Raw genomic sequence first — 115,343 nt, 5'->3', positions numbered from 1 at the left:
CAGCACAGCCACCGTGCCGGCCGGCGCCGGTGCGGCGAGACGCAATTTATCGGGAATACTCTTGGTGTCGCTCCAGCGCCAGACCGGCTGGCCACTGCGGCTGTCGCGTTTTTGCCAGGCGCCGTCCAGTGCGACGGCGGGCCCCTTGCCAAACGATACGCCGCCCAGCTTCTTTTGCACCCACATCAAGGTCATCGCGCGGTCCAGTGTCGGCATTTCGGCGCGCACACTGGCCAGCACCGCGTCGGCCTGGGTAGCCGGCACTTCGCCGGCCAGCATCAGCAAGGCCTGCGCCACCGGCGCTTTGGACTCGCGCAGCACCTGCCACGAGCTGGCCACCTGCAGCTGCAGCCCATGCGGCAGGGCGATGCCGTTCTGGGCGGCGACCAGCGCCACCAGGCCCAACGACATCGCTTGCGCCTCACGGTCAGAAGCTCCGCCCAGCAACAGGCTGCTCGTGTCGCCAGTCTGGCGCGGCTTGCCGCCCAGGACGGCAATCGCGCTGTCGTCCACCAGGCCGGCCGCCAGGGTCTGCGTGGGCAAGCCCATCTCGCGCGCCATCCACAACACCAGCGCACGGTCGCCCATCGCGTCCTTCAAGCCATGTTCGCTGTAGACGGCCAGCAGTTTGTTCCAGTGCTCGGGCGGCAGCTCGATGCGCAGCGCGCGCGCCGCGTACCAGTCGGCGTAATAGGCATAGGCCGTCATCAAGGCATTGCCGGCCGTGGCGTTGCCCCACCAGCCGAAGACGGCGTTCGGGCCGGCCATGGAGACCAGGCGCAAACGCTGCGCCGTGACCAGCGTTTGCAGGCGCTCGCTTGCCGCGCCGGCGTCCGGCCCCAGGCTTTGCGTGGCCAGCGCCAGCGGAATCAAACGGCTGGCCGTCTGCTCGACGCAGCCATACGGATAGTCGATCAGGTCGTCGGCAATGCGCGCGAACTGGCTGGCGGCTCCTTGCGCGAACGAAACGCGGATATTGCGCGCGTCCGCCGGCAGCTTGAGTGGAATATCAGCGGTGGCGCCATCGAGCGGCAGCACCAAGGAGCGCGGGCTGCTCCAGGCGGCGGGCAAGGTTTGCATGGCCGTGTCCAATGCGTCGAGCACTTTGCCATTCTGTTTCAGCTCCAGGCGCAGCGGCCCTGTAGCGCCAGCGGCGAGCGGGAATTCGACGTAATTGACACCTGGTTTGGCGGACAGCTTTTCCGTCTTCGGCTGCGCCCCGCCGGAGAGAACGACGTCGAGCGCCTGCTCCTTGCCCGTCTGGTTGAATACCGCCACCGAGGCACGCGGCGCATCGCCGGCGCGCATCCAGTCGGGCGCGGTCCACTTGGCATAGAAGTTTTTATCGGAACGCAGATAGGCCGTGCGCTGGCCCACGCGCCCCTGTTCATCCATCGCGCGCCCCGTGATCCTCCAGCGGGTCAGCGCGTCGGGCATGGTAAAACTCACGCGCGCGTTGCCATTCACGTCGGTCTTCAGCGAGGGCGCCCAGTACGCCGTATCGATATTGTCGCGGCGCGGACGTTCGAGCACCTTCACGCCACGCTCGTTGTAATTGTGTCGCGCGGGCGCGCCGGCCGTGCGGCCCTGCGCCATATCGTAGCTGATGAAGGACAGGCTGGCCGTCGTGCGCACGTTGTTGCGGCGCGGGTGATAGAAAAAGTCGCCGATGTCCGGCGCAATTTCCGGCTGCAGCACATAGATCATTTCATCGACCACGCCCAGCGCCACCATGGTGCTCAAAGGCTTGCCGTCCAGCGTCGCCGTCACATCGAGCGTGACCTTCTCGCCCGGCTGGTAAACCTCCTTGTCGCTCTTGAATTGCAGCGCGATGCGCGGCTCGATCACTTGCAGGCCCGCGTTCTCGAAGACGAAGTCGCCATTGCGCGTGTACGCCACCGAGAACGTCATGTTCGGGCCATGCTCTTCTTTTACCGGGATGCGCACTCTCCACTGGCGCGGCGCCACGCGCTTCGCCTGGTACCAGTTGGCGGCGCCGGCCATCAAGCCATATTGCTCCACCTTGTCGCGCTCGAGCGTCAACAGCGCCTGGTCGACCTTGTCGGAGAACGTGATCAAGGCTTCGGCCGTGTCGCCCGGACGATAGCGGGTGCGGTCCAGCACGATCTCGATGCTGCCCGGCGTCGTTTGCACGCCATCGCCGGCGACCCAGTGGCTGGCGGCGGCCAGCAGGTTGCCGCGCTCGTCGCGCAGCGCCAGCTGGTACGAGCCGGAGGCGGGGAGCGTCACGTCCCAGCCCTTGGCATTTGGATCGAACGCGCCGTCGGTCTTGCTCTGTTTTTCCAGCTGCACCATCTCCCAGCGCACGGGCTTGGCCGCGCCCTGTCCATCGGCCAGCAAGTCGAAATGCACGGCCTGGCCAGGATCGGAAAACTGGCGCGTGGCCTTCAGCTGGTAGCTGCTGCTCGAGCGTTCTATCATCAGCTCGCGCGTCGCCTTGACGCGGTAGGCCGCGCCATCAGTCGCCAGCACGGTCAAGATGTAGCGCGAGGGATCGGCGGCGGGCGGCAAGCTGAAGTCCACATTGCCGCTGCCGTCGCTCGTCACTTCCTCGGTCTTCAGGGCCACGGGGAACAGGCCGCTGTAACGCAGCTCGCCTTCGACCATGGTGTTTTGCTGGCCGCGCAAGGACAAAGTCATCTTCGCGTTTTTCACGGGTTTGCCATCGGGGTAGCGCAGTGCGATGCTGCCCTTGACGGCCTCGCCCGTCTTGAATTCCGGCTTCGATGGCTGGACGTTGATTTCAAAGTGCGGCTTGACGTATTCAGCCACGCGGAAAGCCGCGCCATACACGCCATCCTTGTAATTGAAACGCAGTTCATAGCCGCCGGCCGTGGCTTCCGTGGGCAGACGGAAGCGCGTGTCGGCACCCGTCTCGCCGGACAGCTGCAGCGTTTGCGTCAGCAGCGGCGTGCCGTTCGGATTGAGTATGGTCAGGCTGACCGGCGCCGCGCTTGCTGCCTGCGAGTTGCGCGCGGAGGTAAATTCACGGCCCAAAAACTTGACGTTGACCTCGTCGCCGGGCCGGTACAGGGGCCGGTCCGTTACGGCATAGATCTTGGTGTTATAGATTTCGCTGTCATAGTAAAAATTCTCGGACACGAACACGCCGCCGGCGCGGTCCTGGCCCAGCACATATGTGTGTTCCGGGCTGCCGCGCTCGAGCGAGGCGACACCATCGGCACCCGTGGTGGCCGACTGCAGCACGCCCGTGCCATCGGTCCACGCCACATTGGCGCCAGCCACGGCGGCGCTGTTGTCGCGCCGCGCCGTCCATACGAGCATCTGGCCGGACGACACCTTGGTCACAGCCACCGTGTCCGACACGAATACCAAGGTGGTGGCGCGGTGTTCGCCGATGATCGCTTCGACCAGGTACAGGCCCGGCTTGCGCTTGCCCAGCGGGATCATCACATTACCGGCGCCAGCGACGATGAAGTCGCTGCTGGAGCCATCGAGCTTGACGCCTTTCGGCGGCGCGATGGCCTTGGCTTGCCAGATCGGATAGCGGAAGCTGTCGACCAGTTCCATGCCCTTGATCGGCTTGTACTGCGGATGATTGGCGAACACGGTGCGCCGGCGGATCGCGTCGTTGGTCGCCAGTTGCGGCTGTTCTTTTGTCACCGCGAGGCGCGCCTCGCCGGAAAACAGCTTGCGCCAGGCCAGGCGCGACTGCTTCCACCAGCTATCCCACAGAAAGCTCAAGGTGTTGGCCAGGCCTTCGCCCTGGTAATTGCCCTCGACCTGAATGCGGTGCAGATTGCGCTGCTTTTTCAGGAACTCCATCGGTTCGGGCACGCGGTAGACGACGATGTCGGCGCCCGAATATGCTTCCAGGTTCATGCGCCCCATGTCGCGGCCCGGCACCTCGAGGCGCACGCGCGCTTCATCAAGACTGCCGTAGCTGGCGTCCGACAGCAGGAAAAACGGTTCACCCTTGAAGGTGCTGTAGTTGCTTGGATCGCGCGGCTGCGCGGAGGCGTTGCCCAGCATGAGCAGCGCCAGAAAGCCCATGAAGAGCAGCTTCATGACAAAAACCGGCTTCATGATAAAAACGCCAGCCGGAACACGCCGGCGAAATTGGGATTGTTGACCACAGGTTGCCACCGCGTGTCCTTCCAGCTCGTAAGTTCTTTGATATCGACGGTCCGCAGACCATTGTCGTCGGGGGTGACGGTGCCGGTGTGGTAGGCGATGCGCGCCCCCATCCAGACCATCAAATGCTGTTCGTCTCCCTGGTCGAAAAACAGCAGGTCGCCGGGCAGCGCCTGGCTGATTTCGCGGGCGATGAAACGGCTGTTGTGCTGCACCAGCGCCAGCGCCGTGACGAAGTGGCCGACATTGCCGCCTGTCTGCACCCAGCGGTTGCGCAAGGCGGCCTGGGCCGCGCTCAGTTCCAGCTCGGGCGGCAGGCGCCGGTCGCTGGCAATGCCGTTCGCATGCAGCCACTTCGCGTCATGCACGGTGAGCGCCTCATTGACGGCAAAGCGCACCAGGCCGGCGCAATCGCGGTGCGTCCAGCGCGGCGACGGGCCACGTTCGATCTGCGCGTTGACGATACGCAGCATCCACGCCTGGAAGGCGCGGCTCTGCGCCTGCGACAGCTGCACTTGCGGCTCGGCGGCCGCGCGCAGGGCCCAGGCGGGCATTGCCACGGTGGCGGCGCAAGCCGCCAGCCAGCGCAAGGCGGCACGACGTCCATGCCGCCCATGCCACGGCGTCATCGCGCGGCCTCTTGCCATTCCAGCGTTTCCCATGACGTGCCGCTGGCTGGCTGCCGCTTGAGCACCATGCGCAGCGGCGGGTATTTTTTCAAGGCGTTCAGGCGCGGCACCAGGTGTTCGTTGGCGGCCGCGCGCAAGACCGGTTCGTTATTCGCCGGCAGGGTATCGAAGGCTTCCAGCTGGATCAGCCGGGCCAGCGACGCCGGCGCGATCAGGCCGATCGTGCGCGAAGCATCGGGCAGCAGGTCGCTGGCAGCCGGCGCCTGCTTGCGACGCACGGCCAGCACTTGGTCCACCAGCTTGCCGTCGGTGGAAAAGACAACAGTATTGCCGGCCACGACCAGCGCCGGCTTGGACTGGCCCAGCGCCGTGGCGACACTGCGTTCCCAACGCGTGGCGCCATCTTTACCTGTCGTTTTGCGCACGGGGTCCTTGCCGCCGATGGCCGCCTCGAACAAGCTGCCATACAGAGCGTCATCACCGGCCTGCGCACTGCGCGTGGCGACAAAAACCGGTGTATGCAGCCGCGAACTGCCATACCAGCACGCGGCGGCCGGGCCTTGCAAGTGCCCGGCCAGCGGCGCCACCGGCGCGGAGGTCTTGCTGCCCAGGCGTTTGAGCACGGGCTGCAGCGCGGTCCAGTCGACCGGCACGCTGAAACAGGCGCTCGGGTTGTGCGGCAGCTGCGGCCACAGGGCGCTGCTGTCGTAGCCGCCGTTTTTCAGTTTATCGGCATTGAGCAGCACCTTCGATTGCCAGGCGCCCTGTTGAAAATCGAAGCGCAGCGCCTCTAACGCGCCAAAGAAAGGCTGGTAGCCGAAGGACAGGAAGTCCGCCTTGACGGCGATGCTGTGGCCCTCGGGCGCGGCGCCGTCGAGATGGAACTGCGCATGAAAGACGTTTTGCTTGGCCGCTTCCGGCGCCAGCAGGCTGGCCACGGTTTTCTCGGCCGTGCCATCGCCATGCTTGCCATCGCTGCCGCCATACAGCATGCCGGGATGAGACAGGATGACCAGGCGCTGGCCATGCGCGGCAAACAGCAAGGTGCGCTGGTAAGCGTAGTTCAGCGCATACACGGGCACCTGGCCGCCATCGACGCGCAAGCTGCCGGCCACGCGCATCTGCGTATCCTTCAGGGCGATCTTGCCCGCTTCTTCCAGCAGGCGCGTGAGCTGGCTGCGCGACACGGCGATGGCGAAATGCTTGAGCGAGCCGTCGGCGTCGCGCCACAAGGCTACTTCCGCCGGCTGGTCCAGCACCATGCGCAGCAGCTGGTCACCCCAGCCCAGCTCATGCTCGTAAGCGATGCGGCGCAAGCTGCCCTTGAGCCCCAGCCGGTCTTCGCTTTGCTCGTAATAGAACAGGAAATCCTCACGCAACACGTCGCGCGCCAGCGGCACCGTCAGCAAGTCGCGCGGCAAGGCCGACAGGCTTTTCGTGCGGACCAGCGCGTCGGGCCGGGATAAATCGAGCTTCAGGCCGTTGACCGGCCCCATCGCACCCCAGCCAAAAACCCGGTAGCCGACCAGTGCGGCGGCTACCACGGCCACGCCGGCAAGCGTCCCGAGCAGGACTTTTTTATTGAGTACTTTTTTCGCCAGCACCTTGTATCCTTTTAGCCTGCCGTAGCATTGACAAGTTAGTAATTATTGACAAATGGTAACATGGCATTTGTTGCCGCAGCGCACAGCTGACGCGACAGCGTAAAATAGCGGTTTCGCCGTTTTCATCGCCTCCCATGACCATCCTGCTCTCCACCCTGAACGCCCGCTACACCCACGCCTCGCTGGGATTGCGCTATCTGCTGGCCAATATGGGGCCGCTGCAAGCGCAGACGCGGCTGCAGGAATTCGTCATCGGCACGAAAACCACGGAACTGGTCGAACGCATCCTCATCAACAAACCGCGCATCATCGGTTTTGGCGTGTATATATGGAACGTCGAGGAAACGACGAAACTGGTGGCCATGCTCAAGCGCGTGGCGCCCGAGGTCATCATCGTGCTGGGCGGGCCGGAAGTGTCGCATGAGGCGGGCGAGCAAGAGATCGTCAAGCTGGCCGACTACCTGATCACGGGCTGGGGCGACGTCACCTTTCCCAAGCTGTGCGGCGAGATCCTCAACGGGCCGAAGCCGCTGATGAAGATCCACGCGGGCGTGCAAGCGCCGCTGGCAGAACTGCAGCTGCCCTACTCCTTGTATACAGACGACGATATCCGCCACCGCACGATTTACGTGGAAGCGTCGCGCGGCTGTCCGTTCAAGTGCGAATTCTGCCTGTCGGCGCTGGACAAGACGGCTTGGCCCTTCGCGCTGGAGAACTTCCTGGCCGAGATGGAGTCCCTGCATGCACGCGGCGCGCGCCTGTTCAAGTTCGTCGACCGCACCTTCAACCTGAATATCAAGACCAGTTTGAAGATCATGCAGTTCTTTCTCGACAAGATCGAAGCGAATCCGGACGACCCGATCTACGCCCACTTCGAACTGGTGCCAGACCACTTGCCTGACGCCTTGAAAGAAGGCATCAGCAAATTCCCGCCAGGCGCGCTGCAGTTCGAGATCGGCATCCAGAGCTTCAATCCGGACGTGCAATCGCTGGTCAGCCGCAAGCAGGACAATCAAAAGGCGGCCGACAACATCCGCTGGCTGTGCGAAGAGTCGAACGCCCACCTGCACGTGGACTTGATCGCCGGCTTGCCGGGCGAGGATGAAGCGAGCTTCGCGGCCGGCTTCAACAAGCTGGTGGCCTTGAAACCGCATGAAATCCAGTTCGGCATATTGAAGCGGCTGCGCGGCACACCCATCATCCGCCATACGGAAAATTATGGCATGGTGTTCGACCCGCACCCGCCGTACACCATCCTGGCGAACAAGCAGCTCGATTTCATGAGCATGCAGCGCCTCGTGCGCTTCGCCCGCTACTGGGACCTGGTCGCCAACTCGGGCCGCTTCGCCAATACGGTGCAATGGATGCTCGGTGACGCGCCATTTGAAAACTTCATGGATTTTTCGAACTGGCTGTATGCCCACACGGACGCCACCCACCGCATCGCCATGGAGCGCCTGGCCAAGCTGGTGGCGCAATGGCTGCAGACGCGCGGCATGAGCGCGCTGGAGGCCAACGCCCTCGTGGCCAGCGACTATGCGGGCGGTGCGCAAGCCAGCTCTCATGCCAAGCCAGCCGAAGTGAGTACTGGCGGCGCCAAGGTGCGCCCGGACGTCGCCCTGCCGCAGCGGCAGGCGCGCCACCTGGCGTCCTGAGGGGCCGGCGATTGAACAGCGGTGGCGGTCTGCGCCATTCTCCCTTAAACTGGCACGATGCCGACTGTACAATCGCCGAAACTGACCCTCTCCCAGACCAGCTCCCAACAGGGAGCCCTTGTCACTGCCAGCGGCACCTGGCAGGTGCACGCGCTGGCGCATGACAATGCCATCAAGTCCATCGACGCCCAGCTCAAGCCCTTGCAGGGCGATGCCAAGGCGCAATGGGACCTGTCGGCCATCGACAGCATGGACCATATCGGCGCCCAGCTGTTCTGGAATGCCTGGGGCAGGCAACGCCCCGCGCAGCTGACCCTGGCGCCGTCGCAGGAAGAGTTTTTCCGGCGCATCGAAGAAACGGGGCCGTTGACGACGCCGCCTTCGCGCGCCAACCGCCTCACGCCCGTGATGAAACTGGGCATGGCCATCCTGCTGTTTTTCGAACATTTGAAGGGCTTTATTGCCTTGGTCGGCCAGGTGACGCAGGATATCGGCAGCTTCGCGCGCCATCCGATGCGCGGGCCGTGGCGTGAAATTTCCGCCAATATCTTCCATGCGGGCTTCCAGGCGCTGGGCATCACGGCTCTCGTCGGCTTTCTGATCGGCGTCGTGCTGTCCTACCTGTCCGCGCAGCAGCTGCGCGCGTTTGGCGGCGACATCTACCTGGTCAACCTACTGGGCATGAGCGTCATCCGCGAACTGGGGCCGCTCTTGGCCGCCATCCTCGTGGCCGGGCGCTCCGGTTCGTCCATCACGGCCCAACTGGGCGTCATGCGCGTCACGGAAGAACTCGACGCCATGCTGGTGATGGGCATTTCGCACGGTTTCCGCCTGATCATGCCGAAAGTGCTGGCCCTGGCCATTTCCATGCCCCTGCTCGTCATCTGGACGGATACGGCCGCGCTGATCGGCGGCATGGTGGCGGCCAAGGTGGAACTGAACCTGTCGGCGCGCTATTTTATACAGAAGCTGCCGGACGCCGTGCCGCTGGCCAACTACATGATAGGCCTGGGCAAGGGCGTGATTTTCGGCATGCTGATCGCGCTTGTCTCGTGCCACTTCGGCCTGCGCATCAAGGCCAACACGGAAAGCCTGGGGCGCGGCACCACCACCGCCGTCGTCACGGCCATCACCGTCGTGATCCTGGCCGACGCCGTGTTCGCCATCGTCTTCAATGGAGTGGGCTACTGATGGCGGACGACACCAATATCGCCTGCGGCACCGGCAACGAAGGCCAATTCAACCTGCACGGCAACGCGCCCGTGGTGGACATCACCAATCTGTGGACCAAGTTCGGCCGCACCGTCGTGCACCAGGACTTGAACCTGGAAATCGAGCGGGGAGAGATCCTGTCCATCGTGGGCGGTTCCGGCACGGGCAAGACGGTGCTGCTGCGCCAGATGCTGGGCCTGGAACATCCGGCGCGCGGCTGCGTCAAAGTCTTTGGCGAAGATATCAATAAAGCAAGTTCAGACCAGCTGCAACAGTTGCGCAACCACTGGGGCATGCTGTTCCAGCAAGGCGCACTGTATTCGGCACTGACCGTGTTCGACAATGTGGCCCAGCCGATGCGCGAATTGCGCGTGCTGCCCGAAGCGCTGGTGCACGACGCGGTATTATTAAAGATGAATATGGTGGGCCTGGGCCCGGAACATGCGCTCAAGATGCCGTCGGACTTGTCGGGCGGCATGATCAAGCGCGTGGCCCTGGCCCGCGCCCTGGCGCTGGAACCGAAGCTGCTGTTCCTCGACGAACCGACGGCGGGCCTGGATCCGGACCTGTCGGAAAGTTTTGTCGCCCTGATCCAGTCGCTGCACCGCGAACTGGGCTTGACGGTGGTGATGGTCACGCATGATCTCGACACCTTGTTCGCCCTGTCCACGCGCATCGCCGTGCTGGCGGAAAAACACGTGATCGCCATCGGCCCCACGCGCGAGGTGATCGAAGTCGACCACCCGTTCATCAAGCAATTTTTCCTCGGCGACCGCGGCAAGCGCGCGCTGGCCGTCCTCGATGAGAAACAGGCGGCGGCGGGCAAGGCGGCGCAGCCAGGCGACGACGCCGGCACAGACACGAAAGCGGAGAAGTAATGGAAAACAGATCACATGCCCTGATGACGGGATTTTTTACACTGACCCTGCTGGTGGCCGCCATCCTGTTCGGCGTCTGGTTCAACCGCGACCGCGTGGAACGGGTGCCGTACCTGCTCGCCACCACCCTGTCCGTACCAGGCCTGAACCCGCAGGCGACCGTGCGCTACCGGGGCCTGGAAGTGGGCAAGGTCGACGCCATCGACTTCGACACGCAAAAGGCGGGGCAAATCCTCGTGCACATCAGCGTGGCGCCCGACACCCCTGTCACCAACACCACGTTTGCCACCCTCGGCTACCAGGGCGTGACGGGCATCGCCTACATCCAACTCGACGACGAGCATGTGGGTTCGAAACTGCTGGGCACCAGCAAGGACAAGCCGTCGCTGATCCCCCTGCGCGCCGGCTTGCTCGACCAGCTGGAAAAACGGGGCAAGCGCATCCTCGACCAGGCCGAACAGATCACCAACAAGGTCAACAACCTGCTCAGCCCCGACAACCAGGCGGCCATGCTGGGCGCCTTCACGGAAGTGGGCAAGGCCGCCAAGGCTTTTGGCGCCATTCCGCAGCAACTGGAACCGACCCTGACACAATTGCCGCAACTGACGGAACAGACGCGCCAAACCCTGACGGCCGTGAGCACGGCCAGCAAGAATGTGTCGGACTTGACGGCCACGTGGAAAAAACTGGGCAACGATATCCAGGCGCCAGGCGGCGTGCTCGACAAGGTCAATGGCACGGTCGACCGGGTCGGCAGCTCGGTGGAAACGGTGGCCAATGGCGTGTCGCTGGAAGTCTTGCCGCAAGTCATCGAGCTGAGCGGCGAAGCGCGCTCCTCGATGCGCGCCCTGAAAACCACCATGAGCACGCTCAATGAACAGCCGCAGAGCATCTTGTTCGGCGCCCCAGACATCCCGCCCGGCCCGGGCGAGCCCGGTTTTTCGGCACCGGGCAAATAAGGAGAACACCGCATGCCTACCCCACGCAATCTCAGCGCACTCATCCTGGCCGCCGCATTCCTGCTGGGCGGCTGCGCCAGCCGCGGCCCCGTCCCCACTTTCTATGATTTCGGCCCGGCCGCACCGCTGGCAGACGCGCAAGCAGCCGCGCCAGCCGTGCCCGTGCTGGTAATCGCCGACGCCAACGGTCCATCCTGGCTCGACAGCCAGCGCATGTATTACCGCTTGCTGTACGCCGATGCGCAGCAATCGCGTCCGTACGCCTACAACCGCTGGAACACGCCGCCGCTGCAACTGCTGAGCCAGCGCCTGAAAACGCGCGTGGCGCAAAGCGGCGTGAAAGTGTTGTCGACCACGGACGCGGCCGCCGGCATGCCCCTGCTGCGCATCGACGTCGATGATTTCTCGCAAAACTTCGATACGCAGACGCAGAGCAGCGGCCACGTGTCGCTGCGCGCCTCGCTGTTTCGCGGCCACCGCCTGATCGACCAGAAAACCTTCAGCCGCAGCGGACCCGCCGGCAGCGCCGATGCGCAAGGTGGCGCGCAAGCGCTGGCGGCGGCATCGGACGCCATCGCCGCCGACCTGCTCACCTGGCTGGGCACGCTGAATATCACGAAAGAATGACCGACCCCGCATCCCCCGCCAGCCCGGCGGCGCCGCTGCCGCCCGTCCGTTCCTCGCCCGTGTCGCGCGCGACCCTGCTCGCCTACGTCTTCCTGATCGTGTATGCGAGCTGGTTCCCGTTCACGGGCTGGCACAGCAATGGTTTGTCGCCGCTGACGTTCCTGGAAAACACGCGCATGCCCCGCTACTGGACGGGCTTTGACGTGGGCATCAACGTCGTCGGCTACATTCCGCTGGGCGCGCTGATCGTGTATTCGCTGTTTCCGAGGATCACGGGTTTCTTTGCCGTCATCGTCGCCAGCCTGTGCGGCATGTTGATTTCGGGCAGCATGGAAGCCGTGCAAACCTATTTGCCCAGCCGCGTCTCGTCGAACCTCGATTTTTATACGAATGCGGCCGGCTGCTGCATCGGTTCCATCATCGGCGCCCTGACGGCGCGCAAGCTGCTCGACCAAAGTCATTTGTTCCGCTTGCGCCAGCGCTGGTTTGCCCAGCACGCCAGCCAGGGCTTGGTGCTCGTGGCCCTGTGGCCGCTGGCGCAAATCTATCCGCAAGGCTATCTGTTCGGCCTGGGCCAGCTGCTGCCCATCCTGTCGGACTGGCTGTCGCAGCTGGCGGGCATCGACATCGACCTGGCCGCGTATCTGCGTCCCGACGTCATCTTGACGGTTGAGCAATATTGGCTTTCGGAAACCATCATCACGGCTTGCGGCATGACGGGCGCCGTACTGACCCTGCTGTGCCTGCTGCGCCGCGCCGCGCCGCGCACCATCTTGATGCTGGCCCTGATCGCCGCTGCCTTGATCGTGCGCTCGATGGCCAGCGCGCTGCTGTTTTCACCGGAAAACGCCTTCGTCTGGATCACGCCGGGCGCCCAAGGCGGCTTTTTGATCGGCCTGATCATGCTGGGCGGCCTGGCCTTCGCGCCGCACGTGGCGCAGCGCCGCATCGCGGCCGCCACCTTGCTGCTGAGTCTGGTGATGGTGAATACGACGCCGATCAACCCGTATTTCATGTCAACCTTGCAAGGCTGGTTTCAAGGCAAGTTCCTCAACTTCAATGGCGCGGCGCAATTTTTGGCCTTGCTGTGGCCCTTCATGGCCCTGTGGTTCCTGTGCCTGCCCTCGCACCGCCTGAACCGGCAGGAAGATGTGCAGCGCCAGCGTCGCGAAGACCACCCATAAGCGTTATCATGGCGCATTGATGATTCCGCAGGAGCATAGTATGAGCGACGCACCGTATTTTGAACGCCACGTTTTTTTCTGCATGAACAAACGTGAAGACGGCCGCAACAGCTGCGGCGACCATGGCGCGGAAGCGGCACAAAAGCATTGCAAGCGCCGCATCAAGGAACTCGACATGAACGGCGCGGGCAAGATCCGCATCAACCAGGCCGGCTGCATGGACCGCTGCGAAGAAGGCCCGCTGCTGGTGATCTACCCGGAAGCGACCTGGTACACCTACGTCGACACCAGCGATATCGATGAAATCATCGATACGCACCTGGTGGGCGGCAAGATCGTCGAACGCCTCAAGATTTAATGCCAATTTAAGAGATACCCACCAGTATGAGCCTCATGAACAGAAACTCGGAAAAATTTACCCTCGCCGGCCATGCAGGCAGCATGGAAGGCTTGCTCGATTTCCCGGCAGACACTCCCCGCGGCATCGCCCTCGTTGCCCATCCGCATCCGCTGTACGGCGGCACGATGGATAACAAGGTCACGCAAACCCTGGCGCGCGCGTTTGTCGCGCTCGGTTACGTGGTGGCGCGCATCAACTTCCGCGGCGTCGGTGCTTCCGAAGGCGTGCACGACCATGGCGTGGGCGAAACGGACGACATGCAGTTGTTGTATGAACACATGCGCGGCCTGTATCCGGGCTTGCCCGTGGCCTTGTCCGGTTTCTCGTTCGGCACCTTCGTGCAATCGAAACTGCAGGAACGTCTGGCCGCCGCCGGTACGCCCGTCGAGCGCCTGGCGCTGATCGGCAGCGCGGCCGGCAAATGGGCCATGGCCGACATTCCCGCCGACACCATCTTGATCCACGGCGAACTGGACGACACGATCCCCCTGTCCGCCGTCTTCGACTGGGCCCGTCCACAAGACATTCCCGTGATCGTGATCCCCGGCGCCGACCACTTTTTCCACCGCAAGCTCAATCACATCAAGAACCTCGTGATTGCCCTGTGGCACGGTGACAAACCCGCAATTGCAGCAGATGATCATTGAAGTGTGGGCTTACTAGCGCCTCCACGGCTATAATTGATCCGTTTTTTCCACGCGGCCATGCAAGCAGCAACAGCATGGCCCTCAGCCTTCATCTTTTTCTCGCAGACCAGCCTCCATGAAAAAACTTTTAGCGGCACTGGCCTCCAGTGTATTTTTCTTTTCCGCCGCCTACGCCCAGAGCGTTCCAGCCCCGACCATCGCCGCCAAGTCCTGGCTGTTGCTTGACGCCACCAGTGGCCAGATCATTGCTTCGCAAGATCCGGACGCACGCATCGAGCCGGCTTCGTTGACCAAGATCATGACGGCTTACCTGACGTTTGCCGCCATCCGCGAAAAGAAACTGGCGCTGGACCAGAAAGTCAACGTGTCCGTGCGCGCATGGAAAGTCGATTCGAGCAGCTCGAAGATGTTCATCGACCCCGCTACCCCTGTCTCGATCGACGACTTGCTGCACGGCCTGATGATTCAATCGGGTAACGACGCCGCCGTGGCGCTGGCGGAAGCCGTTGCCGGCGATGAAGGCACGTTCGTCGTGCTGATGAACCGCGAAGCCCAGCGCATGGGTCTGAAAAACACGCGTTTTGCCAATCCGCATGGCTTGCCTAGCCCCGATAACTATTCCACGGCGCAAGACCTGTCCGTGCTGGCCAAGCGCGTGATCGCCGATTACCCGGAATTCTACAAAATCGATTCCATCAAGAGCTTTACGTACAACAAGATCACCCAGCCTAACCGCAACCGCCTGCTGTGGCTGGACCCAACCGTCGATGGCATGAAAACGGGCCACACGGAAGCGGCCGGCTATTGCATGATCGCGTCGGCCCGCCGCCCAGGCGGCACGGGCGAGCGCCGTTTGATCTCCGTGGTGCTGGGCACCTCGTCGGACCAGGCCCGCACGCAGGAAAGCCAGAAGCTGCTGAACTGGGGCTTCCAGAACTTCGATACGGTCAAGCTGTACTCGAAGGGCCAGGCCGTGGCCACGCCAGAAGTGTGGAAGGGCTCGAAAGGCACCGTGAAAATCGGTTTCGCCCGCGATGTGCTCGTCACCGTACCAAAAGGCACGGCTGCCAAGATGAAACCTGTGCTGGAACGCAAGGACCCGCTGGTCGCGCCATTGGCTGAAAACGCCCCGGTCGGCAAGCTGAAAATGATGGTCGATGACAAGGTCCTGCTGGAACTGCCGGTCGTGGCGCTGGAAACCATCAACCAGGCAACGATCTTCGGCCGCGCCTGGGATTCGATGCGCCTGTGGATGAAATAAGTCTTTAGCGTTTCCCCATAAAAATGCCCGCAGATGCTGCGGGCATTTTTTTCGTCTGTCTCGCCGCCGATTTCTCCACAGCATGCTGTAGCGTAGCTGGCTATAATCGTGGCGTCACCTTCATCTCCACCATCAGAAAGCCAGCCCATGAGCCATGTGTTTCCCGCCAGCCTGCAAGCGCCGCGCAGCCGTTTGAGCAGCAACGGTCCCGAACTGTCGCGTATCGTTGCCGGCATGTGGCGCATCGGCGAGTGGAATATGTCGGCGCAGCAGCGCCTGGCTTTCATCGAACAATGCCTGGCGCTGGGTGTGTCAAGTTTCGACCATGCCGACATCTATGGCGATTACAGCGCCGAAGGGCTATTTGGCGAAGCGCTGGCCCTGCAGCCGGGCTTGCGTGACAAGATGGAGCTGGTCAGCAAGTGCGGCATCAAGCTGCTGTCGCCGCACCGTCCCGGCCATGCCATCCAGCATTACGACACGAGCGCGGCGCACATTACCAGTTCCGTGGAACACACCCTGCGCCAGCTGCACACGGACCGCCTGGACTTGCTGCTGATCCACCGTCCCGACCCGCTGATGGATTTCGACGAGATCGCCGGCGCCTTCACGCAATTGAAAGCGGCGGGCAAGGTGCTGCACTTTGGCGTGTCGAACTTCAGCCGCCACCAGTTCGAGTGCCTGCACCGGCGCTTCCCGCTGGTAACGAACCAGGTGGAATTTTCGCCGCTGCACGTGGCGCCCCTGTTCGATGAAACCTTCGACGGCTTGCAGGATCTGAAAGTGGCGCCGATGATCTGGTCGCCGCTGGCGGGCGGCCGGCTGTTCCAGGGCGGCGACGCGAATGTGGAGAACTTGCGCAATGTGATCAAGCAGATCGCCGACCAGCTGCAGCGTCCGTTTGCCAGCGTGGTGTTTGCGTGGATCATGCAACTGCCTTGCCGTCCCCTGCCGCTGACGGGCACGGGCCGCATCGAAGCCGTCGGCGTGGCCGTGGAAGGCACGCAGTTTACACTCAGCCGCAGCGACTGGTTCGCCATCCTGCGCGCCGCACGCGGGCACGAGGTGGCTTAGTCAATTTCATCCGGATCGTTGAAAACCTGGGGAAGCGCAATGCCGCGCCAGCCCAGGTACCACGCCAGGTTGAGCAGCAGGGTGGCGCCGATGTAGACGGCGAAGAACAGCGCGAAGAAGCTGGTCTTCAGCCACACGAGCAGGGCGATGGCCAAGATCAGCACCAGCAGCGCGGCCAGGCTTTTCTTTTGCTTGGAGCTGGGGAAACGCAAAGTCGACACCATCAGGCTGCCCACGCCGACGAGCAGCAGCATCAGCAGATAGCTGTGCAGCATGGAATCGATGGGCGCCGGCCAGGCCACCACGACGGCCGCCACGCAAGCGGCCCCGGCCGTGATCGGCATGCCGACGAAATACAGGGGGTCCGTGCGCCCCACGTTCACATTGAAGCGCGCCAGGCGCATCGCACCGCACGCGACAAAGAAGAAGCTGGCCATGCCGCCAAAGCGCAGCAGCAGCGGATCGTGCACGCCCATCTGCACGAAGCCGTAGCAGTACAACAGGACGGCCGGGGCGCAGCCGAAATTCATCACGTCGGCGATGGAATCGAGCTGCACGCCGAACTGCGAACTGGTGTTCGTCAGGCGCGCGACATAGCCGTCGAGCGCATCGAACACGCCGGCCAGCACCAGCAGCGCCGCCGCCAAGCGGTAGGCATCCGCGTCGCCCACGGCGGCGTTATCGACGGAAATGACGATGCTGGCAAAACCGCATGCTATCGAAAGCAAAGTCACCATGCTGGGCAAGGCGTATTTGGCGCGCTGCAGGCGCGACTTGGGCAATGTGTTCAAATGTATGGGCAATCAAAAAATCGGAAGTAAGGCGATGCAGCGGCAAACGCTGCGCTACGCTCATTCTACCCTGCGCAGCTGCGGCACCGTCCGCGCACGAGCACGACATATCTTTTCATGGATGCGCTACGCGGTATCAAAATACCTTAGAATCGTTTTACAGGACAGCACGCTGGCCCCACCGCTGTCCGCCTACCTATACAGGAGCCAACTTGATTGCCTCGTCACTGCGTTGGAAATACTGGATACCCGCCCTGCTGAGTGCAGCACTGCTGAGCGCCTGCGGCGGCGGCGATAGCGGCAGCAATACGTCGCTGAGCACCTCGACCCCGGCCGGACAGCTGACACAGGAGCCGGGCGCTCCCGTCCTCAGCAACAATATTGCCACCGATGGCTTTAACTGGTTCAACTACCGGCGCAGCCAGATCGGCCTGTCGCCTATGGTGCGCAACAGCCTGATCGACAGCGCGGCGCTGGGCCATTCCAGCTATCTCAATCTCAACAGTACGGTGGCGCACGAGCAGGTGCAGGGCAAGCCCGGCTTTACGGGCGTCAAGCTGGGCGACCGCCTGGCCAAGGCCGGCTACGTCGTCACGTCGCTGCAGGGCGAAGTCATCGCCGGCGCGGGCAACACGTCCGGCTTTTACCTGGCCGAAGAGTTGGTCACGGCCATCTATCACCGCTTCGTCATTTTCGAGCCGCTGTTCAAGGAAGGTGGCGCGGGCGCGGCCGTCAGCAGCTCCGGCTATGCCTATTTCACCACCGACATGGCCGGCAATCGCAACTATGGCCCCGGGCTGGCGGCGGGACAGATCGTCACCTATCCTGTCAGCGGACAGCAGAAGGTGGCCGTCAGTTTTTCCAGCGATAACGAATCGCCAGATCCCGTGCCGAACCAGGACGTGGTCGGCTACCCGATCAGCGTGCATGCCAACTACGGCACGCCCGTCAGCGTGACGGCATTCAGCGTGCGCCAGCGCGGTGCCGCCACGGACCTGGCGGTACGCCTGCTCACCAGCGGCAACGATGTGCATACGCCGGTCTCGGCCGCGTCCATCATCCCGCTGGCGACCTTGAACGCGAACACCAGCTATGACGTGAGTTTCATCGGCAAAGTCAATGGCGCGGACGTCACGCACAGCTGGTCATTCACGACGCGCTAGCGATGTCGCTGGCGGCCAAGCGGGCGCGGCGTCGAGGATGACTAGATGTAGAATAGCTGTTCCTGCTTTACGGCAATTGACAAGTTTTGGGGCGCTCTGTACAGCATGCTGAAACCACACGCCACTTGCGATGATGATGCCGCCGTTGCGGCATCCGACATGGTCCGTATTCTCGATGTCGAGAACGGACTGGGCCGCATCATGGGCGACCGCATCCTGTACCTGAAAATCCTGCGCCGCTTCCTGCACGACCACGGCACCACGCCGTGCCAGATCCGCGCCGAATTCGACACGGGCAACTACGCTTCCGCGCGCCTGAAGGCGCATACCCTGAAAGGCGCCGCCGGCATGATCGGCGCGCGCCACGTGCACAGCCTGTCGGAAACCCTGGAATCGGCACTGCGTGCGCAGGCGCCCGACCTGGCCCAGCAGATGCTGCAGCTGGAACTGGCGCAGGATCAATTGCTCGGCGCGGTCAGCAGCATGCTGGGCACGCCGGAGGCAACCCACACGGCGGCGCAGGACGTGGCGCCCGACCCGGCCGCACCCGCCATCCAGCTGCTGCTGGCGCGCCTGGCCAGCCACCTGCGCGAAGGCGACGGCGCGGCCATCGATATCCTGGAAAACTCGGCCAGCCTGCTCGCGGCCAGCCTGGGCGTCAACGTCTACCAGGAAGTGGCGGCCGCCGCGCACGAGTTCGATTTCGAAGGCGCCCTGGCGGCGCTGCTGCGGCGCCGCTAGCGCTCAGCTGTTGTACTGCGCCTCTTCCGCATACGCCACGCAACAACTTTTGCAGCAGAAACGGCGCACGGCATCGAGCGGCTTGTCGCAATACCAGCATGCGCCTTTCGGCGGCAGCGCTGCGATCAATTGCGGCAGGGAAGGCAATGGCGGCGCCACCATCCCCCTGCTTTCCACGACTTCCGGCTGTTCGCTGTCCATGGCGCTTCCTTTCCTAGCGGCACTTCAAGGCCGCTCAGCAAGATTACGTCAGCGTCGTTTGAAGCCCATGACATTTCTCAACCGGGGCCACGCTTACACCATCGGCCCTTGAAATTTCCAAACGACAACGTTGTCACTTCACACTACAATCAGTGTTCCGTTCACTTGCGCGCTTGCCATGAAACACATCCCCCTGCTGCTCTCCTGCCTGCTGCTCAGCGCCTGCGCCACGCGCGCACCCACCGCCTACACCCTCAATTCAGGCGCCGAACGCACGCCGGAACAATTGGCGGTGGTGTTCGAACACGCCGACTTGACCCTGCGCATCGACCCTGCCAGCCGCAGCATTGCCGGCGATGCGCGCCTGACTTTCCTGGCCACGCAGCCGATCTCGCGTTTCGCGCTGGACCTGGACCGCAACCTGCCTGTCGACACCATCGAAATCGACGGCAAGGCGCTGCGGCCGCAAGACTATGCCAACCCGGACGGCCGCCTGAGCATGACCTTGCCTGCCACCCTCGCGGCAGGCGCGCGCACCACCATCCGCGTCGTCTACCACGGCGTGCCGCACGTCGCCGTGAAAGCGCCGTGGGATGGCGGCATGGTGTGGTCGAGCACGGCCGATGGCGCGCCGTGGATCGCCAGCGCCGTGCAAGGCGAGGGCTGCGACCTGTTCTGGCCGTGCATCGACCACCCGATGGGCAAGGCCCGGCTGATCGACCAGCACATCATCGTGCCGGCACCGCTGGTAGCGGCCGGCAACGGCATCGCGCTTGGCATGGATGAGGCTGATGGCTGGCGCACCTGGCACTGGCGCGCCAAACACCCGAGCACCTATGGCATCGCCCTCAACGTGGCGCCCTACCGCAGCATGCAGAGCGAGTATGTGAGCCGCTACGGCAACCGCATCCCCCTGCAATTCTGGTATCTGCCGGAAAGCGAGGCCAAGGCGGGCGCCCTGTTCGCGGAATTGCCGCCCATGCTCAACTTTTTTGAAAGCGTCATCGGCCCCTACCCGTTTGCCGATGAAAAGGTCGGCATCGCCGAAACCCCGCACAAGGGCATGGAACACCAGACCATCAATGCCTATGGCAACAAATTCGCCAAGACCAGCTATGGCTACGATGAATTGCTGCAGCATGAGTTTGCCCATGAATGGTTCGGCAACCAGCTGACCAACAGTAACTGGGACGACATGTGGCTGCACGAAGGCTTCGGCACGTATATGCAACCGCTGTACATGCAATATCTGCGGGGCGAGCAAGAGTATTTTGCGTCATTGCAGCAAATGCGCGCCGGCATCATCAACAAGGCGCCCATGGTCTCGGGCAAGCCGAAAAGCGAGGAGGAAGTCTACGACCTGAAAAAGGGCGGGCCGGGCGGCGACCTGTATGTGAAAGGAGCGCTGGTGCTGCACACCTTGCGCGGCCTGATCGGCGACGACGCGTTCTTCCGCGCCGTGCGCCTGCTCGTCTACGGCACGGAACAGCCACAGCCGGGCCAGTTCCAGCCGCGCTATGGCAGCACGACGGAATTCATGGCCATCGTCAACAAAGTCACAGGCAGCAACTACGACTGGTTCTTCCAGACCTATCTGTACCAGGCCGCGCTGCCGGAACTGTCCGCCGTGCGTGACGGCGACACCTTGCGCCTGGAATGGAAGACGCCGGCCGACATCGCCTTCCCGATGCCGGTGGAAGTGCGTATCGGCAAAGAAATCCATACCGTTCCCATGTCGCTGGGCTTTGGCGAACTGCCCCTGCCGGCTGGCGCCACGTACACGCTCGACCCGCACTCGCGCGTGCTGCGCCGCGCCGAGCATATCGAGACGTTCCAGAAGTTCAGGGAAGAGCAGGCGAAGGGGAAAAAGGGCTAACAAACCCAGGGGTCAGACCCCCTCGCACGTTAGCGATGACCTTTGTGTTGGCGGTGTTGAGGGTCTGACCCCGGCCTTTTCACCGTTCGGACTTATTTCCGAAAGCTCCTGACCGCATCATTCGCATGCGCGTCGATGACTTTTTTGATCGCCGGCTGTCCCGCATACTTGGCGGACAGCCGTTTCCACTGCCGCTGCGCCTGGCCGCAAGCATCGTCCACGGCAGCGATGATCTCGCGCTGGCGCGCCTTGTCGTTGTCATCCCACTCGCCGGCAAAGTGCTCGCACATCTGGGCATGCTCGACAAACCGCGCCACGTCCTTGGGCAACTTTTCCTGCGCACCGGCCAGCAGCGGCAGGCAACTGAACAACAGAACAAGCAGCAGCTTCATCGAACCTCCTTACTTGCCGATGCAGAAACGGCTGAAGATCACCCCCAGCAGATCGTCAGGCGAAAACTCGCCCGTGATGCTCGACAGTTGGACCTGCGCCAGGCGCAGCTCTTCGGCAAACAGGTCCAGCGACTGGTCGTCCTGCGCCGCGTGCGCGGCCGCGATATCGAGATGCTTGCCGGCCGATTTCAAGGCGATCAAATGACGTTCGCGCGCCAGGTACAGCGATTCGCCCGTCTGCTGCCAGCCGGCGATGCGCAGAAGCTCGGCGCGCAGCAAATCGATGCCGATGTGCTCGTGCGCCGACAGGTACACGTGGGTGGCGTCCGGCATGCTGTCGACGCCGGGCTTGTGGCCAGAGAGATCGATCTTGTTCCACACGCGCACCACGGGCACGCCTTCCGGGAAGGCCGCGACGATGGTTTCATCGGCCAGGGTCGGGCCGTGGTCGGCATCGAGTAGGTGCAAGATCACGTCGGCCTTGCCGATTTCTCCCCAGGTGCGTTCGATGCCGATGCGCTCGACGGCGTCGATGGTGTCGCCCGCGCTGCGGATGCCGGCCGTGTCGATGATGTTGAGCGGAATGCCTTCGATCTGGATGGTTTCGCTGACCTTGTCGCGCGTGGTGCCGGCGATCGGCGTGACGATGGCCACGTCGGCGCCCGCCAGCGCGTTCAGCAGCGACGATTTGCCGACGTTGGGCTGGCCGGCCAGCACGACATTTAAACCTTCGCGCAGCAGCGCACCCTGCGCCGCCTGCGCAAACACTTTGTTCAAGGCTTCGATGACGGCTTTCAATTGGCCGCGCGCATTCGATTTTTCCAGGAAGTCGATTTCCTCTTCCGGAAAGTCCAGGGTCGCTTCGACCAGCATGCGCAAGCCCGTCACCTGCTCGACCAGCGCGTGGATGGTGTTCGAGAACGCGCCCGACAGCGATTGCGAAGCGGACTTGGCCGCCGCTTCCGTGGATGCGTCGATCAGGTCGGCCACGGCTTCCGCTTGCGCAAGGTCCAGCTTGTCATTGAGAAACGCGCGGCGCGTGAATTCGCCCGGCTCGGCCAGGCGCAAGCCGCTGTCACGGCCCGCTTCGAGCACGCGCGCCAGCAGCAACTGCAGCACGATGGGGCCGCCGTGGCCCTGCAATTCCAGCACGTCTTCGCCCGTGTACGAATGCGGACCCTTGAAGTGGATGGCGATGCCCTGGTCGATGATGCTGCCATCGGCTTCCGTGAATGGCAGATAGGTGGCGTGGCGCGGTTTCAATTGCTGTGCGCCGAACAGGGCCGTCATTAAGGGAGCGAGGTTTTTGCCGGAGGCGCGTACCACGCCGATGCCGCCGCGACCGGGAGCGGTGGCGATGGCGGCGATAGGGGAAGAGTCGAGTTTCATGGGGATATTGTAATAGGTACGGCAAGGGAAGTGCAGCAACGTAGGTCGGCTTAGCGCGCAGCGCGTAAGCCGACGCAGCACACCTGGCGATAGTGTCGGATTACGCGTGGCCTTGCCACGCTATTCCGACCTACAAGAATTAAAAAGCCCGCGCGAGGCGGGCTTTCTGTTCGCTGGCCGGAATTACTTGGCGGCAGGCGCGTATTTCTTGGTGATCACCCATTGCTGGCCGATCGACAGGACGTTGTTGACGACCCAGTAGAGTACCAAGCCCGACGGGAAGAAGAAGAACATCACCGAGAATGCCAGTGGCATGAACAGCATCATCTTCGCTTGCATCGGATCGGCAGGAGCCGGGTTCAGCTTGGTCGTGATGTACATCGAGATCGCGTACAGCACTGGCAGGATGCACCATGGGTCATGCTGGGCCAGGTCGGTGATCCAGCCGATCCATGGCGCGCCGCGGATTTCCACGGACGCGTTCAGCACCCAGTACAGGGCGATAAAGACGGGCATCTGGATCAGGATCGGCAGGCAGCCGCCCAGCGGATTGATCTTTTCCGTCTTGTACAGCTCCATCGTGGCCTGGTTCATCTTTTGCGGATCGCCTTTGTAGCGCTCGCGAATCGCCTGCATCTTCGGCGTGACCAGTTTCATCTTGGCCATGCTGCGGTAGCCGGCGGCCGACAGCGGGAAGAAGGCCAGCTTGATCAGGATCGTGAAGGCGATGATGGTCCAGCCCCAGTTGCCCAGCACGCTGTGGATCTGTTCCATGACCCAGAACATCGGCTTGGCGATGATGGTCAGCCAGCCGTAATCCTTGACCAGTTCCAGGCCCGGCGAGACCGGCTCGAGCAGGTGGGCGATTTGCGGACCCGAATACAGCTTGCTATCCATGCTGGCCGAGGCGCCTGGCGCCAGGGTAGGCAGTGGCAGCACGTTGCCGATGGCGTACAAGTTGGTGCCGACCTTCTTCGTGAAGATGTCGCGCTTGGCGTTTTCAGGCGGAACGAAAGCCGAGACGAAGAAGTGCTGCGAAATCGCAAACCAGCCGCCATTCGCCGTGGCTGGATGCAAGCCCTTCATGGCGTTGTCGTTGCCCTTCTTCTCGTCTTCCACTGCCGCTTTTTCGATTTTCTCGAACGTCAGCTTCTGGTACTTGTCTTGCGGCGTGTACAGGGTCGGACCCGTGAAGCTGCTGTTGAAGAACGAGTCGCCGACCGGCTTGTTGCCGTCATGCGTCAGTTGCAGATACAGCTGCGGCGTCACGGGCGCTGCGCCCACGTTGGCCACATCGTGGCGCACGTCGATGACGTAATCGCCGCGCTTGAAGGTAAACGTCTTGGTCAGCTTGACGCCGCCTTCGACCGCTTCCATCACCAGTTGCACTTGCTTGCCGTCGCCGAGGGTGCGCACGCCAGGCTGCACGGTGAAACCGCTCGCATGGGTGGGGAATGGACCGCCGACCAGGCCCGACTGCGCCAGATAGGTGCGGTTCGCGCCTTCGTCAAACAGCACTTCGTTTTGCTTGCCATCGTCAGGCTGGCACCATTTGAACAGGCCGAAGCAGCCGCCGAACCAGCCCGGATTGCCCGCGCCCTTGAACTTCAGCAATTCCAGACGCTTGACCTGGCCGCCCAGGGTGTCGATATCGACCTTGATGACGTCGGTGGTGATGGTAATCACTTCGCGCTTGAACGCGGCGGGATCGGTCGCTTCGCCAGGCACGGCGGCTGCGCCGGCAGCCGCGGCAGCCAGGGCGTCCGTCTTGGCCGGGGTGACAGGCGCCTTGGCGGTTTGTTCCGTGTTCGCGGAGAACATCGACGGCTTGCCGTTCGAGATCATCCATTCGTTCCAGAGAATTACCAGCGAGACGGAAAACACGATCCACAGGATGGTACGTTTATTGATATCCATTAGGGTATTTGTCAGGAGTGGTTGCAACCGCAAGCGGTCGTTGAAGATTGTTTACCGTCGGCCGGCGGCACCGGGTCGACGCCCCCTTCATTCCAGGGGTGGCAACGGCACAGGCGCTTGGCAGCCAGCAGGCTGCCCTTGGCCGTACCGTGCACGCGCAGCGCTTCCATCGCGTAATGCGAACAGCTCGGATAGAAACGGCAATTCTGTCCCAGCATGGGGCTGATCAGCAACTGATAAGCGCGCAGCAGGAACAGCAGCAGGGTTTTCATGGCGCGGATGGTGGTGGCGCAGCAACAGAACGGGCCTGGGCGGCGATTTGCGCCGCGAACAGGCGGCTCAATTCTTCACGCAGCTCGGCTTTGAGCTTGGTCGTGGTGGCCGGGCCATCCTTGCTGTTGACGGCGCGCGACAAACGCACCACGCAGTCGACCGGCGGCATCGCGCTGTTGCGAAACAGCTCGCGCGTGACGCGCTTGATCGTGTTGCGGGTCGCCGCGCGCGGCGCGAAACGCTTCGCCACAACGACGCCCAGCCGCGCATGCGGCAATTGATTGTGTCGGGTGTACAGCACAAAATGCGCTGTTTTTTGCGAAGGGCGCAAACGAAAAACGGATGAAAATTCATCCGTTTTAACGATACGCCGAACGCGCGCGAAGTCGTGTGAACCTTCGCGTTGATTGCCGACTGGAGTACAGCTAGCCACGCGATCAGCTGTCAACGACAAGCCTAGACGGCCAGACGTTTGCGGCCCTTTGCGCGACGTGCGTTGAGCACATCACGGCCACCACGGGTAGCCATACGAGCGCGGAAGCCGTGCGTACGCTTGCGGCGAACGACGGAAGGTTGGTAAGTACGTTTCATGTTGGTCTCGCTAAAAACAAAAAAAATGCAAAATCGGGTCTGACGTCCCGTCAGTTTTTGGTGCCAATGACAATCGCGCACTTATGCCAAGGCACAAGCTGGCCAATCTCATCGCCCGCTTAATCCACGCTTAGTCCATATTGTCGTTCCAAATGAATAAACACGGAATACGGGCGGGGAACCCTGAATTATTCAGCATATGCCCCCCTCTTGTCAAGGATTGCCGTGATCGCCTGGAAATTTGCGCGCCGGCCCCCATCTGCTTGCAAGGCCCCGCCACAGGCCGCGCCAGCACTGCTTGTGACGGGATAACCGGGGGATAAGTCGCCTCTTATGCACATGGCGCCCCACCCCGCCACAGAAAAATAAGCGTCGTGCCTGTGGATAACTTTCTCAGTCGGGAGTAGAATAGCGCGTTACGTGTGGCGAGCCCTCGCGCGACGCCGGCCTTGCAACACGGTGAACGCAGGGCAGAATCGATACGCCCTCCCACACCTTTTCACATAGACATACATGGATAATTTCTGGCAGGCCTGTTCCGCGCAGTTGGAACTGGAGCTGACACCGCAACAATTCAGTGCGTGGATCAAACCGCTTATCCCTCTCGATTACGAAGAGGGCAAGCTGCGCATTGCTGCGCCCAATCGCTTCAAGCTCGATTGGGTCAAGACCCAGTTCGCCAGCCGCATCACTGCCCTGGCCATTCAGTACTTCGAAGCGCCGACGGAAGTGCAGTTCGTGCTCGACCCGCGCCTGGCCTTGCCGAAGAAGCCCGTTGCCGCCAGCACCCCGGCCAGCGATCCGAATGGCGGCGCGCCCAGCGCGCGCGCCGCGGAGCCGCAGCCCAGCGTGCCGGAACTGAGCATCGGCGCCGCCCCGCGCCGCGAGCAGAGCCGCATCAACACCGACCTGACCTTCGACAGCTTCGTGACCGGTAAGGCCAACCAATTGGCGCGCGCCGCCGCCATCCAGGTGGCGAACAATCCGGGCGTGTCGTATAACCCGCTGTTCTTCTACGGCGGCGTCGGCCTCGGTAAAACCCACTTGATCCACGCCATCGGCAACCAGGTGATGGCCGACAATCCGGGCGCAAAAATTCGCTACATCCACGCGGAACAGTACGTTCGCGACGTAGTGACCGCTTACCAGCGCAAGGGTTTCGACGATTTCAAGCACTACTATCACTCGCTCGACATGCTGCTGATCGATGATATCCAGTTCTTTGGCGGCAAGAGCCGCACGCAGGAAGAGTTCTTCTATGCGTTCGAGGCATTAATTGCCGCAAAGAAACAGATCATCATCACCTCGGATACGTATCCGAAGGAAATCACGGGCATGGACGACCGGTTGATCTCGCGCTTCGACTCGGGCCTGACGGTGGCCATCGAACCGCCGGAGCTGGAAATGCGCGTGGCGATTCTGTTGAAAAAAGCCAAGCAGGAAGGCGTGACCTTCTCCGACGACGTGGCTTTCTTTGTCGCCAAGCACTTGCGCTCGAACGTGCGCGAGCTGGAAGGCGCGCTGCGCAAGATCCTCGCGTACTCGCGTTTCCATGGCAAAGACATCACGATCGATATCGTCAAGGAAGCCCTGAAGGACTTGCTGTCGGTGCAGAACCGCCAGATTTCCGTGGAAAACATCCAGAAAACCGTGGCCGACTTCTTCAATATCAAGGTTGCAGACATGTATTCGAAGCGCCGCCCCGCGAATATCGCCCGGCCGCGCCAGATCGCCATGTACCTGGCCAAGGAATTGACACAGAAGAGCCTGCCGGAGATCGGCGAACTGTTCGGCGGCCGCGACCACACCACGGTGCTGCATGCCGTGCGCAAGATCGCGCTGGACCGCACCAAGAATCCGGAATGCAACCATGAATTGCATGTGCTGGAGCAAACATTAAAAGGCTAAGCGCCGCTTGAGCAAGACTGGCTCAAAACGTGCTTTACCCTTATCATCTGGGAGGGCACCGCAGCCGGTCTGTCGGGGCTCCCTATGGTAAGAATTGTTAAATTAATACGTTAAACGTCGTACTGTTCAACCTATACATTGAGGATAAATATGCAATTGGTCAAAACCACCCGAGATACCCTTCTCCGGCCACTGCAGATCGTGAGCGGTATTGTCGAGCGTCGGCACACTATGCCGATTCTGGCCAATATCCTCATCCGCAAAGACGGTGAAAATGTCTCCTTCCTGTCGACCGACACCGAAGTGCAGATCACCACGCACGCGGAAATCGGTTCCGGCGCGGACGTCACCGGCACCACCGTGGCCGCGCGCAAGCTGCTGGACATCCTGCGCGCCCTGCCCGAATCGGGCGACGTCACGATGACCCTGCTGAACAAGCGCCTGACCGTGCAAACGGGCAAGTCGCGCTTCGCCCTGCAAACCCTGGCGGCGGAAGAGTTTCCAACCGTGCAACAGGCGGAAAGCTACAACGCGTCCGTCACCCTGCCCCAGAAAACGCTGAAACACCTGTTCAACATGGTGCATTTCTCGATGGCGCAGCAAGACATCCGCTACTACCTGAACGGCTTGCTGCTGGTTCTGGATGGCAATAATGTGATCGCCGTGGCTACCGACGGCCACCGTCTGGCGTTTTGCCAGGTTGCCACCGAGCAGACCTTCGCGCGCCAGGAAGTGATTATTCCTCGCAAGACCATCATCGAACTGCAGCGTCTGCTGGAAGAGAACGATGAGCCGGTCCAGCTGGACATCGCCGCCAATCAGGTGAAACTGACCTTTGCCGACATCGAGCTGATCTCGAAGCTGGTGGAAGGCAAGTTCCCCGACTACACGCGCGTGATTCCAAAAGGCTACAAAAACGACTTCACCATCGGCCGCGATGAACTGCTGCGCTCGCTGCAACGCGCCGCCATCATGACCAGCGACAAGTTCAAGGGCGTGCGCTGCATCATCACCCCGGGCAGCATGAAGATCAGCTCGACCAATGCGGACCAGGAAGAAGCCGTCGAAGAGCTGGAAATCGACTACGGCGGCGACTCCGTCGACATCGGTTTCAACGTGACGTATCTGCTGGACGTGCTGAACAACCTGAAATGCGAATACGTCAACATCGCGCTCGGTGATTCGAACTCGTCCGCCCTGATCTCCATCCCGGACAATGCCGACTTCAAGTATGTCGTCATGCCGATGCGCATCTAAAGACCACAGCAGTGACGTAGGTCGGATTAGCGCAGCGTAATCCGACATGCTGAATCGCCGTCTGTCGGGTTACGCCGTTCCGGCTAACCCGACCTACGGTCATCAGCCAGCAGCCCCGAATCAATCAGCAATCGTTATTTGAGAAAGCAGTCCATGTCCGAGAATCCACAAGACACCCCGATCCAGGCCAAAACGGAAGAATACGGCGCCGCCTCCATCCAGATCCTGGAAGGCCTGGAAGCCGTACGCAAACGCCCGGGCATGTACATTGGCGACACCTCGGACGGCACCGGCTTGCACCATCTGGTATTCGAAGTGCTGGACAACTCCATCGATGAATCGCTGGCCGGCCACTGCACGGAAATCCACGTCACCATCCACAGCGACAATTCGATCTCGATCACCGACAATGGCCGCGGCGTGCCGACCGGCCTGAAAATGGACGACAAGCACGATCCGAAGCGTTCGGCGGCGGAAATCGTCATGACCGAGCTGCACGCGGGCGGCAAGTTCGACCAGAACTCCTATAAAGTCTCGGGCGGTTTGCACGGCGTGGGCGTGTCCTGCGTGAATGGCCTGTCGAAACTGCTGAAACTGACCATCCGCCGCGATGGCAAAGTGCATCACATGGAATTCGTGCGCGGCGTGCCGCAAGACCGCCAGATCGTCATGGTCGGCGACATCGCCACCTCCCCGATCCGTGTCATCGGCGAAACGGACAAGCGCGGTACCGACGTGCATTTCTGGGCCGACGAAGAGATTTTCACGCACGTGGAATTCCACTACGAAATCCTGGCCAAGCGCATCCGCGAACTGTCCTTCCTGAACAATGGCGTCAACATCAAGTTGTCCGACCAGCGCACAGGCAAGGAAGAAGTGTTCGCCTTCGAAGGCGGCACGCGCGGCTTCGTCGAGTACATCAACAAGGCCAAATCGGTCTTGCACCCGACCATTTTCCAGGCCACGGGCGAGCGCATGTCGGACCAGAACACGAACATCTCGGTCGACGTGTCGATGCAGTGGAACGATGCCTACAATGAACAGGTGCTGTGCTTCACGAACAACATTCCGCAACGCGACGGCGGCACCCACTTGACGGGCCTGCGCGCGGCGATGACGCGCGTGATCAACAAATACATCGATGAACACGAGTTCGCCAAAAAGGCGAAAGTGGAAATCAACGGCGACGACATGCGTGAAGGCCTGACCTGCGTGCTGTCGGTCAAAGTGCCGGAACCGAAATTCTCGTCGCAGACGAAAGACAAGCTGGTATCGAGCGAAGTGCGCGGCCCGGTCGAAGAGATCGTCGCCAAGACTCTGGCAGATTACCTGCAAGAGAAACCAAACGACGCCAAGATCATTTGCGGCAAGATCGTCGAAGCGGCACGCGCGCGCGAAGCGGCACGCAAGGCCCGCGACCTGACCCGCCGCAAAGGCATCATGGACGGCCTGGGCCTGTCGGCCAAGCTGGCCGACTGCCAGGAAAAAGACCCCGCCCTGTGCGAACTGTACATCGTCGAGGGTGACTCGGCAGGTGGCTCGGCAAAACAGGGGCGCGACCGCAAGTTCCAGGCGATTCTGCCGCTGCGCGGTAAAGTGCTGAACGTGGAAAAAGCCCGTTTCGAGAAAATGCTGTCATCGGAACAGATCACCACGCTGATCGCCACGCTCGGCACCTCGATCGGACCGGACGAATTCAACGTCGAGAAACTGCGCTACCACCGCATCATCATCATGACCGATGCGGACGTCGATGGCGCTCACATCCGTACCCTGCTGCTGACCCTGTTCTACCGCCAGATGCCGCAACTGGTCGAGCGCGGCCACATCTACATCGCGCAACCGCCGCTTTACAAAGTGAAAGCCGGCCGCGACGAGCGCTATCTGAAAGATGACGCCGAGGAAGCGAGCTACATGATGACCGTGGCGCTGAACACGGCCGTGCTGGTGCCGCGTGAAGGCGCAGAAGGCATTTCCGGCGAGACGCTGACGGAACTGGTGCGCAAGTTCAACCTGTCAAACACCATCATGACCCGTCTGACGCGCGTCATCGACCGCGCCGCCCTGACAGCCATCATGACGGGCGTGCAGCTGGACCTGTCGACCCTGGACCTGGCGGAAACCTCCGCCCTGGCCCTGCAGACGGCCATCAACGACAGCGCCGTGCGCGTGCACGTGCGTTCCGACGACTTGTCGGAAAAGCACAAGCTGCACATCGAGCGCATGTACCACGGCAACGTCAAAGTCACCGCCATCGACGCCGACTTCGTGCAAGGTCCGGACTACGCCGTGCTGAGCAGCGGCGCCGCCACCTTCGAAGGCCTGATCGGCGAAGGCGCGTTTGTCCGCCGCGGCGAAGGCGAGCGCATGAAGGAAATCGCCGTGGTCGACTTCCACCAGGCCATGCAATGGCTGCGCGACGAAGCCGAACGCACGGTTTCGAAACAGCGCTACAAAGGTCTGGGCGAAATGAACCCGGATCAACTGTGGGAAACAACGATGGACCCAACCGTCCGCCGCCTGTTGAAAGTGCAGATCGAAGACGCGATTGCCGCGGATCAGATCTTCACCACGCTGATGGGAGACGACGTGGAACCGCGCCGCGCGTTCATCGAAAACAATGCGCTGCGCGCGGGCAATATTGACGTTTAAGACATAACAGCAACGAGATGTTGCCATGGCGGCCCTCTTGTAGGGCCGCTTCCTTTTTCAACGTCCAGACCGTGCCCTTCGGGGATGCAGCGATCACGCTCACAGTACCTGTATCCATACCGCCGCATTTCCACGCTCTCCGTGCCCACTCCCCCCAAGAAACCAGTACACTAGTTCCTGAGCGCAACTAATTTTGTACGCGCGCCATGCCGCCTGCCGTTGCGGGAGGCGTCCCTGCCGCAAGGCCTGTTGTCTGCCTGGACGAATGGAATGTTCACTTCGCGCAGCCTGTCTCCTGCCTTCTATTACCTGTTCTTTTCAGGAGAACGGGAGCAGCAGCAGCGCTTTTTCAAGGAACTGCATTTCATTTCGATAGCCATCCTGACGTTTGGCCTGGCTTGCTGGCTGGTCACGTTCAGCCTGACCTTGCCGCGCGCTTCGTTCGATCATGCGCAGGCGGCGCTGGGTGTGACGGGCATGCTGGGCGGGCTGCTGCTGACCGTGTATGCGAAGTCCTTGCAGGCCATCATCGCCAGCGGCACCATCAGCGTGCTGTTCATCGCGTTCAGTTTTCGCGTGCTGATGCTGGGCACGGAAGACCCCGCTTTCTGGGTGTTGCCGCTGGGCGTGATGATCACCCTGACGACGGCGCCCATTTTCAGCGGCATTGCGTATTACCTGGGCGTATCGCTATGCGTGTGGGCCATTCTGGGGCTGGGGCAATTTCCCGTGCATGCTGGCCAGGCCGACCAGCACTGGCCCGTGCTGGCCGTCACCATCAGCGTGATCATCGGTTTGGCGCTGAATATCTATTTTCTCGTCTTGCGCATCCATAACTACCGTGCCCAGCGCGAACTGGCGACGATGGCTTACAAGGATGGCTTGACCGGGCTCAACAATCGCCGCATGTTTACGCAAGGCGCCCGCGCCTTGCAGCGCACGGCGCGCACGCCCGCGTATTTCCTGATGATCGACATCGACGACTTCAAGCAGATCAACGACGTGTACGGCCATGACGTGGGCGACGAGGTGCTGAAAAAGATCGCCGACGTGATCGCCAAACTGTCTGGCGAGCACCTGTGCGGACGTCTTGGTGGCGAGGAGTTTGCCGTCATTTACCTGGGCGAAAAGAACGCGGCCTGCGCCTTTGCCGCGCAGCTGGTCGACAGCGTCGAGGCGGCCTTCGTGCCGGAACGCAAGGTGTCCGTCAGCATCGGCGTCGCGGAGCTGCTCAAGGAAGCGGACTTGTCGCACAGCTACCGGCGCGCCGATGAATCCTTGTACCAGGCCAAGAAAAGCGGCAAGAACCGCTACGTGCTCAACGCCGCCTGAGTATTGCCGCTGGGGCTGGCGCCGAGCAGCGCCAGCAGGGCCTGCGGGGAAATCTTCCAGGGATCGCGCTGCTCGGGGTCCACCTCATACCAGCTGTCCCGGGCGCCGATCTTGAGGATCGTCAAAGGGGTATCCTTGCTCTCAAAAAAAGCCAGCATGGCGGATCAAACGGCTCACCTTGGCATGATCATCGCTATACAAGGACAGGTATAGAAACAGCCCTTTTCTCCCATCCGCAATTTCTTGGCCGCGCCGACACTCGAGTGAAGCACGTACTTGAGCAAGAACTCGTCACGACCTCATTTATTCCTGAAATGCTAAGATCGCGGCCCGCGCATGCCGGCAACCGGTCCGGCATGGCGTCTCGACAAGGACGGCCATTGAACACCCCAGGAAAAATCACTCTACGCATGCTGACGCTGTGCGCCGCGCTGTGCCTGCCGATTTCCAGCATGGCAGAAACTATTTCTACCGAAGATGCCGCCTTCGTGGCCGCCACCGTGCCCGTGCCATCGCCGCCGCTGCGCCTGAGTGCGCATCCGGAGATCCGCGCCGACATCTTCAAGCTGCTCGGCTATGCGCGCGGCAGCTATACGCAAGGCAACACCCTGATCGCGCGCCAGGTGCTCGACAGCATGTATTCACTCGACGACATCACGCGCACCATGCTGCCCGATGGGCGCTCGGTGCTGGCCTCCATCGATGCCGGCACACACGGTGCACGGCGCGCCGCCATGCTGTTCGATCCGAAACGCAAACTATTGGCGCTGGGCCTGGTCAACGGCCATTGCCAGGCCGCCATCGGCGGCGCGGCCCCCGCCTGCCTGCCATCCACGCACGCCGTGCTGACGGTGTTCCTGCCACCGGGCGCGGAGGATGAGATGGCCGCACCGCTGCTGGTCTGGGCACGGCAGTTGCCGACCACGCTGGCACAGGCTGCACCGGCACAGCGGCAAAGCATTGCTGCCGTGGAATACATCACGACCCGCCCCGGCCAGCCCGGCTGGGAACAGCGCGACGTGCCGCCCGGCTTTCCCGCAAGCTTGCTGCACCTGCTGCTGCCGAATGCGGAGTTGAACAGCAGTTCCAGCGGCGGCAAGATCGTCACACCGGCGGGATTGGCCGGTTTGCCCATGCGCACGCCGACGGAAGCGGCCGAGGCCGGCGACGAGCCCATGCCCGATGCCGACATCACCTTGCGCAGCTATGCCGATTTCCACTGGGTACTCAACACCTACGCCAAGCTGGCCAAGGGCGCCCAAGTGAAGGGCCATGACGACAAGGTGGTGTTTACGGGCAACGATGCCAGCGGCCGCTACACGGTGACCTTGCGCGAACCAAACAAGGACGATGGCGTGCTCATCACCGTGGCCAGCTGGCGGGAAAAATAAGGTAGGCGCATAGGGAAAGCATTGCCATTACGCACAAGAACATGGCATTTTGGCATTTTGCGGTATGATTTCCGGCCGTGCGGCGCGGCCCTGTCCCTGCCTTGCCCACCCTGCCTTTCAAGCCAGTCACGCTTGCGTCGCATCCTGCCCCTAAGGAATTCATATGTTCGGTTTTAACTTGCGCGTTGCCAAGATGGTGTGGACGGCTTTCCTCATCGCCTTCCTGCTGTTTCTCACCTACAAGGTTTCGTCGACCCTGATCGTTGTGGTCTTTGCCATTTTCTTCAGCTACCTCGTGTATCCGCTGATCGGCCTGCTCGAACGCCATGGCCCGAAACGCTTGCCGCGCACGGCCGCCATCGGCATCGTCTTCCTCGTGGTGATCTTGCTGGTGGCGGTGCTGGGCTCCATCTTCGGCGCGCGCATCGAGGAAGAAGCGATCAAGCTCAGTAATCAGTTGCCGACCCTGCTCAAGGGCAACAACTTTGCCGAGCGCATCCCGTTGCCGGAATTCATGGAGCCGTTGCGCGCGCGCCTGCTGTCGTTCATGCAGACGCAGCTGAGCAGCGGTACGGGACAAGCGATGCCGCTGGCGAAAGAACTGGGTTTGACCGTCATGCATGCGGCCAGCAACCTGATCTATCTGGTGCTGGTGCCCGTGCTGAGCTTTTTGCTGATCAAGGAAGGGCCGGACATGCGCGACGGCTTGCTGTCCCTGCTGAACCGCCCGAACAAGAAACTCTGGGGCGCCATCATCGATGACCTCGACATCTTGCTGTCGCGCTATGTGCGCGCCCTGCTGCTATTGTCGATCGCCACGTTTGTGTCCTACAGCATCGCCTTTTCGCTGATGGGCGTGCCGTACAGCCTGCTGTTGGCCGGCGCTGCCGCCTTGCTGGAATTCATCCCGTTTGCCGGTCCGTTGGCGGCGGCCGTCATCGCCGTGGTCGTGGCCGGTTTCAGCGGCTTCGAGCACGTGTTCTGGCTGATCGGCTTTATCGCCGCCTACCGTTTGTTCCAGGATTACGTGGTCAACCCGTATTTGATGAGCGAAGGCGTGGAAGTGAGCCCGCTGATGGTGATCGTTGGCCTGCTGGCCGGCGACCAGCTCGGTGGCGTGGTCGGCATCTTCCTGTCCGTGCCCGTGATGGCGGCCATCAAGATCGTCTTCGTGCGCGCGCGAGCAGCCTTGCAGGCGCGCCACGATGCACTGGAGAAAGCGGAACAGGCCGCGGAAGAAGCGCGCGCCCAAGCCCTGGCCGAGGCGGCGCGCTTACAGGAACAGGGCAGCAAGGCCACCCTGTCGGCGCAGTAATTTAGAACTCTTCCCACTCTCCGCTATTGTCCGCTGCAGGCTTGGCCGGACGCGGTTTTGCGGCAGCGACAGGTGCTGCCGCGGCGCGGCTTGGCGCCAGGCGCAGCGCCGGGCGTTTCAAGGCCGTGCTGGCGGCTGCCACGACAGGCTTGCGCAAGGCAGACTTGGCGGCAGGACCGCTATGGTTGGCATCGAGTTTGAAGATGCTGACCATTTCGGCCAGCGCCGCCGCCTGCTCCTGCATGGCTTCCGAGGCAGCTGCCGCTTCTTCCACCAGCGCCGCATTCTGTTGCGTCACGGTATCCATTTCTGCCACGGCCTGGTTGATCTGGCCGATGCCCAGTTCCTGTTCGCGGCCGGCGGCGCTGATTTCGCCCATGATGTCCGTCACGCGGCGGATGCTGGCCACGATCTCGTCCATCGTCGTGCCCGTCTGGCTGACCAGTTCGCTGCCGGCACCCACGTTCTGTACCGACGCTTCGATCAGCATCTTGATGTCCTTGGCGGCGCTGGCCGAGCGGTGCGCCAGATTGCGCACTTCGGTGGCGACGACGGCAAAGCCGCGACCTTGCTCGCCGGCACGCGCCGCTTCCACGGCTGCATTCAAGGCCAGGATGTTCGTCTGGAAGGCGATGCCGTCGATCACGCCGATGATGTCGGCGATCTTTTTCGACGATTCGCTGATGGTACCCATGGTATCGACCACTTGCGCCACCAATGCGCCGCCTTTTACCGCCACATCCGATGCCGACACGGCCAGCTGGTTCGCCTGGCGTGCATTGTCGGAATTCTGCTTGACGGTCGAGGTCAGCTCTTCCAGCGACGAGGCCGTTTCTTCCAGGCTCGACGCTTGCTGCTCCGTGCGGCTGGACAGGTCCAGGTTGCCCGAAGCGATTTCATTGCTGGCCGTGGCGATGGCGCCGCTGCCGTCGCGCACGCCGCGCACGGTGGTCGACAGGCGTTCCTGCATCTTCTGCAAGCCCGTCAGCAAGGCGCCCATCTCGTCGTTGCGCGTGATGACGATATCGTTGGCCAGATTGCCGTCGGAAATGGCGCCGAAATGGCGCAGGGCCTGGTCCAGCGGGCCGAAGATGGCGCGCAGCAGCAAGATGCTGGAAATAATCGTCAGCAAGGCGCCCACCAGCACGCCGCCGATGGCCATGGCCAACTGGGTGCGATAGCTGGACTGGCTTTCCGCATACATCCGGGCAGCCGAAGTGGCCTGATACTGCGTCAATGTTTCAGCGGCCTGGTCCAGGGTGCGGTACAGCGGCGTCAGTCCCGTCATCATCAAACCGTCCGCTTGTGTGACATTGCCTTCACGCAAAGCCTTGCTCATGACCAGCAAGCCGTTGCTCATGTAATCGCTGCGCTTCTTGTCCATGTCGTCGGACAGGCGCTTTTCATCCGCGCTTTGCGGCAAGGCCAAATACACCTTCCAGGACTTGTTCGACGCCTCCATGAATTGTTCGGCACGGGCCAGGATATCCTTGGCGTCGGCTGCATCGGGATGCACCATCACGCGGTCCATTGTGAACCGGGCGCGGCCCAGCAGAATCTGCGATTCGCCGATCGCTTGCGTCGATGCCAGCTGATTGCTGTAGACCTCGTTGAGGCTGTTGTTGGCCGATTTCAGGCTGATGATACTCATGACGCCGAGCACGGCGATCAGCAAGCCCAGCACACTCATGGTGGCAATCAGGCGCATCTTTATTGTTATGTTCGACAGCATGCAATTTTCCTTGGTAGGGGCGCAACCATGCCTGCGCCCGCCAAACGGGATAGCAGCAAACGCCTGATGGGCGGGTCACGTGAATTGTTCAGGACAGATCGATACGGCGTGTGCGGCGGCAGGGGGGAAGGCGGCCCGCGCATATCGTCAGGAGTGCAAGACAGGGCAACGAGGTCGAGGTTTCCTGTACTTTTATTTCCTGACTGCAAGATACAGGGAAAGATTACTAGTAGCAACATCCAGCATGGATTTTCACGCTTTGTAACAAGTAGATGATGTTTTTTGCGCAGAACTGGCATTCCGCAATCGTGCGCGGTCGCGTGGGAATGCCAGTTATGTTAATAGACGGTTTCTGCAATCGAGCATGATCAGCATTTGCCAGCCACCGTCCGGCGTCGCCTTTTACGGCCCCTGTTTCACGTCATCGACATACAGGCCGCCACCGCCAGGTTCCACCCACTGGCCCTGCTTCTTGCCGTTGACATAGTTGCCCTGCCATTGCACCACGCCGTCGATGCGGCGTTCGCTGGGGCCGTTCAAGCGGTCTTTCACAAACGTGTCGTAGCCGGTGAAACTGTGCATGTCCACTTCGCGCCATTCGTCTACGCCCGGGCTCACTTCCCAGCGGCCTGTGCGCTGGCCACGCTGCATCATGCCCGTCGTCGTTTCATCGCCGCTTTCATACGTCCACGGCCCTTCGACCTTGTCATCGACAAAGGCGCCAAACGAGCGGATGGTGTTCGGCTCCTCGTAGTGCCACTGCCCCGTGCGCTTGCCCTGTGCATACTGGCCACGGGCATACACGCTGCCCACGCAGCAATTCACGTTGTACTCGATGAATAGCCCGTCCTGGCTGGCGGCAAAGCGCTGCGGCTGCGTTTCCCATGTGATCCACTTGATGTGATAGCTGGGTGCGCGGTTCCCTTTCCGGCCCTTGCCAAGCAGATACGTGACCGTGAGGAAATGGCCATCCTTTTCCACGAAGGTTTTTTTATAGGCAAACGCCGGCGCATCGGCCGGCTTGCCGGGCAATAAATCGCCATCGATATTGAAATAGCCGACCAGCTTGCCATGGCCATGCTCGATGGCGTCGAACTCGGCCACACCCGTGGGTGCGTAGGCTATGCTGTCGTCGATCTGCGGCACATGGGCCAGCGCCGTGCGCACCTGCGCCTCGTCCATGGTTTTCGCGCCGCGCTCGACGGTGCTGGCGGTGGCCATCGGTTTACCCTCGTAGAACCGCGCCGCCTGCGCTGACGCCAAGTTACTCAGCGCCAGTAGCGCCACCATCGTGCTCATCCAAAATGTTTGCCGCATGCCCACTCCACTGCCTGAAAACCGCCATTATGCATGGCCGTTCAGGCAAGACCGGACACGCGAGGACGCCGGCCGAACAGGGGCCGCTGCACCGTCTGCGCCAGCAGCACGCCCAGCAGCGAGATGCCGCCGCCGACCAAGTGGTACACATGCATGCTTTCGTGCAGCCAGACGATGGCCAGCAGGGCCGTCAGCAGGGGCAGAAGGTTGACGTAGATGCTGCAGCGGTTCGGCCCCAGCAGTTTGACGCCTTCGATCCACAGGTAGGACAGCACGATGGACGAGCCGATGCCCGCATAGCCGATCAGTGGCAAGGTGGTGGCGTCCAGCCTGGCGCTGCCGGGCGGCAAAAGCAGGAAGAACGGCAGCATGCACGCCAGGGCCGCCAGCGCCTGGCAATAAATGGCTTGCCAGGCGGGAACGGACAGACGCCAGCGGCGCAGCAGCACGCCGTACAGGGCGAAGCTCAGGGACGCCAGCAGCATCAGCGCATCGCCCGCATGCACGCCTTGATGCAGCAAGGCCAGCACGTCGCCGCGCCCCACCAGATACAGCAAGCCGCCAAACGACAGCACGCCGCCGGCCGCCATGCCGACCGTCAGGCGTTCGCCCAGCAGCAGCACGCTGAGCAGGGCCGTCATCAGGGGCGCCAGCGCCGTAACGATGGCCATATTCGTCGCCGTGGTGCTTTCCGCAGCGCGGTAGGACAGACTCTGGAACAGGGCCATCGACATCAGGCCGCACAGGGCCAGCTGCCACCAGTGGCGGCGGATGGCGGCGCGGTTGCGCCACAGGGGCCGGGCGATAAACGGTGTCATCACGAGCAAGACCAGCACCAGGCGGTAAAAGGTGATGGCCGTGGGGGCGATGCTGGACGCAGCCAGCTTGGACACGACGACGTTGCCGGCCCACAGCAACATGGCCAGAAACGGATACAGATAGGCGCGCACAGGCATGCGAAACTCCGGGAATAGTTACGGGAAACCATCATGCCGCAGGCGCGCCGCGCCTTCTCGCGCTAAGATGTCCGAACCTATCGCAAAACTGACCTTATTTGATGGATTGTTCCTCTCCCGCCTTTCAGGAATTGCTGCCCGTCACGGCGCGCGCCATGGCGCTGGCCGTCGACTATGCGCACGGCCACGTGATTTCCGCGCACCGCCACACGCATGCGCAACTGCTGTACGCCATCGAGGGCGTGATGACCATCGAGGCGCAGGGCGGGCGCTGGGTGGTGCCGCCCACGCGCGGCGTGTGGCTGCAGCCCGGCATCGCGCACAAGGTGCGCATGAGCGGCGCCGTCAAGATGCGCACGGTGTTCGTCAACTGCGCCAATTCGCCATTGCTGCCGGGCCACAGCTGCGTGCTTGAGATCGGTCCCCTGCTGCGGCAATTGATCGTGGCGGCCGTCGACATCACGCCCAATTTCACGGAGGGCAGCCGCGACTGGCATCTGCTGCAATTGCTGTTGCACGAGCTCAACAGCTTGCCCGTGCTGCCCCTGTATTTGCCATTACCCGTCGATGCACGCCTGCGCGGCATTTGCGCGCGGCTGATGGAACAGCCGGGCGAACAGCAGACGGTGGCGCACTGGGCACAGGAACTGGCGATCACCGAGCGCAGCCTGCACCGTCTGTTCCAGAAACAGACGGGCATGCGCTTTGGCCAGTGGCGCCAGCAGGCGCGATTGCTGCGGGCGCTCGAGCAATTGGCGCAAGGCGTCAAGGTCATCGACGTGGCCATGGACAACGGCTACACGAGTCAAAGCGCGTTCACGGCCATGTTTAAAAAACATTTCGGCACCACGCCCACCGCGTTTTACCAGGCTAAAGTCGTTGCGGCGTAAAAAAAATGCTGCTATGCATCAATAATCATGGGCGATTGGGAGCAGGCTTGTTATCATCGCAAGCCTTATCGCACCGCGCCCATCCTGGCAACGGTGTTGACCTCATCTCCACACCACCATGACACAGAATTTCTTCCAGACATTTATCCTGCTCTTGCTCGTCACCGACCCGTTCGGCAACGTTTCCCTGTTCGTCAATGCCCTGAAACGGGTGCCCATCGAGCGGCGCTGGAAAGTGGTGGTACGCGAGTGCATGATCGCCTTTGGCATCTTGCTGCTGTTTATGTTCTTCGGCCGCCATTTCCTGAACGCCTTGCAATTGTCGGAAGTGGCGCTGCGCATAGGCGGCGGCGTGATCCTGTTTCTGATCGCCATGCGCATGGTGTTTCCGCAGCCAAACGCGGGCAATAGCGACCACGAGATGGGCGGCGAACCGTTCATCGTGCCGCTGGCCATCCCCGCGCTGGCCGGCCCGTCGGCCCTGGCCACCGTGCTGCTGTTTTCCTCGCATGAAATGAACGAAGTCATCGCCCACGTGGCGGGGCTGACGGCCGTGGCCGTCGTCTGGCTGGCCGTCTTCCTGTGCGCCGAACGCTTGCAGCGGGCGCTCGGTCCAAGGGTCATGACGGCGTTTGAACGCCTGATGGGCTTGATCCTGACGGCGATGGCCATTGAGATGCTGCTCGCCGGCATACGCGCATTCCTGAAATCCGTTTAACATCAGCATTCATCCACTGAAGGAGTCCAGCATGAGCCGTTGCGCCCACATTTGCCTGATGGCCGATTACAACCAGTGGATGAATGCCAAGGTCTATGCTGCGGCGGCAGGCCTGCCGCCCGGCGAGCTGGAGCGCGAGCGGGGTGCCTTTTTTGGTTCCCTGCTGGCCACCCTGAATCACGTGATGGTGGGCGACACTCTGTGGCTGCAGCGCTATGCGAAGCACCCGGCCGGCTTCCCCTTGCTCGACCCCATCCGCGCCATCACGCCGCCCGCGTCGCTCACGCACCCGCTGTTCGCGGCCGAGGATTTTGCCGCCATGCACGCGCACCGGCAATGGCTGGACCAGCTCATCATCGACTGGGCCGCCTCCATCACGGAAGCGGACCTCGATCACCTGCTCGACTACCGCAACAGCAAGGGGCCGAACCGGCGCGAGTTTTTCAGCCTGCTCATGCATTTCTTTAATCACCAGACGCATCACCGGGGCCAGGCCAGCACCCTGCTGTCGCAAGCGGGCGTGGACATTGGCGACACGGATTTACTGTTTCGCATCCCCAACCATCTTGCCGACTGACGGCGCACGGTACAGCCACGCTTTCCCGGCAATCGCCGCCAGCGCCAGCATACCCAGCAGCGCGCCGCACGCCAGCGCCCCCGGCATGCCGTAGGACTCGATGGCGATGCCGCCCGCCATTGCGCCCACCGTCACGCCCAGGTTGATGGCGGCGATGTACACGCCGATGGCAAACGCCGGCGCCTCGCGCGCTTCGCTGCTGAGCCACACTTGCGTGACGATCAGCCCGCTCGTATGCGCCGCGCCCCAGAACAGCAGCAAGACGGACAGCGCCAGCCAGCGGATACCCGTGCCCGCATACTGGTACAGCAGCCAGTATGCCAGCCCCAGCAGCACGGGCTGCAGCAGCACCGTGCGCAACACGTGCATGCCCAGCTGGCGCCCCGCGAACAGATTGCCCGCCACGCCACCGATACCAAACACCACCAGCGCCAGCCCCGTCTGGCGCGCCGACAAGCCCGCTTCCTGCTGCAGATACGCGGCCGCATAGGCATACACGGCAAACATGGCGGCAAACACGAGCACGGCGGCGGCAATGGCGAACCACAGGGCCGGTTTGCGCAGCACGGCCAGCTGGCGGCCATACGCCATCGGCGCCTCGCGCGGCGTGTCCGGCAAGAACAGATATAGTCCCAGCGCCGCCAGCGCGTTGACGAGGGCGCAGGCAAGGAACGATGCCTCGTAGCCATATTGGGCGGCGATCCACGTGGTGAGCGGGATGCCCAGCACCATGCCCATGCTGGTACCCGTGAACGCATGCGCGCCGGCCCGCGCCGCCTGTTGCGGCGGGTACAGGGCGGCGGCCGCCACCATCGCCAGCGAGAAATACACAGGGTGGAACAGGGCCGGCACGATACGCAGCGCCAGCAGCAGCTCGAAGCGGGGCGCATACGCCGACACCACGCTGGCCAGCGCGAAGACGAGCAGGGAAACGATCAACACACGCTTGCGGCGCCAGCGCGTGGCCAGCAGCACGAGGAAGGGGCCGCCCACGGCGATCACGAGGGCGAACAGGCTCACCAAGGAACCCGCCTGCGCGGCCGTCACGCCGTAGCGCTGCATGATCATCGGCAAGATGCCGACCACGCCAAACTCGATGCAGTACACGCCGAACAGGCCCAGCGCGAGGAAGACGATCGGGTGCGGGCGGGTCATGGCGTTTCCTTGGCGCCATACACTGCCTGGCACAGTTCCGCCACGAACGGTCCCGCCATGCCTTCCAATGCGGTATTCGTAAACGCCACCACGGACAATTCCTGCGCCGGATCGACAAACCACGAATGGCCATATGTGCCGCCCATGCGCCACGTACCCACCGACTCCGGCGTGGCGGCGGCAAGCGGGTCCGTCAACATGGTAAAACCGAGGCCAAAGCCCCGCCCCGGCCAGAACGGCAAATCGAAGGCACCGGTCTGACTCGTGCCCATCTGCTGCGCCAGATCGGCTGGCAGCAGCGGCGCGCCCCCCAGGCGCAGGGTTTCCAGCAAACGCATGAAATCGGGCGCCGAGCCGACCATGCCCGCGCCGCCCGATGGATACGCCTGAGCGTCGCGGGCGCGCGCCGGTGACAGGGTAAAACCTGCCATGCCATCGAGAAACGGCAGATGGTCTTCACCCTCGTCGCGCAAGCGGCGCGGCCGGGATTCTCCCGCTGCGCGGTCCACATACGCGACGACCAGACGCGCCGGGTCGGCAGCCACAAAACCCGTGTCGCGCATGGCCAGCGGCACCGTCACCAGATATTCCACGGCGTGCGCCAGCGGCATGCCGGCCGCCTGTTCGATGACGGCGCCCAGCACATCGGTGGCAATCGAGTATGCCCACCGCTCGCCCGGCGCATACGCGAGTGGCACCGTGGCCAGGCGGCGCAGGTTGCCCTCCAGGGAAATACGGGAGGCATCCATGCCGTCGGACACCCCGGCTTGCGCATACACGCCTCCCGGCGGCTGGAAAAAGCCATAGTCGAGCCCGGCCGTGTGCGTAAGCAAGTGGCGCACGGTGATGGCCGCCACCATACCGTCCGGCTGGCGCGGCGCAAAATACGGCAGCCAGCGCGTCACCAGGTCGTCCAGGCCCAGCCGGCCCTGCCCCACCAGCGCCAGCGCGGCCGTCGACACGATAGGCTTGCTGACGGACGCCAGGCGGAAGACGGCATCTTCAACCATGGGCGTACCCGCCTCGCGGTCCAGGTGGCCGGCCGCGCGGCGGTAAATGTCCTGGCCACGCTGGCGCACCAGCACGACGGCGCCCACCAGGCGCTGCTGCTGCAAGACTGCGTCCAGCAAGGGATCGATACGGGCGGACAAGGCCGCGGGAGAGAAGTTGTACATCATGGCGTAGCCTTTCAAATGATCAGGCTGCCAAGGTAAGGCAGGTGCGATCAAAGAAAAACAGGCTATAGTTTCTGTGTGTGCGGACGTTGGCATCCGCAATCAATGAGGATCGACATGGATAACCTGGCGGGATTCACGGCCTTCGTGCAGGCGGCCGAAATGCGCAGTTTTGTCGCGGCGGGCCGCGTGCTCGGCATTTCCGCCTCGGCCGTGGGCAAGAGCATCGCGCGGCTGGAAGAGCGCCTCGGTGTGCGCCTGTTTCACCGCAGCACGCGCAGCATCGCGCTCACGAGCGAAGGCACCGTGTTCCTGGAACGCTGCCGGCGCATCCTGGGCGAGATCGAAGCGGCCGAGCTGGAGTTATCGAACAGCAAGAGCGCGCCGCAAGGCCGGCTGCGCGTCAGCTTGCCGCAGGTGGGCAGCCTGCTCAATCCCGTGCTGGCTGCGTTCGCGCGCGCCTATCCGCTGGTGGAACTCGACCTCGACTTCAGCGACCGCCGGGTCGACGTGATCGAGGAAGGCTATGACGCCGTCGTGCGCGCGGGAGAGAGCGCCGACAGCCGTTTGATGAGCCGCCAGCTGGGCCAGTTCCAGCTGCAACTGGTGGCCGCGCCCGCCTACCTGGCGCAGCACGCCATGCCGCTGCTCCCCGCCGACCTCGCGCAGCACACTTGTTTGCTGTACAAATTTCCCAGCAGCGGCAAGGTCGAGGCCTGGCCCCTGCCCGAGTGGCCTGCCCTGCATGCGGCCGGCTTGCCGTCTCTGCTCCACTGCAACAATGTCGACACCTTGCTGCACTTTGCCGAAAGCGGCCTGGGCATCGCCGCCCTGCCCGACTTTGCCGTGCGCGCGGCGCTGGCCGCGGGCCGCTTGCAGCCGGTGCTGGACGCGCACCGCCAGCACGACGGCGCCTTCCGCATCCTGTGGCCCAGCAGCCGCCATCTGACGCCGAAACTGCGCGCCTTCATCGATTTCCTCGCCACCCACGTGTTTCCGGAAAGCTGAACCCGCATCAGCACCGCGCTCGTTGTTTCCACACGACAACTTAATCAAGTTGCTACCAGTTTTTCAGCTTTTCACGGACTTGATACAAGTTTTTGTATTGCAGTGCGGAATTTTGAGGAACAATTACAGGCTAGCCGCCGCTACGTATAAACCCGTAGCCCCGGCCTGTCCGATGTTTTCCCTCACTTCCGCAATACGAAAGCAATCATGTCACTCACACAATTCAAAATCGGCACCCGGCTCGGGATCGGGTTTGCTGTCGTCCTCGGCCTGCTGGTGGCTGTCTTGCTCGTCGGCTTGTATTCCATGGGACAACTGAGCGCGCGCACGCACGACATCGTGGCCGACAAGAACGTCAAAATGGCGGCCGCCAATACCATGAGCGACAACGTGCGCAACATTACCCTGGCGATCACGAGCATTGTCGTGGCGCCGACGGAAGCGCTGGTGCAGGCGGAACTGGCAAAGATCGGCGAGTCGCGCAAGAAATACGGCGCCGCCAAGGAAACCTTGCAAAAGAAAATCTCGACGGACAAGGAAACGGCGCTGATGGCCGAGCTGGACGCGGCCCTGAAATCGGGCGCGCCGCTGAACAACAAGGTCATCGAACTGCGCAATGCGGGCCAGACAGACGAAGCGATCGCCTTCCTGACGCAGCAGGCGGCACCGAGCTTGAAGCGCGTGCTGGGCGCGCTCGACAGCCTGGTCGCGTATGAAGGCGAGCAGGCGGCGCAGGCGGCAACGGAAGCCGAAACGCTGAGCAACAGCGCGCGCGCCTCCATGATTACCTTGGGCAGCGTGGCCGTGCTGCTGGGCGCTTTTGTTGCGTGGATCATCACGCGCTCGATTACCCAGCCCATCAATGCGGCCGTCAGCGTGGCCGAAACCGTGGCCTCGGGCGACTTGTCGTCGCACATCGTCGTCAATTCCAGCGATGAAACGGGTCGCCTGCTGGGCGCCCTGAAAGCCATGAATACCAGCCTGCTGGGCGTGGTGGCGCAAGTGCGCAACGGCACGGATGCGATCTCCACGGCATCGAGCGAAATTGCCGCCGGTAACCTCGACCTGTCGTCTCGCACGGAAGAGCAAGCCAGCTCGCTGGAAGAAACGGCGTCGGCCATGGAAGAGCTGACCTCGACCGTGAAGCAGAACGCGGACAATGCGCGCCAGGCGAACCAGCTGGCGAAAAGCGCATCGGAAGTGGCCGTGCGCGGCGGCAGCATCGTTTCTCAAGTGGTCGACACCATGGGCACCATCAACGCCTCGTCGCGCAAGATCGTCGACATCATCGGCGTCATCGACGGCATAGCCTTCCAGACCAACATCCTGGCCTTGAACGCGGCCGTCGAAGCGGCGCGCGCGGGCGAACAGGGACGCGGTTTTGCCGTCGTGGCCTCGGAAGTGCGCAACCTGGCGCAGCGCTCGGCTGGCGCGGCGAAGGAAATCAAGGAGTTGATCGCCGCCTCCGTCGCCAACGTGGACACGGGTTCGCGCCTCGTCAATGAAGCGGGCCAGACCATGGGCGACATTGTCGACAGCATCGTGCGCGTGACCGACATCATGGGCGAGATCACGTCCGCCACGCACGAGCAGACCATCGGCATCGAACAGATCAACATGGCCATTGCCCAGATGGATGAAGTGACGCAGCAAAACGCGGCCCTGGTGGAAGAAGCGGCAGCCGCCTCGCAAAGCATGCAGGACCAGGCGGGCGAACTGGCGCATGTGGTCGGATTCTTTAAAACCGGCAACCATGTCGCCAGCGCAGCCAAGCTGGCGCCTGTACGCACGGCACCAGCAGCGCCCGCCATCGCACGCCCCGCGGCCAAGCCAGCGCCAGCGCGCAAGGCCGTCGCGGCCGCGCCGGCACGCCGCAGCAATGCGGCCGCCGAGAGCGAATGGGAAGAGTTTTAATGCACGAGTTTTAACCCTCAGCAACATCGCAACGGGGGAAGGCCAGGCAGGAAGTTGCTGCCTGGCTTTTTTTCGTCTGCCAATACCACTTTTTTTGCCGTAAAGCCCGCGCAATAGACAAAAGTGCAAAACGTGCACCGCGCATACGCTTTACAATCCTCGCTCGCTTTACAAAATATTGGTCATCATGAATCAGGCAGAACAGCAGCGCCTCCTGGCTATCCTGGAGTATTGGCACAAGATCGAATTTTTTATCCCGTTTGACCTGAATCAAATCACGGACGTTGAAGACCAGTCCAGCGTGCGTCTCCTGCACCGCGAACAGCTGGCGCAATTGCCGCCGCAGTTCGCCACGCAATGGCAAGTACCGTCCGACCGCGAGATCGACGGCTTTTCATTGTTCCTCGGCGTGTTCGACAAGGCCGAAATCAACAAGGCTTGTCCGCCAGCCACTGGCACGGAAAACATTGCCGAAACAGAAAAAACAGAGTTGCTTGGACGCTCGTGCTTTGCCCGCCTCAATCTCAATGCGCTGGGCGAGCCGCAGTTCGATCCGGTGTCCGTGTCGACCTTGCCGTGGGCGCTGGGCCGTGCCCGCACGCCGGACTGGTCTGGCCTGAGCCTGGACGCCTTCAGCGACAGCCAGCTGGCGCTGCAGGACAGCCTGCGCAACTTCGCGGCCAGCCGCACGCCACAGCAAGTGACGGACGAGGCCGGCAATGTCTCCTCTCCCCTGTCCGGCATGGAAATCGCGGCCCTGGCCGACCTGCTGCGCGACTGGGCCGGCTTCCACCCGTCCGCCGGCCAGCCGCTGGCCGTGCTGGAATTGCGTACGCGCAAGAAACGCGCAACGGCCACGGAAACCGATGCGCTTGAATCCAGCCAGAACCGCAGCCTGGACTTTGGCGACGCGGTGGAACCGTCGATCGATATCCTCAACAGTTTTTACCTCGATGACCTGGAACAGATCATCCGCGCCTTGCGTGGCGGCAAGTTGCCCGCGACGGTCGCCGCCTACCTGACGCCGCTGGCGCAGGATGAGCGCATCGACCTGTACAGCCCGGCCGGCCGCCAGGCGCTGGCCGCCATGCTCAATCCGGGCAATATGAACCGGGGACACTGGCTGGAAGACGCCAGCTACGCCATGAGCCTGATGCAGCAGTTCGCCATCCACGGCGCGCGCACGGGTTTGAGCGAACGCGGCATCTTTTCCGTCAATGGCCCACCGGGCACGGGCAAGACGACCTTGTTGCGCGAATTGTTCGCCGACAACATCGTGCGCCGGGCCAGCGTGCTGTCCTGCCTCGATCGCGCCGGCGACGCCTTCATCGGCAAGGTGGCCGTGGCCTTCGAAGGCGTGCGCGACCCGATCACCATCGCCCGCTTGCGCCCGGAACTGACGGGCTTTGAAATGGTCGTCGCTTCGTCGAACAATGCAGCCGTGGAAAACATTTCCGGCGACCTGCCAAAACCCAAGCAGCTGGGCAAGGAATGGGCGCGCACGCGCTACTTTGAAAGCGTGGCGCGCCGGGTCGTGGCCGATGGCAATGGCGCCAACCGCGCCCTGGGCGAAGCGGAAGCGCCATGGGGCTTGATGTCCTGCGCGCTGGGCAATAGCGCGAACCGCCGCCGCTTCGTCAGCAATTTCTATGACGACGACTGGGACAAGACCACGGCGCGCAAGACGCCGAATGCGCAAAATATCCGCCAGTGGCTGGCCAGCCACCAGGGCGTGAGCTTCGCCCAAGCCGCGCGCGAATTCCGCGAGACGGAACACGTGGTGGAAAAGGCGCTGGCCGAGCACGCCCAGTACGCGGCCCTGTGGCAAGCCGTGGGCACGTGCACGGAAGCCGACTTCATGCAGGCCAGCCAGCAAGCGCTGATTGCGGCCGAGCAAGAGATGGATGCGGCCAATGGCGCCTTGTCCGGCGCGCTGGCGCAGCAGGACACCCTGCTCGCCAGCAAGAAGGAATTGCTGGAAGAGGAACGCCTGGTGGCGCTGACGCAGCCCGGCTTCTTTGCCCGCCTGTTCCGCACGGCACCGGCGCGCGCCTACAAGGATGCCGTCGTCGCCAACGCCGAAGCGCAGCGCCAGGCCGCGCGCGACGTGTCCGCCATCAAGCTGCTGCTGAAAGGCGAGCTGGAGCCGCGCTGCGAACGCGCGCGCAACAGCCTGCACATCGCCCTGCGCACGGCGCAATCGCGCCAGCGCGAATGGGATGACAGCACGGAACTGCTGCGCCGCGCGCGCATGCGCTTCCCCACCATCGCCGCACCGGCAACCCTGGACGAGCTGGACGGCGACGCGCTGCAAATTGGCGGCCTGTGGCATGAACCGGCCCTGGCGCGCCTGCGCTCGCGCCTGTTCGCCAAGGCTCTGGCCCTGCACGAGGCATGGCTGGCGGAAGTGGCAAAGAAAGGCGGTCCCGGCTTTGGCGGCAACTTGCTGGCCGTGTCGAAATTGCTGAAAAATAAGCGCGCCTATGACCAGTCGCACATCGCCATGGTCTGGCACAGCCTGTTCATGGTCGTGCCCGTCGTGTCGACAACGTTTGCCTCGTTCGCGCGCCAGTTCCAGGGCATGGGTCCCGAATCGCTGGGCTGGCTGTTCATCGACGAGGCGGGCCAGGCCGTGCCGCAAGCGGCGCTGGGCAGCCTGTGGCGTGCCAAGCGCGCCGTCGTCGTGGGCGACCCGCTGCAGATCGAACCCGTGTTCACGGTGCCGGGCCGCCTCGTGCAAACCTTGTCCGCCCTGTCGCCGCACACGCAGGATGGCAGTTACGCGCCGACTTCCGTTTCCGTGCAGACTCTGGCGGACAAGGCCAACCGCTATGGTGCGACTGTCGGCGCCAATAGCGCGCAGCCCCTGTGGATCGGCAGCCCCCTGCGCGTGCACCGCCGCTGCGTGGAACCGATGTTTTCGCTGGCCAACGCCATCGCCTATGAAGACAAGATGGTCTACGGGCTAGCCGAGCGCACGCCGCCGGCCGGCGCGCGGGGACTCACGCGTGGCCCCAGCTGCTGGATCGACGCCGCCGGTCCTGTCAGCTACAAGCAGGTCGTGCCCGTGCAACTCGATTTCGTGCTGGAAGTGCTGCTGAAGCTGTATCGCCGCGACGGCAAGTTGCCCGACATGTACGTGATCACGCCGTTCAAGGCCGTGCGCAACGAATTGCGCTCGCGCATCGTCGACATGGACTGGGACCGCCGCCTCGGCTACGGCAAGGCGCCGACGGCGCGCGAATTGCGCCAGTGGAGCAGCCAGATGGTGGGCACCGTGCATACCTTCCAAGGCAAGGAGCAAAGCGTGGTGATGCTGGTCCTCGGCGCCGATGACAGCACGGCCGGTGCCGCCCAGTGGGCGGCAGCCACGCCGAACTTGCTCAACGTGGCCCTCACGCGCGCGCAGCACCATGTGTACATCGTCGGCAACCCGCTGCTGTGGGGCCAATTGCCGCATTTCGCGCCCGCGTGTGCGCAGTTGCCGCATACGGGCATGCATGAGTTTTTGGTGGAGATGGGTTGACGGCCCCATGACCATGCTTTACGGCGTAGGTCGGATTAGGTCCGCAGGACCGTAATCCGACAATATGGTTGGCGCGTGATGTCGGATTACGCGCTTGCGCGCTAATCCGACCTACAGTCCTCGAGCGGAAACACTAAAGTAAACGTCGTGGCGGCCGCGTCCGATGCCACGGTCGCGCTGCCGCCATGCAACTGCATGATGGCCGTGACGATGGCCAGCCCTAAGCCTGTGGAAGCGGCCGAGTCGCTGCGGGCCGGGTCGGCGCGGTAGAAACGCTCGAACAAATGGGGCAAGTGGCGCGCGGGGATGGCGGAGCCGAGGTTGCTTACGCTCAGTTCCACACCCTCGTTCGTCGCATGCGAACGCAGCAGTATCGTGCTGCCGGGCGCCGCGTGGCGGATGGCGTTCGACAGCAAATTGCCGAGCGCACGGCGCAGCAGTTGCGGCTCGGCCGTCACCGTGCCGCTGCCGTGGCAAGCCAGCGCCAGCTCGCGCTCTTCGGCCAGTCCCTCAAAGAAATCGGCCAGGCGCAAAAACTCGTCCTGCACGGGCAAGACTTGCTTGACGAGTACCATTTCATCCTGCTGCGCACGGGCCAAAAACAGCATGCTGTCGATCATGCGCGACAGCCGTTCCAGCTCCTCCACATTCGATGACACCAGCTGTTCATACTCGTGCGCGCTGCGCGGGCGGGCCAGCATCACCTGGCTTTGCCCCAGCAGATTGGTGACGGGCGTGCGGAATTCATGCGCCAGGTCGGCGGAAAATTGCGACAGCCGCGCATAGCCTTCCTGCAGCCGCGCCAGCATGGCGTTCAGGGCCTGGATCAGCGGCAAGAGTTCCGTCGGCGCGCCGCGCGCATCGAGTTGCTGCTCCAGCTTGCCCGGCCGCACGAGGGCCGCATGGGCGGCGATATTGCGCAGCGGCCGCAGCCCCCGCAGCAGCATCAGGCTCGCCAACAGTGCCGCCACCAGCGCGCTGACGGCCACCGAGACGACGATCTGCCAACGGTAGGCGGCGAACATGGCCGTGCGGTCGCCGTATACCCTGGCGACGGAGATGTCCGCCATCTGCGCCGGGTCGCCGATGCGCGCGCTGGCCGCCACCACGCGTGCTGGATAACCGTCGCGGCTGGTCCAGCTGACGATATCGTTGTTTGTCACGGGCGCATCGACGGCCACGGGCACAGGATGCGCCACCGTCTCGCCGTTCGGATTGACATCGATCAAACGCGTGCCATCGGCGCGCACGATGCGCACCAGCGAGTTCTCTTGCCCGCTCATGGTGTCGCGGAAATACTGGGGCCGCTCGCGGATGATGTCGAGGGTACCCGCATTGCCCAGCAGCTGCTGGATCTGCCGCAGTTTCCCCAGCAATAAAATATCGTCGCGGCGCTCGATTTCCGCGACAAATGAACGGTACAAATGCATGCCCAGCCCGGCCGACACGAGCGCCACGATCAGTACGAAGACGAGCGTGACGCGCAGGGTCAGCGAGCGGCGAAGTTGCGCCAATTTCATGCGGGCGCGCCACTGTCAGGGACCGTGGGAGAGCGCAATTCGCAGACATAGCCCATGCCCCGCAAAGTGTGGATCAGCTTGGGTTCGAACGGGTCGTCGAGCTTGCTGCGCAGGCGGCGGATGGCCGCGTCGATGACGTTGGTGTCGCTCTCGAAATTGATGTCCCACACTTGCGAGGCGATGATGGAGCGCGACAGCACCTCGCCCTGGCGCCGCGCCAATAAATGCAGCAAGCCGAATTCCTTGGCCGTCAGGGTGATGCGCTGGCCTTGCCGGCTCACCTTGCGTTTCATCACGTCGATTTCCATGTCGCCGATCCGGATGACGTCGTCTTCGCGCGGCGGCCCGCGCCGCAGCAGGGTGCGGATGCGCGCCACCAATTCGGCAAACGCGAACGGTTTCACCAGGTAATCGTCGGCGCCCAGTTCCAGCCCTTTGACCCGGTCCTGTACTTCGTCGCGCGCCGTGAGGAAAATCACGGGCACCTCGGCGCCCCCCTCCTGCAGCCGCAGCGCGCGCAAGACTTGCCAGCCATCCATGATGGGCAGCATCACGTCGAGCACGATGAGATCGGGCGCCTCGCTGCTGGCCATATGCAGGCCGTCGCGGCCATTGCGCGCCAGGCTCACCGTAAAGCCGGACTCGGCCAGGCCACGCAGCAGATAGTCGCCCGTCTTCGGTTCGTCTTCAATGACCAGGATGCGCATGGGTAGGGGCTTTCTTGTGGGAAGTTGAACCATTTTACGCCGCGTGCAAACCGCTGCGGATGATAAAAATGTCATGCGGCGATCATCTTCTCGTAGGGCAACACTGGCCATACTGGCGTCACTTTACTCAACGGACAGCCACATGAAAACCCTGTTACTCGGCAGTACCCTGCTGTGCCTGCTGGCCAGCCCAGCGCACGCTCAATTGCGCAAGGTCGATGACCTCTCGCTGGCGGCGGCCAACAAGCTGGCCGATGCTGCCATGGCCGCATGCCAGGCGCAAGGACGGCACATCGTCGTCACCGTGCTCGATCGTGGCGGCAATATTGTCGCTGTGCAGCGCGCCGATGGCGTCGGGCCGCACAACACGGATGCGAGCCGGCGCAAGGCCTACACGGCCCTGTCCACCAAGAATGATACCCAGGCGCTGGCCGTGGCCGCACGCGGCAATCCCGACATGGCCAATTTGACGACCGTGCCGGAACTGTTGCTGCTGGGCGGCGGCCTGCCCTTGCGAAGCAAGGGCGAAGTAGTCGGCGCCATCGGCGTGGCCGGTGGCGGTGGCGCCCTGCAAGACCGGGCCTGCGCCCATGCCGCCCTGGCCGCCATCCCTGAACTCGATTCCCCTACCCTTTAAACTGAAAGATACGACGATGAGCACACTGAAACAAATCACCGCCGCCCTGGCCTTCGCCAGCCTGTCCAGCATGGCCCTGGCCGCCGCCAATCCCTTGAGCGTGCACATCCTCGACTTGCAGAGCGGCCAGCCGACGGCGGGCGTGACGGTCACCCTGGAGCAAAAGAACGGTGAAGGCTGGCAACAACTGGGCAGTGCCGTGACGAATGCGCAGGGGCGCATCGCGGCCATGTATCCGGTGGATGCGCCCATGCAGGCGGGCGATTACCGCATCGTGTTCAAGACAGGCGAGCACTATGCGCGCCTGAAACAGGAAACTTTTTTCCCGGAAATCCCCGTGCAATTCCACGTAGAAAAGACTGACCAGCACTATCACATTCCGCTGCTGCTCAGCCCTTTCGGCTTTTCCACGTACCGGGGCAATTAACCGTTGCTCAAGCCACCGTCTTCGCCGTCTGGCCGAAGAGCACGCTTTTCGCATCGCCGCTGACGGTCGGCTGCACATTGATTTCTGCCGCCCGCGCATACGCGCGCACGGTGGCGGGACGGGCGGCAATGGCCGCGAACCAGCGCGCCAGATGCGGGAAATCTTCCAGCTTCTGGCGCTGGCGTTCGTGCGGCACGATCCACGGGTAGATCGCCATGTCGGCGATGGAATAGCTGTCACCGGCCACGAATGCACGGTCCGCCAAGCGCTTGTTCAGCACGCCGTATAGCCGGTTCGTTTCGTTGACGTAGCGCGTGATGGCGTAGTCGATCGGTTCGGGCGCATATTGCACGAAATGGTGGTTTTGCCCGGCCATGGGGCCAAGGCCGCCCATTTGCCAGAACAGCCATTGCATGACTTCGGCACGCCCCCGCACGTCGGCCGGCAGGAATTGCCCGCTTTTCTCGGCCAGGTATTGCAAAATCGCGCCAGACTCGAACAGCGACAGCGGCGCGCCGCCATCTTCCGGCGCCTGGTCGACGATGGCGGGAATGCGGTTATTCGGCGCGATGGCGAGAAACTCGGGCTTGAACTGCTCGCCCTTGCCGATATGCACGGGAATGAGGTTGTAGGGGATGCCCGCTTCTTCCAGGAACATCGTCACTTTGTGCCCGTTGGGCGTGGTCCAGTAATACAGGTCGATCATCGTGGTCTTTCCAGGTAGATAAGTAGGGGCAGGCGAACTTGGCATAACTATTGTCGCGCCGCAACTGATATGCATGGATATAATGCCACGTAAGCGAAAAACAAGGCGGCGCAAGCACCCACTAGCGCCGTCACGCAGGCATCCCGACATTCCCGAGCACAAACAAAGAAAGCCGACCATGCGCAAACTCCTGATCGTCACGCTGTCCGTCCTGCTGTCAGGCTGTGTCCAGGACTTCGCCATCTACATGTTCGATGGGCAAGACCATTCCCTGACCGTGCGCCGCCAGCAACGTTATTTTTGGCAAGATACCGTGGAGGTGCAGCTGATGGCGACCAATCTGCCGCAATGCCAGCGCTTGCATACCCTGTCCACGGATGCGCCGGCCGACATCACCGTCGAGCTGTTCGCGGCCGGCGATGGCCTGTGGAATATCCGCATGGGCAAGCAGTTGTGGCAGGCGGAAACGAATACCTGCAATGAGCTGACGGAAATGGAAAACGACCCGAAAGCCGACCTGGGCCAGCCGGTCGGGCAATTCGTGGTCGTCGATGACAAGCTGGAATTCGAACCGGCGCCGCCAGCGGCGGCACCAGCCCAGTAGAACCCTAGCGCGCCGCCAGGCTGCGCAGCGGCTTTTTCGCCGCGGCGCGCGGTGCGACAGCCGAAGTGGCCGCCAGGCGCGGCGACGTGCCCGGCTCCTGCGCCGACAGTTTGAAGCGCGCCACCAGTTGCGCCAGCACGGCCGCCTGGTCCTGCATGCTCGACGCCGCTGCCGCCGCCTCTTCCACCAGTGCCGCATTTTGCTGCGTCACGCTATCCATCTCCGTGATCGCCTGGTTGACGTGGCCGATGCCCGTGCTTTGCTCGTGCGAGGCGGCCGTGATGTCGGCCATGATGTCGGTCACGCGCGAGACGGAAGCGACTACCTGATCCATGGTCGTGCCCGCCTGTGCGACAAGCGTGCTGCCGGCCGCGATGCTGTCGACGGAAGCGCCGATCAGTTCCTTGATTTCCTTCGCTGCGCCAGCCGAGCGTTGGGCCAGATTGCGCACCTCGCTGGCCACGACGGCAAAGCCGCGGCCCTGTTCGCCGGCGCGCGCCGCTTCCACAGCCGCGTTCAAGGCCAGGATATTCGTCTGGAAGGCGATGCCGTCGATGACGCCGATGATGTCGACGATCTTGCGCGACGAAGCGTTGATGGTGTCCATGGTACCGATCACTTGCGCCACCACGGCGCCGCCCTGGCGGGCCACGGCGGAAGCGGACTGCGCCAACTCATTTGCCTGCACGGCGTTGCCCGCGTTTTGTGTCACGGTCGAGGTCAATTCCTCCATCGAGGCAGCCGTTTCTTCCAGCGAACTGGCTTGCATTTCCGTGCGCGCCGACAAGTCCATATTGCCGCTGGCGATCTCGCTCGACGCCGTGGCGATCGTCTCGGCGCTATGGCGGATTTCGCTGATCGCATCGACCAGGTTGGTTTGCATGGTTTTCATCGCGTACAGCACGCTGTGGCGATCGTTGGCATGCGTGCGCACGACGCCGCTCAAATCGTTATTCGCGATCTTTTCCGCCACGTCGGCCGCATACTCGGGATCGCCGCCCAGCGCATGGCGCAAGCTGCGATTGATCACCACGACGACGGCGGCCAGCAAGCCGCACACGAGCACCAGCACGCCCAGCGAGGTCAGCAGCGACTGGCGGAAGGCCGCGTCGATATCGTCCATGTACACGCCCACCACCAGGGTCCAGGCCCATGGCTTGTAGGCCGCCACGCGGCTCATCTTCGGTTCGGGGGTCTTCTGGCCGGGACGGGGGAAATAATAATGAACGAAGCCCTTGCCCGTATCGCTCTTGCCGACAGCCACGATGTCGCGGTACAGATAGGTGCCGTTGGCATCCTTAAAATCCGACATGTTCTTGCCATCGGTTTGCGGCGCGGCAGGATTCATCACGACGACGGCGTCGAGGTTGATGATGGACAAATAACCGGTCTCGCCGAAACGCATGCTCTTGATGACGGCCGTGGCCTGCTTTTGCGCTTCTTCCTTCGTCAAGGCGCCGCTGGCGGCCAGGTCGCCGAACATCTTGACGGCGCCCAGGCCCAGGTCGGCGGCATTGCTCAGGTCGGCGCTGCGCTCTTCGATGCGGATCTTGCGCACTTCCAGGGCGTTATAGACAAAAATAACGGTGATGCACAACAGGCTGCAAATCAGGGGAATCCATAACTTCTGCTGGAACGTCAATTTCTTCATGCTGTGTCTCCAACTATCTATTTGCGGCGGTGGGGCGTGGCCCGCTTCCTGCTCGACAGGCCAGGAATGCGGCGGCGACGATGCTCTGGCGGCACCGTTCAGACGACACCAGCATACGCTCGAAATACCGGTATTTACAATGCCGGGAGGCAATGATTTTTGCTTGGTGTTGTTAATGCGTTGCGACAATTGATGAGAATTGATGCTGCATTGCAGTAAAAAAGCATGCAGATAGGGGCGGCAAGGCAGGCGGGGGTGGCGTGCCTGTGTCAAAATGCACGCCGGATATAAGATGAATCACGAAAGCACAGCATGACCAAGAATGAAGCCATGAAACGCATCAACGACCGCCTGGGCAAACCCACCTTGACGGACAAGAACACGCATTTTGCCAGCGTCGCCAGCTATGGCACGGACGAAGGCTGGTGGCTGAAGATCCCCTTCCTGACCTTCAAGCAGGAATTGCATTTTATTCTCAACAATGAGAAAACGAAAAGTTTCCAACACCTGAAAATCGGCGCCAACCAGATCCTCAGCCCCGGCATGAAGTTTCGCAGCACGGGCGGCGCGGCCGACGCCTTCATGTCGGCCTCGGCGCCGAAGCGCCTGGTCGACTTGCTCGACGGCGGCAGCAAGTACAACTTCACCAAGCATTTTATTAACGATTATCGTTACTGATGCGCGGCCGTGCCGCCGTCAACTGGCGGCAGCCACGCCTTGATCAAATGCTGGGCGATGTCGAGCGCGTCGTCGCGGCTGGTGCCGAAATGCAGGGGATAACCCCAGAACTTGCCGAACATCACGGCAAAGGCCTTGCCCGCCAGACGCTTGGCGGCGCTCGGTTCGACCAGCACCATGCCCTGGATATACGCGCGGATGGCCGCCTTGTTCTGCTTCATCCAGAGTGACGCCCGCTTGCGCTCTTCCTGCGGGTGTTCGTGCCCATCCTCGTCAAAGCCTTCCTCGCTGAGAATGACAAACGCCTGGCGGCGCGCCAGCAGCGCGTCAAACTGGGCAAACAGCATATCGGGCTGGGCAGGCGCTGCCTCGCGGCGCATCCAGACGAGGGGAAAAGTGGATAGATCAAGCTGCATGGTGATGACTCCTTCAAGGGGTTGCCGTTCCTCCTTACCTTCATCAGAACACTGGCGGCGGCGGTTGCCGTTGAAGCGGGGCTGCGGATCTCCATACAATACCGTTGGCGGTACCGCGCGTCATTGCATAAAATAGCCACAATATTATTCAATCCAGCCAGAATCCACCCATGTCCCATCCATTGCAGCCCAACATGCTCACCACCGAGCTGGGCCTTGACGCCAGCGCCTCCCTCATGGATTTCGACGTCGATGGCGTGTTGCGCCCGCTGCTGGCCGTGGGCCTGGCCAGCGTGCCCGAGGAGGCCGAGCAGGCACCGCACCAGCACCGCAAGGGGCAGTTGCTGTATGCCACGCGCGGCGTGATTCATTGCGAGGTGGACAGCGGCGTGTGGATCGTGCCGCCCCAGTGCGCCGTGTGGATACCGGGCGGCCTGATGCATTCCGCGCAGGGCGTGGGCGAGGCCCAATGTTATTGCCTGTTTGTCGAACCGGCCATGGCGCCGGCCTTGCCCACCGTCTGCTGTACCGTGGCCGTCTCGCCCCTGCTGCGCGAACTGATCGCCAAGGCGGCCGGTTTTCCTACCCTGGCCGCGCTGCATGGCGCGCAGGAACGCCTGGTGTTCACCCTGCTCGACGAACTGGCGGCCGCGCCCGTGGAAGACTTGCATCTGCCGATGCCGCGCGATGCGCGTTTGCGCCGCCTGGCCGCCCTGCTGCTGGCGCAGCCCGCCGATAAAAGCACCCTGGCCGAGTGGGCCGGCCGCATCGGCATGAGCGAGCGCAGCATGACCCGGCAGTCACTGGAGGAATTGGGCATGAGCGTGGGCCGCTGGCGCCGGCAATTGCACGTCATCCTGGCCTTGCGACGGCTGGCGCAAGGCCACAGCGTAAAAGCGGTGGCGCTGGAACTCGGTTATGAAAATACCAGCGGTTTCGTCACCATGTTCCGCAAGGCGGCGGGCAAGCCGCCAGCGCGCTACCTGGCGGAACGGGAATCGGGAAGAGCATAAAAAAAGGCGGCATCTGCCGCCTTCGTCACGCATCATCGCCGAACAATCAGCTTTCGCGCGCCAGTGCCAGAAATTCCGTACGCAGCGCCAGGTTCGGCTGCATCTCGCCCAGCATGGCCGAGGTGATGGTTTCTTCGCCCGGCGTACGGATGCCGCGGCTTTCCATGCACAGGTGGCGGCAGCGTACGACCACGCCCACCGATTTCGGTTCCAGCACTTCCATCAGGGCATTGGCGATCTGCATCGTCATGCGTTCCTGCACTTGCAGGCGCTTGGAGAAACAATCGACGAGGCGCGTCAGTTTCGACAGGCCGACGATCTTGCCGTTTGGCACGTAACCGATGGTGGCCTTGCCGAAGAACGGCGCCAGATGGTGTTCGCAATGGCTGTAGACGGGAATCCCGCGCACGACGATGAGCTCGTTGTACTGTTCCGCGCCATCTTCAAACGCTTTCAGCAAGTCCACCGGATCCTGGCCATAGCCGGACGTCCAGTGCTTCCACGCCTTGGCCACGCGTGCCGGCGTTTCCAGCAAGCCAGGACGCTGCGGATCTTCACCAAAGCTGCTGATCAGCCGGCGCCAGTCGTTTTCGGAGAATTCTTCTTGAGACATGCTACACCACCCTAAAATTTTCAATTGCCGCCAGTATATAGAAAATGCGGCAGGCTGCCCGAGCAGCCCCGGCTTTCTATGCCGTTGGCGGACGGTGGGCGCCCACCAGCAACGCGGAAATCGACACGCTCGAACTCGCCTCCGGCCACGCATCGCCGGGGCCGAACCAGCGCGCCTCGGCGATCTCGTTCTCGTCGAGGCGGATCTCGCCGTCGAGGTAATCGGCCGTAAACGCGATCATCAGCGAATGGGGAAACGGCCAGGACTGGCTCATGAAGTACTGCAGATTGTGCACGCGCAAGCCCACCTCTTCCATCACTTCGCGGTGCACGGCTTCCTCGATCGATTCACCCGCTTCCAGGAAACCGGCCAGCGGGCTGAAACGCTGCGATGGCGAGTGCTTGTGCATGGCCAGCAACACCTGTTCGCCCTTGCGGATGAGCACCATCATGGCCGGCGAAATGCGCGGATACGCGAGCATGCCGCAGGCGGCGCAGGTGAAACAGCGTTCGCCGCGCGTGCGCTGCATGGGCGTGGCGCACACGCCGCAATGGCGGTGCGTGCGCGCCCACTCGGCCAGTTGCACGGCGCGGCTGGCCAAGCCCAGGAAAGCATCGTCGACGGCATTGAACAGCGAGCGCATGCCGTGCCAGGCCAGGCCGGCACCCGGCGGCAACTCTTCGTCGGCCCAGACCGTCTGGCAATAGCGGCCCTGCCACCAGCCCACGGGCTGTGCGCGGCTCAGATCGATATCGTACGCGGCTACCTCGGCGGCCGTGGGCAAGGTCAGCTCTGGCGTACGCAACAACAAACGCCCGCGGTGAAAGACAAACGTCAGCGTATCCGTGGCGGCCGGGGCCGGTTCGGGCGCATCGATCAGGGGGACAAAGGCATCGGGAGTCTGCAGCATTCTGAAAGGAAATTTGTAAAGGTTGCTCATCATACTCCCGCCGGCGGACGCTTGCGCGCATAGCAGCGGCCGGGCCGCAAAGCAAGCATTCATCAGCCATGACAGTGTTTTTTTTGCGGCACGCCCAATCCGTTGCGTAAATGATACTGATAACGATTCTCATTTACGAAATAGCGCCCAGTTATTACAATACGGCCTATTCCGTCTCCATCGCCAGCCACTTGCCCGCGTGCCCAAGCACTGCGGCGCAGAGCCAGCCAGGAACCACTACCCTGACCTTTTCGAAAGAGCAAGATGGCAATCAAGAGCCGCAAACACGCCCCCACCCGTTTCAACCAGCACATCGGCGCCGCCCTGGCCGTGATGCTGCTGCCCGTTGCCGCCCAGGCGGCCGACCCGGCCGGCCAAAGCGCGCCCGCATCGCAGCAAACCCTGAACGAAATCAAGGTCGTGGGCTCCAAGGAAAATGATTTCAAGGCAGAAAAAGCCTCGTCGCCGAAATACACGGAAGAACTGGTCAATACGCCGCAAACCATCGTCGTGATCAAAAAGGAATTGATCGAGCAGCAAGGTGCGCTGACCCTGACGGACGCGCTGCGCAACACGCCAGGCGTGGGTACTTTTTTCCTCGGTGAAAACGGCAACACGAACACGGGCGACGCCGTCTACATGCGCGGTTTCGATTCGTCGGGCAGCATCTATGTCGATGGCGTGCGCGACGTGGGCTCCATCTCGCGCGACGTCTTCAACATCGAACAGATCGACGTATTGAAGGGCCCGGCGGGCACGGACAGCGGCCGCGGTTCGCCGACCGGCTCGATCAACCTGGTCAGCAAGACGGCTACCATGGAAAACAAATTCAATTCGCTGCTGACAGTGGGCAGCGGCAAGCAGAAACGCGCCACGGCCGACTGGAACCGCGTTCTCGACAGCGATACCGGCACGGCATTGCGCCTGAACCTGATGACGCAGGACAGCGGCGATCCGGCGCGCGACGAAGTCAAGAACAAGCGCTGGGCCTTCGCGCCCACCGTCACCTTCGGCATCGGCAAACCGACGCGCATCACGGCCAGCTACCTGCATGTGGATCAGGACAACGTACCCGACGGCGGCGTGCCGACCATCGGCTTGCCTGGCTACTCGACGCCGGACACCATCACGAAGACAAACCCGGTCATCCGCACTTTCCTGAACGGCGCGGCCAAGGTCGATCCGAAGAATTTCTACGGCTCCACTGCGGACTACAACAAGGTCAAGGCCGATATGGGCACCTTGCGCATCGACCATGATTTCTCGCCAACCTTGCAAATCCAGAACACCACGCGCTATGGCAAGACCCAGCAGGACTACCTGCTGACGGCCTTCATGGGCAGCACCGTCAACCTGAAGACACCGGTCGCCACCGATCCGTCGACCTGGACCATGGCGCGCTCGTTGCGCACCGTGAAAGACCAGGAAAACACGATCCTGACCAACCAGACCGTGGTCAGCGCACAATTCGACACTGGCGTGCTGAAGCACTCCGTGGTGGCCGGCGCCGAGTTCACCAGCGAAAAACAGACCAACTACAGCTATGTGCCCGCCAGCCTGGGCACTTTGCAGGATGCCAATCTGTACAACCCGAACCCGCGTGACACCGTCACCGGCCATAACCCCGTACGCAGCGGCGCCTTCACCGAAGGCGAAGTCAATACGCAAAGCCTGTACGTGTTCGACACCATCAAGTTCGGCGACAAGTGGCTGTTCAACGGCGGCGTGCGTTTCGACCATTTCAACACCACGTATGATGCCGTCGCTCTGCAAGGGGCCGTGACTGCGCCCGCAGTACAGCCCTTGCCCGTCGGCACGCCGATTCCGACGCATCTGACCCTGAGCGACACCTTGGCCAACGGCAAGATCTCGGCCATGTACAAGCCAACGCCGGACAGCAGCGTGTACGCCTTGCTGGCCACGTCGAAAGCGCCGCCGGGCGTCAACTTCGCCTTGAGCGCGGGCGCCAACAGCGCGCAAAATCCAAAATATGACCCGCAGGAAACCATTACCAAGGAAATCGGTACCAAGTGGGACTTCCTGAAACAAAAACTGTCGTTCTCGGCCGCCGTCTACCAGACCACCGTCAAGAATGAAGTGGAACAAGATCCTGTGATCCCGACCATTTATTACCAGACCGGCAAGAAACGCGTGGAAGGCCTGGAACTGGGCGTGGTGGGCGAGATCATGCCGAACTGGCTGGTCAGCGCCGGCTACACGCGCATGAATACCAAGGTCGAGTCGGGCAAGGTCGTCACGGCCAGCGGCGTCAACAACCTCAGCTACACGCCTAAACAGGCGTTCACCAGCTGGACCTCGTACACCCTGCCATTCGGCCTGAAGATCGGCGGCGGCGCGCGTTACGTGGGTGAAATGCTGCGCGGCACCGATGGCGCCGTCGGCACGCCGGCACGCGTGGATGCCTACTGGGTCTTCGATGCCATGGCAAGCTACACCGTCAACAAGAACCTCGACCTGCAGTTGAATGCCTACAATCTGGCCGACAAGACCTATGTGGCGGCCATCAACAAGTCCGGCTTCCGCTACACGCCAGGCCAGCCCCGTTCGTTCAGTCTGATGGCCAATATCAAGTTCTAACATCAATAGAACACGCATTACGTAACATCGGCCCCTCTTCGGAGGGGCTTTTTTATTGTCCTGATAATCTTGCCTTTTTGACGCACTGCCGCCCTGCCGCGACTAGCGTATGAAAAGTCATACAGCGATGGCCCGCCGCGTCCAATATTTCGCGCAAGCACGCGAAGTTGCAACATCCTAACAACAAAAAAGCTTCCTTAAATCAACAACTTAAGAAGTTATGCGCCAAATCCCAATTTCAGGCATATCCTTTGCTATGTACAGGTTTTGCTGCAAATAATCGCTAGCACGCAAGGGCTTGTTTTTGAGAAATATTGACTCCAAGCTTGAGTTGCTCGCTATCAATAATCCGCTCACAGCGGCGTTTCACCGGAGGAGTCAAAATGAAAAAGAAACGGCCATTAACCCTGTACATCCTGATTGCCATGGTCCTCGGCATTATTGTCGGCTATGGATGCAACACCGCTTTCCCTGATGCCAAGCTCAGCGCTCAGATCGCTGGCAATATTTCCATCGTCACCGACGTCTTCCTGCGCCTGATCAAGATGATCATTGCGCTGCTGGTGTTCTCGACCCTGACGGTCGGTATCGCCCACATGGGCGACGGCAAGACGGCCGGCCGCATCGGCCTGAAAGCCATGTGCTGGTTCGTCGTTGCCTCGCTGGTTTCGCTGGCGCTGGGCATGGTGCTGTCGAACCTGATGCAGCTGGGTACCAACCTGGGCTTGCCATTGCCGGACGTACACGCTTCGACGAATTTGAAAACGGCCGCCTTCACCTTGAAAGACTTCTTCACGCACCTGGTGCCGAAGTCGCCGATCGAGGCCATGGCCAACAATGAAATCCTGCAAGTGCTGGTGTTCTCGATCTTCTTCGGCGGCGCACTGGCCGGCCTGGGCGAATCGGGCAAGACCCTGACGGCCGTCGTCGATCAGCTGGCGCAAGTCATGCTGCGCATCACCGGCACCATCATGAACCTGGCCCCACTGGCCGTGTTCGCCGCGATGGCTTCCGTCATCACCACGCACGGCCTGGGCGTGCTGGTCACGTTTGCCAAGTTCATGGGTGGCTTCTACCTGGGCCTGATGTGCCTGTGGGCACTGCTGATCGGCGCCGGCTTCGTCGTCATCGGCCCGCGCGTCTTCAAACTGGTCGGCCTGATCCGCGAACCGTTCCTGCTGGCGTTCTCGACAGCCAGCTCGGAAGCGGCCTATCCAAAACTGCTGACGGCGCTCGACCAGTTCGGCGTGGACCGCAAGATTTCCAGCTTCGTGCTGCCGATGGGCTACTCCTTCAACCTCGATGGTTCGATGATGTACTGCACCTTTGCCGTGCTGTTCATCGCGCAAGCCTACGGTATCGACCTGTCGATCGGCACGCAGATCACCATGCTGCTGCTGCTGATGCTGACCTCGAAAGGCATGGCCGGCGTACCGCGCGCCTCGCTGGTGGTGATTGCCGCTACCCTGAACCAGTTCAATATTCCGGAAGCGGGCTTGCTGCTGCTGATGGGCGTCGACCAATTCCTCGACATGGGCCGTTCGGCCACCAACGCGGTCGGCAATGCCGTCGCCACGGCTGTCGTCGCCAAGTGGGAAGGTGGCCTGGCCACCGAGGAAGAAGCCGCCGCGGCCAACGCGGCCAGCCAGAACACGGAAAGCCATTGGGGCGAAGCGGATCACGCTAGCAAAGCCTGATAGCGCCATGGCCCGCCACAAGCGGGCCATTTATTTGTTGTCGATGTTGAGTAACAAGCAGTCAGGTAGTGCGATCAGTAGTCATTCCAACTTATTAGAGAGATTTTCATGAAAAAAGTCCTGTTTACCCTGCTGACCCTCGGCGCAGCCTCCACCGGCGCCATGGCCCAATCGAGCGTGACCATGTATGGCGTGGCTGACGCCGGCCTGGTGTTCGACAAGGATGCGTCCGGAGACCGCCTGAACCGCGTCGCTTCCGGCGTCGCTTCGGGCTCGCGCATCGGCTTCAAGGGCAAGGAAGACCTCGGTGGTGGCCTGGCCGCCACCTTCGTGCTGGAAAGCGGTTTCAATATCGATACCGGTACCTCGGGCCAGGGCGGCCGGCTGTTCGGCCGCCAGGCGTATGTGGGCCTGACCGGCAGCGCCGGCGCCCTCACCCTGGGCCGCCAATATACGCCGTACTACCTGGCCCTGCGCGACGTGGCCGATCCGTTTGTCATCGGCCTGGCCGGCACGGCATCGAACATTATGGCGACGAATTATCGCATCGACAACATGGTGCAATACAGCACGCCGACCTGGAGCAAGCTGTCGGCCGACCTGGCGTATGGCTTTGGCGAAGTGGCAGGCGACAATGCGAAAAACCGCAGCATGGGCGGCGCCGTGCATTACATCGACGGTCCGCTGAACGTGACCCTGACGCACCACCGCCAGGAAAATGCGCTGGCGACCCAGCAAACGCGCAACACCCTGCTGGCCACGCGCTACGACTTTGGCGTGGTGCAAGGTAACTTCGGCTACGCCGACAACCGTGCCCTCGACGACAGCAAGAGCAACGACATCCTCGTCGGCTTCAGCGCCCCGTTCGGCGCCACCAAGCTGGTCGCGTCGTACATCCGCCACAACGACAAGAGCAATGCCAACCGTGACGCCCAGCAGTGGGCCATCGGCGCCTTCTATGCACTGTCCAAGCGCAGCGACCTGTACACAGGTTACGGCCACATCAGCAACAAGAACGGCGCTACCTACAAGGTTGGCAATGCCACGGACGATGGCACCGGCAACAGCGGTTTCAACCTCGGCATGCGCCACACGTTCTAAGGACGTCGGCCAAAATCTACTGCGCGGCGCGCTTTGCGGCCGGCGATGCTCACCGTACTAAAGTACGGTTGCGCTTCTCGGCCACAAATCACTGCCGCTCGCTACGATTTTGTCGGACGTTGAGATGTCCGTAAAATAGAAGTGTGGGCCGCCGGATGCATATCCGGCGGCTTTTTCTTTTTACGCAATATTTAAATGCGATACTGTGGGTTCTTGCAAGTTGGCAGCTGATTTTATGAATAGCAGTACTACCAAACCCTCCCTTTCCTGGCGCCAGCGCCTGTCGCAACGGTCGGGCCGCGAAACGCTGGCCTGGGGCGTGGTGCTGGCCGCCTGCCTGGCCACCGTCTGGCTCGTGTATTTCTGGACCGAACGCATCGCCATCGGCAAGCTGCAGGCCAGCGGCGCGCAGCGCCTCGAGGTGTATGTCAGCAGCCTGGAAAATGCGCTGGAAAAATACGACTTCCTGCCCAAGACGCTGGAGCTGAACCGCGACGTGATCCGCCTGCTGCAGCACCCGGAAGATCCGGTCCTCGTCGATACGGTCAATCATTACCTCGAGCAGATGAATGCCCAGGCGAAATCGTCGACGATTTTCATCAGCAACCTCGATGGCAACACGCGGGCCGCCAGCAACTGGCAGCAGCCCGACAGCTTTATTGGCGACAATATCTCGTTCCGCCCCTACGCCCAGGATGCGCTGCGCGGCACGCCGGGCCGCTTCTATGGCGTCGGCACGACACGGCTGGAACCCGGTTACTTCTTTGCCCACGGCATCTACCAGAATGGCCACATGCTGGGCCTGGCAACGGTAAAGGTGAACCTGGAAACCCTGGAAAAACGCTGGGTGCAGGGCGCCGACAAGGTCATGCTGGCCGACGAGCACGGCGTGATCTTTCTCAGTTCCATGGCGGACTGGAAGTACAAGACCCTGGCGCCGCTGTCGCCCGCCATCGTCGAAGAACTCAACCGCACGCGCCAGTATTATTCGAAGCAGTTGGCCGCCATCCCTTTCGTTTCCGACCGCCAACTGGGCAATGGCGCCCGCGTGATCAGCGTGCGCGAGCAGGAACACGCCGACACGCCGCCGAAGATCAGTTCGAGCGTCATGACGCAGATCAAGCTCAAATCACCGCAAGGCTGGACTTTCATTTATTTGTCCGACCTGGCGCAGGCCAAGGCCAGCGCGCGCGCGGCGGCCGCCTTCTCGTGCGTGCTGCTGGGCTTTTTCATGCTGCTGTTCTTTTACCTGCGCCAGCGCCGCGCGGCCGTGGCGCAAAAATTGCGCGCCCGCGAAGATCTGCAACATGCCTATGACAACCTGGAAGCCATGGTCGAGGAACGCACGTCGGAACTCAATGCCATGACGCAAAGCCTGAGCCAGGAAATCGAGGTGCGCAGCAAGGCCGAGCAAAAGCTGCACATCACGCAAAATGAACTGTTCCAGGCCGGCAAGATGGCCGTGCTGGGGCAAATGTCGGCCAGCATCACGCATGAGCTGAACCAGCCGCTGACGGCGCTGCGCACCATGTCCGACAATGCCGTCATCCTGCTCGAGCGGGGACGGCTCGACGACGCGCGGCGCAATCTGGCGAAGATATCGCAAATTGCGGCCAGGATGGGGACCATTACGGGACAATTGAAGATTTTTGCACGCAAGTCGACAACCAGCCTGACCTCCGTGTCGATCCCCACGGCCATCAGCAATGCCCTGTTCCTCGTCGAACGCCGCCTGCAGGTGGAAAATGTGCGTTTTACCTTGCAACTGCCGCCCGAAGACATCTTCGCCATGTGCGAAAGCAACCGCCTGGAACAGGTGCTGGTGAATCTGTACGCGAATGCGCTCGACGCCATGAATGGCAGCGACGTGCGCAGCCTGCGCGTGTCCGTCGAATGCACGCCCGAACACGTACTGATCCATGTGGCCGACACGGGCCCGGGCCTGTCGACGGAAGTGTATGAACACCTGTTCGAACCGTTCTTCACGACAAAACCGCAAGGCTTGGGACTGGGCCTGGGACTGGCCATTTCCGAACAGATCACGCGCCAGTTCGGCGGCGTGCTGCGCGCCGAAAACGCCCCCGGCGGCGGCGCCATCTTCACCATCGAACTACAGATAGCAACGCAGGAGGAAAAACATGTTTGACGGCTTGAAGGTCTTGCTGGTCGAAGACGACCCCACCGTACGCGAAGGCAGCGAGCAGGCTTTACAGCTGGCCGGCCTGGACGTGCTGGCCTTTCACTCGGCCGAGCTGGCCTATAAACTGCTGACGCCCGATTTCCCCGGCATCGTCGTGAGCGACGTGCGCCTGCCCGGCATGAGCGGCCTGGAATTGCTGCAGGCGGTCAAGACGCTCGATGCCAACCTGCCCGTGATCCTCGTCACGGGCCATGGCGACATCACGATGGCCGTGCACGCCATGCGCACGGGCGCCTACGATTTCATCGAAAAACCGTATTCGTCCGACCAGCTGGTCGACGTCATCCTGCGCGCGCTGGAAACCCGCCGCCTGACCCTGGAAGTGCACAGCCTGCGCCGCCAGCTCGAGGACGGCGGCGGCATTGAAGCGCGGCTATTGGGCAATTCCGTGGCGATGCGCGACATACGGCGCTTGATACTAGACGTTGCCGACGAACCGGCCGACGTGCTGATCTATGGCGACACAGGCACGGGCAAGGAAATGGTGGCCCGCTGCCTGCACGACTTCAGCCACCGCCGCAAGCACAACTTTGTCGCCGTCAACTGCGGTGCTATTCCCGAAAGCATTTTTGAGAGCGAAGTCTTCGGCCACGAACCGGGCGCGTTTACGGGTGCGGCGAAGCGGCAGGTGGGCAAGATCGAGCACGCGGACCAGGGCACTTTTTTCCTCGACGAAATCGAATCGCTGCCCTTGTCGCTGCAAGTGAAATTGCTGCGCGTGCTGCAGGAACGCTATATCGAGCGGCTCGGCTCGAACGTGCCCACGCCCGTCGACGTGCGCGTCATCGCGGCGGCCAAGCTGGACCTGGAAGACTTGTCGCAGCAGCAGAAATTCCGCAGCGACCTGTACTACCGCTTGAACCTAATCGTGCTGCACCTGCCGCCGCTGCGCGAACGGCGCGAGGATATTCCCATCCTGTTCGAACACTTCGTGCTGGCCGCCGCCGCCCGCTACAACCGCGCCGCGCCCGTCGTTTCCAGCGCGCAGATGCGCAACCTGATGGCCCATTCCTGGCCCGGCAATGTACGCGAACTGCGTAATATCGCCGACCGCTTCGTGCTGGGCATCGCCGGTGGCGCATCGAGTCTGCTGGCGAGCGGCCAGGCCAGCCCCTTGTCGCTGGCGGAACAGGTGAACGGCTTCGAACGCGCGCTGATCGAGCAGGAACTGCGCGCATATGCGGGTAATGTCAGCGAAGTGAGCGCGGTGCTCGGCTTGCCGAAACAAACCCTGTATCACAAGATGCAGAAATACAACCTCGTGGCGGAAGAGTTCCGCTAGGGAGCGACACAGTGGCAGGCTTGTCAAAAAGAGCAGAAATATATTGCCATAGGGTATATATTATTTCCTTTTGATAATTTAAAATTCACAATGAAAAACCCTGCCGTCCTGTTTTCCCTGTTACTCAGTGCCTCCAGTTTTGCTCAGGATGCCGCCATCACCGAGCCACCCGCAGCTGCCGCCGCCGAAGCGGCGAGCACGCCAGCCGTGCCGGCAACGTCCACCATCAGCCGCCTGCGCCTGTTCGGCCAGAATGGCGCCACGGCCTTCCTGTACCGCGACAGCAGCTGCATCCGTGGCATGTTCAGCGATGGCGTGGAAAAGGCCAGCGGCGGCATGAGTTCCGCCTTCGGCTCCCTGATCGGCACTGTCAGCAATACCAGCCTGGGCATCCCGGAAACGGAAACGTCGCAAAACCTGTCGCGCAAGGATGGCTTTTTCTCGAAAGCCTATTTCCGCGAATATGAAGTTCCCGCCGACAAGCCCAGCAGCTTGCGCCTGGGCTTCCAAGACGTGTCCTCGTTTTACGTGGCCAACGGCGTGCGCTATGAAAGCGTCTCGCCCAGCTGCAGTGGTGACGTCACCTTTACGCCGCGCGCCGGCGAAGATTACGAAGCGGCGTTCTCGTGGGAAGGCAAGCGCTGCAGCATCAGCATCAACCAGGTGATCGCCAAGGACGGCAAGACGGAACTGGTGCCCGTCACGCGCGCCCCAAGCTGCTAAAGAGCTCAGGCGGCGCCCACGCGGCCCGTGCGCAAGGGCGTGGCCCAGTCGGGCCGGCCGTTGGCCAGCGCCAGCCGGGCCGCCTTTTCCCAGTCATATTCCACGGCGTATAACTGCGCCGTCCAGCGGCCATCGGTCCCCTGTTCGGCAATCGCATAGCGCGCGTGCGGCGTGCCGTTTTCCATCACGTGCGGATAACCATGGTCGTCGTCATAGGCTTGCAAACCGACGCTGCCCGGGTTGACGATCAGCCGCCCGTCGGCCAGGCGTACCTGGCGCGGCATGTGCGTGTGGCCGCACAGGATCAGCGCGGCGTCTGTCTCGCCGGCCCGTTCGGCCACTTCCATCGGCGTGGCGGCGCGGCTGCCTTGCGGCGTGACGCTGTCGAGAAAATACACAAGGTCGCTGACGGGCGTGCCATGCACGAGCAACACATCGTGCCGCAGGCGCAAGGTGGCGGGCAGCGCCGCAATCCAATCCAGTTGCTCCGGCAACAGTTGCGCGCGCGCATAGGCGTCCGACACACCCATGCGGGCCGGATCGCCCAGCAGCTGGCGTTCGTGGTTGCCGCGGATGGTCGGCAGGCCGAGCCCCATCAGGCGCGCCGCCGTGGCGCGCGGCTGCAGATGGCCCGAGACGATATCGCCGAGGTTGACGGTCACGTCCACGCCACGCCGGGCGATGTCGGCCAGCACGGCGTCAAGCGCGTCGAGGTTGCCGTGGATATCGGATATGGCGGCGATTCTCATGTTCCCTCCTGTGCACACCATTCTGCGCGCGTCAGACGATACAGGCAATGCGTGCGCAATGCGTGTCCTGGCGCCAGGGCCGGATGCTCGAACGTGTCCGCATCGCGGCGCATGCCCAGGCGCGCCATCAGCGTACTCGAGCGCAAGTTGGGCAACGCCGTGAACGCGACGATTTCCGGCAATTGCAAGCGTTCAAAACCTGCCTGCAGGGCGGCCCGTGCCGCTTCCTTTGCATAACCTTGCCCCCAGTAATCGAACGCCAGGCGCCAGCCGATTTCCACGCACGGCGAACATGGCAGTTGCACAGCGGGAATATGCAAGCCCGTCATGCCGATGAAGGCATCGTTTTCTCGCAAGGCCACGGCCCACAAGCCCCAGCCCCGCTCGGCGATCAGGCCGCTGCAGCGCTTCGCCATGGTGTCGCTGGCGTCGCGCGACAGGGCCGCGGGGAAATAGGCCATCACGCGGGGATCGGCATTCAGCGCCGCGAACGGCGCGAAGTCGCTGTCGCGCCATTGCCGCAGTACCAGCCGCGGCGTCACCAGTTCCATGATTTCCTGCATCGTTGACATCCCTTCATTACCAGTTTTTACAGTTGCTTGACCGGCGGTAGGACAAGTCCGACGGACAGTTGCGCCGTGCGGCTACGTAATCTAAATGTAACAGTTGCTACCATTTCCTTATTGCACTGTTGCCTAAAACGTCGCGACAGTTTTCACTTTATCTTGAGGAGTTGCCCCATGTCTGCCATGTCCGTGTTCACCCGCCTGTCCCCACCACGCCCGCACCACCTTGCCTTGCGCGGTGCCATGATGCTGGGCGTGCTGGGTATTGCCACGGCGGCCGCCACGGCGCGCGCTGAACCGTCGCCCACCTTGGACCGCGTCAGCATTTCCGTGGGCGCGTTTTCCGCCGATCCGCGCATCAATATCGGCGCCGACACGCAATTTGGCCGCATCGACGCGCCCGAATCAAAGCCAAGCCATACCACCATCCCGCGCGTCAAGGCGGACTTGCTGATCGGCGACCGCCATGGCCTGGCATTCGACTACTACCGCTACGACAAATCCTACACGCCAAGCCTGACAGGCGAAACCATCATCAATGGCCAGCCCGTCACGGGCACGGCCACGGCGAATGCCGATCTGAAGCTGGACCTGGCCAAGCTGGCCTATAAATGGTGGCTGGGCAGCGGCAACGATACCTTCGGCATCGGCCTGGGCGCCGCCTACTACCACGCCAACCTGAAAGGCACGGCCACCGGCGTCGTCAATGGTGAAACGGCCACGGCACGCGATTCCATCAGCGAGCACGCGTTTGCGCCACTGCTGGAAGTGGGCTGGCGCCACGCCTTCACGCCGGACTTGCGCATGTATGCGGAAGCGTCGGGCATCAAGAAAAACGGCGGACGCATCAATGGCCACATCTACGGCGGCAATGTCGGCGTGGAATGGTTCCCGTTCAAAAATATCGGTTTCGTGGCCGATTACGGCATCTCGAAAATCAAGCTGCACCGCGACAGCGAACGCGATGCCGACCTGAACATCCGCCTGACGGGACCGTCGGCATATGTGAAAGTACGCTTCTAAACCAGCTCAGGCCGCAGGTTTCAGCAACGTCAGCTGGAACTGCGGCAAGTCCGGATCGTCCCACGCCTCGACCCTGGCAAACGGCAGGCGCGCAAACGCCTGCCGCCAGAACGCGCAGGCATCCGCATCGGCGCGGAACATCGCCACCATCCACGTCTGCGCGCTGTCCAGCAGCACTCTCCGCACCACTTCCAGAGCCAGCCCCCGGCGCCGGTACTTCTTCAAAATAAAAAAGTCGCTGAACTCCTGCACCGGCAACTCGCCCGCCATGCCGGGCTCCGTGATGAAAAAGCCCGCCAGCGCACCACCGACCTCGATCCAGAAGGCCGTATGCCCAGGCGCATGCACATAGTCGGCCAGCCCGGCATCGCACACATCGTAACGGCCGTCGGCCAGCACGTCTTCACCGCTCCAGGCGGTATTGTCGTAGCAATACAGCTGGAACAGCCGCGCCAGCGCCCCCTCTTCGCCGGGCGCAACGGCGCGCAATGTCATGTTCTGTATTACCGTCATGGTCCCGTCTTTCCGCCGCATGGCGTCATTGAGATGGCGAGTGTAGCACCACGTCGCTCATCGCTTCCTCCTGCATTCCAGCCCTGCATTTCCACCCTTGGTCGCAAAAATATTAATTTCCTTCCAATTGGTTATATATTATTGTTTTTAAGTAACATCCGCCATCGCGGCTGAAAAACAAGGGTGATCCCCTTCCACAGACCGGCAGGCATGTATCTGCCGGCTTTCATACCCAAGCTCTGGAGAATGCTGCACATGCTATCGATCAAACAGCTGAACAAAACGTATGCCAATGGCGTCAAGGCCATCAACAATGTCAGCCTGGACATTCCCAACGGAATGTTCGGCTTGCTGGGACCGAATGGCGCGGGCAAGTCCTCGCTGATGCGCACCATTGCGACATTGCAAGATCCCGATAGCGGCAGCATCCATTTCGATGGCGTCGATGTGCTGCAGGACAAGGCCGGCCTGCGCCGCCAGCTCGGCTATCTGCCGCAGGATTTCGGCGTGTATCCGAAGGTCAGTGCGGAAACCCTGCTCAACCACTTTGCAGTGCTCAAAGGTTTGACGGAAAAGGGCCCGCGCAAGGAGGCCGTGGAAGCCTTGCTGCAGCAAACCAATCTGTGGGAAGCGCGCAAGCGCAACCTGGGCACGTATTCGGGCGGCATGCGCCAGCGCTTCGGCATCGCCCAGGCGCTGCTGGGAGCGCCGCGCTTGGTGATCGTCGATGAACCGACGGCCGGCCTGGATCCGGACGAGCGCAACCGCTTCCTGAACCTGCTGGCGAAGATCGGTGAGCAAGTGGTCGTCATCCTGTCGACGCACATCGTCGACGACGTGACGGACCTGTGCCCGCGCATGGCGATGATCGTCAAGGGACAGGTGCTGGTGCAGGGCGAGCCGCAGGCGGCCATCGATACGCTGCTGGGCAAGGTCTGGCGCCGCAGCGTCAGCATGGACGAGCTGGCGCAGTATCAGCAAACCTTGAACGTGCTGTCGACGCGCCTGGTGGGCGGCAAGCCGCAAATCAATGTGTTTGCCGACAGCCAGCCCGACAGCGGCTTCACGCAGATCGCCCCGGACCTGGAAGACGTGTACTTCCTGCACGTGCGCAACGCCGCCCGCAACGGCGCCGCCGCGCCGGCCGCAGCCCCAGCCGCAGCGTAAGGGGCCGCCATGTGGAAGGAATTTTTCAAGTTTGACCTCGGCTATCAGCTGAAACAGCCGCTGCTGTGGATATTTGCCGTCATCCTCGCCTTGATGGCGTTTGGCGCCAGCAGCAGCGATTCGATCCAGGTCGGCGGCGCCATCGGCAACATCAACCGCAATGCGCCCACCGTGGTGGCGCAGCTGCTGACGATGTTCAGCCTGCTGTCTATGCTGCTCATCACCATCTTCATCGCCGGCGCCGTGCTGCGCGACAGCGAAGTGGGCATGGCCGACATGCTGTTCGCCACGCCCATGCGCAAGTGGGATTACCTGTTCGGCCGCTTCGCCGCCGGCTTCGTCGCCTGCCTGGTGATCTTTGCCGCCATCGCCCTGGCCATCATGCTCGGCCCTCTCATGCCTTGGGTCGACCCGCAGCGCGTGGGCGCGTTCTCGCTGCATGCGTACGCGTGGAGCTTCGGCGTGATGGTGATCCCGAACCTGCTCTTCATCGGCGCCCTGCTGATGCTGCTGGCGGCCACGACGCGCTCGATGTTGCTCGTCTACGTGGGCGTGCTGGGCTTTTTCGTGCTGTGGGGCATGGCCGGCGCCTTTACGCGCGACATCAACAACGAATGGATCGCCGTCCTGCTCGACCCGTTCGGCATGCGCGCGTTCGGCCGCATGACGCGCTACTTCACGTCCGCCGAAGCGAACGCGGGCCTGCCGCCATTTTCCGGCTTCCTGCTGGCCAACCGCTTGCTGTGGCTGGCCATCACGGTGATACTGTTCGCCGCCACCGTGATCCTGTTCAAGCCGCAGCGCACGGGCACGGGCAAGCGCCTGTTCGGCAAACACAAGGCAGAGGCCACCGCGCCGGCCGTGGCGGCGCCGCCGCACCTGCCGCGCAGCATCCCCACCTTTACGGGCGCGACAGCCTGGCGCCAGTGGTGGCAAATCCTGCGCTTCGACGCCGTCGGCGTGTTCAAGAGCGTGCCCTTCCTCGTCATGCTGCTGTTCGCCGTAATCAACCTGGTCGCCGGGGCGAGTATCGGCAAGAACATGTACGGCACGGCCGTGTATCCGATGACGCATTTGATGCTGCAAAATATCAACAACAGCTTCAGCTTCATGCTGATCATCATCGTCACCTTCTATGCGGGCGAACTGATCTTCAAGGAGCGGCAAGCCCGCATCGCCGACGTCAGCGATGCCATGCCCGTGCCCAACTGGGTACCCCTGCTGGCCAAATGCACGGCCCTGGTCGGCGTCATCGCCGGTTACCTGCTGGTGGGCGTCATCGCGGCCATCGGTTTCCAGCTCTACAAGGGCGGCGCGCCCGTGGAACTGGGGCTGTACCTGAAAGGCACCCTGCTGGGCGCCCTCTTCTTCGTGCTGATGGCCTTGTGCGCCCTCACCCTGCAAGTGCTGTCAAATAACAAGTTCATCGGCTACCTGCTGGTGATCCTGCTGATGGTGGCGCAAATGGTGCTGGGCATGCTGCACTTCGAACACAATCTGTACGCCTTCGGCGGCATGCCGGCCATCAAGTATTCGGACATGAACGGCTATGGCCACTTCCTGGCCGGCTGGTCCTGGTTCGCGCTGTACTGGAGCCTGTTCACGGTGGCCCTCGTCATGCTGGCGCAGGCATTCTGGGTGCGCGGCCTGTCCGCCGACTGGCGTGCGCGCGTGCGCCTGGCGCGCCAGCGCCTGCAGGGCCGTACGGGTGCCGCGCTGGTATTGGTACTGCTGTGCTGGGCCGGCACGGGCGGCTGGATCTTCTACAACACGAATGTGCTGAACCAGTACGAAACGGCGAATGTCAGCATGGACAAGCAGGCACGCTACGAGAAATTGTACAAACAGTACAAGGACTTGCCGCAACTGAAGATCACCGATATCCAGGCCGACGTGGATATCTATCCCGAGCAACGCAAAGTCTTGATCAAGGGCCACTATGTGCTGCAAAACAAGACGCAGCAGCCGCTCGACACCTTGCGCATCCAACTCAATCCGGACCTGGACACGCACTGGTTGAACTTGCCTGAACACAAGGTGGCGCTGGACGACAAGGAACTGGGCTTCAGCATCCTCAAGCTGGCCCGTCCCGTGGCGCCCGGCGCCACCCTGCCGCTCGACTTCACGGTGGCCGTCACGCATGCGGGCTTTACCAACAGCGGCGCGCCGGACCAGGTCAACCTGAACGGCAGTTTCTTTAACAACCAGGCGTATTTCCCGCACTTCGGCTATGCCAAGGAAATGGAGCTGACGGACCGCAACGAGCGCCGCAAGCGGGGCCTGGGCGAACCGCAGCGCATGGCCAAGCTGGAAGACTCCTCCGCCTATGGCAATACGGTCTTTGGCGGCGAGGCGGACTGGATCCATTTCGACACGACGGTGTCCACCAGCGGCGAGCAGACCGCCCTGGCGCCCGGCTACCTGCAGAAGAGCTGGGAAAAGGATGGCCGCCGCTATTACCGCTACAAGATGGACCAGCCGATGATGCCGTTCTTCGCCTATCTGTCGGCGCGCTGGGAAGTCAAGAAAGACGCGTGGAAAGGCTTGCCGATCGAAGTTTATTTCGATAAAAAGCATGGCTACAATACGCAGCGCATGATTACCTCTGTGCAAAAGTCGCTCGACTATTACACCACCGAGTTCACGCCCTACCAGCACAAGCAGGTGCGCATCCTGGAATTCCCCGGCTACCAGAGCTTCGCGCAGTCGTTTGCCAATACGATTCCGTATTCGGAAGGCATCGGCTTCATCGCCGACCTGCGCGACAAGGATGACATCGACTACGTGTTCTACGTCACGGCGCATGAAATGGCGCACCAGTGGTGGGGCCACCAGGTGATCGGCGCCAACGTGCAGGGCGCCACCATGCTGATGGAGTCCTTGGCGCAATACTCGGCCCTGATGGTGATGGAAAAGGAATACGGGCGCGACAAGATGCGCCGCTTCCTGCGCTATGAACTTGACCGCTACCTGAGCGGGCGCGGCGGCGAAGCCATCGAGGAACTGCCGCTGGCGCGCGTGGAGGGACAGCAATATATCCACTACAACAAGGGCAGCCTGGTGTTCTACCGCCTGCGCGATGAAATCGGCGAGGAAGCGCTGAACCGTGCGCTGAAACGCTATCTGCAGGACAAGGGCTACCAGCAGGCGCCGTTCACCACGTCGTCGGAACTGCTGGCCTACATCCGCGCCGAAGCGCCGCAGGACAAGCAGGCGCTGATCACGGACCTGTTCGAGAAAATCGTCTTCTACGACAACCGCGTCACGCAAGCGAGCGCCGTGCAGCGCAAGGACGGTCAGTGGGATGTCACCATGCAATTGCACTTGGCCAAACTGGAGTCCGACGGCAAGGGCAAGGAAAGCCCACGCGCCTACGACGAGCCGGTGGAAATCGCCATCTTCGCGCGCCCGGCGGGCGGCAAGGAAAAAGATGAAAAAGTCCTGTTCACCGACAAGCGCGTGTTGTCGGGCAGCGACCCCGTGGTGACGATGACGGTGAAGGACAAACCGTTTGAAGTGGGCGTCGATCCGTACAACAAGATGATCGACAGGGTTCCGCGCGACAACCGCAAGGAAGTCAGCGTGAATTAATCGATGGGGGTCTGACGGGGACGCCGATTCCCCGCCAGCCCCCCCAATCACGCCATCAGCGGTACACCAATCCCCCGTCGATCAGCGGCGCCTGGCCCGTCATGTAATCGGCATCGGGCCCCGCCAGGAAGGAGACGAGCCCTGCCACGTCGTCCGGCGTCTCGGCGCGCCCCAGTGCGATGCCGTCCACATATTTTTTATACGTCGCGCCCAGCTCGGCGCCCGTCACTTCAGCCATGCGCTTGTCGATCTCGGTCCACATGTCCGTGCCGACGACGCCAGGGCAATACGCGTTGACGGTGATGCCGTCGGCCGCCAGTTCCTTGGCCGCCGCCTGCGTCAGCGCGCGCACGGCAAACTTGGTGGCCGAGTACACGCCCAGCAAGGCAAAACCGTCATGACCGGCGATGGAGCAGGCATTGATGATCTTGCCTTTCTGCTTGCGCTTCTTGAAGGTCTTGGCGGCCGCCTGGATGCCCCAGAGCGTCCCTTGCACATTGATGCGCATGATGCGGTCGACCTCTTCCGGCGTCACGTCGAGCAGCGGCTGCACTTGTGCGATACCGGCGTTGTTGACGATGATGTCGAAGCCGCCCAGCTCCTGCTCGGCAAACGCCACCGCTTCGGTGACCTGAGCGAGCTGCGACACGTCGGCAATGAAGGTGACGGCGCGGCGTCCCAGCGCGCGCACTTCAGCGGCGGCCGTGTCCAGCTTTTCCTGGTTCAGATCCACCAGCGCGATATCGGCGCCATCCTTGGCCAGGCGCAAGGCGATCGCCTTGCCGATACCTTGCGCGGCCCCCGTGACGAGCGCGACTTTTCCGGAAATACCCATGCTGCGTTCCTTTCAGAGTAGTGAGAAGAGACGCTTCAGCCTACCTGAATTTCGTCTTTTTCCGCGTATTGAAACGTGCGCGCCCGGAAAAAGCGCACAGGTCAAGAAAGGAGGAAAAAACGCACCGGCACACGCTATACGAGCGCTGCCGTACTGGCCAATCGCGGCATCTGGCGTAACATGGACAGCATCGCCGGCGAGCGCGCTGGCACCACGTTCAAGAGGAAGTCCCCATGCCGCGTCGCCATCTGCCCATTCGCGCCAGCCTGCTGCTGGCAGCCCTCGTTTTCACCATGCCCGCCTGGAGCGCCGACCCGGTCCACAAGGAAACAGTGGAACTGACGGCAGGAAAAACCGTGCACAGCGTGAAAGGCAAGATCAAGGGCTACGCCACGGCCGAATACACGGTGACAGGCAAGGCCGGCCAGACCCTCAGCCTCAAGCTGAAGACCAACCAACCGTCGAATTACTTCAACATCCGCCAGCCAGGCCAGGATGAAGCCCTGTTCATCGGTTCATCCGGCGGCAACAGCTACCAGGCAAAACTTCCGGCCGATGGCGAGTACACGGTACAGGTTTACCTGATGCGCAACGCGGCGCGCAGGAATGCGGTGGCCAGCTACAGTCTGGAGATGGGCTTGCGCGATTAAGTCTGCGAAATATCCTCGAAGGCTACCGGCATTGCATTTTTTAGGTGTAAATTATTCTAAAAACCACAAGGATGTATCGTCGCCCCTTAGCTTACGAGTATACTCAAGGACAAAATAACAACGGCTGCCTAATGGAGGCCCCGTTCAGACGTAATACAGCACTAGGAACAAATTCTGTAAATCATCGATGTTTCTCTGCAAGAATGCGGTAGCCATCCCAAACACTTTCAAAGTTGGGATCAATTCGAGCGCATAGACGAGCCTTTCTCCCACCTTTCCCCAGTTCACACATGGTGTAATCGATTTTTGCACCTCGCTTTTCCAGTAAGGCGAGCTGGCCCTCAAGGTCGGCCTTTTCGTCTCTCAATGACCGAAGTTCGCTGATATTCGGCATGGCCAACCATGCTGCAAATACAATAGCCGCCATACCGATGCTCGTAATGGCCAAGGCTCCAGCAATCATGCGCCAAAAGCCGAACGTTGCTGCTTCTTGATATGCCGCCGAGGCACGTTTCGCATCTATATTTGCCGCATCAAAACGCCGCACCAGAACGTCAGCCGCTTTATAGATGGCTTCCTGTATAGCTGATGTCACTTCACGGGCCACCTTTGCTGGAAGCTGGGTCGCGGCAGTCTCGACGCTATGCTCTGTGTTAATCAACCTATCTACTGCTCTCTGAACAGCTTTCTGGTCGCGTATCGCCATCTCGAGTAGTGTTCCAACGACGATACTTATATCTTCATCTTGATTGTATTTATTCATCGAGAATACCCATCCCTTTCGATACCTGGGAGGCTGCGAGTCCACTGTTTTTCATATTGTTGTTGGCGCTCAAGTTGTCGTATACGATAGATTTCCTGTAGCTTATCCAATTTCAATCCTATCTCGCGTAAATCCTCTACAACGACGTAATTTACTAATCCGCCATCATCAACAGAAACAATTAATCCGCCAGATGATCCCTTAATAGATCCTTGGCTTTCAGCAACCACTCTTAAATATCGTGAGAATATAGCAGATCTTTCATCAGTGGCACTGGCAGCGTCCGTGATCATTTCGCCAATAAAATTCCCCAAAGTCATTTGAGATTCAAGCATTTCCTTAAAATCAAGGTAAGGAGAAATTTGCAGTTCCAACTTCCCATACTCACTTCTCGATCTTACAAACCAGTGCACCTCACGCGATACTGGGATCAGATCAGAATTTTTTGAATTTGACAATGAGCGCTGCAAATGAATAAGTTTACCTTCTTCTTTTTCATCATCATTATTCGAGCGTTTAAATTCAAGTAACCGCATTACACAAGCCCCCTGTACCAGTACATCACCAGCACCTCGGTCAAGCGGTGTTTGTTGCAGTAAGTTTACTGAGAGTGGTAATTTCTTGGAATGGCTAGTACTACCCATTGCAAGTCCAAGTCCATATAAAAAGTTCCCGATAACAATGTTCTCGTAAATATCCATTTTATAATTTACATGAAAATAAAAAAACCTGTTCTCTTTTCAGAGAACAGGTTTTAATCAATCAAAAAGACATGTTCAGATTTAGAACGGAATATCGTCATCCATATCCGAGAAGTTCGGTGCTGGCTTCGGTGCCGGACGTGGTGCCGGAGCTGGACGCGGGGCTGGCGCCTGGCGCGGGGCCGGGGCGTCGTAGCCGCCGCCACCGCCACCACCGTAGCTGTCATCGCCACCGCCGGCGTCGCCGCCCATGCCGGAACGGCCGCCCAGCATTTGCATCTGTTCCGCGATGATGTCGGTTGCGTACTTCTCGACGCCGTCCTTGTCCGTGTATTTACGGGTTTGCAGACGGCCTTCGACGTAGACGGACGAGCCTTTTTTCAGGTATTGGCCGACGATTTCCGCCAGACGGCCGAAGAACGAGATACGGTGCCACTCTGTCAATTCTTTTTGTTCGCCCGTGTTGCGGTCCTTCGATTTGTACGAAGTGGCCACGGCGATGTTGGCGATCGCGTCGCCGCTAGGCATGTAGCGGATTTCCGGGTCACGGCCCAGATTGCCGACGATGATGACTTTGTTGACTGATGCCATGAATAACTCCTGATGAACTGCAGCGGGAGCCGGTGTCCCGCGCGTTAGTTTAGTGTACTAAACGAGGATTATAAGCGACCACGCGGCGCAAAGCACCCGCTTTCTGGCGGACGCCCTCTCCCGTGCGGCGGCACGTTTTTTTCACGGCAGGTGAAAACAAGAAACTTGAATACTGGTATTATATACAGTATTCAAACGTCAGTACGCATCTGCATCAAACTTTGTCAGGGCACGTTCGCCCGGCGGCGCAATCCGCCCATGGACGCCTCAGGCATGCAGAGCAAAACCCGGCTATAGTTACAGGTTGACCCGTTGTGGCTCCTCATCCGCACCCAGGCACAATGCGCCGGCCGCACCACTCACTGAAAGCAAGGCAATCACATGGAACAGATCCGCATTCGCGGCGCTCGCACGCATAACCTCAAGAATATCAATCTCGATTTGCCGCGCAATAAGCTGATCGTGATTACCGGCTTGTCCGGCTCCGGCAAGTCGTCGCTGGCCTTCGACACCTTGTACGCGGAAGGCCAGCGCCGCTATGTCGAGTCACTGTCGGCCTATGCACGCCAGTTTTTGCAGTTGATGGAAAAGCCCGATGTCGACCTGATCGAAGGCCTATCGCCGGCCATCTCCATCGAACAGAAGGCAACGTCGCACAATCCGCGCTCGACCGTGGGCACCGTGACGGAAATCCATGATTATCTGCGCCTGCTGTATGCGCGCGTGGGCACGCCGTACTGCCCCGACCATCCGGAAAACGCGCTGGCCGCGCAATCCGTGTCGCAAATGGTCGATGCCGTGCTGGCCATGCCGGAAGACACCAAGCTGATGATACTTGCGCCCGTCGTCGCCAACCGAAAGGGCGAACATGTGGACCTGTTCGAGCAGATGCAGGCGCAGGGCTTCGTGCGCTTTCGCGTACAGAGCGGCACGCATGCGGCCAAGATCTATGAAGTCGATGATCTCCCGAAACTGAAGAAAACGGAAAAACACACGATCGACGTCGTCATCGACCGGGTCAAGGTGAACCAGGAGATCAAGCAACGCCTGGCGGAAAGTTTCGAAACAGCCCTGCGCCTGGCCGACGGCCGCGCCATTGCCTACGAAATGGATACCGCCCAGGAGCACGTGTATTCCAACAAGTTCGCCTGCAATGTGTGTGGCTATTCCCTGCAGGAACTGGAACCGCGTCTGTTCTCGTTCAACAACCCCATGGGCGCCTGCCCGGAATGCGACGGCCTGGGACACATTGAGTTCTTTGACCCGAAACGCATCGTCGCGTTCCCGAACCTGTCGCTTGCCTCGGGCGCCGTCAAGGGCTGGGACCGCCGCAACCAGTTTTACTTCCAGATGCTGTCGAACCTGGCCGCGTATTACGAGTTCGACTTGGACATGCCGTTCGAGCAGCTGGACTTGAATTCACAGCAAGCCGTGTTGTACGGTTCCGGCAAGCAAGTGATTCCATTTACCTATGTCAACGAACGGGGCCGCACCGTCATCAAGGAACACACGTTCGAAGGCGTGGTCAACAATCTGCAACGCCGCTACCGCGAGACGGATTCGATGGCCGTCAAGGAAGAATTGGCCAAGTTCATCAATGAGAAATGCTGCCCCTCATGCGATGGCGCACGCCTGCGCGTGGAAGCGCGCTTCGTCAAGGTCGGCACGGGCAAGCAGCAGCGCGCCATCTATGAAGTGGCGGGAAAACCGCTGCGCGAGACCCTGGAATTCTTTGAAAAGCTGAAACTGACGGGCGCCAAGAAAGAGATCGCCGACCGCGTGGTCAAGGAAATCATTTCACGCCTGAAATTCCTCAACAATGTGGGCCTCGACTACCTGTCGCTGGACCGCAGCGCCGACACGCTCTCCGGCGGCGAAGCACAACGCATCCGCCTGGCGTCGCAAATCGGCTCCGGTTTGACGGGCGTCATGTATGTGCTCGATGAACCGTCGATCGGCTTGCACCAGCGCGACAATGACCGCCTGATCGAAACCTTGAAACACTTGCGCGACATCGGCAACAGCGTGCTGGTGGTCGAGCATGACGAGGACGCCATCCGCACGGCCGACTACATCGTCGACATGGGCGTCGGCGCGGGCGTGCACGGCGGCGAAATCATCGCCGAAGGCACCTTGCAAGACATTCTCAAGAACAAGAAATCGCTGACGGCGCAATACCTGAACGGCAAGCTGAAAATCGCCGTGCCGGCCAAGCGCCACGCCAGCAATCCGGAAAAGCAGCTGGTCATTACTGGCGCGACGGGCAACAACCTGAAAAAGGTGTCGCTGAGCTTGCCTGTGGGCTTGATGACATGCGTGACGGGCGTGTCCGGTTCAGGCAAATCGTCGCTGGTCAACGATACTCTGTATCCGGCCCTGTCGCGCCATTTGTATGGTTCGCAGACAGAACCGGCGCCGCACGAGTCGATCAGCGGCCTGGAACACTTCGACAAGGTCATTTCCGTCGACCAGGCGCCGATCGGCCGCACGCCGCGCTCGAACCCCGCCACGTACACGGGCTTGTTTACGCCGATCCGCGATTTGTTCTCCACGGTGCCGACGGCCAAGGAACGCGGGTACAGCGCGGGCCGCTTCTCGTTCAACGTCAAGGGCGGACGCTGCGAAGCGTGCCAGGGCGATGGCGTGATCAAGGTCGAGATGCATTTCTTGCCTGACGTCTATGTCCCGTGCGACGTGTGCCACGGCAAGCGCTACAACCGAGAAACGCTGGAAGTGCAATACAAGGGCAAGAACATCACGGAAGTGCTGGGCATGACGGTGGAAGAGGCGCATGAATTCTTCAAGCCCGTCCCCTTGATCGCGCGCAAGCTGCAAACCCTGCTCGACGTGGGCCTCGGCTACATCAAGCTGGGCCAGAGCGCCACGACCCTGTCCGGCGGCGAAGCGCAGCGCGTGAAACTGTCGCTGGAATTGTCCAAGCGCGACACGGGCCGCACCCTGTACATCCTCGATGAACCGACGACGGGCTTGCACTTCCACGATATCGACTTGCTGCTGAAAGTCATCCACCGCCTGCGCGACCAGGGCAACACTTTGGTGATCATCGAGCACAACCTCGACGTCATCAAGACGGCCGACTGGATCGTCGACCTGGGCCCGGAAGGTGGGGCTGGCGGCGGCCAGATCATCGCCACGGGCACGCCGGAAGACGTGTCACTGAACCCGGCCAGCGTGACGGGTAAATACCTGGGGCCGCTGCTCAAGCAATAACGACGGCAGCGCAATAAAAAACGGCGCGGATTGCTCATGCAATCCGCGCCGTTTCTCTTTTTGATAGCACCCCAGTCATTGCCGGCGTGTCATTTATCTCACGCCAGTCTTTGCTGGCGTGTTTCTCCCCCACTACAACTCTCAACACCTGACAAGCTACTGCGCGGCGCGCTTTGCGGCCTGCGATGCTCACCGTGCTTCAGCACGGTTGCGCTTCTTAGCCACAAATCACTGCCGCTCGCTACGCTTGTCAGATGCCGCTTTACGCTAACTTAGTTATGCACTCAGCCGCTTTTCCAGCGCAGCCTTGTTATCTGCCAATTCCTGCGGCAGATGATACGCGAGTTTTTCAAACAACTGCGTATGCAATTTCAACTCTTCAACCCACGCGGCCTTGTCGATCGAGGTGATGGTGTCGAACTGTTGCTGCGTGAATGGCAGGCCATCCCAGTTCAGGTCGCCATACTGCGGCGTCGTGCCGAACAGGTTTTCCACACCGCCGGCCTTGCCTTCGATACGCTCCAACATCCATTTCAGCACGCGCATGTTGTCGCCAAAGCCAGGCCAGACGAACTTGCCAGCCTCGTCCGTACGGAACCAGTTGACGCAGTAGATCTTCGGCAGGGCAGCGGGGTTGACCTTGCCCACCTTGACGCCCATGTCCAGCCAGTGCTGGAAGTAATCGCTCATGTTATAGCCGATAAACGGCAACATGGCAAATGGATCGCGGCGCACGACGCCCATCTGGCCCACGGCCGCGGCCGTCGTTTCCGAGCCCATGGTGGCCGCCATGTAGACGCCTTCGACCCAGTTGCGCGCTTCGGTGACCAGCGGCACGGTGGTCGAGCGGCGGCCGCCGAAGATGAAGGCCGAGATCGGCACGCCGGCCGGATCGTCCCAGGCCGAGTCGATCACGGGGTTTTGCGTTGCCGCCACCGTGAAGCGCGCGTTCGGGTGCGCCGCCTTGGTACCGGACGCCGGCGTCCAGTCCTTGCCCTGCCAGTCGATCAAATGGCTAGGTGCTTCCTTGGTCAAGCCTTCCCACCAGACATCGCCGTCGTCTGTCAACGCCACGTTGGTGAAAATCGTGTTGTCGCGCATGGACGCCATGCAGTTGTAATTGGTTTTTTCGTTGGTGCCTGGCGCCACGCCGAAGTAGCCCGCTTCCGGGTTGATCGCATACAAACGACCATCGGCACCTGGCTTGATCCAGGCGATATCGTCGCCGATGGTGGTCACTTTCCAGCCGTTAAAACTTGCCGGCGGGATCAGCATGGCGAAGTTGGTCTTGCCGCAAGCCGATGGGAACGCTGCCGCGACATAATGCTTCTTGCCTTCCGGCGATTCCACGCCAAGGATCAGCATGTGTTCGGCCAGCCAGCCCGGATTATTGTCCGATGCTTGCGCTTCCTGGTAGCCCATGTTCGAGGCGATGCGCAGGGCGAAACATTTCTTGCCCAGCAAGGCGTTGCCGCCGTAGCCCGAACCGAAGGACCAGATTTCACGCGTTTCCGGGAAATGCACGATGTACTTGGTGCTGTTGCACGGCCATTTCACGTCGGCCTGGCCCGCAGCCAGCGGTGCGCCCACGCTGTGCACGCACGGCACGAATGCGCCATCGGTACCCAGCACGTCGTACACGGCACGGCCCATGCGGGTCATGATCTTCATGTTGACGGCGACATACGGCGAATCGGACAGTTCCACGCCGATGTGCGCGATTGGCGAGCCCAGCGGACCCATCGAGAATGGCACGACATACATGGTGCGGCCGCGCATGCAGCCATCGAACAGGCCGTTCAGGGTGTGGCGCATTTCGCCAGGCTCGGTCCAGTTATTCGTCGGGCCGGCCGCTTCTTTCGTTGCCGAGCAAATATACGTGCGGTCTTCGACGCGGGCCACGTCGCTCGGGTCGGAGCAGGCCAGGTAGGAATTCGGGCGCTTTTCGGCATTGAGTTTTTTCATGGTGCCGCTGGCAACCATTTCGGCGCACAGGCGCTCGTACTCTTCTTGCGAACCATCGCACCAGTAGATGCGGTCTGGCTTGGTCAGCGCGGCAATGTCTGCCACCCAGTTGATCAGTTTCTGTTGTTTAATATAAGCTGGGACGTTGAGTGCGGCGACGCCACCCATGACGGGCTGATTCATATTACCTCCAATACCAATAAAAGAAATTCTGGTCGTTCCGGCAAGACAGGCAGCATCGTTGAGAGGTGGCTGCGGCTCACTGCGGGCGGCGTATTCACGCGGGCAGGGCTCTGGTGTCGTGTCAGCCGCGGCACTCGCGCCGGCGGCATTTAGCTGGATCATGCTCCCGGGCTGCAGGAACAGTTTGCGCTATCACTATAATCAGGAAGCTTCAAAAGTGCCGGCGATTGTACACCCGCCTAACGTCTATTCTCGCAAAAATGTAGGAGAATAGCTTGACTAATGTAGTAGGCTATTCAGCATTTCCCGTATCCTGTTATTTCCCTACCAAATCCTCACTAAAATCGGCCATCCACCATGAAAATTGCCATACTCGATGATTACCAGGATGCCGTGCGCGGCCTCGATTGTTACCAGTTGCTCGACGGCCACGAGGTCAAAGTGTTCAGCAATACGGCGCGGGGACTGGGCCAGCTGGCGATCCGCCTGGCACCGTTCGACGCGCTGGTACTGATCCGAGAACGCAGCAGTTTCAACCGGGCTTTGCTGTCGAAACTGCCGAATCTGAAACTGATTTCACAAACGGGCAAGGTCAGCGGCCACATCGATGTGGCGGCCGCCACCGAGCTGGGCATCGCCATTGCGGAAGGCATCGGCTCGCCTACGGCGCCGGCCGAACTGACATGGGCGCTGATCATGGCGGCGCAGCGCAAGATCGTGCCGTACGCGCAACATTTACAAGAAGGGCTGTGGCAGACGTCGGCGCTGGAACCGGCACGCAACACGCTCGGTACGGTATTGAAAGGACGCACCCTGGCGATCTGGGGCTACGGCAAGATCGGGCAATTGATCGCCGGCTATGGCCGCGCTTTCGGCATGAGCATCCTCGTGTGGAGCAGCGAAGCGAGCCGCGCGGCGGCCGTGGCGGCCGGCGATACGGCGGCAGAGTCGCGCGAGGCCTTCTTCGAGCAGGCCGACGTGCTGAGCTTGCACTTGCGCCTGTCCGACAAGACGCGCGGCCTGGTAACGAGCGAGGACCTGGCGCGCATGAAGCCGGCTTCGCTGTTCGTCAACACCAGCCGTGCCGAGCTGGTGGCCGATGGCGCGCTGGAAGCGGCGCTTCAGATGGGGCGCCCGGGCGCCGCCGCGCTGGACGTGTTTACGGACGAGCCGCTGCCGCCAGGCTCGCCATTGCTGCTGCTACCGAACGTGCTGGCCACGCCGCACCTGGGCTACGTCGAGCGTGACAGCTATGAACTGTATTTTCGCTACGCCTTGCAAAACATCGTCGATTTTACGCAGGGCCAATGCACGCGCCTGCTCAATCCCGAGGTGTTGCAACATGCGCGGCAAAGCCCTCAGGAACGCTGAAAACCCTTCAGCAAGTCCGGCTCGCCCGTGATGCCGATGGCGCGCGCGGGCAGCACGTGCCGGCCCCGCCACAGGCCGGCCCAGCCGGGCGGCCAGGCGATGTCCGGCCCACTGTACGGCGCCACGCCAGCGCGCACGGCCACGACCGGCACGGGCGGCATGTCTTGCAAGGGCTCGCCTGCGGTGCGCTGCATATCCAGGCTGTACATGTAATTGGGCAATAAAGCGTCGCAGACGCGGCCAAACCAGTCGCTATGGTCGTCGTCGCGGCCCAGCGCCTGCGCCAGCCCCTGCGGGTCGAAGCGGGCCAGGGCATCGATCAGCTCGCCAGTGGTGGCGCCCGGGGAATCGCCCCAGCCCATCACGGGGTTGACGTTGTAATCGGCGCCCGAGCCATACCAGCCTTCGCGCCAGGGCCGCTGCATCCAGTCGCGCGGCCCCGTAAACAAATGCCAGCGCCAGTGCAAGCCGGACGGCTTGGGCCAGGCATACAGATACAGCTTTTGATAGCCGGCCTGGTGCAGCTCGCGCACCATGGCCATCAGGCGCGCGTGCGGCATCCGGTCCGGCGGCGCGCGGCGAAACAGGATCGCTTCGCCATCGGCAAACTGCACGTCATCGGTCGACAGGTTCAGGTCCAGGGTCCGCGCTTCGCTGCCGAAACGGGCGGCGATCCAGCCCGTCAGCAAATTGACGGACGTGATCACCCCGTAACCGCGGTGGCGGTGAAAAATGACGGTGCCGGGAGCGAGCGCTTTCATACGGAGTCGGGGGCAGGCAAACAAAGAAACCAGTGTACTCACAGATGGCCAAATTTTCCAGATGCGGCGCAAGCGCAGGCGGCAAGCACGCTGCCCCATCCGCAGCGCCATTCACGCAAGGGCATCAATCCACGATATCATGCGCGTCATTCTCCACTGACATCGTGACCACATCATGACATTGCGCATACTCGCCACCGGCGGCACTTTCGACAAGCACTACAACGAATTGAACGGTACCCTGGGCTTTTCCGACAGTCATTTGCCGGCAGCGATTGCCCGCGCGCGCATGACGGCGCCCGTGGCGCTGGAGCAATTGCCACTGCTCGACTCGCTCGACATGCAGGATGCGGACCGCCAGCGCGTGCTCGCTTCGTGCCGCGCGGCGCACGAGAAAGCCATCGTCATCATCCACGGCACCGACACCATGCGCGAAACGGCGCAAGTGCTGGGCGCGGCGAACCTGCAGCAAACGGTGATTTTGACGGGCGCCATGATTCCCTACGAAATCGACAACTCCGATGCCCTGTTCAACCTGGGCTTTGCCTGCGGCGTGGCGCAAACCTTGCCAGCCGGCGTGTATGTGGCCATGAACGGCCAGATCTTCGCCTGGGACAATGTGCAAAAGAACCGCGCCGCCGGCGTGTTCCAGCCCTTGTAAGCCGATGGCGGGACAGGGCGCACAAGCAGAACGACTAACGCTCTGACTGACACTCTGTCACAATTCCACCAGCCCGCTTTCAGCGGGCTTTTTTACATTTTTTTACTTTGCATAAATTCCGCAATACAACATTTTTCGTCTAATTATTGCTGGTAAAACATCGAATTGCCAATACAATAATTTTATGTTGCAAAAAAACGCCATTGATCATTTTTAAAAACGTAGATATTTATAAATATAAAATTTATATTTAACATTTAAATCAAATATTCTTCAGTATCTCGAATTTATTGCCAAATACGACACGGTTGAGGTGCATTTTTTCTTGCTGAGACGACATAATGTTTGCCTCGACAAGTCAAAAGTGCATTTATAACAATATTGCACCAAGTAGTCTTCCACCTCCCACCGACGTGGTTCCGCCTACCGTACACGAGCACCGCAGACCATCTACCCGATGGCTATATCGGTGCTCGTGTGCCGCTTGTCGTTATTAAAACTACTACGGAGTAATTGTTACAATGGCATTTAAAGAAAAAATTGGCGTACGCAGCGTACGCCTGGCCCTGACCGTCCTGGCAGGTAGCGTCTTGTTCTCCGGCCAATCCATGGCGGACGAAGCAATTCAAAAAGTTGAAATTACCGGTTCGAGTATCAAGCGTATCGCTGTCGAAGGCGCACTGCCTGTACAGCGCCTGTCGCAAGAAGCGATCGCCAAATCGGGCGCCACTTCGGTAGCCGACCTGATCCAGGCCCTGCCAGCCATGCAAGGCTTCACCATCGGCGCAGTTGCTGCCGGTTCCGACTCGGGCGGCAATACCAGTGCATCGCTGCACGGTATCGGCGAGTCCTACACCCTGGTACTGCTGAACGGCCGCCGCATCGCACCACAAGGCTCCGGCACCACGGTCAACCTGAACGCCATCCCGATGAGCGCCGTTGAGCGCGTCGAGATCCTGACCGACGGCGCTTCGGCCCTGTACGGCTCGGACGCCATCGCCGGCGTACTGAACTTCATCCTGAAGAAAAACCAGCAAGGCGCTACTCTGGAAGCCACTTATGGCGGTCCGGAAGACAAAGGCGGCAACGCCTGGAATACCAGCGTCACCTACGGTTTCGGCGACCTGGACGAAGACCGTTTCAACGTGCTGCTGTCGTACCGCCACGACGAGCAATCGAAACTGCGCGCCACCGACCGCGATTTCGCCGCTACCTCGTATGTGCCATTCAGCCGCAACGGCAACAACTACGTGTGGGACCGCACCAGCACCTCGGCTTCGCCAGCAGGCGCCACTGTTGCCTACAATAGCGGTGCTAAATCGACAGCCTTTACGCCTTACCTGGCGATGAATGGCAAGTGCCCTGAAGACTCCTACAAGACGACCAGCAATGCGCGCGCTTGCGGCTTCGACACGGGCTCCACCGTGGAAGTCGTACCGCAATCGAAACGTGACAGCCTGTTCTCCAAAGCTACGTACAAGCTGAACGACAACCTGAACGCGTTCGCCGAACTGGCCTACTCGCGCTACGACCTGACGGCGCGTATCGCCGCCAATCCGATCCCGATTTCGATCGCCAAGGGCAGCCCGCTGTACAACACCTATGTATCGCCGTACCTGACGCCAGCGCAACGTGCCGACGTCAAGTCGATCACCGCCAACTACCGCAGCACCGACTTTGGTCTGCGCGCCAGCAACACCATCACCGAAACCAAACACATGGTCGTTGGTGTGGAAGGCGAACTGGGCGCGTGGAACTTCGAAAGCGGCCTGACCTGGTCGCAAAACTCGATCGACGAGCGCTACACGGGCGGTTACCAGAAGAGCCAGGAATTCAAGAACATCCTCGCCAATCCGGACTTCAACCCGTTTGCAGTGACGCAAAAACCATCGGTGCAAGCGCAAATCGCTGGCGCGCAGTTCGTTGGCTCCGTGCGTACCGCATCGACCACGATGCGCGGCGTCGACACGCACGGCTCGCGTGAATTGTTCAGCCTGCCAGGCGGCAAAGCCAGCCTCGGTATCGGTGGCGACTACCGCACCTATACCTATGAGCAATCGCCAGGCAGCAATGCCACCGGTGACGATATCTACAACTTCAACACCAAGGCCGCCTACGACATGAGCCGCGACACCTACGGCGCGTTCGTCGAGTTGCTGGCACCGTTGACCAAGTCGTTCGAAATGACCGTTGGTGGCCGTCACGACGCTGTCAAGGCGATCGACGACAAGCTGAACAACAAAACTGTCGGCAAAAAAGACAGCGCCAATACCTACAAGGTATCGGCACGCTGGCAGCCAGTACAGACCGTGCTGATCCGCGGTTCCTACGGCACGGGCTTCAAGGCGCCAAGCATGCTGGAAATTGCTCAGCCACTGGTCAATGCCGGCTTTACCGCCAAGAAATTTGATTGCCCATACCCAGGCAACGCACTGTGCCGCGCGGAAGCAACGCAATACAACGCCGTGTCGCAAGGCAATCCGGATCTGCAATCGGAAAAGTCGAAACAGTTCACCCTGGGCTTCCGTGTCGAACCTAGCTCGGCCTTCTCGTTCGGCGCCGACCTGTGGGATGTGAAACTGCGCAATGCCGTGTCGGAAGTTTCCGAAGAGCAAGCATTTGCCGATCCGATCAAGTATGCGTCGAGCTTCGGAACTTATACCGAGCCATCGACCGGCATCACCTACTACTCGTTCAAGAAACTGTCGGTCAACATCGGCAAGAAGGAATACCGTGGTATCGACTGGGATCTGTCGGCCAACCACAAGTTCTCCTTCGGCAAGCTGACCGCCCAATTGAGCGGTACGCACATGTTGCACGCCAACTACACCAAAGCCGGTAGCGATAATATCTACACCAGCAACATGAACTTCTTCGGCGACACCAACGAAGTCACGTTCCGCAACCTGATGAAGCTGACGACGACCCTGGATACGGGCCGCCTGAGCAACACGGTAACGGTCAACTACCGTAACGGCTACACCGATGCAGCCGCTACCGTGTACAACCTGGCGACCCAGCAGGAAGAGAAAAACTTCCGCCTGCAAGTACCGTCGTACACCACGTTCGACTGGCAAGCACGTTTCGCCTTTGACAAGCAAACCACGATCCGCGCAGGCATCAAAAACCTGTTCGACCGTGCACCACCGCTGTCGCTGCGCGCTTCGTCGGGCCACCAGGTTGGTTTCGACCCACGCTACGCCGATCCAATGATGCGTTCGTTCTACATCACCGGCAACTACAAGTTCTAATGTGACGTTGTGAATTAGCTTGTCCGAAAGCGCCTTGCACTTCACCGTGCAAGGCGCTTTTTTTATGGCGCGACATATTGCGCAGACGAAAAAAAGGAGCCGCAGCTCCTTTTTTGTACCGGCATGACGGCTGTTACGCCGTCGCTTCGCCGCCCAATGCTTCGACCACGTCGGCCATCAGCTTGCTCAGCTCGCCCGTCATCAGCATCACGTCGCCGTCGAAACGCTCTTCGTCGTTCTTCGTGCTCGATTCCGTTTCCTTGATCACGTCGAGCGGCTTGACGCTCTTGATGGCCAGCGACTCCGTCAGCACGAACGAGATCTTGTCGTTCCACGTCATGGCCAGGCGCGTGCACTGCTTGCCGGCCGCGATGTGGCGGCGCACGTCGTCCGCTTCCAGGGTGTGGCGCACGTAGCGCACGGTGGCCTTGCTTTCGCCCGTGGCGCGCAATTCCGTATCCATGTCGACCGTGAAGCCGGCAGGCGCGTCGTCCGCCTGCAGCCATTCCGTCATCACCGCCACGGGCGAGCGCTGCACGCGCAGGCTTTCCAGCGGCAGTTTGTCGACGGCTTTCAACAGCAGCTTGATGACTTCATCGGCTTTCGCCGGGCTGGCGGCATCGACCACCAGCCAGCCATTGACGGGGTCGATCCACGTCCAGACGTTGCTGCGGATGCTGAAGGCGCGCGGCAGCAGCTCGTCGGCCACGCGTTCCTTCAATTCCTTCATGGCCTTTTTACCAGGCGCAAAGCCTTGCGCTTCTTCCATCTCGGCGGCGCGGGCCTTGGCCACCTGGTTGATGACGGTCGCTGGCAGCAGTTTCTTTTCCGTGCCCAGCAGGATCAGCATCTGTTTGTTGACCACGTGGACCAGGCCGCCGTTCGGGCGTGGCGTATCCCAGCCCTGGCGCATCAGATCCATGCTGGTCGCCGGCGTAAATTTGTTCGAGGACAGCGCCTCTTCCAGTTGTTCTGGCGTGTAAGCCCACGGTGCGGGCAGGCGGTAAATCTGAAGATTCTTGAACCACATAGTTTTTGTCTTCCGTTTGTTTCAGTAGTGCCAGGGGAACGCCATTCTACACTTTCGACACGGGAATGCCGTCAAAAGCGCGGACTGGCGCGGTGTTGTTGCTGCGTGGGGAATGCCGCTACAGGGCGGGAAACAGCTCCGCCTGGGCCGGCGCCTGCCGCGTCACGAGGGCCGGGTCGGACAAGGTCGAGATGCGCACGCCCAGCAGGCGGATTTTCTTGTCAAATGGCACGCGCCGCAAGCAATCGCGGCTGGCGCGCAGGATGGCGGCGGCATCCGCCGTGGCGCTGGGCAGGGTGATGTCGCGCGTGACGGTGCTGAAATCCTCGAAGCGCAGCTTGATGCCCACCGTGCGCCCCGCCAGCGATTGCTTGTCGAGGTCGCCCGCCACGCGCGTGCACAGGCTTTCCAGCTTTTCCGACAGGGTGGCGCGGTCGCGCACCACCTGCAAGTCGCGCTCGAACGTCGTTTCACGGCTGACGGACTTGGTTTCCCGGCTCGTCTGCACAGGCCTATCATCGATGCCCAGCGCCGCCTGGCGCAGCCAGCCCGTGTACAGGTCGCCGAACTGCGTGCGCAGCATGGCCATGTCGGCCCGGGCCAGTTCGCCAATGGTGACAATACCCAAGGCTTCCAGCTTGGCCGTTGCTTTCGGGCCGATGCCATTGATCTTTTTCGCCGGCAAGGGCCACACGCGCGTTTCAATATCCTCCGGGTTCAGGATGGTCAGGCCGTCCGGTTTTTCCAGGTCGGAACAGATTTTCGCCAGCAATTTGTTGGGTGCCAGGCCGATCGAGCACGACAGGCCCGTCGCTTCGAACACGGCCGCCTTCAGGCGCGCCGCCATGGCCGGCGCCTGCTCGCCGTATTCGGTGAGATCAACATAGATTTCATCGATGCCCACGTTCTGGATGATGGGGCACAACTGGGCCACGGCCTGCTTGAAGCGGGCTGAATAGTCGCGGTAGGCCTCGAAATCGGCCGGCAGCAGGATGCTGTCGGGCGCCAGCTTGGCCGCCTTCATGATGCCCATGGCGGAAAACACGCCGAACACGCGCGCCGCATACGTCGACGTGGTGACGACGCCGCGCCCCACGTAGTCGCGCATGCGCGCAAATTGCCGCGTGCCGTCTTCCTGCAGCACGGGCTGCTGCAGACGCCCACCGCCGATGACGACGGCTTCGCCGCGCAATTCCGGATATTTCAACAGTTCCACGGAGGCAAAGAAGGCGTCCATGTCCAGATGCGCTATCCAGCGGCGGGCTGCGGGTGGCTCGGGAAAGGGGGAGGCAGATGTGGTCAAGGACACCTCGCGGCGGGATACTGTAGTTATATACAGTATCGCTGGAAATGCCCATGGATGCAAGTTGAAACGCACGCGCAAGGCGGTTGCTTTTCTCAATAGCAAGATTACAATCCTGACACAACTATTCAAAGGAGTCGCCTTGTCTATCGCCCATCACGCTGCGCGCCGCCGGTCCGCCTGGTTATCCATCCTGCCGGCCCTGCTGCTGTCCTCGCTGGCGCCATCCGCGCTGGCCGCCGACGCCGCCACTGTCGCTACCGCCACCGCACCTGTCGCCACCAAGACGGCCTGGCAGGAAACGCGCCACGGCACCGTCGTCACGGACGACTACCGCTGGCTGCAAAAGAAGACCGATCCTGCCGTGATCGATTACCTGAATGCGGAAAACGCCTACACGGCCGCCGTCACGGCCCCGATCCAGCCGCTGGCCGACAAGGTGACTGCGGAAGTCAAGGGACGCATGCAGGAAGTGGACCTGTCCGCGCCTGCGCGCCAAGGCAATTTCTACTATTACACGCGCACGGAAGCGGGCAAGCAATACCCGATTCACTGCCGCCGTCCTGTCGGCAAGAACGGCGCCTACGATGCGCAGGCGCTTGAAGAAATCCTGCTCGACCAGAACCAATTGGCCGAAGGCCACAAATTCTTTGCCGTACGTGCGTTTGCCATCAGCCCGAATGAACAGTTGCTGGCCTACACCACCGACACGACGGGTTTCCGCCAGTACGAACTGCATGTCAAGGATTTGAAGACGGGCAAGCTGCTGGGCGACACCATGCCGCGCGTGACCTCGCTGGCGTGGGCGGCGGACAACGCCACCCTGATGCTGACGCAGGAAGACGCCACCACCAAGCGCGCGGACCGCTTGTTCCGCCTGCCCCTGGGCGGCACCTTGCAGCAGGTCTACCACGAGCCAGTGGAACAGTTCGCCATCGGCGTGAGCCGCACCCGCGACCATCGCTACTTCGTGCTCACTGCGCGCAGCACGGATACGAGCGAAGTGCTGCTGCTGCCAACGAGCAAGCCCGAAGGCAGTTTCCAGAGCGTGCTGAAACGTGAAAAAGGCCACCGCTACGGCATCGAGCACCGCGACGGCCAGCTGTTTATTCTGACCAACAAAGAGGCGAAGAATTTCCGCGTCGTCAGCGCGCCAGTGACCGCCCCGCAGCCGAAGAACTGGAAGAGCGTCGTGCCGCACAACAAGGATGCCGTGATCCAGTCCATCGACGTCTTCCAGGGCTATCTGGTGGTGATGGAAAAAGCCCGCGCCCTGAACCGCGCCCGCATCCATGATTTCGCGCGGAAGAACTGGAAAACGGTGCAGTTCGACGACCCCGTCTACCTGGCCACGGCGGCCGGTACGCCGGAGTTTTCCGCCACGCAATTCCGCATGTCCTACCAGTCGCCCGTCACGCCGCCCACCGTCATCGACATGAGCATGCAAGACGGCAAGCGCACGGTGCTCAAGCAGCAGGAAATCGTCGGCGGCTTTGATGGCAGCCGCTACACGACGCAGCGCCTGTGGGTGACAGCGCGCGATGGCGTGCAAGTGCCGCTGTGGGTCGTCTACAAGAAGGGCGTCAAGCTCGACGGTTCCGCGCCGCTGCTGCTGTATTCGTATGGTTCGTATGGCATCTCGACGGAAGCCACTTTTTCCATCAGCCGCATCAGCCTGCTGGACCGTGGCGTCATCTATGCGCAAGCGCATATCCGCGGCGGCACGGACATGGGCGAAGCGTGGCATGAAGACGGCATGCTGATGAAGAAGAAGAACACCTTCAATGACTTCATCGACAGCGCCGACTACCTGGTGCGTGAAAAATGGACGAGCCCGAACCGCCTGATCATCCAGGGCGGCAGCGCCGGCGGCTTGCTGATGGGCGCCGTCGTCAACATGCGTCCCGAGCTGTTCCACGCCGTGCACGCGGCCGTGCCCTTCGTCGACGTGATGAACACCATGATGGACGCCAGCCTGCCGCTGACGACGGGCGAGTACCTGGAATGGGGCGACCCGAACCAGAAGGCGGCCTACGACTACATGCTCAGCTACTCGCCCTACGACAACATTGCGCGCAAGAATTACCCGGCCATGCTGGTGACGACGGGCCTGAACGACAGCCAGGTCATGTACTGGGAACCGGCAAAGTATGTGGCCAAGCTGCGCGCGTACAAGACGGACGGCAATCCCCTGCTGCTGAAAACGAATATGGGCGCCGGCCATGGCGGCGCTTCGGGCCGCTATAACGCCATTGCCGAGAATGCATTCAATATGGCGTGGATGCTGTCGCAGTGGGGTATTACGGAGTAAAGTGAAAAAAGCGCTTGCAGAAGGATTTTGTCCGTCCTATAATAGCGCCTCTTCCAGACGTGGTGACAAACGTCGGGATGGTTTTCTGAGACAAGCAACGGGTGCTTAGCTCAGTTGGTAGAGCGGCGCCCTTACAAGGCGTAGGTCGGGAGTTCGAGCCTCTCAGCACCCACCAAATCAGAAAACTGTCCAGTGCTTCATGGATCAGCAATACAGATCATACGAGCTTGGAGTGGTAGTTCAGTTGGTTAGAATACCGGCCTGTCACGTCGGGGGTCGCGGGTTCGAGTCCCGTCCGCTCCGCCAATAAAAGAAAAGCCCTTTGGTTCTCTGAACCGAAGGGCTTTTCCCATTTCAGAAGCAGAAAACACGTCGGTTCCCCCTTCCCTGACTATTTTTGCGCTTTTCAGCAAAAAAACTGCTGTTCACCCTCAAGAATAGTTGCACAAGCACGAAAGCGCCCCCTATAATAGTGCCTCTTCCAGACGTGGTGACAAACGTCGGGATAGTTTTCTGGGTATGCGGGTGCTTAGCTCAGTTGGTAGAGCGGCGCCCTTACAAGGCGTAGGTCGGGAGTTCGAGCCTCTCAGCACCCACCACCAATACAGAAAATTATCCAGTGCTTCATGGATCAGCAACACAGATCATACGAGCTTGGAGTGGTAGTTCAGTTGGTTAGAATACCGGCCTGTCACGTCGGGGGTCGCGGGTTCGAGTCCCGTCCGCTCCGCCAATAAAAGAAAAGCCCTTTGGTTCTCTGAACCGAAGGGCTTTTCCCATTGTGGGACCGCAAATGCTCTAGAATCAGCGCTACCCCGGCTCCGCCCCTGCCCCGCAGCTTTTCCCCCCTACCTAATCCTGCGCTTGCGTCTGGCCCATCATGCTTTGCTGCAATTTGCCGCCAGCGCATCGTGCTGACCAACCATTTGGCGCCGGACGTGCCCCTAGCGGCGACCATGCAATTGTGAAATAGGACTTTGCAGATCCGACAAGAAACGCTTAGGATGCCGTGTTGCAAAAACCGGCGATCCCGGTGCAGCCACAACGACAATATGGCGCGGCTACTCACTGCGCCAGGCTTATTCTTGGAGAAATTATGTTGAACACCCACCGCAGTGCCCTGGCGATTTTGTGCGCCGTCCTTGCCACCTCGGCCATCGCGGCCGGCCCCACGGGCACGGCCGCCGACTATGGCAGCAGCGCCCCGCACGCGGCCGCCCAGCGCAGCATCGAGCTGCAACCCGATACCCGCCACATCAACGTCACGCGCGGCGAAACCGTCACCATCGCGCGCGCCGGCCAGCGTTTTACGTGGCACGTGCAAACCTTCAACAACAAGACCGTCTTCGCCCTGGCCGAGATCGCGCCGAAGGACATGCCCGTCGACGGCGTGCAAGTGTATGTGGCCGCCAATTCCCAGTACGCGGGCAGCTAAGTTTCTTCTACGCATAAAAAAACCGGAACCACCTCGCGGCCGTTCCGGTTTTTTTGCAGCGTAAAGATTTACGCCGTCAATGCTTCTTTCGATGCGGACTCTTCCACCACTTCCTCGTCGTCCGAGCGGATCAGGTGGTCAAAGGCGGACAAAGCTGCCTTGGCGCCTTCGCCGGTGGCAATGATGATCTGCTTGTACGGCACCGTGGTGACGTCGCCGGCCGCAAACACGCCGGGGATCGAGGTCTGGCCGCGGGCGTCGACTTCGATTTCGCCGTGGCGCGACAGTGCCACCGTGCCTTTGAGCCACTCCGTGTTCGGCACCAGGCCGATTTGCACGAAGACGCCTTCCAGCTCGACCTTTTTCGACTCGCCGCTGACCCGGTCCGTGTAGCTCAGGCCATTGACGATCTTGCCGTCGCCGTGGATCTCGGTCGTTTGCGCCGAGGTGATCACGGTCACGTTAGGCAGGCTGTGCAGCTTGCGTTGCAGCACCGCATCGGCACGCAATTCCGCGCCGAACTCGATCAGGGTCACGTGTTTCACGAGACCGGCCAGGTCGATCGCCGCTTCCACGCCCGAGTTGCCGCCGCCGATCACGGCCACGCGCTTGCCCTTGAACAGCGGGCCATCGCAGTGCGGGCAGTAGGCGACACCGTGGTTGCGGTATTCCTTCTCGCCCGGCACGTTGATTTCGCGCCAGCGGGCACCGGTGGCCAGGATGACGGTCTTGGCTTTCAACACGGCGCCATTGGCCGTCTCGATCTGCACCAATTTGCCCGGCGTCAGTTTCGCGGCGCGCTGGGTGTTCATGATGTCGACTTCGTATTCCTTGACGTGCTGTTCCAGCGCCATGGCGAACTTCGGACCATCGGTTTCCTTGACCGAAATAAAGTTTTCGATGGCGAGGGTGTCGAGCACCTGGCCGCCGAAACGCTCGGCCAGCACGCCCGTCTTGATGCCTTTGCGGGCCGCGTAGATGGCCGCTGCCGCGCCGGCAGGACCGCCGCCGACGATCAGCACATCGAACACGTCTTTTTTCGACAACGCTGCGGCCTGGCGGGCGCCGGCGTTAGTGTCGAGCTTGGCGAGGATTTCCTCGACATTCGTGCGGCCCTGGCCGAAATGCTGACCATTGAGGAACATCATCGGTACGGCCATGATCTGGCGCTCTTCCACTTCTTTCGGGAAGACGCCGCCATCGATGGTGGTGACCTTGATGCGCGGATTGATCACCGCCATGGCATTCAAGGCCTGCACCACTTCCGGGCAGTTATGGCAGGAGAGCGAAATAAACGTTTCAAACTCGTAATCGCCGTCGAGGTTGCGGATCTGCTCGATCACGGCCTCGTCGAACTTGATGGTGTGGCCGCCCACTTGCAGCAGCGCCAGCACCAAGGAGGTAAATTCGTGGCCCAGCGGCACACCGGCGAAACGCACGCCGATATCGGAGCCTGCACGGTTGATGCTGAACGACGGGGCGCGTACGCCAGCGTCAAGGCGCTCGACCAGCGTGATCTTGTCGCTCAACAGGACTATCTCCTGGAGCAATTCCTTCATCTCGCGGGCTTTTGCGCTGTCATCGAGAGAAGCGACCAGCTCAAGCGGATACACCACTTTTTCCAGGTAGGATTTCAGTTGGGTTTTGAGGGTTGCGTCTAACATGATTTTTTCTTCCTTTACAAATATTTAGGCGAATGCCGGGCCGGACGCCCGGTCCGGCATCGCGGTAACTACTTGTTTGCTACGTGTTGCATCGAGACTTAGATCTTGCCAACCAGGTCCAGCGATGGGGTCAGGGTTGCTGCGCCTTCCGTCCATTTGGCTGGGCAAACTTCGCCTGGGTGAGCGGCAACGTATTGAGCTGCCTTAACTTTGCGCAACAGTTCCGATGCGTCACGGCCGATGCCGTTGTCATGCACTTCCAGCACTTTGATGAAGCCGTCTGGATTGATGACGAAGGTACCGCGCAGCGCCATACCTTCTTCTTCGATCATGACTTCGAAATTGCGCGACAGGGTACCGGTTGGGTCGCCGATCAGTGCGTATTGCACTTTCTTGATCGCGTCCGAGGTGTCGTGCCATGCTTTGTGCGCGAAGTGCGAATCGGTCGAGATGCCGTAGACATCGACGCCCAGTTTCTGGAATTCAGCGTGGTGATCGGCCAGATCTTCCAGTTCGGTTGGGCAAACGAAGGTGAAGTCGGCTGGGTAGAAGACGAATACCGACCACTTGCCTTTCAGCGACGCTTCCGTCAGGTCGACGAATTTGCCATTGTGGTATGCGGTTGCCTTGAATGGTTTAACTTGGGTATTGATCAGCGACATAGTCATTTCCTCTCGTGTGGTGAATCAGTAAGACTCTAGTGTAAGGGGTTTTAACCCATATGCAAAATTGATTGTCACAATAGTTTCAATTGGTTTTAGCTATCATGACGCTATGGGAACTCCATGATAGGCAGTTCCCACAGGATTGGATAGCGGTGACAGTGGATACCCCTGCCGCCGCCAGGTGTTTAGTTCTTCAGTTCTTCCGGTACCTTGCCGCCGTTTTCGGCCAGCTTGATCATCACCTGGCGGTGCAGCCAGATATTCATGCTGGCCGAATCGTTGGTGTCGCCCGTAAAGTGCAGCTCTTGCGCCAGTTCCTTGCGCGCGGCCAGGCTGCTGTCGAGTTGAAGCAGTTTCATCAGGTCGACGATGGACGTGCGCCAATTGAGTTTTTCCGCGTTCTTGCTGGCCAGGTCGACCAGCACCACTTCCACGTCCACCACGGGCGCGGCAGCGGCCGGAGCGGCAGCAGGAGCGGCCGGTGCTGCTGCAGGTGCTGTCGTGGCGGCGGCCGGCGTGGCAGCCGGTGCGGCGTCGGACGAATGGTGGAAGATCTTGTTGTAGATATTGCTGAAAATGCCCATGAGGTCACCTCGAGTTGAGTGAATGGAAGAAGTTTGCCTGCGCACCCGGTGTAGGTACCGGTGACAGCAAAGCCGGGCGCAGGCGCCAGCCCATCGAGTATAAGCCCGTTCAAGCCGGGAGCCCCGTCCCGCAGGCCTCGATGAAATCTGGTGGCAGGCTGGGCCTGTTTCAAGGGCGCAAGGGCCGCCGGGCGTGCAGCAGCGCGTCGAACGCTTCGATGGCCAGCGGCGGCGCAAACAGCTCGCCTTGCGCGAAATCGCAGCCGATCTCCAGCAGCCGGGCGCGCTGCTCTTCGGTCTCCACCCCTTCGGCAATGACCTGCAAGCCCAGCTTGTGGGCCATGGTGACGATGGCTTCGCACAGCACCAGTTCGCTGGCGCCGGCCGCCAGCTTGCGCACCAGCACGCCGTCGAGCTTCAGGTAGTCGATACCGCATTGCTGCAGCTGCGTCAGCGAGGCATGGCCGCTGCCGAAGTCGTCGAGGGCGATCTGCAAGCCCGCTTCGCGCAAATGCTGCAGGCGTGGCGCCATGCTATTGCCGTTGGGTAAAAGTACATCTTCGCGCATGTCGAGCACAATGGCCGAGGCCGGCACATCAAGCGCCATCAGCTGGCGCAGCCAGGTGCCGGGTGCCTCCACTTCGCGCTGCAATTCCAGCGGCGACTGGTTCAGGCACAGTTGCAGTCCCGGCAAACCGATGGCCTGGCCCTGCGCGCGCCAGTGCAGCAGTTGCGTGGCCGCCGTGCGCAGCACCCAGTCGCCGATCTCCACGATCAGGCCGCTGCTTTCGGCCAGCGCGAGGAAATCGGGTGGATACACGATGCCCCGCTGCGGATGCTGCCAGCGCAGCAAGGCTTCCGCTTTGGAAATATTGCCGCTGTGCAGTTCGACGATGGGCTGGTAGTACAGCTGCATCTGCTGTTCGCGCAGGGCCGTGCGCAAGTCCGCCCCCATGCGCATGCGGTTGACGGCCGCCACCTGCATGGCCGGCGTAAAGTAGCTGTAGCGGTTGCGCCCCGCGCCTTTCGACACATACATGGCCTGGTCCGCCTGCTTGAGCAAGTCCTCGATCGTGCCCGCATCATCGGGATACAGGGTGATGCCGATCGAGGCCGAGACGAAGGCCTGCTCCTGTCCCAGCAGGAACGGCGCCAGCAAGCCGTCGAGTATCTGCCGCGCGATGCGGTCGACTTGCTGCAAATCATCGATGTCGGACAGGATCACCGTGAATTCATCGCCGCCCAGCCGCGCCACCGTGTCCGTCTCGCGCACGCCCACGCGGATGCGCCGCGCCGCTTCGATCAGCAAGATATCGCCCTGGTGGTGGCCCAGGGTGTCGTTGACTTCCTTGAAATGGTCGAGGTCGATGAACAGGATGGCCACGCGGTTCGCATCGCGCCGTCCCTGCGCCAGCGCCTGGCGCAAACGCTCGTGGAACATGCGGCGGTTCGGCAATTGCGTCAAGGTATCGAAATTGGCTTGCTGCCAGATCAGCGCTTCCGTTTGCCGCTTGTCCGTCACATCTTCCAGCATGCACAGGTGGTGCGGTCCGCCATGGCGCGCCGTGGCGATGGCCGTCACCGAGGCATCGACCCACACCACGCCGCCATCGGGACGCACGATGCGCTTGGCGTGGCGGAAGCCCTGCAAACGCCTCGCCAGCAACTGCGCCACGTGCGCCTGCTCACCGGCCACATCGTCGGGATGGCTGATCTCCATCCAACTCGTTTGCTTCATGTGCTCCAGGGTGCGTCCGGCGATGGCCAGATAGCGCGGATTGATATCGAGAAACTGTCCGCTCACGGTATCGATCAGGGCGATACCCATGGGCGCTTCCTCGAACATGGTGCGAAAGCGCAATTCCCCCTGGCGGATGGTTTCCTCCGTGCGGCGGCGCTCGCGCGCCAGGTTGTTGAAGTGGAAGCCGGCCGACACGGCCAGCAAACTGCCCGCCAGGCCCAGCGACAGGTATAGCCAGCCCAGGTCGGCGCCTGGCACGGGGCGGTACAGGAAACCCTTGTAGGCGCGGCTGTCCGTGGCCTTGGGTGGCAGCACGCCCATGGCCGCGTACGTGTCGGCAATATGCTGCCAGCGCTGGGGATTCATGTAGCCGAGCTCCACCAGCACGGGCTGCAGCAGCAATTCCATCTGCTGCGCCTCGTACAGCAGGTGCGCGCGGTCGTGGCGCTGGCTGTATTTGACGTGGATCAGTTGCGCCATTTCCTCGCGGTGCGCCATCGCGTATTGCCAGCCGCGCAGGCTGGCCGCGCGGAACGCTTTGACACGCTCGGGATGGCGGCGCAGTTCCTGCTCGCTGGTAAACAGGTTGTCGCCGTAGAAATCGATGCCGGCCGTACGCGGCGTAAACTGGTAATAGGAAAATCCCGCCCGGTCCAGGTAGTCCGGTTCATTGGTGGAGTACGCGGCAATCGCATCGACCTTGCCATCGATCAAATCCTCGATCCGGTAGCTTGGCGGCAAGTGGCGCATCTGCTGCGGCGCGACGCCCATTTTCCCCAGGAATAGCGACACTTCATCGGAGGCGGCCGCCACATTGACGGCCGCGCCGATCATCACGGGCGCCCCCACCAGCTTGCGCACGTCGGGCGCCCCGCCCTGCTGGCGCATCAGCAGCACGCTGGGCGAATGCTGGAACACCACGGCCAGCACCACCACGGGCTTGCCCGCCAGGCGGCTGAGCAACAAGGTGCTGTTGCCCACGCCATACTCGGCCTGGCCCGCCAGCACGGCCGCCTCGGCAGGCGGCACGCCGCTGCCTTCGACCAATGTCACCTCGAGCCCCGCCTCGCGGTAATAGCCTTGCTCGATGGCCGCGTAATAGCCGGCGAACTGGAACTGGTGCGTGAAATTGAGGTGCAGGGAGACGGCTTCCAGCGCCCGGACGGGCGTGGCCAGGCACAGCAGCAGAATGAAACAGCAGCGGAAAGCGTCGGAGGCTTTCATCGGCATGGCGGGACACCACAGGAAGCTGCCGCGTTGGCAGGGGTAAGGCTATTGTAGCCGCCCCTTTTGCCGATGGATAATTATTTCAATGCGGACAATAGCGTTGATGTTTTTAGCAAACAATCGCGCCATTGTTTGCGTTAGAACACGACGCCAGCCACCAAAATGATGTTGGCGTACGGACTGCACTCACCCGTGCGCACGATGGCGCGCGCGCCCTTCGACAATTGCTTGAACTCGTCGTGCGTCACCTGGCGCGCATCGGGCAAGGCCAGGGCCGCCACCTGCGCCGCCATGGCCGGATTATGCTGCGGCAACTCGCTGGCGAGCAAATGGTATTCCACCTGCATTTCGCTCAGCACGGTGTTGACTGTATCGATGAAGCCGGGGATGCCGCGCGTCAGGGCCAGGTCGATCAGGGGCACGCCCGGCTGCGACGGCAAGCCCGCGTCGCCGATGACGAGCATGTCGCCATGGCCCAGCGACGCGATCAGTTGCGACAGTGCGATATTAAGCAGCGGTGATTTTTTCATGGTCTCAGAACAGCTCGTGCAAGTGGGGGATCGACGTTTGTGCGCCGGGCTTGGTCACGCTCCAGGCGGCCGCGCGCTGGCCTTGCTGGATCGCTTCCGCCTCGTCCATGCCGGACGCCAGGCCCGCCACAAAACCGCCGATAAACGTGTCGCCGGCGGCCGTCGTATCGACGGCTTTTACCACTTCGGCCGGGAACGTGAAATCGCCGCCATACAGGGCCGCGTGCACGCCCTTGGAACCCAAGGTAATGATGACGTTGTCGCTGCCCAGCTTTTGCAGCGCGGCGGCCAGCGCCTTGACGTCCGCACCTTCCGGGCTGACGCCGGCCAGCATGGCCACTTCGATTTCATTCGGAATCAGGTAATCGACCAGTTCCAGCACGCCTTCCGGCAAGCTGGCCGCCGGGGCCGGGTTCAGCACCACGGTCTTGCCCAGCGAACGGGCCAATTTGATCGCATGCACGACGGTGGCCATCGGGGTTTCCAGCTGCAGCACGACGATGTCGGCCTGCTCAATTAACCCTTGCGCCGCGTCGATGTGCGCGGGGCTGAGCAGATCGTTGGCGCCGCCGGCGATCACGATGCTGTTCTGGCCGTTGTCGTCGACAAGGATCGAGGCGATGCCGGACGCGACACCGGGCAAGGTCGTGATGTGGCTGTCGATGATGCCGTCGCCGACAAGCGCCGCGCGCAGGGTCGCGCCAAACGCGTCGTCGCCCACGCAAGCGACCATGGCCACTTGCTGGGCACCGGCCACTTTGCCGCTCAGGCGCGCGCAGGCCACGGCCTGGTTCGCGCCCTTGCCGCCAGGGATGGTTCTAAACGCGCCGCCCGTCAGGGTTTCGCCGGGGAGGGGCATGCGCGGCACGCGCAAGACCAGGTCCATATTGATGCTGCCGATAACCACGATCATGATGTCATTCCCATCAGTTCAGTTGCAGGTAAAGAAGTAGGTGCGGTAGAAGTTACAGCGGCCGCCACGCTGGAGCCGCGCACGTGCAGTGCCGGCGCGATGCTGCGCTGCTGGCGCGGCAAGGCGGGGTCGGCGATGCGCGCCAGCAGGCAGGCGGCCGTGATGTGGCCCAGCTCGCGCGTATTTTGCGCCACGCTGGTCAAGGCCGGATGCACGAAGCTGGCCAGGTCGATATCATCGAAGCCGACGACGGCCAGTTCCCCCGGCACGGCAATGCCCCGCTCGGCGGCGGCGCGCAGGGCGCCAAAGGCCATCAAGTCATTGCAGCAGAACAAGGCGTCGGGGCGCTGGCCTGGCGGCAGCGCCAGCAGATCCAGCGCGGCCGCATAGCCGCCCGCGCTCGTAAAATCTCCATGGCGGCACAGCGCGTCGTCCAGGGCCACGCCCGCGTCCGCCATGGCGCTGCGCACACCGTCGATGCGCTCATTGGAAATGCTCACTTCACGGGGACCGGCGATGCAGGCAAAACGCCGGCGCCCCAGACCCAGCAGATGGCGCGCGGCCAAGGCACCGCCGGCGCGGTTATCGACGGCCACGGCATCGATGGACAGGTCGCTGGGCGCGCGGTCGAGCAGCACGGCCGGCACCTTCATCTTGCGCAGCAATTCGCCATCGCTGTCGGCCAGCGCGGACAAAATCAGGCCGTCGCAGCGCTTGGTCAGCAGCACATTTAAATAGTCGCGCTGCTTGACGGGGTCGTCGTCGGAATTACATAAAATCACGCTGTAGCCGGCCGCGTAGCAGCTGTCCTCGATACCGCGCGCCACTTCCGAAAAATACGGATTCGTATTGTTGGGGATGATCAGGCCGATGGTGCCCGTGCTGCGGCTGCGCAAGGACCGCGCCAGTGCGCTGGGGACGTAATGCAATTGTTCCACGGCCGCCAGCACGGCGCGGCGCGCCTCGTCGCTGACGGGGCGGGTATTGTTGAGGACGTGCGACACGGTGGTAAACGACACCCCCGCCGCCTGCGCCACTTGTTTGATGGTTGCCATGGGCCAGTATTATGAACGCTCGCCACGGCGGCGGTAGGTATCGAGCACCACGGCCGCAACGATCACCAGGCCCGTGACGATGCGTTTCACGGGTTCGGACACGCCCACTTGCGCCAGGCCCGCTTCCAGCACGGAAATGATCAACACGCCGATAAACGTGCTGATGACGGAACCGCGTCCACCCATCAGGCTCGTGCCGCCGATCACGACGGCTGCGATCACTTGCAATTCCATGCCCACGCCGCCGTTCGGGTCGGCCGCTTCCAGGCGCGACACCTGGAACAAGGCGCCCACGCCGGCGAGAAAGCCCATCAAGGCAAACACCAGTACTTTTGACGGTTTTGTGTTGATGCCGGACAAACGCACGGCTTCTTCATTCGTGCCGATGCCGATCCAGTGGCGGCCCAGCACCGTGCGCGTGAGCACGAGGTGACCGATGACAACGATGGCAATCGAGGCGATGAAAGCGGGCGACAGGCCGAACGCGATCGGCGAGCTGATGCCGTCAACGGCGCTGCCGATGTATTCCGTGCGCGAGTTCGTCACCTGATACGCCATGCCGCGCGCCATTTCCAGCACGCCCAGGGAAACAATGAACGAGGGAATGCGCCAGCCGACGGAAATCAGGCCCGTGGTGGCGCCGCACAGGGCGGCGACGAACATGCCCAGCATGGCAGCGCTCCACACGGGCCAGCCCCAGTGCACGACGGCCAGCGACAGCACGGACGCGGCCAGCGCCATCACGGAACCGACCGACAAATCGATGCCGCCGATGATCAGCACAAACGTCATGCCAACAGCCATCACGACGAGGGTCGGGATATTGTTCGACAGGGTGCTCAAGGTGGCCAGGGTGAAGAAGTTTTCGCTGGCGAACGAGAACAGCACGCACATGGCGACCAGGGCGCCGATCAGGCCCGCATAGTTTTTCAGGTCGGCCAGGCTGCGCTGCAGATACGAAGGAGAGGAATTGGTGGTCATGGGAATCTTTCCGGCGGATCAGGCCGCAACTGGAGTGGAAGTGGGGGTCAAATAGCCGGAGAAGGCGGCCGACAGCAGCGCGTCCTGGCTCCAGGCGCCGCGCTCGAAGGTCTCGACGATGCTGCCCGCGCTCATGACGGCGATGCGGTCGCAGATCAGCATCAGCTCGCGCAAGTCGCTCGAGACGATGACGAGGCCCTTGCCCTGGCGCGCCTGTTCGGCCAGCACCTGATAAATATCAAACTTGGCGCCGATATCGATGCCGCGCGTGGGCTCGTCGAACAGCATCACGGGGCAGTCGCGGTACAGCCAGCGTGCGATCACCACCTTTTGCTGGTTACCGCCAGACAGTTCCGCCACCGTTTGCGCGCTGTTGCGCGAGCGGATACCGAGGCGCTCGATGTAGTCGTCGGCCACCGACGCTTCGGACGCATCGTTGAGCCAACCGGCGCCGCTGACGGTGTCGAGCGAGGCCAGGGTCGTGTTGACGGCGATGGACTGGCGCAACAACAAGCCTTGTCCCTTGCGGTCTTCCGTGATCATGGCGATGCCCGCTTTCACCGCTGCCTGCGGCGAGGCCAGGGCGGCCGGCGTTTCGCTGTCGCCAAGGAACACGTCACCGGCATCGGCGCGGTCGGCGCCGAAGATCAGGCGCAGCAATTCCGTGCGGCCCGAGCCGATCAGGCCGGCGATGCCGAGGATTTCACCGGCGCGCAAGTCGAACGAGGTCGGGTTGACGACCTTGCCGCGCGCCAGTCCCCGCACGCGCAGCAATGGCGCGCCGATGGTGCGACCGCTCAGGTCCACCGCATCGTCGGCCGAACGTCCCACCATCAGGCTGACCAGATCGGCGGCGGAATGGCCCGCGATATCGTCGTCGCACACGAGCTGGCCGTCGCGTAGCACGGCGATGCGGTCGGCCACGCGCTTGAGTTCTTCCAGGCGGTGGGAAATATAGATGATGCACACGCCTTCGGCCTTCAGGCGTTCGATTTGCAGGAACAGCAATTCCACTTCGCGGTGCGTCAGCATGGCTGTCGGCTCGTCGAGCACCAGCAGGCGGCAGGCGCCGATCAGATTGCGCGCGATTTCGATCATTTGCTGGTGGCCGATGCCCAGTTCGCCCACGAGGGTCCACGGATCGAGGCCGCCCAAACCCACTTTTTCCATCTGTTCACGCGCGTCGCGTTCGAGACGGCCGCGGTCTATGAAGCCGAAACGCTGCGGCAGGTTTTTCAGGTACAGGTTTTCCGCGATCGACAGGGTGGGAATCAAATTGAGTTCCTGCATCACCATGCGGATGCCCAGCGCCTCGGCGGCGCCGCGCGAGGCGGGCTGGTAAGGCTTTCCGTCGAGCAGCATCGTGCCCGTGGTGGCTTGCTCCAGACCGCAGATGATCTTCGACAAGGTGCTTTTACCAGCACCGTTTTCGCCCGTCAGCGCCAGCACCTGGCCGGGGGCAAAGCGCAAGCCCACGCCGCCCAGCACGGGGCCGACATAGGACTTGCCGATGTTATCCAGGGTCAATAGAGGGATGGCGGCTGATGGCGCCGGGGGGATGTCGATGGGCATGATAAAACTCCGCGGTAGTGGCGGCGGGGCCGGCGCCGCCTGCTCGCATGAGTAGGCAGGCGCCGGCCCCGGCGGGATCAAACGATCAGGACTTGGCGGCCTTGGCGACCAGTTCGACCTTGGTTTCGATGACGCCACCAAGCTCGGCCTGTTTCTTCTTCTGTGCCAGGGCTTTCAGCACGGTCTCGATGCCGAACACGGCTTGCTGCGAACCGAACTGGTCGGCGGTAGCCAGCACGCGGCCATCGGCCAGCATCGGCTTGATGGCGTTGATGTTGTCGTAGCCGACGACGATGACTTTGCCCGTTTTACCAGCCGCCTTGATGGCGGACACGGCACCGATGGCCATGTTGTCGTTACCGCACAGCAAAGCCTTGATGTTCGGGTTGGCGTTCAGCATGGCGGCCGCCACCGTGTTGGCCGGAGCGATTTCCCACTGGCCCGACTGCACGCTGACAACTTTCGCGCCGGCCGCGTTCATGGCGTCCTGGAAACCCAGTGTGCGCTGCTGCGCGTTGTAGGTCGTCGACACGCCTTCGATGATGCCGACCGGGTCGCCCTTCTTGATCTGCTTGGCCAGGAAGTCGCCAACCACCTTGGCGCCCTTGCGGTTGTCCGGGCCGACGAACGGCACGGTGATGCCCTTCTCTTTCAGGGCACCTTCGTCGAGCTTGTTGTCGATATTGACGACGATGATGCCCGCGTCGATGGCTTTCTTCAGCACCGGCACCAGCGCTTTCGAGTCGGCCGGGGCGATCACCAGCGCGTTGACGCGCGAGACGATCATTTGCTCGACCAGCTTGATCTGGCTCGACGTATCCGTCTCATCCTTGATGCCGTTCGACAGCAGGTCGTACTTGGCGGCATTGGCCTTCTGGTGCGCCTTGGCGCCATTTTCCATGGTCAGGAAAAATTCATTGGCGAGCGACTTCATCACCAATGCGACCTTCGGTTTGGCAGGTGTCTGCGCCATCGCCGGCGCTGCGGGCAAGGCACACACGAGGACAGCGGCGGCAATCATTTTCAGGCGAATACGGGATGTCATGAGCGTCTCCAGAGTTGTTGGTCAAGCACGTCTACACCATGCTTTTATGAAATTTTACGGCGCGCAAACGTTTGCGCGAAGCGAATAGTGCCTCAATGCCCTATTACAGTGCAAGCAAAACTGTATGTGCGGTGCAGCAAAAAGGGAGCGCCCAGAGGGAAACAGGCAGGCCGACGCGATCGGCCTGCCGAGGAGAAATGCGTAGAAATCAGACGTTTGTTGCGGGACGGGCGCTGGCCCACTGCACGGCCAGCACGCTGGCCAGCACCAGCAGCAAGCCCAGCATCGACCAGCCCGTCATGGCCTGGCCCAGAAAGGCCCAGCCCAGCACGACGGCCATCAGGGGACTGAGCAGGCCCAAGGAGGAGACGGCCACGGGCGACAGCCTGGCGATGCCGCGAAACCACAGCGCGTACGCGAGCAGGGCGCCGGCCAGGCACAGGTAGGCGTAGGCCAATATTTGCGGCAAGGACAAGGCCGGCAGCGGTGCGTCGGCCAGCCAGGCGACGGGCGCCAGCATCAGGCCACCGAGCAGCAATTGCCAGCCCGTCAGCGCCAGCACGGGCAAGTCCGGCTTCCAGCGCCGCGTCAGATAGGTACCGGCCGCCATGCAGGCCGTGCCGCCCAGCGCGGCGGCAATACCGATCGGTTCCCACACGGTGCGCGGCGACAACAACAAAATGCCCATGCCCGCCACGCCCAGTACGCTGGCACCCAAGGCCAACCGGGCCGGACGGCGCCCTTCCACGCCCCAGGCCAGGCCCATGACCAGCAGCGGCTGGATGGCGCCCACCACGGCCGCCAAGCCGCCGGGCAAGCGGTAGGCTGCCACGAACAGCAGCGCCTGGAACACGCCGATATTCAGCGCCGACAGGATCAGCACGCGGGCCCAGTCGCGCCGCGCGGGCAGGCGCCGCATGACCAGCAGCAACAGCAAGCCGGCCGGCAACACGCGGATCAGGGCCGCAGTGAAGGGCCGGTCGGGCGGCAGCAGTTCGGACGTGACGATATACGTGGAACCCCAGATCAGGGGCGCCAGCGCCGTGAGCAGAATATCGCCCCAGGCGGGGCGGACGGAAGAAGAAACCATACAACTATCTCGACACTAAGATAAAAACTCAGTGTGGACGCGAACTATCTTGATGTCAAGACAAATGGGCGTGCGCACCGCTGCCTGCGGACGAAAAAAAGCCCGGCATGGCCGGGCTGCGGGGAACCATGTCAGGCGGAAAGCCGCGCTGTCTGACAGATACTTAATCGCGCACGCGCCGCAGGGTCGTTACCCGCATGCCGCCCATGCTGATCTGCGCCGTGCTGCCATCGTCGCTGACGATAATATCCATGGCCGCTTCGCCCGCGCCTTCCGGCGCGATCGTCACGGTATTGCCCTTGGTGGTGAAGGTGGCCTTGGTCGAGGTGCCGTTATTGATCACGCTGTCACTTGTAAATTCCAGGACGTTGCCCATCGCCGCCTGCCATTTCCCCACCGCCGGGTGGCCGCCAAAGCTGAACACGCTTTTCAGCTTGTCCAGCATGCCCGCACCCTGCGCGGCCGACGATTTGCCTATCGCACCGGTCATGGCCGCCTGGCTCATCTGCGCTTCGTCGATGACTTGCCATTGCTTGTCAACCAGCGCCATCGGCAGTCGCACTTGCAGATCGCCGTCCGGCAAGCGCTGCAGGATCAGCGCGCGGTCCGGCGATTTGGCGAACCACGCCGCCTCATCGGTCAGCGTCAGGGTGGCCTTGGCCATCGCCACTTGCTGTACGCCCAAGTCGCGCACCTGATCGTAGCCGCTGACCTTGGCCACTTTCACGCCCTTGGCCACGCACAGCTTGTCGCCACGCAAGGCCGCCTTGCCCGGCGCGGCCAGCGCGTAGACAAATTGCGATTGCGCAACCCAACCACCGCTGCTTTGCTCGACGGGAGCGTTGTACAGGCCGCTACGCACAAGGATATCGAGCCATTGCCGAGTGGAACTGTCGTACGACGCCACGCGGATTTCTTCCTTCTGGTACGGCAAGTTGGACAAGCACAGCAGCTTGTCGCGCGCCGCCTCGTCGGCCGCCAGGTGGGCGTCGATGGCGCGGCTGAAACTGCTGGCCGAGGCCGCCTCTGGCTTCAGCAGCCACGCCAGGGCGCCGCCAGCCACGACGACCACCGCCAGCACGCCGCCGGCGATCACGATGTGGCGCCGCTTCACGCCGGACAGCGCCGGCGTCGCGGCTGGTGCAGATGCCGGTACAGGAGCGGACGCGGGCGCCGGTGCGGCGTTGACAGCCTTGCCGCATTCATCGCAGAAGCGCGCCCCGGGGGCATGGGCGGTGCCGCATTTGGTGCAGAAGTGAGCCATGGTGTGCCTTACTTGAGTTTATGCGCGCATTCGCCGCAGAACACGTCATCGGACGCGACCGGTGCCTTGCAGCTCGGGCAATGCAGGCTGTCAACGGGCGCGGCAGCCGGAGCGGCTGGCGTGGCCGGTGCCGCAGCTTGCTCGGCCAGGGCACGCGCACGGTCACGCGCTTCCTCGGCTTTTTTCTTGACCGTGGCCAGGCCGTCGTTCAGGCTCGCTTCCGAGGCGCTGAAATCGACATTGCGCGTGGCGTTCAGGTAAATGATGCACACGCCCTTGGTGAAGATCAGGCCCGGTACCACGGCCGCGGCCGCCAGCAGCAAGCCGCCGCCCAGGCCCGCTGCGATGATGTAGCCGGAACCACCATTCAAACCCGAAGCCAGGGTGTACATATTCATCTGGCCGCCCAGGCCCAGGATGCCGGCCGACATGCCGCTGGTCAGCGATACGCCGGTACCGACCACGCCAAAGATCAGCAGCGCCACAAACGTCGTGATCAGGAACAACAGCACTTCCAGCAAGATCACGGACACCAGCTTGGTGCGCACGATCAGGTTCAGGCGGGCAATGATCTGGAACACGGTGGCGCCCGACCAGGCGGCAGGGCCGGCCAGCGGCAGCATCACATAGAACAGCGCAAATACCAGCACGCCCAGCACGATGGCCGACAGCGGGAAGACGACCGTGTACAGCACGGGGCCGAGCACGGGAATCTTGCAGACAAACAAGATGATGGCGATGGTGATCATGGCCGCCAGCACGATCAAAAATTCAAGGAAGACGACCGCGATCAGGCGGTGGCTCGTGTACAGCGAAACGAGCATGGCATCAACCAGGCTCATGCCAGGCTGGCCTTGCGCGTCGCGCATCAGCATGATGCCGACAGCGTTAGAACCGTAAAACATCACAAGGAAGGCCATCAGGCCACCGACAAAGACCAGCAGCGGACTGCTCATGCCGCCGGCAAGCATCGTCAGCACGCCACCGACGAGCACGGCGCTGATGAAGGTCAGGGCCAGCAGCGCAATCGCGCGAAAGTTCCTGATGGCGTCGGTCGCTTCGATCAGCGAACCCACGGCGGAGGAAAAGGGAAGAGGTTGATGTGTTTGTGTGGAAATGGTCATGTCTGGCCTGGAAGGGGTGAATCGGGAGGGGACGGCCTGCCTGGCCGTCCCATGGTCATACTGTGTCAGTAGGCGAGCGCCAGTTGCAGCTCGCTCGCAGGCGCCTGGCGCTGGACGATCTGCAGCTTGACGTCCTGACCACCGACGCGCTTGCTATTCAGGTACAGGGCCGTGCGTACCGGGTAAATGCCTTGCGGCACGCCTTCAGGCATGGGAATCGAGAAGCCGCCCTTGTAGGCGCCGCTGCCGTTATTGCTGCTGACCACCTTGCGCACGGTTTTGATCAGGTCGCCATTGGGCTTGTACAGGCTCAGTTCCTCTTCCACCAGCGGGTTCGGATCGCGCGTGCCGGCCGCCACTTCGATGTACGAATTGGTCTGCGCTTTCTGGCCCGGACGCACGGACGACGGCGTAAAGCCCGTCTCGTATTTCACCAGGGTCGACTGCTCGGGCAGCTTGCCCTTGTTGGCCACCTTGTAATCGGCCTGCACCTGCTGCGACGTCTTGACTTGCTGGCTTTGATAATTGAGGGCCACGCAGGCGAGCGCGCCCAGGCTGGCGCCCAGGGCCGCACCGCGCACGGTGTTGTTGCCACCGCCCAGCAAGCCGCCGACGACGGCGCCGATGCCGGCCAGCATGGCCGTATTGCATTCGCCACTGGCCGCTTCCGTGCCTGCGGTGGTGGTATTGCCCGTGGCGCCAGGGCCGCCCGGCGCGGCGCAGCCGGCCAGCATCGACGACACGACCAGCATCGCCACCAGGGGCTTGGCCATTTGTTTCAAGTTTTTCACGTTATTCTCCGAAATAATCAAAATAGGAATGGGAGGCAAGCTACGGCTTACTCGATCTGGATTTGCGACAGCGCCTTGTCTTGCGCTTCCTTCGCCTTGCGCTTGATGTCCTGCGCATGGCGGTTGCCCTTGTCCATGCGCAACACGGCATTCGCATTGGCAATGGCACAGTCGTATTTGCGCTGGCTCATGCAGTGGCTCGCTTCCGACAGGCTGTCCGTGATCACGCTTTCCAGGCCCGTCGTCTGTTTGACAGGCGCCGGTGGCGGGGTCACCTTGACGGGCTTGGCCGGTTTTTCCACGACAGGGGCCGGGGGCGCTGCTGGAGCCGGCTCGGGTGCCGGAGCAGGCGCTGCCGCTGGCTCAGGCTCAGGCTCAGGCTCGGCAGCAGGTGTCGCGGCAAGGTCGCCCGCCGTGCCGCCATCGAGCGCAGCGTCATCGATGGCCAGCGGCTGCTCGGCGGCCAGCGCAGGGTCTTCCTGCACCGGCAAGGTTGCCTCCGGTTCAGGCACGGCGACAGGCGGCTTGCT

The 115,343-nt window shown here is 61.8% G+C and carries 96 protein-coding genes and 4 tRNA genes (2 of these 100 cut by a window edge); 50 read left to right on the top strand and 50 right to left on the bottom strand.

Going from position 1 to position 115,343, the window contains the following annotated elements:
- The 3 genes in view from AC54AG_RS26415 to AC54AG_RS26405 are tightly spaced (each overlapping or abutting the next) and all read right to left on the bottom strand, a layout consistent with a single transcriptional unit that may run on beyond the window.
- Positions 1-4,068 carry the 5' portion of an alpha-2-macroglobulin family protein gene (locus tag AC54AG_RS26415; protein WP_496632280.1) on the bottom strand. Its footprint begins 486 nt before the window's first position, so 4,068 of the gene's 4,554 nt are visible here — the first part of the coding sequence; its start codon is at positions 4,066-4,068; its stop codon lies off the left edge, out of view.
- On the bottom strand, positions 4,065-4,763 hold the full coding sequence (locus AC54AG_RS26410; protein ID WP_496632278.1) for a DUF1175 family protein: 699 nt from the start codon (positions 4,761-4,763) through the stop codon (positions 4,065-4,067). Before AC54AG_RS26410 ends, AC54AG_RS26415 begins: the two co-directional genes overlap by 4 nt.
- Positions 4,742-6,349 (bottom strand): DUF2138 family protein, encoded by a 1,608-nt coding sequence (locus tag AC54AG_RS26405; protein ID WP_496632276.1) that lies wholly within the window; start codon positions 6,347-6,349, stop codon positions 4,742-4,744. The genes AC54AG_RS26410 and AC54AG_RS26405 overlap by 22 nt, the downstream gene beginning before the upstream one ends.
- Before the next feature lie 134 nt (positions 6,350-6,483).
- Between AC54AG_RS26405 and AC54AG_RS26400 the strand changes: the two genes are divergently transcribed.
- From AC54AG_RS26400 to AC54AG_RS26355, 10 genes are all read left to right on the top strand, one after another.
- A complete protein-coding gene (locus AC54AG_RS26400) occupies positions 6,484-8,004 on the top strand; it encodes a B12-binding domain-containing radical SAM protein (protein ID WP_219329289.1) in 1,521 nt (506 codons plus the stop codon).
- 57 nt (positions 8,005-8,061) lie between these two features.
- Positions 8,062-9,195, top strand: coding sequence for an MlaE family ABC transporter permease (locus AC54AG_RS26395; protein ID WP_496632274.1), 1,134 nt, complete (start codon positions 8,062-8,064; stop codon positions 9,193-9,195).
- Positions 9,195-10,094, top strand: a complete 900-nt coding sequence (locus AC54AG_RS26390; protein WP_496632272.1) for an ABC transporter ATP-binding protein — start codon at positions 9,195-9,197, stop codon at positions 10,092-10,094. The genes AC54AG_RS26395 and AC54AG_RS26390 overlap by 1 nt, the downstream gene beginning before the upstream one ends.
- On the top strand, positions 10,094-11,053 hold the full coding sequence (locus AC54AG_RS26385; RefSeq protein ID WP_034754305.1) for an MlaD family protein: 960 nt from the start codon (positions 10,094-10,096) through the stop codon (positions 11,051-11,053). The genes AC54AG_RS26390 and AC54AG_RS26385 overlap by 1 nt, the downstream gene beginning before the upstream one ends.
- A gap of 12 nt (positions 11,054-11,065) precedes the next feature.
- Positions 11,066-11,680: an ABC-type transport auxiliary lipoprotein family protein gene (locus AC54AG_RS26380; protein WP_219329291.1), complete on the top strand. Its 615-nt coding sequence runs from the start codon at positions 11,066-11,068 to the stop codon at positions 11,678-11,680.
- On the top strand, positions 11,677-12,864 hold the full coding sequence (locus AC54AG_RS26375; protein ID WP_319993468.1) for a VanZ family protein: 1,188 nt from the start codon (positions 11,677-11,679) through the stop codon (positions 12,862-12,864). Before AC54AG_RS26380 ends, AC54AG_RS26375 begins: the two co-directional genes overlap by 4 nt.
- 40 nt (positions 12,865-12,904) lie before the next feature.
- Positions 12,905-13,222, top strand: coding sequence for a (2Fe-2S) ferredoxin domain-containing protein (locus AC54AG_RS26370; protein WP_034781335.1), 318 nt, complete (start codon positions 12,905-12,907; stop codon positions 13,220-13,222).
- Between the two features lie 35 nt (positions 13,223-13,257).
- The gene (locus tag AC54AG_RS26365) at positions 13,258-13,911 is read left to right on the top strand and encodes an alpha/beta hydrolase (protein WP_058050378.1); all 654 of its coding nucleotides are present in this window, start codon (positions 13,258-13,260) and stop codon (positions 13,909-13,911) included.
- A 115-nt stretch (positions 13,912-14,026) separates the two neighbouring features.
- Positions 14,027-15,172 (top strand): D-alanyl-D-alanine carboxypeptidase family protein, encoded by a 1,146-nt coding sequence (locus AC54AG_RS26360; RefSeq protein WP_034754313.1) that lies wholly within the window; start codon positions 14,027-14,029, stop codon positions 15,170-15,172.
- A gap of 147 nt (positions 15,173-15,319) precedes the next feature.
- The gene (locus tag AC54AG_RS26355) at positions 15,320-16,246 is read left to right on the top strand and encodes an aldo/keto reductase (protein WP_072457582.1); all 927 of its coding nucleotides are present in this window, start codon (positions 15,320-15,322) and stop codon (positions 16,244-16,246) included.
- On the opposite strand, the gene pssA is transcribed toward AC54AG_RS26355, so the two are convergent.
- Positions 16,243-16,983 (bottom strand): CDP-diacylglycerol--serine O-phosphatidyltransferase, encoded by a 741-nt coding sequence (gene pssA, locus AC54AG_RS26350; RefSeq protein WP_257620456.1) that lies wholly within the window; start codon positions 16,981-16,983, stop codon positions 16,243-16,245. The genes AC54AG_RS26355 and pssA overlap by 4 nt on opposite strands.
- A gap of 266 nt (positions 16,984-17,249) precedes the next feature.
- Between pssA and AC54AG_RS26345 the strand changes: the two genes are divergently transcribed.
- Together AC54AG_RS26345 and AC54AG_RS26340 are read left to right on the top strand one after the other, a co-directional pair.
- A complete protein-coding gene (locus AC54AG_RS26345; RefSeq protein ID WP_257620445.1) occupies positions 17,250-18,200 on the top strand; it encodes a CAP domain-containing protein in 951 nt (316 codons plus the stop codon).
- Between the two features lie 105 nt (positions 18,201-18,305).
- Entirely contained in the window at positions 18,306-18,941 is a 636-nt protein-coding gene (locus tag AC54AG_RS26340; protein ID WP_496632265.1) for an Hpt domain-containing protein, read from the top strand.
- Positions 18,942-18,944: 3 nt separating this feature from the next.
- Here AC54AG_RS26340 and AC54AG_RS26335 read toward each other — a convergent pair whose 3' ends face one another.
- Positions 18,945-19,142, bottom strand: coding sequence for a hypothetical protein (locus tag AC54AG_RS26335; RefSeq protein WP_034754322.1), 198 nt, complete (start codon positions 19,140-19,142; stop codon positions 18,945-18,947).
- A gap of 178 nt (positions 19,143-19,320) precedes the next feature.
- On the opposite strand from AC54AG_RS26335, the gene AC54AG_RS26330 reads away from it, so the two are divergent.
- Positions 19,321-21,018, top strand: a complete 1,698-nt coding sequence (locus tag AC54AG_RS26330) for a M1 family metallopeptidase (RefSeq protein ID WP_496632263.1) — start codon at positions 19,321-19,323, stop codon at positions 21,016-21,018.
- A 92-nt stretch (positions 21,019-21,110) separates the two neighbouring features.
- On the opposite strand, the gene AC54AG_RS26325 is transcribed toward AC54AG_RS26330, so the two are convergent.
- From AC54AG_RS26325 to rpmH, 6 genes are all read right to left on the bottom strand, one after another.
- Positions 21,111-21,410 (bottom strand): hypothetical protein, encoded by a 300-nt coding sequence (locus tag AC54AG_RS26325; protein ID WP_070301978.1) that lies wholly within the window; start codon positions 21,408-21,410, stop codon positions 21,111-21,113.
- A gap of 9 nt (positions 21,411-21,419) precedes the next feature.
- Positions 21,420-22,799: a tRNA uridine-5-carboxymethylaminomethyl(34) synthesis GTPase MnmE gene (gene mnmE / locus AC54AG_RS26320; RefSeq protein ID WP_034754331.1), complete on the bottom strand. Its 1,380-nt coding sequence runs from the start codon at positions 22,797-22,799 to the stop codon at positions 21,420-21,422.
- Between the two features lie 183 nt (positions 22,800-22,982).
- Positions 22,983-24,716: a membrane protein insertase YidC gene (yidC, locus tag AC54AG_RS26315; RefSeq protein WP_070301977.1), complete on the bottom strand. Its 1,734-nt coding sequence runs from the start codon at positions 24,714-24,716 to the stop codon at positions 22,983-22,985.
- Positions 24,717-24,727: 11 nt separating this feature from the next.
- Positions 24,728-24,988, bottom strand: coding sequence for a membrane protein insertion efficiency factor YidD (yidD, locus tag AC54AG_RS26310; protein WP_034754335.1), 261 nt, complete (start codon positions 24,986-24,988; stop codon positions 24,728-24,730).
- Positions 24,985-25,422 carry a ribonuclease P protein component gene (gene rnpA / locus AC54AG_RS26305; protein WP_099403828.1) on the bottom strand — a complete coding sequence of 146 codons (438 nt, stop codon included), beginning with the start codon at positions 25,420-25,422 and terminating at the stop codon, positions 24,985-24,987. The genes yidD and rnpA overlap by 4 nt, the downstream gene beginning before the upstream one ends.
- Positions 25,423-25,445: 23 nt before the next feature.
- Positions 25,446-25,580, bottom strand: coding sequence for a 50S ribosomal protein L34 (gene rpmH, locus AC54AG_RS26300; RefSeq protein WP_010401996.1), 135 nt, complete (start codon positions 25,578-25,580; stop codon positions 25,446-25,448).
- Between the two features lie 513 nt (positions 25,581-26,093).
- On the opposite strand from rpmH, the gene dnaA reads away from it, so the two are divergent.
- The 4 genes from dnaA (at position 26,094) to AC54AG_RS26280 (ending at position 32,729) form a co-directional block, all read left to right on the top strand.
- Positions 26,094-27,488 (top strand): chromosomal replication initiator protein DnaA, encoded by a 1,395-nt coding sequence (gene dnaA / locus AC54AG_RS26295; protein WP_034754339.1) that lies wholly within the window; start codon positions 26,094-26,096, stop codon positions 27,486-27,488.
- Positions 27,489-27,638: 150 nt separating this feature from the next.
- The gene (gene dnaN, locus AC54AG_RS26290; protein WP_034754341.1) at positions 27,639-28,745 is read left to right on the top strand and encodes a DNA polymerase III subunit beta; all 1,107 of its coding nucleotides are present in this window, start codon (positions 27,639-27,641) and stop codon (positions 28,743-28,745) included.
- A 153-nt stretch (positions 28,746-28,898) separates the two neighbouring features.
- Positions 28,899-31,397 (top strand): DNA topoisomerase (ATP-hydrolyzing) subunit B, encoded by a 2,499-nt coding sequence (gene gyrB, locus AC54AG_RS26285; RefSeq protein WP_034754344.1) that lies wholly within the window; start codon positions 28,899-28,901, stop codon positions 31,395-31,397.
- A 270-nt stretch (positions 31,398-31,667) separates the two neighbouring features.
- Entirely contained in the window at positions 31,668-32,729 is a 1,062-nt protein-coding gene (locus AC54AG_RS26280) for a GGDEF domain-containing protein (RefSeq protein WP_496632257.1), read from the top strand.
- Here the strand turns inward: AC54AG_RS26280 and AC54AG_RS26275 are convergent.
- Complete coding sequence (locus AC54AG_RS26275; RefSeq protein WP_161781509.1) at positions 32,708-32,854, bottom strand: hypothetical protein; 147 nt, start codon at positions 32,852-32,854, stop codon at positions 32,708-32,710. The two genes, AC54AG_RS26280 and AC54AG_RS26275, sit on opposite strands and share 22 nt — an antisense overlap.
- A gap of 285 nt (positions 32,855-33,139) precedes the next feature.
- Between AC54AG_RS26275 and AC54AG_RS26270 the strand changes: the two genes are divergently transcribed.
- Together AC54AG_RS26270 and AC54AG_RS26265 are read left to right on the top strand one after the other, a co-directional pair.
- Positions 33,140-34,120 (top strand): hypothetical protein, encoded by a 981-nt coding sequence (locus AC54AG_RS26270; protein ID WP_496632255.1) that lies wholly within the window; start codon positions 33,140-33,142, stop codon positions 34,118-34,120.
- Positions 34,121-34,283: 163 nt separating this feature from the next.
- Positions 34,284-35,435, top strand: a complete 1,152-nt coding sequence (locus AC54AG_RS26265; RefSeq protein ID WP_496632253.1) for an AI-2E family transporter — start codon at positions 34,284-34,286, stop codon at positions 35,433-35,435.
- A gap of 1 nt (position 35,436) precedes the next feature.
- Here AC54AG_RS26265 and AC54AG_RS26260 read toward each other — a convergent pair whose 3' ends face one another.
- From AC54AG_RS26260 to AC54AG_RS26250, 3 genes are all read right to left on the bottom strand, one after another.
- A complete protein-coding gene (locus tag AC54AG_RS26260) occupies positions 35,437-37,167 on the bottom strand; it encodes a methyl-accepting chemotaxis protein (RefSeq protein ID WP_496632251.1) in 1,731 nt (576 codons plus the stop codon).
- 402 nt (positions 37,168-37,569) lie between these two features.
- The gene (locus AC54AG_RS26255) at positions 37,570-38,484 is read right to left on the bottom strand and encodes a toxin-antitoxin system YwqK family antitoxin (protein ID WP_496632249.1); all 915 of its coding nucleotides are present in this window, start codon (positions 38,482-38,484) and stop codon (positions 37,570-37,572) included.
- Positions 38,485-38,525: 41 nt separating this feature from the next.
- A complete protein-coding gene (locus AC54AG_RS26250; protein ID WP_046683257.1) occupies positions 38,526-39,440 on the bottom strand; it encodes a DMT family transporter in 915 nt (304 codons plus the stop codon).
- A 101-nt stretch (positions 39,441-39,541) separates the two neighbouring features.
- Here AC54AG_RS26250 and AC54AG_RS26245 point away from each other — a divergent pair, with 101 nt between their 5' ends.
- From AC54AG_RS26245 to AC54AG_RS26235, 3 genes are all read left to right on the top strand, one after another.
- On the top strand, positions 39,542-40,330 hold the full coding sequence (locus tag AC54AG_RS26245; protein ID WP_496632247.1) for an AraC family transcriptional regulator: 789 nt from the start codon (positions 39,542-39,544) through the stop codon (positions 40,328-40,330).
- A gap of 118 nt (positions 40,331-40,448) precedes the next feature.
- Positions 40,449-41,048 carry a MarC family protein gene (locus AC54AG_RS26240; RefSeq protein ID WP_034754361.1) on the top strand — a complete coding sequence of 200 codons (600 nt, stop codon included), beginning with the start codon at positions 40,449-40,451 and terminating at the stop codon, positions 41,046-41,048.
- A 31-nt stretch (positions 41,049-41,079) separates the two neighbouring features.
- Positions 41,080-41,625 (top strand): DinB family protein, encoded by a 546-nt coding sequence (locus AC54AG_RS26235; RefSeq protein ID WP_496632244.1) that lies wholly within the window; start codon positions 41,080-41,082, stop codon positions 41,623-41,625.
- Here the strand turns inward: AC54AG_RS26235 and AC54AG_RS26230 are convergent.
- Positions 41,590-42,780 (bottom strand): MFS transporter, encoded by a 1,191-nt coding sequence (locus AC54AG_RS26230; protein WP_496632242.1) that lies wholly within the window; start codon positions 42,778-42,780, stop codon positions 41,590-41,592. The two genes, AC54AG_RS26235 and AC54AG_RS26230, sit on opposite strands and share 36 nt — an antisense overlap.
- Positions 42,777-43,958 carry a serine hydrolase domain-containing protein gene (locus AC54AG_RS26225; protein WP_496632240.1) on the bottom strand — a complete coding sequence of 394 codons (1,182 nt, stop codon included), beginning with the start codon at positions 43,956-43,958 and terminating at the stop codon, positions 42,777-42,779. Before AC54AG_RS26225 ends, AC54AG_RS26230 begins: the two co-directional genes overlap by 4 nt.
- Positions 43,959-44,072: 114 nt before the next feature.
- Here AC54AG_RS26225 and AC54AG_RS26220 point away from each other — a divergent pair, with 114 nt between their 5' ends.
- The 3 genes from AC54AG_RS26220 (at position 44,073) to AC54AG_RS26210 (ending at position 50,403) form a co-directional block, all read left to right on the top strand.
- Positions 44,073-44,963, top strand: a complete 891-nt coding sequence (locus AC54AG_RS26220) for a LysR family transcriptional regulator (RefSeq protein ID WP_496632238.1) — start codon at positions 44,073-44,075, stop codon at positions 44,961-44,963.
- A 207-nt stretch (positions 44,964-45,170) separates the two neighbouring features.
- Complete coding sequence (locus tag AC54AG_RS26215; protein ID WP_331779011.1) at positions 45,171-46,877, top strand: methyl-accepting chemotaxis protein; 1,707 nt, start codon at positions 45,171-45,173, stop codon at positions 46,875-46,877.
- 187 nt (positions 46,878-47,064) lie between these two features.
- Positions 47,065-50,403, top strand: a complete 3,339-nt coding sequence (locus AC54AG_RS26210; RefSeq protein WP_496632235.1) for a DEAD/DEAH box helicase — start codon at positions 47,065-47,067, stop codon at positions 50,401-50,403.
- A 101-nt stretch (positions 50,404-50,504) separates the two neighbouring features.
- Here the strand turns inward: AC54AG_RS26210 and AC54AG_RS26205 are convergent, their stop codons facing one another.
- Positions 50,505-51,923: a heavy metal sensor histidine kinase gene (locus AC54AG_RS26205; RefSeq protein ID WP_496632233.1), complete on the bottom strand. Its 1,419-nt coding sequence runs from the start codon at positions 51,921-51,923 to the stop codon at positions 50,505-50,507.
- The gene (locus AC54AG_RS26200; RefSeq protein ID WP_496632231.1) at positions 51,920-52,630 is read right to left on the bottom strand and encodes a heavy metal response regulator transcription factor; all 711 of its coding nucleotides are present in this window, start codon (positions 52,628-52,630) and stop codon (positions 51,920-51,922) included. The genes AC54AG_RS26205 and AC54AG_RS26200 overlap by 4 nt, the downstream gene beginning before the upstream one ends.
- Before the next feature lie 142 nt (positions 52,631-52,772).
- Here AC54AG_RS26200 and AC54AG_RS26195 point away from each other — a divergent pair, with 142 nt between their 5' ends.
- Positions 52,773-53,267 (top strand): GlcG/HbpS family heme-binding protein, encoded by a 495-nt coding sequence (locus AC54AG_RS26195; protein ID WP_331779009.1) that lies wholly within the window; start codon positions 52,773-52,775, stop codon positions 53,265-53,267.
- A gap of 16 nt (positions 53,268-53,283) precedes the next feature.
- Complete coding sequence (gene uraH, locus AC54AG_RS26190; protein ID WP_034754375.1) at positions 53,284-53,694, top strand: hydroxyisourate hydrolase; 411 nt, start codon at positions 53,284-53,286, stop codon at positions 53,692-53,694.
- A 7-nt stretch (positions 53,695-53,701) separates the two neighbouring features.
- Here the strand turns inward: uraH and AC54AG_RS26185 are convergent, their stop codons facing one another.
- Positions 53,702-54,400 carry a glutathione binding-like protein gene (locus tag AC54AG_RS26185; RefSeq protein ID WP_128140559.1) on the bottom strand — a complete coding sequence of 233 codons (699 nt, stop codon included), beginning with the start codon at positions 54,398-54,400 and terminating at the stop codon, positions 53,702-53,704.
- Between the two features lie 178 nt (positions 54,401-54,578).
- Here AC54AG_RS26185 and AC54AG_RS26180 point away from each other — a divergent pair, with 178 nt between their 5' ends.
- Complete coding sequence (locus AC54AG_RS26180; RefSeq protein WP_034754379.1) at positions 54,579-55,004, top strand: hypothetical protein; 426 nt, start codon at positions 54,579-54,581, stop codon at positions 55,002-55,004.
- A 4-nt stretch (positions 55,005-55,008) separates the two neighbouring features.
- Here AC54AG_RS26180 and AC54AG_RS26175 read toward each other — a convergent pair whose 3' ends face one another.
- Positions 55,009-56,655 (bottom strand): methyl-accepting chemotaxis protein, encoded by a 1,647-nt coding sequence (locus AC54AG_RS26175; RefSeq protein WP_496632227.1) that lies wholly within the window; start codon positions 56,653-56,655, stop codon positions 55,009-55,011.
- 312 nt (positions 56,656-56,967) lie between these two features.
- On the opposite strand from AC54AG_RS26175, the gene AC54AG_RS26170 reads away from it, so the two are divergent.
- Complete coding sequence (locus AC54AG_RS26170) at positions 56,968-57,333, top strand: hypothetical protein (RefSeq protein WP_046683244.1); 366 nt, start codon at positions 56,968-56,970, stop codon at positions 57,331-57,333.
- On the opposite strand, the gene AC54AG_RS26165 is transcribed toward AC54AG_RS26170, so the two are convergent.
- Positions 57,327-57,749: a hypothetical protein gene (locus AC54AG_RS26165; protein ID WP_496632225.1), complete on the bottom strand. Its 423-nt coding sequence runs from the start codon at positions 57,747-57,749 to the stop codon at positions 57,327-57,329. The two genes, AC54AG_RS26170 and AC54AG_RS26165, sit on opposite strands and share 7 nt — an antisense overlap.
- Before the next feature lie 170 nt (positions 57,750-57,919).
- Between AC54AG_RS26165 and AC54AG_RS26160 the strand changes: the two genes are divergently transcribed.
- Positions 57,920-58,762: an AraC family transcriptional regulator gene (locus AC54AG_RS26160; RefSeq protein ID WP_254671597.1), complete on the top strand. Its 843-nt coding sequence runs from the start codon at positions 57,920-57,922 to the stop codon at positions 58,760-58,762.
- Between the two features lie 46 nt (positions 58,763-58,808).
- On the opposite strand, the gene folE is transcribed toward AC54AG_RS26160, so the two are convergent.
- Together folE and nudC are read right to left on the bottom strand one after the other, a co-directional pair.
- The gene (folE, locus tag AC54AG_RS26155) at positions 58,809-59,375 is read right to left on the bottom strand and encodes a GTP cyclohydrolase I FolE (protein ID WP_034754386.1); all 567 of its coding nucleotides are present in this window, start codon (positions 59,373-59,375) and stop codon (positions 58,809-58,811) included.
- Positions 59,376-59,451: 76 nt separating this feature from the next.
- On the bottom strand, positions 59,452-60,285 hold the full coding sequence (gene nudC, locus AC54AG_RS26150) for an NAD(+) diphosphatase (RefSeq protein WP_070302960.1): 834 nt from the start codon (positions 60,283-60,285) through the stop codon (positions 59,452-59,454).
- Between the two features lie 294 nt (positions 60,286-60,579).
- On the opposite strand from nudC, the gene AC54AG_RS26145 reads away from it, so the two are divergent.
- The 6 genes from AC54AG_RS26145 (at position 60,580) to AC54AG_RS26120 (ending at position 69,916) form a co-directional block, all read left to right on the top strand.
- Entirely contained in the window at positions 60,580-62,913 is a 2,334-nt protein-coding gene (locus AC54AG_RS26145; protein ID WP_070302962.1) for a catecholate siderophore receptor Fiu, read from the top strand.
- A 383-nt stretch (positions 62,914-63,296) separates the two neighbouring features.
- Positions 63,297-64,610 carry a dicarboxylate/amino acid:cation symporter gene (locus tag AC54AG_RS26140; protein WP_034754392.1) on the top strand — a complete coding sequence of 438 codons (1,314 nt, stop codon included), beginning with the start codon at positions 63,297-63,299 and terminating at the stop codon, positions 64,608-64,610.
- Between the two features lie 108 nt (positions 64,611-64,718).
- Positions 64,719-65,711 (top strand): porin, encoded by a 993-nt coding sequence (locus tag AC54AG_RS26135; RefSeq protein ID WP_051991521.1) that lies wholly within the window; start codon positions 64,719-64,721, stop codon positions 65,709-65,711.
- A 235-nt stretch (positions 65,712-65,946) separates the two neighbouring features.
- Positions 65,947-67,857 (top strand): sensor histidine kinase, encoded by a 1,911-nt coding sequence (locus AC54AG_RS26130; RefSeq protein ID WP_034754394.1) that lies wholly within the window; start codon positions 65,947-65,949, stop codon positions 67,855-67,857.
- The gene (locus AC54AG_RS26125; RefSeq protein WP_070302966.1) at positions 67,850-69,193 is read left to right on the top strand and encodes a sigma-54-dependent transcriptional regulator; all 1,344 of its coding nucleotides are present in this window, start codon (positions 67,850-67,852) and stop codon (positions 69,191-69,193) included. The genes AC54AG_RS26130 and AC54AG_RS26125 overlap by 8 nt, the downstream gene beginning before the upstream one ends.
- Before the next feature lie 90 nt (positions 69,194-69,283).
- Positions 69,284-69,916 (top strand): hypothetical protein, encoded by a 633-nt coding sequence (locus AC54AG_RS26120; RefSeq protein ID WP_496632220.1) that lies wholly within the window; start codon positions 69,284-69,286, stop codon positions 69,914-69,916.
- A 5-nt stretch (positions 69,917-69,921) separates the two neighbouring features.
- Here the strand turns inward: AC54AG_RS26120 and AC54AG_RS26115 are convergent, their stop codons facing one another.
- Together AC54AG_RS26115 and AC54AG_RS26110 are read right to left on the bottom strand one after the other, a co-directional pair.
- The gene (locus AC54AG_RS26115) at positions 69,922-70,665 is read right to left on the bottom strand and encodes a metallophosphoesterase family protein (protein ID WP_496632218.1); all 744 of its coding nucleotides are present in this window, start codon (positions 70,663-70,665) and stop codon (positions 69,922-69,924) included.
- Positions 70,662-71,237, bottom strand: a complete 576-nt coding sequence (locus tag AC54AG_RS26110; RefSeq protein WP_496632216.1) for a GNAT family N-acetyltransferase — start codon at positions 71,235-71,237, stop codon at positions 70,662-70,664. Before AC54AG_RS26110 ends, AC54AG_RS26115 begins: the two co-directional genes overlap by 4 nt.
- Before the next feature lie 168 nt (positions 71,238-71,405).
- Between AC54AG_RS26110 and AC54AG_RS26105 the strand changes: the two genes are divergently transcribed.
- The gene (locus tag AC54AG_RS26105) at positions 71,406-72,254 is read left to right on the top strand and encodes a hypothetical protein (RefSeq protein ID WP_083292681.1); all 849 of its coding nucleotides are present in this window, start codon (positions 71,406-71,408) and stop codon (positions 72,252-72,254) included.
- 6 nt (positions 72,255-72,260) lie between these two features.
- Here AC54AG_RS26105 and AC54AG_RS26100 read toward each other — a convergent pair whose 3' ends face one another.
- Positions 72,261-72,767 carry a GNAT family N-acetyltransferase gene (locus AC54AG_RS26100; protein WP_496632214.1) on the bottom strand — a complete coding sequence of 169 codons (507 nt, stop codon included), beginning with the start codon at positions 72,765-72,767 and terminating at the stop codon, positions 72,261-72,263.
- 255 nt (positions 72,768-73,022) lie between these two features.
- Here AC54AG_RS26100 and AC54AG_RS26095 point away from each other — a divergent pair, with 255 nt between their 5' ends.
- Positions 73,023-73,934: an ABC transporter ATP-binding protein gene (locus AC54AG_RS26095; protein ID WP_496632212.1), complete on the top strand. Its 912-nt coding sequence runs from the start codon at positions 73,023-73,025 to the stop codon at positions 73,932-73,934.
- A 9-nt stretch (positions 73,935-73,943) separates the two neighbouring features.
- Positions 73,944-77,525 (top strand): ABC transporter permease/M1 family aminopeptidase, encoded by a 3,582-nt coding sequence (locus tag AC54AG_RS26090; RefSeq protein WP_496632210.1) that lies wholly within the window; start codon positions 73,944-73,946, stop codon positions 77,523-77,525.
- A gap of 55 nt (positions 77,526-77,580) precedes the next feature.
- Here AC54AG_RS26090 and AC54AG_RS26085 read toward each other — a convergent pair whose 3' ends face one another.
- The gene (locus AC54AG_RS26085) at positions 77,581-78,360 is read right to left on the bottom strand and encodes an acetoin reductase (protein ID WP_034754412.1); all 780 of its coding nucleotides are present in this window, start codon (positions 78,358-78,360) and stop codon (positions 77,581-77,583) included.
- Positions 78,361-78,593: 233 nt separating this feature from the next.
- Here AC54AG_RS26085 and AC54AG_RS26080 point away from each other — a divergent pair, with 233 nt between their 5' ends.
- Positions 78,594-79,010 (top strand): hypothetical protein, encoded by a 417-nt coding sequence (locus tag AC54AG_RS26080; RefSeq protein ID WP_496632208.1) that lies wholly within the window; start codon positions 78,594-78,596, stop codon positions 79,008-79,010.
- A 181-nt stretch (positions 79,011-79,191) separates the two neighbouring features.
- Here AC54AG_RS26080 and AC54AG_RS26075 read toward each other — a convergent pair whose 3' ends face one another.
- From AC54AG_RS26075 to ssb, 3 genes are all read right to left on the bottom strand, one after another.
- The gene (locus tag AC54AG_RS26075) at positions 79,192-79,773 is read right to left on the bottom strand and encodes a hypothetical protein (protein WP_496632206.1); all 582 of its coding nucleotides are present in this window, start codon (positions 79,771-79,773) and stop codon (positions 79,192-79,194) included.
- Positions 79,770-80,474 (bottom strand): hypothetical protein, encoded by a 705-nt coding sequence (locus AC54AG_RS26070; protein ID WP_496632204.1) that lies wholly within the window; start codon positions 80,472-80,474, stop codon positions 79,770-79,772. Before AC54AG_RS26070 ends, AC54AG_RS26075 begins: the two co-directional genes overlap by 4 nt.
- Positions 80,475-80,555: 81 nt before the next feature.
- On the bottom strand, positions 80,556-81,065 hold the full coding sequence (ssb, locus tag AC54AG_RS26065; RefSeq protein WP_496632202.1) for a single-stranded DNA-binding protein: 510 nt from the start codon (positions 81,063-81,065) through the stop codon (positions 80,556-80,558).
- Positions 81,066-81,446: 381 nt separating this feature from the next.
- Between ssb and uvrA the strand changes: the two genes are divergently transcribed.
- Positions 81,447-84,296, top strand: coding sequence for an excinuclease ABC subunit UvrA (gene uvrA, locus AC54AG_RS26060; RefSeq protein ID WP_496632200.1), 2,850 nt, complete (start codon positions 81,447-81,449; stop codon positions 84,294-84,296).
- Between the two features lie 276 nt (positions 84,297-84,572).
- Here uvrA and AC54AG_RS26055 read toward each other — a convergent pair whose 3' ends face one another.
- Positions 84,573-86,444, bottom strand: coding sequence for a phosphoenolpyruvate carboxykinase (GTP) (locus AC54AG_RS26055; RefSeq protein WP_496632198.1), 1,872 nt, complete (start codon positions 86,442-86,444; stop codon positions 84,573-84,575).
- A 357-nt stretch (positions 86,445-86,801) separates the two neighbouring features.
- On the opposite strand from AC54AG_RS26055, the gene AC54AG_RS26050 reads away from it, so the two are divergent.
- A complete protein-coding gene (locus tag AC54AG_RS26050; protein WP_496632196.1) occupies positions 86,802-87,815 on the top strand; it encodes a D-2-hydroxyacid dehydrogenase family protein in 1,014 nt (337 codons plus the stop codon).
- Here AC54AG_RS26050 and AC54AG_RS26045 read toward each other — a convergent pair.
- Positions 87,803-88,576 (bottom strand): L-asparaginase, encoded by a 774-nt coding sequence (locus AC54AG_RS26045; protein WP_496632194.1) that lies wholly within the window; start codon positions 88,574-88,576, stop codon positions 87,803-87,805. The two genes, AC54AG_RS26050 and AC54AG_RS26045, sit on opposite strands and share 13 nt — an antisense overlap.
- 175 nt (positions 88,577-88,751) lie before the next feature.
- Between AC54AG_RS26045 and AC54AG_RS26040 the strand changes: the two genes are divergently transcribed.
- Complete coding sequence (locus AC54AG_RS26040) at positions 88,752-89,237, top strand: asparaginase domain-containing protein (protein WP_034754431.1); 486 nt, start codon at positions 88,752-88,754, stop codon at positions 89,235-89,237.
- Between the two features lie 521 nt (positions 89,238-89,758).
- Positions 89,759-92,488 (top strand): TonB-dependent receptor, encoded by a 2,730-nt coding sequence (locus tag AC54AG_RS26035; protein WP_034754433.1) that lies wholly within the window; start codon positions 89,759-89,761, stop codon positions 92,486-92,488.
- Positions 92,489-92,621: 133 nt separating this feature from the next.
- Here AC54AG_RS26035 and AC54AG_RS26030 read toward each other — a convergent pair whose 3' ends face one another.
- Positions 92,622-93,518, bottom strand: a complete 897-nt coding sequence (locus tag AC54AG_RS26030) for a recombination-associated protein RdgC (RefSeq protein WP_034754435.1) — start codon at positions 93,516-93,518, stop codon at positions 92,622-92,624.
- Between the two features lie 118 nt (positions 93,519-93,636).
- The gene (gene dinB, locus AC54AG_RS26025; protein WP_442907318.1) at positions 93,637-94,821 is read right to left on the bottom strand and encodes a DNA polymerase IV; all 1,185 of its coding nucleotides are present in this window, start codon (positions 94,819-94,821) and stop codon (positions 93,637-93,639) included.
- Positions 94,822-94,963: 142 nt separating this feature from the next.
- Here dinB and AC54AG_RS26020 point away from each other — a divergent pair, with 142 nt between their 5' ends.
- The 6 genes from AC54AG_RS26020 to AC54AG_RS25995 all read left to right on the top strand — a co-directional run bounded on the left by AC54AG_RS26020 (position 94,964) and on the right by AC54AG_RS25995 (position 98,567).
- The gene (locus AC54AG_RS26020) at positions 94,964-97,132 is read left to right on the top strand and encodes a S9 family peptidase (RefSeq protein WP_496632190.1); all 2,169 of its coding nucleotides are present in this window, start codon (positions 94,964-94,966) and stop codon (positions 97,130-97,132) included.
- 99 nt (positions 97,133-97,231) lie between these two features.
- Positions 97,232-97,307, top strand: a tRNA-Val gene (locus tag AC54AG_RS26015).
- A gap of 54 nt (positions 97,308-97,361) precedes the next feature.
- A tRNA-Asp gene (locus AC54AG_RS26010) sits at positions 97,362-97,438 on the top strand.
- Positions 97,439-97,655: 217 nt separating this feature from the next.
- Positions 97,656-97,731, top strand: a tRNA-Val gene (locus tag AC54AG_RS26005).
- 57 nt (positions 97,732-97,788) lie between these two features.
- A tRNA-Asp gene (locus tag AC54AG_RS26000) sits at positions 97,789-97,865 on the top strand.
- Positions 97,866-98,228: 363 nt separating this feature from the next.
- Positions 98,229-98,567 (top strand): CzcE family metal-binding protein, encoded by a 339-nt coding sequence (locus tag AC54AG_RS25995; protein ID WP_496632188.1) that lies wholly within the window; start codon positions 98,229-98,231, stop codon positions 98,565-98,567.
- A 68-nt stretch (positions 98,568-98,635) separates the two neighbouring features.
- Here the strand turns inward: AC54AG_RS25995 and ahpF are convergent, their stop codons facing one another.
- The 15 genes from ahpF to AC54AG_RS25920 all read right to left on the bottom strand — a co-directional run.
- Positions 98,636-100,231 (bottom strand): alkyl hydroperoxide reductase subunit F, encoded by a 1,596-nt coding sequence (ahpF, locus tag AC54AG_RS25990; protein ID WP_139092006.1) that lies wholly within the window; start codon positions 100,229-100,231, stop codon positions 98,636-98,638.
- A 98-nt stretch (positions 100,232-100,329) separates the two neighbouring features.
- Complete coding sequence (ahpC, locus tag AC54AG_RS25985) at positions 100,330-100,893, bottom strand: alkyl hydroperoxide reductase subunit C (RefSeq protein WP_034753905.1); 564 nt, start codon at positions 100,891-100,893, stop codon at positions 100,330-100,332.
- A gap of 188 nt (positions 100,894-101,081) precedes the next feature.
- Positions 101,082-101,480 carry a DUF3597 domain-containing protein gene (locus tag AC54AG_RS25980; protein WP_034753903.1) on the bottom strand — a complete coding sequence of 133 codons (399 nt, stop codon included), beginning with the start codon at positions 101,478-101,480 and terminating at the stop codon, positions 101,082-101,084.
- 169 nt (positions 101,481-101,649) lie between these two features.
- Positions 101,650-104,451 carry an EAL domain-containing protein gene (locus AC54AG_RS25975; RefSeq protein ID WP_496632185.1) on the bottom strand — a complete coding sequence of 934 codons (2,802 nt, stop codon included), beginning with the start codon at positions 104,449-104,451 and terminating at the stop codon, positions 101,650-101,652.
- Positions 104,452-104,585: 134 nt separating this feature from the next.
- A complete protein-coding gene (gene rbsD / locus AC54AG_RS25970; protein WP_034753900.1) occupies positions 104,586-104,978 on the bottom strand; it encodes a D-ribose pyranase in 393 nt (130 codons plus the stop codon).
- Positions 104,979-104,982: 4 nt separating this feature from the next.
- On the bottom strand, positions 104,983-105,891 hold the full coding sequence (gene rbsK, locus AC54AG_RS25965) for a ribokinase (RefSeq protein WP_496632183.1): 909 nt from the start codon (positions 105,889-105,891) through the stop codon (positions 104,983-104,985).
- The gene (locus AC54AG_RS25960; protein WP_496632181.1) at positions 105,888-106,946 is read right to left on the bottom strand and encodes a LacI family DNA-binding transcriptional regulator; all 1,059 of its coding nucleotides are present in this window, start codon (positions 106,944-106,946) and stop codon (positions 105,888-105,890) included. The genes rbsK and AC54AG_RS25960 overlap by 4 nt, the downstream gene beginning before the upstream one ends.
- Positions 106,947-106,955: 9 nt before the next feature.
- Complete coding sequence (locus tag AC54AG_RS25955; protein WP_496632179.1) at positions 106,956-107,927, bottom strand: ABC transporter permease; 972 nt, start codon at positions 107,925-107,927, stop codon at positions 106,956-106,958.
- Between the two features lie 18 nt (positions 107,928-107,945).
- Entirely contained in the window at positions 107,946-109,499 is a 1,554-nt protein-coding gene (locus tag AC54AG_RS25950; protein WP_496632177.1) for a sugar ABC transporter ATP-binding protein, read from the bottom strand.
- Positions 109,500-109,584: 85 nt separating this feature from the next.
- Positions 109,585-110,544 (bottom strand): sugar ABC transporter substrate-binding protein, encoded by a 960-nt coding sequence (locus AC54AG_RS25945; protein WP_496632175.1) that lies wholly within the window; start codon positions 110,542-110,544, stop codon positions 109,585-109,587.
- A 208-nt stretch (positions 110,545-110,752) separates the two neighbouring features.
- A complete protein-coding gene (locus AC54AG_RS25940; protein ID WP_496632173.1) occupies positions 110,753-111,634 on the bottom strand; it encodes an EamA family transporter in 882 nt (293 codons plus the stop codon).
- Positions 111,635-111,797: 163 nt separating this feature from the next.
- A complete protein-coding gene (locus AC54AG_RS25935) occupies positions 111,798-112,898 on the bottom strand; it encodes a zinc ribbon domain-containing protein (RefSeq protein WP_496632171.1) in 1,101 nt (366 codons plus the stop codon).
- Between the two features lie 8 nt (positions 112,899-112,906).
- Positions 112,907-114,022 carry a hypothetical protein gene (locus tag AC54AG_RS25930; protein ID WP_496632169.1) on the bottom strand — a complete coding sequence of 372 codons (1,116 nt, stop codon included), beginning with the start codon at positions 114,020-114,022 and terminating at the stop codon, positions 112,907-112,909.
- A gap of 65 nt (positions 114,023-114,087) precedes the next feature.
- Positions 114,088-114,813 (bottom strand): hypothetical protein, encoded by a 726-nt coding sequence (locus tag AC54AG_RS25925; RefSeq protein ID WP_139248483.1) that lies wholly within the window; start codon positions 114,811-114,813, stop codon positions 114,088-114,090.
- A gap of 47 nt (positions 114,814-114,860) precedes the next feature.
- Positions 114,861-115,343: the 3' portion of a hypothetical protein gene (locus AC54AG_RS25920; protein WP_496632294.1), read on the bottom strand. It continues 72 nt past the right edge of the window; the window shows 483 of its 555 coding nt (coding positions 73-555); its start codon lies off the right edge, out of view; its stop codon occupies positions 114,861-114,863.

Source organism: Janthinobacterium sp. BCJ23 (assembly GCF_059617945.1).
This window is presented reverse-complemented; position numbering and strand designations above follow the sequence as displayed.

Coding starts and splice junctions, on each gene's coding strand:
- AC54AG_RS26410 (WP_496632278.1), bottom strand. CDS start 4,763: ATGGCAAGAGGCCGCGCGATGACGCCGTGGCATGGGCGGCATGGACGT.
- AC54AG_RS26400 (WP_219329289.1), top strand. CDS start 6,484: ATGACCATCCTGCTCTCCACCCTGAACGCCCGCTACACCCACGCCTCG.
- AC54AG_RS26395 (WP_496632274.1), top strand. CDS start 8,062: ATGCCGACTGTACAATCGCCGAAACTGACCCTCTCCCAGACCAGCTCC.
- AC54AG_RS26390 (WP_496632272.1), top strand. CDS start 9,195: ATGGCGGACGACACCAATATCGCCTGCGGCACCGGCAACGAAGGCCAA.
- AC54AG_RS26385 (WP_034754305.1), top strand. CDS start 10,094: ATGGAAAACAGATCACATGCCCTGATGACGGGATTTTTTACACTGACC.
- AC54AG_RS26380 (WP_219329291.1), top strand. CDS start 11,066: ATGCCTACCCCACGCAATCTCAGCGCACTCATCCTGGCCGCCGCATTC.
- AC54AG_RS26375 (WP_319993468.1), top strand. CDS start 11,677: ATGACCGACCCCGCATCCCCCGCCAGCCCGGCGGCGCCGCTGCCGCCC.
- AC54AG_RS26370 (WP_034781335.1), top strand. CDS start 12,905: ATGAGCGACGCACCGTATTTTGAACGCCACGTTTTTTTCTGCATGAAC.
- AC54AG_RS26365 (WP_058050378.1), top strand. CDS start 13,258: ATGAACAGAAACTCGGAAAAATTTACCCTCGCCGGCCATGCAGGCAGC.
- AC54AG_RS26360 (WP_034754313.1), top strand. CDS start 14,027: ATGAAAAAACTTTTAGCGGCACTGGCCTCCAGTGTATTTTTCTTTTCC.
- AC54AG_RS26355 (WP_072457582.1), top strand. CDS start 15,320: ATGAGCCATGTGTTTCCCGCCAGCCTGCAAGCGCCGCGCAGCCGTTTG.
- pssA (WP_257620456.1), bottom strand. CDS start 16,983: ATGGTGACTTTGCTTTCGATAGCATGCGGTTTTGCCAGCATCGTCATT.
- AC54AG_RS26340 (WP_496632265.1), top strand. CDS start 18,306: ATGCTGAAACCACACGCCACTTGCGATGATGATGCCGCCGTTGCGGCA.
- AC54AG_RS26335 (WP_034754322.1), bottom strand. CDS start 19,142: ATGGACAGCGAACAGCCGGAAGTCGTGGAAAGCAGGGGGATGGTGGCG.
- AC54AG_RS26330 (WP_496632263.1), top strand. CDS start 19,321: ATGAAACACATCCCCCTGCTGCTCTCCTGCCTGCTGCTCAGCGCCTGC.
- AC54AG_RS26325 (WP_070301978.1), bottom strand. CDS start 21,410: ATGAAGCTGCTGCTTGTTCTGTTGTTCAGTTGCCTGCCGCTGCTGGCC.
- mnmE (WP_034754331.1), bottom strand. CDS start 22,799: ATGAAACTCGACTCTTCCCCTATCGCCGCCATCGCCACCGCTCCCGGT.
- yidC (WP_070301977.1), bottom strand. CDS start 24,716: ATGGATATCAATAAACGTACCATCCTGTGGATCGTGTTTTCCGTCTCG.
- yidD (WP_034754335.1), bottom strand. CDS start 24,988: ATGAAAACCCTGCTGCTGTTCCTGCTGCGCGCTTATCAGTTGCTGATC.
- rpmH (WP_010401996.1), bottom strand. CDS start 25,580: ATGAAACGTACTTACCAACCTTCCGTCGTTCGCCGCAAGCGTACGCAC.
- dnaA (WP_034754339.1), top strand. CDS start 26,094: ATGGATAATTTCTGGCAGGCCTGTTCCGCGCAGTTGGAACTGGAGCTG.
- dnaN (WP_034754341.1), top strand. CDS start 27,639: ATGCAATTGGTCAAAACCACCCGAGATACCCTTCTCCGGCCACTGCAG.
- gyrB (WP_034754344.1), top strand. CDS start 28,899: ATGTCCGAGAATCCACAAGACACCCCGATCCAGGCCAAAACGGAAGAA.
- AC54AG_RS26280 (WP_496632257.1), top strand. CDS start 31,668: ATGTTCACTTCGCGCAGCCTGTCTCCTGCCTTCTATTACCTGTTCTTT.
- AC54AG_RS26270 (WP_496632255.1), top strand. CDS start 33,140: ATGCTGACGCTGTGCGCCGCGCTGTGCCTGCCGATTTCCAGCATGGCA.
- AC54AG_RS26265 (WP_496632253.1), top strand. CDS start 34,284: ATGTTCGGTTTTAACTTGCGCGTTGCCAAGATGGTGTGGACGGCTTTC.
- AC54AG_RS26260 (WP_496632251.1), bottom strand. CDS start 37,167: ATGCTGTCGAACATAACAATAAAGATGCGCCTGATTGCCACCATGAGT.
- AC54AG_RS26255 (WP_496632249.1), bottom strand. CDS start 38,484: ATGCGGCAAACATTTTGGATGAGCACGATGGTGGCGCTACTGGCGCTG.
- AC54AG_RS26250 (WP_046683257.1), bottom strand. CDS start 39,440: ATGCCTGTGCGCGCCTATCTGTATCCGTTTCTGGCCATGTTGCTGTGG.
- AC54AG_RS26245 (WP_496632247.1), top strand. CDS start 39,542: ATGGATTGTTCCTCTCCCGCCTTTCAGGAATTGCTGCCCGTCACGGCG.
- AC54AG_RS26240 (WP_034754361.1), top strand. CDS start 40,449: ATGACACAGAATTTCTTCCAGACATTTATCCTGCTCTTGCTCGTCACC.
- AC54AG_RS26235 (WP_496632244.1), top strand. CDS start 41,080: ATGAGCCGTTGCGCCCACATTTGCCTGATGGCCGATTACAACCAGTGG.
- AC54AG_RS26230 (WP_496632242.1), bottom strand. CDS start 42,780: ATGACCCGCCCGCACCCGATCGTCTTCCTCGCGCTGGGCCTGTTCGGC.
- AC54AG_RS26225 (WP_496632240.1), bottom strand. CDS start 43,958: ATGATGTACAACTTCTCTCCCGCGGCCTTGTCCGCCCGTATCGATCCC.
- AC54AG_RS26220 (WP_496632238.1), top strand. CDS start 44,073: ATGGATAACCTGGCGGGATTCACGGCCTTCGTGCAGGCGGCCGAAATG.
- AC54AG_RS26215 (WP_331779011.1), top strand. CDS start 45,171: ATGTCACTCACACAATTCAAAATCGGCACCCGGCTCGGGATCGGGTTT.
- AC54AG_RS26210 (WP_496632235.1), top strand. CDS start 47,065: ATGAATCAGGCAGAACAGCAGCGCCTCCTGGCTATCCTGGAGTATTGG.
- AC54AG_RS26205 (WP_496632233.1), bottom strand. CDS start 51,923: ATGAAATTGGCGCAACTTCGCCGCTCGCTGACCCTGCGCGTCACGCTC.
- AC54AG_RS26200 (WP_496632231.1), bottom strand. CDS start 52,630: ATGCGCATCCTGGTCATTGAAGACGAACCGAAGACGGGCGACTATCTG.
- AC54AG_RS26195 (WP_331779009.1), top strand. CDS start 52,773: ATGAAAACCCTGTTACTCGGCAGTACCCTGCTGTGCCTGCTGGCCAGC.
- uraH (WP_034754375.1), top strand. CDS start 53,284: ATGAGCACACTGAAACAAATCACCGCCGCCCTGGCCTTCGCCAGCCTG.
- AC54AG_RS26185 (WP_128140559.1), bottom strand. CDS start 54,400: ATGATCGACCTGTATTACTGGACCACGCCCAACGGGCACAAAGTGACG.
- AC54AG_RS26180 (WP_034754379.1), top strand. CDS start 54,579: ATGCGCAAACTCCTGATCGTCACGCTGTCCGTCCTGCTGTCAGGCTGT.
- AC54AG_RS26175 (WP_496632227.1), bottom strand. CDS start 56,655: ATGAAGAAATTGACGTTCCAGCAGAAGTTATGGATTCCCCTGATTTGC.
- AC54AG_RS26170 (WP_046683244.1), top strand. CDS start 56,968: ATGACCAAGAATGAAGCCATGAAACGCATCAACGACCGCCTGGGCAAA.
- AC54AG_RS26165 (WP_496632225.1), bottom strand. CDS start 57,749: ATGCAGCTTGATCTATCCACTTTTCCCCTCGTCTGGATGCGCCGCGAG.
- AC54AG_RS26160 (WP_254671597.1), top strand. CDS start 57,920: ATGTCCCATCCATTGCAGCCCAACATGCTCACCACCGAGCTGGGCCTT.
- folE (WP_034754386.1), bottom strand. CDS start 59,375: ATGTCTCAAGAAGAATTCTCCGAAAACGACTGGCGCCGGCTGATCAGC.
- nudC (WP_070302960.1), bottom strand. CDS start 60,285: ATGCTGCAGACTCCCGATGCCTTTGTCCCCCTGATCGATGCGCCCGAA.
- AC54AG_RS26145 (WP_070302962.1), top strand. CDS start 60,580: ATGGCAATCAAGAGCCGCAAACACGCCCCCACCCGTTTCAACCAGCAC.
- AC54AG_RS26140 (WP_034754392.1), top strand. CDS start 63,297: ATGAAAAAGAAACGGCCATTAACCCTGTACATCCTGATTGCCATGGTC.
- AC54AG_RS26135 (WP_051991521.1), top strand. CDS start 64,719: ATGAAAAAAGTCCTGTTTACCCTGCTGACCCTCGGCGCAGCCTCCACC.
- AC54AG_RS26130 (WP_034754394.1), top strand. CDS start 65,947: ATGAATAGCAGTACTACCAAACCCTCCCTTTCCTGGCGCCAGCGCCTG.
- AC54AG_RS26125 (WP_070302966.1), top strand. CDS start 67,850: ATGTTTGACGGCTTGAAGGTCTTGCTGGTCGAAGACGACCCCACCGTA.
- AC54AG_RS26120 (WP_496632220.1), top strand. CDS start 69,284: ATGAAAAACCCTGCCGTCCTGTTTTCCCTGTTACTCAGTGCCTCCAGT.
- AC54AG_RS26115 (WP_496632218.1), bottom strand. CDS start 70,665: ATGAGAATCGCCGCCATATCCGATATCCACGGCAACCTCGACGCGCTT.
- AC54AG_RS26110 (WP_496632216.1), bottom strand. CDS start 71,237: ATGTCAACGATGCAGGAAATCATGGAACTGGTGACGCCGCGGCTGGTA.
- AC54AG_RS26105 (WP_083292681.1), top strand. CDS start 71,406: ATGTCTGCCATGTCCGTGTTCACCCGCCTGTCCCCACCACGCCCGCAC.
- AC54AG_RS26100 (WP_496632214.1), bottom strand. CDS start 72,767: ATGACGGTAATACAGAACATGACATTGCGCGCCGTTGCGCCCGGCGAA.
- AC54AG_RS26095 (WP_496632212.1), top strand. CDS start 73,023: ATGCTATCGATCAAACAGCTGAACAAAACGTATGCCAATGGCGTCAAG.
- AC54AG_RS26090 (WP_496632210.1), top strand. CDS start 73,944: ATGTGGAAGGAATTTTTCAAGTTTGACCTCGGCTATCAGCTGAAACAG.
- AC54AG_RS26085 (WP_034754412.1), bottom strand. CDS start 78,360: ATGGGTATTTCCGGAAAAGTCGCGCTCGTCACGGGGGCCGCGCAAGGT.
- AC54AG_RS26080 (WP_496632208.1), top strand. CDS start 78,594: ATGCCGCGTCGCCATCTGCCCATTCGCGCCAGCCTGCTGCTGGCAGCC.
- AC54AG_RS26075 (WP_496632206.1), bottom strand. CDS start 79,773: ATGAATAAATACAATCAAGATGAAGATATAAGTATCGTCGTTGGAACA.
- AC54AG_RS26070 (WP_496632204.1), bottom strand. CDS start 80,474: ATGGATATTTACGAGAACATTGTTATCGGGAACTTTTTATATGGACTT.
- ssb (WP_496632202.1), bottom strand. CDS start 81,065: ATGGCATCAGTCAACAAAGTCATCATCGTCGGCAATCTGGGCCGTGAC.
- uvrA (WP_496632200.1), top strand. CDS start 81,447: ATGGAACAGATCCGCATTCGCGGCGCTCGCACGCATAACCTCAAGAAT.
- AC54AG_RS26055 (WP_496632198.1), bottom strand. CDS start 86,444: ATGAATCAGCCCGTCATGGGTGGCGTCGCCGCACTCAACGTCCCAGCT.
- AC54AG_RS26050 (WP_496632196.1), top strand. CDS start 86,802: ATGAAAATTGCCATACTCGATGATTACCAGGATGCCGTGCGCGGCCTC.
- AC54AG_RS26045 (WP_496632194.1), bottom strand. CDS start 88,576: ATGAAAGCGCTCGCTCCCGGCACCGTCATTTTTCACCGCCACCGCGGT.
- AC54AG_RS26040 (WP_034754431.1), top strand. CDS start 88,752: ATGACATTGCGCATACTCGCCACCGGCGGCACTTTCGACAAGCACTAC.
- AC54AG_RS26035 (WP_034754433.1), top strand. CDS start 89,759: ATGGCATTTAAAGAAAAAATTGGCGTACGCAGCGTACGCCTGGCCCTG.
- AC54AG_RS26030 (WP_034754435.1), bottom strand. CDS start 93,518: ATGTGGTTCAAGAATCTTCAGATTTACCGCCTGCCCGCACCGTGGGCT.
- AC54AG_RS25995 (WP_496632188.1), top strand. CDS start 98,229: ATGTTGAACACCCACCGCAGTGCCCTGGCGATTTTGTGCGCCGTCCTT.
- ahpF (WP_139092006.1), bottom strand. CDS start 100,231: ATGTTAGACGCAACCCTCAAAACCCAACTGAAATCCTACCTGGAAAAA.
- ahpC (WP_034753905.1), bottom strand. CDS start 100,893: ATGTCGCTGATCAATACCCAAGTTAAACCATTCAAGGCAACCGCATAC.
- AC54AG_RS25980 (WP_034753903.1), bottom strand. CDS start 101,480: ATGGGCATTTTCAGCAATATCTACAACAAGATCTTCCACCATTCGTCC.
- AC54AG_RS25975 (WP_496632185.1), bottom strand. CDS start 104,451: ATGCCGATGAAAGCCTCCGACGCTTTCCGCTGCTGTTTCATTCTGCTG.
- rbsD (WP_034753900.1), bottom strand. CDS start 104,978: ATGAAAAAATCACCGCTGCTTAATATCGCACTGTCGCAACTGATCGCG.
- rbsK (WP_496632183.1), bottom strand. CDS start 105,891: ATGATCGTGGTTATCGGCAGCATCAATATGGACCTGGTCTTGCGCGTG.
- AC54AG_RS25960 (WP_496632181.1), bottom strand. CDS start 106,946: ATGGCAACCATCAAACAAGTGGCGCAGGCGGCGGGGGTGTCGTTTACC.
- AC54AG_RS25955 (WP_496632179.1), bottom strand. CDS start 107,927: ATGACCACCAATTCCTCTCCTTCGTATCTGCAGCGCAGCCTGGCCGAC.
- AC54AG_RS25950 (WP_496632177.1), bottom strand. CDS start 109,499: ATGCCCATCGACATCCCCCCGGCGCCATCAGCCGCCATCCCTCTATTG.
- AC54AG_RS25945 (WP_496632175.1), bottom strand. CDS start 110,544: ATGACATCCCGTATTCGCCTGAAAATGATTGCCGCCGCTGTCCTCGTG.
- AC54AG_RS25940 (WP_496632173.1), bottom strand. CDS start 111,634: ATGGTTTCTTCTTCCGTCCGCCCCGCCTGGGGCGATATTCTGCTCACG.
- AC54AG_RS25935 (WP_496632171.1), bottom strand. CDS start 112,898: ATGGCTCACTTCTGCACCAAATGCGGCACCGCCCATGCCCCCGGGGCG.
- AC54AG_RS25930 (WP_496632169.1), bottom strand. CDS start 114,022: ATGACCATTTCCACACAAACACATCAACCTCTTCCCTTTTCCTCCGCC.